The sequence below is a fragment of the Flavobacterium sp. Arc2 genome (assembly GCF_041431385.1).
Taxonomy (GTDB): domain Bacteria; phylum Bacteroidota; class Bacteroidia; order Flavobacteriales; family Flavobacteriaceae; genus Flavobacterium.
In genome coordinates, this window is sequence record NZ_JASMRH010000003.1 from 1 (window position 1) to 115,343 (window position 115,343).

Annotated in this window: 96 protein-coding genes and 2 riboswitches (1 of these 98 running past the window's edge); of the genes, 33 read left to right on the forward strand and 63 right to left on the reverse strand. The window is 34.4% G+C overall.

Translation table 11 applies throughout. From position 1 onward, the window contains the following. Window positions 1–485: transposase (locus QO182_RS02400; protein ID WP_371559752.1), on the forward strand; the 485-nt coding region annotated here is incomplete at its 5' end. Window positions 486–609: 124 nt separating this feature from the next. Here the strand turns inward: QO182_RS02400 and QO182_RS02405 are convergent. The 3 genes from QO182_RS02405 to QO182_RS02415 all read right to left on the reverse strand — a co-directional run bounded on the left by QO182_RS02405 (window position 610) and on the right by QO182_RS02415 (window position 4,978). Then, on the reverse strand, window positions 610–1,947 hold the full coding sequence (locus QO182_RS02405; RefSeq protein WP_371543274.1) for an FAD-dependent oxidoreductase: 1,338 nt from the start codon (window positions 1,945–1,947) through the stop codon (window positions 610–612). A 61-nt stretch (window positions 1,948–2,008) separates the two neighbouring features. After that, window positions 2,009–4,399, reverse strand: coding sequence for a penicillin acylase family protein (locus QO182_RS02410; RefSeq protein WP_371559754.1), 2,391 nt, complete (start codon window positions 4,397–4,399; stop codon window positions 2,009–2,011). A 168-nt stretch (window positions 4,400–4,567) separates the two neighbouring features. Beyond that, entirely contained in the window at window positions 4,568–4,978 is a 411-nt protein-coding gene (locus tag QO182_RS02415; RefSeq protein ID WP_371543269.1) for a YMGG-like glycine zipper-containing protein, read from the reverse strand. Window positions 4,979–5,177: 199 nt separating this feature from the next. On the opposite strand from QO182_RS02415, the gene QO182_RS02420 reads away from it, so the two are divergent. Continuing rightward, window positions 5,178–6,740: a hypothetical protein gene (locus tag QO182_RS02420; RefSeq protein WP_371559755.1), complete on the forward strand. Its 1,563-nt coding sequence runs from the start codon at window positions 5,178–5,180 to the stop codon at window positions 6,738–6,740. A gap of 139 nt (window positions 6,741–6,879) precedes the next feature. Continuing rightward, window positions 6,880–7,518, forward strand: coding sequence for a flavin reductase family protein (locus QO182_RS02425; protein ID WP_371559757.1), 639 nt, complete (start codon window positions 6,880–6,882; stop codon window positions 7,516–7,518). Window positions 7,519–7,617: 99 nt separating this feature from the next. Here QO182_RS02425 and kynU read toward each other — a convergent pair whose 3' ends face one another. Next, entirely contained in the window at window positions 7,618–8,898 is a 1,281-nt protein-coding gene (kynU, locus tag QO182_RS02430; protein ID WP_371559758.1) for a kynureninase, read from the reverse strand. A gap of 169 nt (window positions 8,899–9,067) precedes the next feature. On the opposite strand from kynU, the gene QO182_RS02435 reads away from it, so the two are divergent. After that, a complete protein-coding gene (locus tag QO182_RS02435) occupies window positions 9,068–9,802 on the forward strand; it encodes an SIMPL domain-containing protein (RefSeq protein ID WP_371559759.1) in 735 nt (244 codons plus the stop codon). A gap of 217 nt (window positions 9,803–10,019) precedes the next feature. On the opposite strand, the gene queA is transcribed toward QO182_RS02435, so the two are convergent. The 10 genes from queA to QO182_RS02485 all read right to left on the reverse strand — a co-directional run bounded on the left by queA (window position 10,020) and on the right by QO182_RS02485 (window position 20,287). Further along, window positions 10,020–11,069, reverse strand: a complete 1,050-nt coding sequence (queA, locus tag QO182_RS02440) for a tRNA preQ1(34) S-adenosylmethionine ribosyltransferase-isomerase QueA (RefSeq protein ID WP_371541273.1) — start codon at window positions 11,067–11,069, stop codon at window positions 10,020–10,022. A 184-nt stretch (window positions 11,070–11,253) separates the two neighbouring features. Next, the gene (gene aroA, locus QO182_RS02445; RefSeq protein ID WP_371559760.1) at window positions 11,254–12,483 is read right to left on the reverse strand and encodes a 3-phosphoshikimate 1-carboxyvinyltransferase; all 1,230 of its coding nucleotides are present in this window, start codon (window positions 12,481–12,483) and stop codon (window positions 11,254–11,256) included. A 99-nt stretch (window positions 12,484–12,582) separates the two neighbouring features. After that, a complete protein-coding gene (locus QO182_RS02450; protein WP_016988618.1) occupies window positions 12,583–12,909 on the reverse strand; it encodes a nucleotide pyrophosphohydrolase in 327 nt (108 codons plus the stop codon). 1 nt (window position 12,910) lies between these two features. Next, entirely contained in the window at window positions 12,911–13,363 is a 453-nt protein-coding gene (dtd, locus tag QO182_RS02455) for a D-aminoacyl-tRNA deacylase (RefSeq protein WP_371559761.1), read from the reverse strand. 37 nt (window positions 13,364–13,400) lie between these two features. Beyond that, window positions 13,401–14,378 (reverse strand): ribosome small subunit-dependent GTPase A, encoded by a 978-nt coding sequence (gene rsgA, locus QO182_RS02460; protein WP_371559763.1) that lies wholly within the window; start codon window positions 14,376–14,378, stop codon window positions 13,401–13,403. Window positions 14,379–14,565: 187 nt separating this feature from the next. After that, on the reverse strand, window positions 14,566–15,648 hold the full coding sequence (locus tag QO182_RS02465) for a chorismate mutase (RefSeq protein WP_371541283.1): 1,083 nt from the start codon (window positions 15,646–15,648) through the stop codon (window positions 14,566–14,568). Window positions 15,649–15,716: 68 nt separating this feature from the next. After that, window positions 15,717–16,574 carry a prephenate dehydrogenase gene (locus tag QO182_RS02470; RefSeq protein WP_371559764.1) on the reverse strand — a complete coding sequence of 286 codons (858 nt, stop codon included), beginning with the start codon at window positions 16,572–16,574 and terminating at the stop codon, window positions 15,717–15,719. Then, complete coding sequence (locus QO182_RS02475) at window positions 16,575–17,723, reverse strand: pyridoxal phosphate-dependent aminotransferase (RefSeq protein WP_371541288.1); 1,149 nt, start codon at window positions 17,721–17,723, stop codon at window positions 16,575–16,577. Between the two features lie 92 nt (window positions 17,724–17,815). Beyond that, entirely contained in the window at window positions 17,816–18,643 is an 828-nt protein-coding gene (locus tag QO182_RS02480; RefSeq protein ID WP_371559767.1) for a prephenate dehydratase, read from the reverse strand. 390 nt (window positions 18,644–19,033) lie between these two features. Beyond that, window positions 19,034–20,287, reverse strand: coding sequence for a dicarboxylate/amino acid:cation symporter (locus QO182_RS02485; RefSeq protein ID WP_371559768.1), 1,254 nt, complete (start codon window positions 20,285–20,287; stop codon window positions 19,034–19,036). 162 nt (window positions 20,288–20,449) lie between these two features. Here QO182_RS02485 and gldA point away from each other — a divergent pair, with 162 nt between their 5' ends. After that, window positions 20,450–21,349, forward strand: a complete 900-nt coding sequence (gene gldA, locus QO182_RS02490) for a gliding motility-associated ABC transporter ATP-binding subunit GldA (RefSeq protein WP_371559770.1) — start codon at window positions 20,450–20,452, stop codon at window positions 21,347–21,349. A gap of 111 nt (window positions 21,350–21,460) precedes the next feature. Here gldA and QO182_RS02495 read toward each other — a convergent pair whose 3' ends face one another. The 14 genes from QO182_RS02495 to QO182_RS02560 form a co-directional block, all read right to left on the reverse strand. Continuing rightward, window positions 21,461–22,081 carry a hypothetical protein gene (locus QO182_RS02495; RefSeq protein ID WP_371559773.1) on the reverse strand — a complete coding sequence of 207 codons (621 nt, stop codon included), beginning with the start codon at window positions 22,079–22,081 and terminating at the stop codon, window positions 21,461–21,463. 107 nt (window positions 22,082–22,188) lie between these two features. Continuing rightward, window positions 22,189–23,610 (reverse strand): aspartate aminotransferase family protein, encoded by a 1,422-nt coding sequence (locus QO182_RS02500; RefSeq protein WP_371541300.1) that lies wholly within the window; start codon window positions 23,608–23,610, stop codon window positions 22,189–22,191. Window positions 23,611–23,694: 84 nt separating this feature from the next. Continuing rightward, entirely contained in the window at window positions 23,695–26,772 is a 3,078-nt protein-coding gene (locus QO182_RS02505; protein ID WP_371541302.1) for a T9SS type B sorting domain-containing protein, read from the reverse strand. Window positions 26,773–26,976: 204 nt separating this feature from the next. Further along, complete coding sequence (metF, locus tag QO182_RS02510) at window positions 26,977–27,933, reverse strand: methylenetetrahydrofolate reductase [NAD(P)H] (RefSeq protein ID WP_371541304.1); 957 nt, start codon at window positions 27,931–27,933, stop codon at window positions 26,977–26,979. A 98-nt stretch (window positions 27,934–28,031) separates the two neighbouring features. After that, window positions 28,032–31,139 (reverse strand): vitamin B12 dependent-methionine synthase activation domain-containing protein, encoded by a 3,108-nt coding sequence (locus QO182_RS02515; RefSeq protein ID WP_371559775.1) that lies wholly within the window; start codon window positions 31,137–31,139, stop codon window positions 28,032–28,034. Between the two features lie 383 nt (window positions 31,140–31,522). Continuing rightward, complete coding sequence (locus tag QO182_RS02520; protein ID WP_371559779.1) at window positions 31,523–32,572, reverse strand: homocysteine S-methyltransferase family protein; 1,050 nt, start codon at window positions 32,570–32,572, stop codon at window positions 31,523–31,525. 250 nt (window positions 32,573–32,822) lie between these two features. After that, a riboswitch (SAM riboswitch) is annotated at window positions 32,823–32,943 on the reverse strand. Window positions 32,944–33,036: 93 nt separating this feature from the next. After that, window positions 33,037–34,089, reverse strand: coding sequence for an NAD(P)/FAD-dependent oxidoreductase (locus QO182_RS02525; protein WP_371541312.1), 1,053 nt, complete (start codon window positions 34,087–34,089; stop codon window positions 33,037–33,039). 205 nt (window positions 34,090–34,294) lie between these two features. Beyond that, window positions 34,295–34,885, reverse strand: coding sequence for a bifunctional precorrin-2 dehydrogenase/sirohydrochlorin ferrochelatase (locus QO182_RS02530; RefSeq protein WP_371541315.1), 591 nt, complete (start codon window positions 34,883–34,885; stop codon window positions 34,295–34,297). Then, window positions 34,872–35,666: a uroporphyrinogen-III C-methyltransferase gene (cobA, locus tag QO182_RS02535; protein WP_371559781.1), complete on the reverse strand. Its 795-nt coding sequence runs from the start codon at window positions 35,664–35,666 to the stop codon at window positions 34,872–34,874. The genes QO182_RS02530 and cobA overlap by 14 nt, the downstream gene beginning before the upstream one ends. Next, window positions 35,659–37,749, reverse strand: coding sequence for a nitrite reductase (locus QO182_RS02540; RefSeq protein WP_371559783.1), 2,091 nt, complete (start codon window positions 37,747–37,749; stop codon window positions 35,659–35,661). Before QO182_RS02540 ends, cobA begins: the two co-directional genes overlap by 8 nt. A gap of 166 nt (window positions 37,750–37,915) precedes the next feature. Next, entirely contained in the window at window positions 37,916–39,160 is a 1,245-nt protein-coding gene (locus QO182_RS02545) for a sulfate adenylyltransferase subunit 1 (RefSeq protein ID WP_371559786.1), read from the reverse strand. Between the two features lie 120 nt (window positions 39,161–39,280). Next, window positions 39,281–40,084 carry a DUF2490 domain-containing protein gene (locus tag QO182_RS02550; RefSeq protein WP_371541325.1) on the reverse strand — a complete coding sequence of 268 codons (804 nt, stop codon included), beginning with the start codon at window positions 40,082–40,084 and terminating at the stop codon, window positions 39,281–39,283. Then, window positions 40,014–40,913, reverse strand: coding sequence for a sulfate adenylyltransferase subunit CysD (gene cysD, locus QO182_RS02555; protein WP_371541328.1), 900 nt, complete (start codon window positions 40,911–40,913; stop codon window positions 40,014–40,016). Before cysD ends, QO182_RS02550 begins: the two co-directional genes overlap by 71 nt. Before the next feature lie 114 nt (window positions 40,914–41,027). After that, window positions 41,028–41,729, reverse strand: a complete 702-nt coding sequence (locus QO182_RS02560; RefSeq protein ID WP_371559789.1) for a phosphoadenylyl-sulfate reductase — start codon at window positions 41,727–41,729, stop codon at window positions 41,028–41,030. A gap of 327 nt (window positions 41,730–42,056) precedes the next feature. Here QO182_RS02560 and QO182_RS02565 point away from each other — a divergent pair, with 327 nt between their 5' ends. After that, on the forward strand, window positions 42,057–42,845 hold the full coding sequence (locus QO182_RS02565; protein ID WP_371541333.1) for a sulfite exporter TauE/SafE family protein: 789 nt from the start codon (window positions 42,057–42,059) through the stop codon (window positions 42,843–42,845). 94 nt (window positions 42,846–42,939) lie between these two features. Here QO182_RS02565 and QO182_RS02570 read toward each other — a convergent pair whose 3' ends face one another. The 10 genes from QO182_RS02570 to QO182_RS02615 form a co-directional block, all read right to left on the reverse strand. Continuing rightward, the gene (locus QO182_RS02570) at window positions 42,940–43,350 is read right to left on the reverse strand and encodes an Rrf2 family transcriptional regulator (protein WP_371541335.1); all 411 of its coding nucleotides are present in this window, start codon (window positions 43,348–43,350) and stop codon (window positions 42,940–42,942) included. A 123-nt stretch (window positions 43,351–43,473) separates the two neighbouring features. Further along, complete coding sequence (locus QO182_RS02575; RefSeq protein ID WP_371541336.1) at window positions 43,474–44,322, reverse strand: GIY-YIG nuclease family protein; 849 nt, start codon at window positions 44,320–44,322, stop codon at window positions 43,474–43,476. Between the two features lie 131 nt (window positions 44,323–44,453). Continuing rightward, window positions 44,454–45,626 carry a PLP-dependent aspartate aminotransferase family protein gene (locus QO182_RS02580; RefSeq protein WP_371559793.1) on the reverse strand — a complete coding sequence of 391 codons (1,173 nt, stop codon included), beginning with the start codon at window positions 45,624–45,626 and terminating at the stop codon, window positions 44,454–44,456. An 86-nt stretch (window positions 45,627–45,712) separates the two neighbouring features. Then, complete coding sequence (locus QO182_RS02585; RefSeq protein WP_371559796.1) at window positions 45,713–46,147, reverse strand: OsmC family protein; 435 nt, start codon at window positions 46,145–46,147, stop codon at window positions 45,713–45,715. Window positions 46,148–46,313: 166 nt separating this feature from the next. After that, on the reverse strand, window positions 46,314–46,670 hold the full coding sequence (locus tag QO182_RS02590) for a hypothetical protein (RefSeq protein ID WP_371559799.1): 357 nt from the start codon (window positions 46,668–46,670) through the stop codon (window positions 46,314–46,316). Between the two features lie 59 nt (window positions 46,671–46,729). Then, window positions 46,730–50,116, reverse strand: coding sequence for a bifunctional aspartate kinase/homoserine dehydrogenase I (gene thrA, locus QO182_RS02595; protein ID WP_371559802.1), 3,387 nt, complete (start codon window positions 50,114–50,116; stop codon window positions 46,730–46,732). Between the two features lie 80 nt (window positions 50,117–50,196). Further along, window positions 50,197–50,305: riboswitch (SAM riboswitch) on the reverse strand. A gap of 180 nt (window positions 50,306–50,485) precedes the next feature. After that, window positions 50,486–50,689, reverse strand: a complete 204-nt coding sequence (locus QO182_RS02600) for a hypothetical protein (protein WP_371541348.1) — start codon at window positions 50,687–50,689, stop codon at window positions 50,486–50,488. Between the two features lie 544 nt (window positions 50,690–51,233). Beyond that, window positions 51,234–52,508, reverse strand: coding sequence for an O-acetylhomoserine aminocarboxypropyltransferase/cysteine synthase family protein (locus QO182_RS02605; RefSeq protein ID WP_371559804.1), 1,275 nt, complete (start codon window positions 52,506–52,508; stop codon window positions 51,234–51,236). 572 nt (window positions 52,509–53,080) lie between these two features. Next, window positions 53,081–53,278, reverse strand: coding sequence for a hypothetical protein (locus QO182_RS02610; protein ID WP_371541354.1), 198 nt, complete (start codon window positions 53,276–53,278; stop codon window positions 53,081–53,083). A gap of 208 nt (window positions 53,279–53,486) precedes the next feature. Continuing rightward, window positions 53,487–53,792 (reverse strand): hypothetical protein, encoded by a 306-nt coding sequence (locus QO182_RS02615; RefSeq protein ID WP_371541356.1) that lies wholly within the window; start codon window positions 53,790–53,792, stop codon window positions 53,487–53,489. 654 nt (window positions 53,793–54,446) lie between these two features. Between QO182_RS02615 and metK the strand changes: the two genes are divergently transcribed. Then, window positions 54,447–55,697: a methionine adenosyltransferase gene (gene metK, locus QO182_RS02620; RefSeq protein ID WP_371541358.1), complete on the forward strand. Its 1,251-nt coding sequence runs from the start codon at window positions 54,447–54,449 to the stop codon at window positions 55,695–55,697. Between the two features lie 251 nt (window positions 55,698–55,948). Here metK and QO182_RS02625 read toward each other — a convergent pair whose 3' ends face one another. Next, complete coding sequence (locus QO182_RS02625; protein WP_371559806.1) at window positions 55,949–58,684, reverse strand: carboxypeptidase-like regulatory domain-containing protein; 2,736 nt, start codon at window positions 58,682–58,684, stop codon at window positions 55,949–55,951. A 56-nt stretch (window positions 58,685–58,740) separates the two neighbouring features. Further along, window positions 58,741–59,619 (reverse strand): GLPGLI family protein, encoded by an 879-nt coding sequence (locus tag QO182_RS02630; protein ID WP_371559808.1) that lies wholly within the window; start codon window positions 59,617–59,619, stop codon window positions 58,741–58,743. Between the two features lie 121 nt (window positions 59,620–59,740). Between QO182_RS02630 and QO182_RS02635 the strand changes: the two genes are divergently transcribed. Both QO182_RS02635 and QO182_RS02640 read left to right on the forward strand, forming a co-directional pair. Next, window positions 59,741–60,532, forward strand: coding sequence for a hypothetical protein (locus QO182_RS02635; protein ID WP_371559810.1), 792 nt, complete (start codon window positions 59,741–59,743; stop codon window positions 60,530–60,532). Continuing rightward, window positions 60,532–61,146, forward strand: a complete 615-nt coding sequence (locus QO182_RS02640) for a deoxynucleoside kinase (RefSeq protein ID WP_091088809.1) — start codon at window positions 60,532–60,534, stop codon at window positions 61,144–61,146. Before QO182_RS02635 ends, QO182_RS02640 begins: the two co-directional genes overlap by 1 nt. A 121-nt stretch (window positions 61,147–61,267) precedes the next feature. On the opposite strand, the gene QO182_RS02645 is transcribed toward QO182_RS02640, so the two are convergent. From QO182_RS02645 to QO182_RS02660, 4 genes are all read right to left on the reverse strand, one after another. Then, a complete protein-coding gene (locus QO182_RS02645; protein WP_371559812.1) occupies window positions 61,268–63,727 on the reverse strand; it encodes a sodium-translocating pyrophosphatase in 2,460 nt (819 codons plus the stop codon). Window positions 63,728–63,839: 112 nt separating this feature from the next. Continuing rightward, window positions 63,840–64,373, reverse strand: a complete 534-nt coding sequence (locus QO182_RS02650) for an inorganic diphosphatase (protein WP_371541370.1) — start codon at window positions 64,371–64,373, stop codon at window positions 63,840–63,842. Window positions 64,374–64,781: 408 nt separating this feature from the next. Continuing rightward, window positions 64,782–67,268 (reverse strand): DUF5686 family protein, encoded by a 2,487-nt coding sequence (locus QO182_RS02655; protein WP_371559814.1) that lies wholly within the window; start codon window positions 67,266–67,268, stop codon window positions 64,782–64,784. Window positions 67,269–67,339: 71 nt separating this feature from the next. Beyond that, window positions 67,340–68,317 carry a pyruvate dehydrogenase complex E1 component subunit beta gene (locus QO182_RS02660; RefSeq protein ID WP_371541374.1) on the reverse strand — a complete coding sequence of 326 codons (978 nt, stop codon included), beginning with the start codon at window positions 68,315–68,317 and terminating at the stop codon, window positions 67,340–67,342. Window positions 68,318–68,584: 267 nt separating this feature from the next. On the opposite strand from QO182_RS02660, the gene QO182_RS02665 reads away from it, so the two are divergent. The 4 genes from QO182_RS02665 (at window position 68,585) to QO182_RS02680 (ending at window position 72,072) form a co-directional block, all read left to right on the forward strand. Then, window positions 68,585–69,331: an electron transfer flavoprotein beta subunit/FixA family protein gene (locus tag QO182_RS02665; protein ID WP_371559816.1), complete on the forward strand. Its 747-nt coding sequence runs from the start codon at window positions 68,585–68,587 to the stop codon at window positions 69,329–69,331. Between the two features lie 83 nt (window positions 69,332–69,414). Continuing rightward, window positions 69,415–70,377 carry an electron transfer flavoprotein subunit alpha/FixB family protein gene (locus QO182_RS02670; RefSeq protein ID WP_371541380.1) on the forward strand — a complete coding sequence of 321 codons (963 nt, stop codon included), beginning with the start codon at window positions 69,415–69,417 and terminating at the stop codon, window positions 70,375–70,377. A gap of 170 nt (window positions 70,378–70,547) precedes the next feature. Next, window positions 70,548–71,177 carry a bifunctional nuclease domain-containing protein gene (locus QO182_RS02675; RefSeq protein WP_371541382.1) on the forward strand — a complete coding sequence of 210 codons (630 nt, stop codon included), beginning with the start codon at window positions 70,548–70,550 and terminating at the stop codon, window positions 71,175–71,177. Window positions 71,178–71,247: 70 nt separating this feature from the next. After that, the gene (locus tag QO182_RS02680; RefSeq protein WP_371541386.1) at window positions 71,248–72,072 is read left to right on the forward strand and encodes a thymidylate synthase; all 825 of its coding nucleotides are present in this window, start codon (window positions 71,248–71,250) and stop codon (window positions 72,070–72,072) included. 22 nt (window positions 72,073–72,094) lie between these two features. Here the strand turns inward: QO182_RS02680 and QO182_RS02685 are convergent, their stop codons facing one another. Continuing rightward, complete coding sequence (locus tag QO182_RS02685) at window positions 72,095–72,391, reverse strand: isoamylase early set domain-containing protein (protein ID WP_371541388.1); 297 nt, start codon at window positions 72,389–72,391, stop codon at window positions 72,095–72,097. Between the two features lie 237 nt (window positions 72,392–72,628). Here QO182_RS02685 and QO182_RS02690 point away from each other — a divergent pair, with 237 nt between their 5' ends. Continuing rightward, window positions 72,629–72,961, forward strand: a complete 333-nt coding sequence (locus tag QO182_RS02690) for a 2TM domain-containing protein (RefSeq protein ID WP_371541391.1) — start codon at window positions 72,629–72,631, stop codon at window positions 72,959–72,961. Between the two features lie 11 nt (window positions 72,962–72,972). Beyond that, window positions 72,973–73,455, forward strand: a complete 483-nt coding sequence (locus QO182_RS02695; protein ID WP_371541394.1) for a dihydrofolate reductase — start codon at window positions 72,973–72,975, stop codon at window positions 73,453–73,455. Between the two features lie 57 nt (window positions 73,456–73,512). Here the strand turns inward: QO182_RS02695 and QO182_RS02700 are convergent, their stop codons facing one another. Next, window positions 73,513–73,830 carry a hypothetical protein gene (locus QO182_RS02700; RefSeq protein ID WP_371541397.1) on the reverse strand — a complete coding sequence of 106 codons (318 nt, stop codon included), beginning with the start codon at window positions 73,828–73,830 and terminating at the stop codon, window positions 73,513–73,515. A gap of 217 nt (window positions 73,831–74,047) precedes the next feature. On the opposite strand from QO182_RS02700, the gene ubiE reads away from it, so the two are divergent. Then, the gene (gene ubiE, locus QO182_RS02705) at window positions 74,048–74,779 is read left to right on the forward strand and encodes a bifunctional demethylmenaquinone methyltransferase/2-methoxy-6-polyprenyl-1,4-benzoquinol methylase UbiE (RefSeq protein ID WP_371541399.1); all 732 of its coding nucleotides are present in this window, start codon (window positions 74,048–74,050) and stop codon (window positions 74,777–74,779) included. Between the two features lie 24 nt (window positions 74,780–74,803). Then, a complete protein-coding gene (locus QO182_RS02710) occupies window positions 74,804–75,508 on the forward strand; it encodes a porin family protein (RefSeq protein ID WP_371541403.1) in 705 nt (234 codons plus the stop codon). A 5-nt stretch (window positions 75,509–75,513) separates the two neighbouring features. Here QO182_RS02710 and QO182_RS02715 read toward each other — a convergent pair whose 3' ends face one another. Further along, the gene (locus tag QO182_RS02715) at window positions 75,514–76,236 is read right to left on the reverse strand and encodes a TrmH family RNA methyltransferase (protein WP_371541406.1); all 723 of its coding nucleotides are present in this window, start codon (window positions 76,234–76,236) and stop codon (window positions 75,514–75,516) included. 36 nt (window positions 76,237–76,272) lie between these two features. Here QO182_RS02715 and QO182_RS02720 point away from each other — a divergent pair, with 36 nt between their 5' ends. The 3 genes from QO182_RS02720 (at window position 76,273) to accD (ending at window position 80,925) form a co-directional block, all read left to right on the forward strand. Beyond that, window positions 76,273–78,828, forward strand: a complete 2,556-nt coding sequence (locus QO182_RS02720) for a BamA/TamA family outer membrane protein (RefSeq protein WP_371541408.1) — start codon at window positions 76,273–76,275, stop codon at window positions 78,826–78,828. A 67-nt stretch (window positions 78,829–78,895) separates the two neighbouring features. Further along, window positions 78,896–79,963 (forward strand): class II fructose-bisphosphate aldolase, encoded by a 1,068-nt coding sequence (gene fbaA / locus QO182_RS02725; RefSeq protein WP_371541411.1) that lies wholly within the window; start codon window positions 78,896–78,898, stop codon window positions 79,961–79,963. A 107-nt stretch (window positions 79,964–80,070) separates the two neighbouring features. Continuing rightward, window positions 80,071–80,925, forward strand: coding sequence for an acetyl-CoA carboxylase, carboxyltransferase subunit beta (gene accD / locus QO182_RS02730; protein WP_371541413.1), 855 nt, complete (start codon window positions 80,071–80,073; stop codon window positions 80,923–80,925). Between the two features lie 408 nt (window positions 80,926–81,333). Here accD and QO182_RS02735 read toward each other — a convergent pair whose 3' ends face one another. Continuing rightward, window positions 81,334–82,584 (reverse strand): ABC transporter permease, encoded by a 1,251-nt coding sequence (locus QO182_RS02735; protein ID WP_371541416.1) that lies wholly within the window; start codon window positions 82,582–82,584, stop codon window positions 81,334–81,336. A 165-nt stretch (window positions 82,585–82,749) separates the two neighbouring features. On the opposite strand from QO182_RS02735, the gene purH reads away from it, so the two are divergent. From purH to rodA, 6 genes are read left to right on the forward strand one after another with little or no spacing between them, the layout of a single operon-like run. Beyond that, entirely contained in the window at window positions 82,750–84,276 is a 1,527-nt protein-coding gene (gene purH / locus QO182_RS02740) for a bifunctional phosphoribosylaminoimidazolecarboxamide formyltransferase/IMP cyclohydrolase (RefSeq protein ID WP_371559817.1), read from the forward strand. Window positions 84,277–84,331: 55 nt separating this feature from the next. Further along, on the forward strand, window positions 84,332–85,360 hold the full coding sequence (locus tag QO182_RS02745; RefSeq protein ID WP_091088876.1) for a rod shape-determining protein: 1,029 nt from the start codon (window positions 84,332–84,334) through the stop codon (window positions 85,358–85,360). Window positions 85,361–85,417: 57 nt separating this feature from the next. Next, complete coding sequence (gene mreC, locus QO182_RS02750; RefSeq protein ID WP_371541423.1) at window positions 85,418–86,242, forward strand: rod shape-determining protein MreC; 825 nt, start codon at window positions 85,418–85,420, stop codon at window positions 86,240–86,242. Then, entirely contained in the window at window positions 86,235–86,741 is a 507-nt protein-coding gene (locus tag QO182_RS02755) for a rod shape-determining protein MreD (protein ID WP_371541424.1), read from the forward strand. Before mreC ends, QO182_RS02755 begins: the two co-directional genes overlap by 8 nt. Beyond that, window positions 86,738–88,669 carry a penicillin-binding protein 2 gene (gene mrdA, locus QO182_RS02760; protein ID WP_371559820.1) on the forward strand — a complete coding sequence of 644 codons (1,932 nt, stop codon included), beginning with the start codon at window positions 86,738–86,740 and terminating at the stop codon, window positions 88,667–88,669. The genes QO182_RS02755 and mrdA overlap by 4 nt, the downstream gene beginning before the upstream one ends. A gap of 17 nt (window positions 88,670–88,686) precedes the next feature. Next, on the forward strand, window positions 88,687–89,922 hold the full coding sequence (gene rodA, locus QO182_RS02765) for a rod shape-determining protein RodA (RefSeq protein WP_371559822.1): 1,236 nt from the start codon (window positions 88,687–88,689) through the stop codon (window positions 89,920–89,922). A gap of 130 nt (window positions 89,923–90,052) precedes the next feature. Here the strand turns inward: rodA and QO182_RS02770 are convergent, their stop codons facing one another. Genes QO182_RS02770 through QO182_RS02785 form a run of 4 tightly spaced genes read right to left on the reverse strand, consistent with a single transcriptional unit; the run spans window position 90,053 to window position 94,167 of the window. After that, window positions 90,053–90,589, reverse strand: a complete 537-nt coding sequence (locus QO182_RS02770; protein ID WP_371559824.1) for a DNA/RNA non-specific endonuclease — start codon at window positions 90,587–90,589, stop codon at window positions 90,053–90,055. Continuing rightward, complete coding sequence (locus QO182_RS02775; RefSeq protein WP_371559826.1) at window positions 90,564–90,770, reverse strand: hypothetical protein; 207 nt, start codon at window positions 90,768–90,770, stop codon at window positions 90,564–90,566. Before QO182_RS02775 ends, QO182_RS02770 begins: the two co-directional genes overlap by 26 nt. 18 nt (window positions 90,771–90,788) lie before the next feature. After that, window positions 90,789–91,895 (reverse strand): ABC transporter permease, encoded by a 1,107-nt coding sequence (locus QO182_RS02780; RefSeq protein WP_371559828.1) that lies wholly within the window; start codon window positions 91,893–91,895, stop codon window positions 90,789–90,791. A 16-nt stretch (window positions 91,896–91,911) separates the two neighbouring features. After that, window positions 91,912–94,167 (reverse strand): carboxy terminal-processing peptidase, encoded by a 2,256-nt coding sequence (locus tag QO182_RS02785; RefSeq protein ID WP_371559830.1) that lies wholly within the window; start codon window positions 94,165–94,167, stop codon window positions 91,912–91,914. A gap of 205 nt (window positions 94,168–94,372) precedes the next feature. On the opposite strand from QO182_RS02785, the gene surE reads away from it, so the two are divergent. The 5 genes from surE (at window position 94,373) to QO182_RS02810 (ending at window position 99,295) form a co-directional block, all read left to right on the forward strand. After that, window positions 94,373–95,152, forward strand: coding sequence for a 5'/3'-nucleotidase SurE (gene surE, locus QO182_RS02790; protein ID WP_371559833.1), 780 nt, complete (start codon window positions 94,373–94,375; stop codon window positions 95,150–95,152). Then, the gene (locus QO182_RS02795) at window positions 95,112–95,417 is read left to right on the forward strand and encodes a hypothetical protein (RefSeq protein WP_371541446.1); all 306 of its coding nucleotides are present in this window, start codon (window positions 95,112–95,114) and stop codon (window positions 95,415–95,417) included. Before surE ends, QO182_RS02795 begins: the two co-directional genes overlap by 41 nt. Window positions 95,418–95,504: 87 nt before the next feature. After that, window positions 95,505–96,614 carry a lipid-A-disaccharide synthase gene (gene lpxB, locus QO182_RS02800; protein WP_371559834.1) on the forward strand — a complete coding sequence of 370 codons (1,110 nt, stop codon included), beginning with the start codon at window positions 95,505–95,507 and terminating at the stop codon, window positions 96,612–96,614. A 47-nt stretch (window positions 96,615–96,661) separates the two neighbouring features. Continuing rightward, window positions 96,662–97,159 carry a C40 family peptidase gene (locus tag QO182_RS02805; RefSeq protein ID WP_371541456.1) on the forward strand — a complete coding sequence of 166 codons (498 nt, stop codon included), beginning with the start codon at window positions 96,662–96,664 and terminating at the stop codon, window positions 97,157–97,159. Between the two features lie 99 nt (window positions 97,160–97,258). Next, entirely contained in the window at window positions 97,259–99,295 is a 2,037-nt protein-coding gene (locus QO182_RS02810) for a ComEC/Rec2 family competence protein (protein WP_371559837.1), read from the forward strand. A gap of 3 nt (window positions 99,296–99,298) precedes the next feature. Here the strand turns inward: QO182_RS02810 and QO182_RS02815 are convergent, their stop codons facing one another. The 5 genes from QO182_RS02815 to QO182_RS02835 are packed head-to-tail and all read right to left on the reverse strand — an operon-like array spanning window position 99,299 to window position 106,616. Beyond that, window positions 99,299–99,760 carry a thioredoxin family protein gene (locus QO182_RS02815; protein WP_371559839.1) on the reverse strand — a complete coding sequence of 154 codons (462 nt, stop codon included), beginning with the start codon at window positions 99,758–99,760 and terminating at the stop codon, window positions 99,299–99,301. A gap of 45 nt (window positions 99,761–99,805) precedes the next feature. Next, window positions 99,806–101,356, reverse strand: coding sequence for a peptide MFS transporter (locus QO182_RS02820; RefSeq protein WP_371541465.1), 1,551 nt, complete (start codon window positions 101,354–101,356; stop codon window positions 99,806–99,808). 32 nt (window positions 101,357–101,388) lie between these two features. Beyond that, window positions 101,389–102,903 carry a peptide MFS transporter gene (locus QO182_RS02825; protein WP_371541468.1) on the reverse strand — a complete coding sequence of 505 codons (1,515 nt, stop codon included), beginning with the start codon at window positions 102,901–102,903 and terminating at the stop codon, window positions 101,389–101,391. A 22-nt stretch (window positions 102,904–102,925) separates the two neighbouring features. Beyond that, entirely contained in the window at window positions 102,926–104,440 is a 1,515-nt protein-coding gene (locus QO182_RS02830; protein ID WP_371541470.1) for a peptide MFS transporter, read from the reverse strand. Window positions 104,441–104,447: 7 nt separating this feature from the next. Continuing rightward, complete coding sequence (locus tag QO182_RS02835) at window positions 104,448–106,616, reverse strand: S9 family peptidase (protein WP_371559841.1); 2,169 nt, start codon at window positions 106,614–106,616, stop codon at window positions 104,448–104,450. A 180-nt stretch (window positions 106,617–106,796) separates the two neighbouring features. On the opposite strand from QO182_RS02835, the gene QO182_RS02840 reads away from it, so the two are divergent. Next, a complete protein-coding gene (locus QO182_RS02840) occupies window positions 106,797–108,116 on the forward strand; it encodes a hydroxymethylglutaryl-CoA reductase, degradative (RefSeq protein ID WP_371541475.1) in 1,320 nt (439 codons plus the stop codon). Window positions 108,117–108,260: 144 nt separating this feature from the next. After that, window positions 108,261–109,178 (forward strand): GYDIA family GHMP kinase, encoded by a 918-nt coding sequence (locus tag QO182_RS02845; protein WP_371541477.1) that lies wholly within the window; start codon window positions 108,261–108,263, stop codon window positions 109,176–109,178. 109 nt (window positions 109,179–109,287) lie between these two features. On the opposite strand, the gene QO182_RS02850 is transcribed toward QO182_RS02845, so the two are convergent. The 6 genes from QO182_RS02850 to QO182_RS02875 all read right to left on the reverse strand — a co-directional run. Further along, window positions 109,288–111,384: a peptidylprolyl isomerase gene (locus QO182_RS02850; RefSeq protein ID WP_371559844.1), complete on the reverse strand. Its 2,097-nt coding sequence runs from the start codon at window positions 111,382–111,384 to the stop codon at window positions 109,288–109,290. A 107-nt stretch (window positions 111,385–111,491) separates the two neighbouring features. Then, window positions 111,492–112,751, reverse strand: a complete 1,260-nt coding sequence (locus tag QO182_RS02855; protein WP_371541481.1) for a hemolysin family protein — start codon at window positions 112,749–112,751, stop codon at window positions 111,492–111,494. 3 nt (window positions 112,752–112,754) lie between these two features. Continuing rightward, window positions 112,755–112,949: a hypothetical protein gene (locus tag QO182_RS02860; RefSeq protein WP_371541482.1), complete on the reverse strand. Its 195-nt coding sequence runs from the start codon at window positions 112,947–112,949 to the stop codon at window positions 112,755–112,757. Between the two features lie 17 nt (window positions 112,950–112,966). Continuing rightward, window positions 112,967–113,521 carry an LPS export ABC transporter periplasmic protein LptC gene (gene lptC / locus QO182_RS02865; protein WP_371541484.1) on the reverse strand — a complete coding sequence of 185 codons (555 nt, stop codon included), beginning with the start codon at window positions 113,519–113,521 and terminating at the stop codon, window positions 112,967–112,969. Window positions 113,522–113,562: 41 nt separating this feature from the next. Then, window positions 113,563–114,813: a hypothetical protein gene (locus QO182_RS02870; protein WP_371541486.1), complete on the reverse strand. Its 1,251-nt coding sequence runs from the start codon at window positions 114,811–114,813 to the stop codon at window positions 113,563–113,565. Further along, window positions 114,806–115,343 carry the 3' portion of a type III pantothenate kinase gene (locus tag QO182_RS02875; RefSeq protein WP_371559846.1) on the reverse strand. 197 nt of this gene lie beyond the right edge of the window, so the window shows 538 of its 735 coding nt (coding positions 198–735); its start codon lies off the right edge, out of view — the gene reads right to left on this strand; it ends in the stop codon at window positions 114,806–114,808. The genes QO182_RS02870 and QO182_RS02875 overlap by 8 nt, the downstream gene beginning before the upstream one ends.

Here is a 115,343-nt window from a genome sequence, read left to right on the forward strand (position 1 = left end):
AATCGATATTACAAGCTAAATCAGAAAACAAGACTTATACTCCCCAACTTTTAAGCAATGGCGATACTGTAAAACAATTATTAGCCAGAAGCCGCTATTTACTTTATAAATCCAGAGGAAAGTGGACCGTTAACCAAGAAGAAAGAGCAAGTCTTTTATTTGAGCTATATCCTGATATAAAAACAGCTCACGCTTTATCCCAGCAATTACGCAGTATTTACGATACAAATAATGATAAAAATGTAGCTATGTTGAAATTAGCGCATTGGTATCGAAAAGTAGAGGAATCAGGATTTAAGAACTTCAATGTAGTTCTTAATTCGATAACAGTTAATTATCAATCTATACTAAACTATTTTGACAATCGAAGTACAAATGCTTCTGCAGAATCTTTTAATGCAAAAATCAAAGGGTTCAGAAGTCAGTTTAGAGGGGTTCGGAAAATCGACTTTTTCTTGTTCAGATTATCTAACCTTTTTGGATAATCCCCAACTTTTGCGCTTGATCCATAATAAAGGCATTGAAGTGCATACGCTATAGCTAAAGCAAACCGTAGATAATAAAAAAAAACAGTCAAGAATTAAATCACTAATTCTTGACTGTTTTTTTTTAATTTAAAAAAGCTAAGATCTTATTCTCAACCTCTTTGCTATCCCAAAGAGCTTCTATGTTTTCCATTTTTAAAATTTCCTCCATAATAGCATTTTGATCATCTCCAATTGCTAAAGCTTCAGCATAAGGTCGGTCACTAAATGTGACTCTACTATAAAGGGGAATCCACTTATCTGGGTGTTTGTCTGAGAACCATTTTTCAATCTTCTTTTGCAATAGGAATTTATCATCTGCTGTTTTAGAACTCATTTCCATAAAATTACGATAGGAAAGTTCTGCAATCGCATCAGCATTAGGCTTACGCGATTTTTGGTATTCAGAAAATATCGTTTCCCAATCATCCCCGTATTTCTCCATCATTTCATTTAGAATCGAAATGTCTTCAAAACCAGCATTCATTCCTTGTCCGTAAAAAGGCACAATCGCATGACAAGCATCCCCAATTAATGCAATTTTATCTTTATATGTCCAAGGGTAGCATTTCATAGTCACCAAAGTACTTGTTGGATTTTTGAAAAAATCCTCTGCTAATTTCGGGATGACATCAATCGAATCAGGAAAGTTTTTTTCAAAAAACAACTCTACGTCTTTTCTGTTTTCGAGCAATGCAAAAGAATTCTCACCCTCAAAAGGCATAAACAAAGTACAGGTAAAACTACCATCTAAATTAGACAATGCAATCAACATATATTCGCCGCGTGGCCAAATGTGAAATGAATTTTTATCTAATTTATGAGAGCCATCAGGATTTGCTGGAATATTCAATTCCTTGTAACCAATATTTAAAAACTCTTGAGAATAGTTAAACATACTTTGGCGCTGCATGCGGTGTCGTATTCTTGAAAAAGCACCATCAGCACCAAATACGATATCGTACTTCTTTTCTTCCCAAGCTCCTCTTTCTGTTTCTCCAATGTGCAAAGTAGCTTCAGACAAGGTAACATCCCAAATTTTCTGTTCGAAGAAAAATTCGGCGCCAGCTTGTTCAGCCAAATCGATCATTCTCCGGTTCAAATCTCCTCTGGAAATTGAATAAATACTTTCCCCTTCTTGACCGTAATTTTGAAAATTAAGTTTATCAACTAAGTGAATGGCACGTTTATCCATAGGTATTGCGATTTCACGAACCGAATCCCCTACTCCAACGAAATCTAGCGCTTTCCAACCCCTAGTTGACATTGCTAGATTAATAGAACGTCCTGAGAACTGAATTTGTCTAATATCAGGGCTTCTATCGTATATATGTACGGTATGTCCTGCTTTGCGTAAGTAAATAGCTAATAAAGATCCGACTAAACCGGAACCTACAACTGCTATCTTTTTTGGAGTTTGCATTATTTTCTATAAAAAGTTAAGCAAAATTACTGATTTATTATTTTAAGGACTTTAAAAACCTCTAATTTTTAATCGGAATAAACACCAATTTTGTTGAAGTTTTAATAATCTCTTTCTTATTGAGCATCATTTTCCTAAAATTGCCTGCGTTGTATATTTCTGCCTGATCATTGTAGTGAATGCTTAATGGATTCCCAGACTGACCCGTAGGAAGAACATTCCAACTATTTTCAATATCGGAAAAATCAATCACTCTTCGAGAGGACGGACCACCTTTTACCACATATTTTGCTTCATTGGTATAATCAAACATCTGATTATTGATTACCTCATTAGAACCCGAAACTTCAAATGGTCCTACATTAAATATTTTTCTAAGCATAGCAATTTTCCCTAACGGATGCTCATACTCTACAACATGTACCTTACTCCAAGTCCAAGCAGGAACTGATTCTCCCAATTGTATTTCTAATGCAGCGATTGCCTCTTTAAATGATTTTGAAAGAATCTCGCTTCTGGATTCTTTTCTGTTTTTAGATTCTATATTATCCCACCACATAGAATTCTCATTTGCCATTTGTTTAGCAATAAGTTGTTTCATAATATGTGTAGCTAAAAACTGCTTGAACCCCTCTTCTCCCAACTCGTCTTTAAAAGTATTTTTCAGATACATATAAATCAGCTTATTGTAAATCGTAGGAGCCACATCCTCTGTATTATTTGTTCCTTTCCAAGATTTTAAAATAGCAACTGCTTCCTTTTCATTTTTCGAAAGTGAATTCGTATCTAAATTAGAAATTAAATTCTTAACCACCTCTGGTGCTACTGATGAAGTATTATCCGTAATCATCTTGCCGACCGATTTTTTATCCCAGTTTGACTTTGGCTCTAACAACTGGGTAATTCGTTTGGCTCTGTCTTCTGGAAGATAATAACCTGGATACAAGAAACCATCAATCGCTTCAGGCTGATTGTTAGCCGAATACACATACTTCCATTCTGGATTTACTGCCGAAGGATTTTTGGAAAAATCCAAATATTCTGTAATATCATCCTTTCCAGAAGGACCATCCAAAATGAAATGAGTATCTACACCTTCATTGTGTTTGTATAATTTACCAGTCGCCCACCAAGCTACATTTCCTTTAGCATCCCCATACATCACATTCAACCCAGGAGCCGAAATAAGCGCTACACCCCTTTGAAAATCAGCTTTACTTTCAGCATGAGATAGCGTATAAACTGCATCTAGAATATGAATGGGTTGCTGCGTATAAATCCAAGACATGGCCACCGGCTTATTATTATCTAATCCAACTATCAAATCATTCATGACAGGACCGTGTCGGCTCACCTTTACGTTCATCTCTACATCCGTACTATCTTTTACTTTTATAACTTTATTTCTAATTATGTAATCACTAAAACCTATTGGTGTTTTATATTTATTAGCATTTTCTGGGCTATTCTCTTCTTGGTAAAAATCAATATCATCATTTTCAAACATAGTCAAACCATAAGCATAATCCCTATTGTGACCTAACAAAGGAAAAGGCGTTCCTGCCAGATAGCAGCCATACAATTCAAATTCTGGTGTTACTATATGGGCTTCGTACCATGTTCCCGGTTGCGAAAACCCAATGTGCGGATCATTGGCAAAAATAACTTTCCCGTTTTTAGTTTTCTTAGGCGCAATAACCCAACTGTTGCTTCCCACAAATGGAGGAATAGGTGAATTATCTAATAAAGCAGCCACCGCCTTTGAAATAGCTAAAAACTCCTGTGGATTTTCCTTTGCATTTTTAATTATAGTAGTATTTAATTCCCCGTCAAGGCCAAAGTCTTTAAGGTATTCCATCCCATATTTATCACGGATATCAGTCAACAATGGATCTGTTTTTTGTGCCATGGCAAAACTAAAGGACATGTAACCGAAAATATTATAAACATCTTTTATAGTGAATTTATTTTTTTTCACGCCAACCAATTGAAACTCTATTGGAGTTACCCCTTCATCCATGTATTGATTAATACCGTCCAAATATGCTACTGTTAATTTATAACTTTCGCTATTTGTATCTAAGCCTGCAATCGCTTTTTCTGAAGCTTCCTCAATACCAAGACCAGCAAAAAACATATCGTTATTTAAAGCTACTTTTCCAAAAATTTCAGACAAACGACCTGGTGCGATACGTCGCATTAATTCCATTTGCCACAAGCGATCTTGTGCATGGACATATCCCAAAGCAGTCATGGCATCTATAGAATTATTTGCATAAATATGCGGCACACCAAAATCATCAAAATAGACTGTAGTCTCATCGTGAATACTTTGTAACTCCACTTTACCCTCATATTTAGGCTTTAAGTAAAAGCCATACAGCACTAATCCAACAATTACAATCGCAATTAGCGAAACTAAAACTAAGAGGATTTTTTTTATAATTTTCATTTTTATAATTTGAGATCAACAAATATAAATAATTTAGACTCTATTTCAGCGAAATACATTTCATTCTCCCGTCTAAAACAAAAAAACATGAGTTTGATTAAAAATAAAAAAAGTGTTTAAATTCCAAATGGAACTTAAACACTTTTTTTACCGATAAACTATTTATTTTTATTTTTTGCTTCCGTCAATAATAGCACCAGTTCCAGCTCCTACACCAGCTCCGGCTAAACCACCAATTATTGCTCCTTGTCCTTTTTTCTTACTTATAATCGCTCCAGTAGCTGCACCAACTCCTGCACCAATTACAGCACCTTTTGCCGTACTACTCCAACCCTTCTTTTTTGTTGTTGTAGTTGTAGTAGTCGTTGTATTAGCTCCCGGTTGATTAACTATAATCGTTTCCTTTTGCATTTCTACTTTTGTCATTTCCACCTGCATGGAGTCAATCACTTTCTGTTTTTGAATTGCAACTTCCATAGAGTCAACAGTTTCTTTCTTTGCGGCCTCTAAATCCATTTTTCCTTGATTTTTACAAGAAACGATTAACAAAGACAGTGCTATAAAGTATAATGCTTTCATAATTTTGTTTTTAATAATTAATAACGACGCAAAGAAACATAAAAAACCATGACCAAAACTTATAAAATTAGATTAAATGTTTATATAATTAAAGCTTTAGCATAAAATTTTATAAATATAGTTGTTCTTTTATATTTCTAGTACTAAAATATTGAACGGAATTAAATACGTGTTTTTATAGTACAAAGAAAAAAAGCTCATGACTACAATAAAAAAGATAGCAATAGTGGTTCTAAGTCTGCTTATATTAACCCTAATCCTTAATTTCGGATTGATCTTTTGGTTAAACAAGCAGCTCCCCATGATTATTGCTAAAAAGAACCCTACAGCCTATGCTATTACTTATAGCGATTTACAAATTGATCTTTTATCAAAAAATATAAAAGCATCCCGATTAAGAATTTCGCCAAAGAAAAAACAGCAAGACAGTTTAAAAAAAATAGGCATTTATGCTAAAATAGAATCCATTGAAATAAATGATTTTAAAATATGGGATGTTCTTTTTAATAATCGTATAAAGGCAAATAATATTATTATTACAACTCCAGAAGTTACCCTTTATAAAAAAACACAGCACGCAATTAATAATTCTAAGAGTTTAGGTTCTGAGGTTGTAAAACCATTTGAAGAAATTATTATGGTTTCAAACGTTATGCTGAATAAAGGAAGTCTTAAAATTATCTACACAAAAACAAACAAACCTATTCTAAGTGTTGTTAACTTAGGTTTAAATATAGATGGGATTGTGATTACAGATGACTTATTACAAAAGAAGGTTCCTTTTTCCTATGAAGATTACGCTATCAAAGCTGACAGCATCTATTTTCGAGTAAATGACACGTACCTTATTACAGCACAACATTTCCAAACTACTTCAAATAACTTTATTCTTAAAAAATTTAAATTAATCCCAGAATACAGTCGTAGGGAATTTGTTAAAAAACTAAAGCAAGAAAAAGACCTTTTTACAGTAAAGTCAGAACTTATTAAAATCAACAATATAGACTGGGGTTTCAAAAATGAAAAAATATTCTTTGATGCGAACTCAGTCACAGTAGATAAGTTATCAGCAAATATTTATAGAAACAAATTACCTGCCGATGATTTAACTAAAAAACCATTTTACAGTAAACTCCTTCGGGATTTAAAATTCCCATTGAAAGTGGACACCCTTGCCATACGCAATTCTATTTTAGTCTATGAAGAAGCAATCAACTTTCAAAAAGGACCCGGAATCCTAACTTTTGATGATTTTAATCTCAAGGCAACTCACATACAAAGCGGATATCTTCAAAAAAATCTCGCAGATGTCGTTATTGATATCCGCTGTAAGTTCATGAAAAGCTCTCCTTTAAAACTCAATTGGAAGTTTAATGTTCTGGATAAAAAAGATCAATTTACTATGCACGGTGTTGTATCTAATTTAAATACCAATCATTTATCTCGATTTACAAAACCCTATCTTAATGCGTCTACAACAGGTACATTTGATGAATTGAAGTTTACTATTAAAGGAAATGATTTTAATTCGTATGAAGATGCCTCTTTAAAATATCGTGATTTAAAAGTAACACTTTACAGAAAAGGAGCTCCTGAAAAAAAGAGTAAACTAAAAAGTGCACTGGCTAACTTGATCGTTAAAAAAGACTCCGATGGAGAAATTATTAATACTAAAGCCAATGTCGAAAGAATACCAGAAAAATCATTCTTTAATTTCTTATGGCTCAATATTGCAGCAATACTGAAACAAATTTTAATTTAAAAATAGTATATAAAAAACTGATTTGCAATAAAATAATTATTGATGAGTGTTCTTTCTATAATAAAAAAATGTACTCCGTTCATAGTTTTGTTTATTATTTACGTATTTTTGTTAAACAAAATACGTAAAACAAAGTACTATGACTGCAATTACTCAAGATGATCTTTCTAAACTCGAAAAAGTGGAACGATTAAATTTAATCAATTCTTGCACGGGTTACAAATCAGCAAATTTAATTGCTACCAAATCATTAAAAGGGGAAAGTAACGTCGCTATTTTTAGCAGTATAACCCATTTAGGAAGTAATCCTGCCTTGATAGGCTTTATTGTTCGGCCCACAACGGTTCCGAGAGATACATACAAAAACATAAAAGACACGGGATATTTTACTGTAAATCATGTTACAGAGACTATGATTATTGACGCACATCATACATCAGCTAATTATGAAAGTGGAGTATCTGAATTTAGTAAAACAAATCTTGAAGAAGAGTACAAAGAAGGCATATCTACGCCTTTTACAAAAGGCAGTCCAGTACAATTGTATTGCAAATATGTAAATGAATATTACATCAAAGAAAATGACACCATACATATTATTGCCTCAATAGAACAGTTATTTTTTGATGCAAAACTAAAGCATGAAGATGGCTGGCTACAAATAGAAAAAGGAAATGTCGTTACTCTAAATGGTGTTGATGGTTATTGTTTACCAAAGTTACTTGACCGTTTTGAATATGCGAGAAAAGACACTCCTACAAAATCGTTTTTTAAATAAAAACCAAATAAATTTAGCTTTTTTGAATCTCAGACCACTCGATAATAACAGAACCCATTAACAAATAAACATTTAATTTGTCAATGGGTTTTAATCTTTTTAATGAATTTCTTCAATTCCTCTTTTTAATATTTGTCCAAAATCATACATATCTTCAAACGAGCAGTACAAAGGAACCGGAGCTAGACGAATCACATTAGGTTCACGCCAATCTGTGATAACTCCGCTTTTCATTAAATAGTCAAACAAACTTCTTCCTTCCCCATGAAGTAAAACGGATAATTGACATCCTCTCTCCGCTGGATCCGTTGGCGTAATTATTTCAAAACTACTGTCCACTTCTTTGTCGATTTCCTGAAGAATAAATTCTAAATAGGAAGTGATTTTATCTCTTTTCTCAATAAGCGCATCCATCCCTATTTCATCAAACATTTCTACCGAAGCCAAATAAGGCGCCAAAGAAAGTACCGGCAAATTACTGATTTGCCAACCGTCTGCCCCTTGAACAGGATCAAACGTTGGTTCCATCTTGAAACGGCGTTCTTTATTATGTCCCCACCAGCCCGCAAATCGTGGTAACTCAAGGTTATTGTGGTGTTTTTCATGTACAAAGCATCCAGAAGCATTACCAGGTCCTGAATTCATGTACTTATAACTGCACCAGGCAGCAAAATCAACATCCCAATCGTGTAAATCTAATTTTATGTTTCCAGCGGCATGAGCAAGGTCCCAACCTACAACGGCACCAGCTTCATGTCCTGCAGCAGTTATCGTTTTCATGTCAAAAACCTGACCCGTGTAGTAATTCACTCCGCCAATTAAAACCAAAGCCAGTTCATCACCAACTTCCTTAATTTTAGCCAAGACATCTTCTAAACGGATGTTGTGTTCTCCATCGCGGCGTTTAATTTCTACAATAGCATCCTCTGTTTTGTATCCATGAAAATGCACTTGACTTTGAAACATATATTGATCTGAAGGAAATGCTTTTTCCTCACAAATAATTTTGTATCTCTTTTTTGTAGGCCTGTAAAAAGAAACCATCAACAAATGAAGGTTTACCGTTAATGTATTCATTACAGTAACTTCAGAAGGTAATGCTCCCACTATTTTACCTAACGGTTCAGCGAAGCGCTCATGATAATCCCACCATGGTTTTTCGGCATAAAAATGTCCTTCAACCGCTAAATCTGCCCAATCTTTCATTACTTCATCTACATAGGCTTTGGTTCTTTTGGGCTGTAAGCCCAATGAGTTTCCAGTGAAATAAATTACTTTTTTATCATTCACTTTTGGAAAAATGAATTCGTCTCTGTATTTATTTAATTTGTCCTGTGAATCAAGTTGTTTGGCAAATTCCTTATTATTTTCGAAAGTCATGGTTATAATTTAGTTTTGTAAAAATAACTAATATTTATTGCTGTACAAAGTGCAACTCCTTTATTTTCTAAGTTAAATAAAGTCTAATATCAAACGGAACATTCCTTGAAGCCATATCACTTAAGACTTAAATTATAACTATATTTGATTGTATTTAAATCCCAATCAAATGCTTAAAAACAGCCTAAACGTAATTATTCTTTCGATAGCGGTAGTAATTTCTGCTTTTTTGTTTTCCAATGCTTTTCTAAACAGAAATAAAAATAGTGAAACTATAAGTGTTACCGGCTTAGGAAAAACAGACTTCGTATCAGATCTAATTGTTTGGAAAGGATCCTTTTCTAAAAAAAGCAGTACATTAAAGGACGCGTATGCATCTTTAGACGCTGACCGTGAAAAAATTAAAAATTACTTATTAGGCAAAGGAATCCCTGCTGCTACTATTATCTTTTCTGCCATTTCTTTCAACAAAGATTACGAAACCAGTTATAATGAAAACGGAACTGTCAGACAGACAATATTTACCGGATTCACCCTGAACCAAGAGGTTAGTATCCAATCGAAAGACGTAAATAAAATCGAAGATATCTCTAGACAATCCAGCGAATTAATAAATACTGGTGTAGAATTTTACTCGAATGCTCCTGAATATTACTATACTAAACTTGCTGAATTAAAAATAAAAATGATTGCCGAAGCCACAAAAGATGCCAGCAACAGAGCCAAAAGTATTGCTGAGAATGCCGATGCCGCATTGGGTAATTTAAAAAAATCTGATATGGGGGTTTTCCAGATTATAGCTCAAAACTCATCTGAAGATTATTCTTACGGCGGTTCTTTCAATACCAATTCTAAAAACAAAACAGCAACTATTACAATAAAACTAGTGTATCAGGTGGACTAGATTTCCAAAAAACACTATTACACACTGGCAATTGCGTGAGGGATTGCTTCGCCAGTTCGCTATCGCTCGTGTGAAGTGGAAATCCTTTTTTATAATGTAGCGCTAGCGAAATTGTAAAAAAGATTGTAACAAATAGCCCGACCCTTTTGGGGCACGCGCAAAAAAAATCTCGCCATTACTGACGAGATTTGTATAGAGAATCTGAAACTAGTTCAGATTAAATAATCAACATGGCATCACCATAAGAATAGAATTTGTAACCTTCTTTGATTGCTTCTTCATAGGCTCTTTTCATTAAATCATGTCCACAAAATGCAGAAACCATCATTAATAAAGTAGATTTTGGCGTGTGAAAGTTGGTGATCATACAAGTAGGAATTGTAAATTCGTGAGGAGGGAAGACAAATTTGTTTGTCCAACCGTCAAAAGGATTTAGTGTTCCATGTGAAGAAACCGAGCTTTCTACAGCACGCATTGATGTCGTACCTACAGTGCAAATACGTTTTTTATGCACTTTTGCATCGTTAACAATATCACAGGCTTCTTGAGTAATCTTTAATTCCTCAGAGTCCATTTTGTGTTTTGATAAATCTTCAACCTCAACAGGATTGAATGTCCCCAAACCAACGTGTAGTGTAACTTCGGCAAATTTAATTCCTTTGATTTCCAGTTTTTTCAATAAATGTTTAGAGAAGTGCAATCCTGCAGTAGGTGCCGCTACAGCTCCTTCTTCTTTTGCATAAATCGTTTGGTAGCGCTCTGCATCTTCTGGAGTAACATCTCTGCTTATGTATTTTGGGATTGGAGTTTCTCCAAGTTCCGTCAATTTCTTTCTGAATTCTTCATACGAACCATCGTAAAGAAAACGCAATGTTCTTCCACGAGAAGTAGTATTATCAATAACCTCAGCTACTAATGAATCATCGTCACCGAAGTACAATTTGTTTCCGATTCTAATTTTACGAGCTGGATCTACTAAAACATCCCAAAGGCGTTGCTCAGCGTTTAGTTCTCTAAGTAAAAAAACTTCGATTCTCGCACCCGTTTTTTCTTTGTTTCCGTATAAACGTGCTGGAAAAACTTTAGTATTATTCAAAATTAAAACATCGCCATCGTCAAAATAATCGATAACATCTTTGAACGTTTTATGTTCGATAGTTTGTTTCTTGCGATCAATAACCATTAAGCGAGCTTCATCTCTGTGTTCAGACGGAAATTCTGCCAACAATTCCTTAGGTAAATCAAATTGAAAATGTGATAATTTCATCTTTATATTTTTGTTTAAAAGTTTCGAATATAAGGCCTACTTATTTAGCCGTATAGTAAAACTTATTTAAGAATGCAAATATACGACTGTGAGATAGGCGTTGTCAAGTGTTTTGCGATTTAATTTAGATACAAAATTGCAAAGTAACAAAGCGACAAGTGTTTACCCCCGTAAACATTGATAATTACGCTGTTATTTCAGCAACATTAAAACCTAAATTTTTCAAATCTTCCCAAAAATCAGGGTATGATTTTGAAACAACTTCGGCATTTTCGATTATTATTGGCACTTTTAGCGCCAAAGGAGCAAATGCCATTGCCATTCTATGGTCATTATAAGTCGCAATTTTGATATTAGGACTGATAGAACTTGAAGCCACGAGCGTCAAAGTATCGTTTGTTACCGAAATAGTAGCGCCTAATTTTGTAAGTTCAATTCTAAGTGCTTCTAGTCTGTCTGTTTCTTTAATTTTTAAAGTATGTAGTCCTGTAAGATGACAACCAATTCCTAAACCAAGACAAGTCACAACAATAGTTTGTGCGATATCTGGAGTGTTGTTTAACTCAAGGTTTAACGTTTCAGGTTTAAAGTTAATATCCTTTGTAAGTGTTAACGAGCTATTTTCGAATCGAGAATCAACACCCATCTGTTTGTAGATTTCCACCAAAGCAGAATCTCCTTGCAGGCTATTTTCTTTGTAACTACTTATAGTAACCGAGGCTGTATCGGCAAGGGCTACCAAACTAAAAAAGTAAGATGCAGAACTCCAGTCGGATTCAACCACCATTTCTTTTGGTTCAACAGTTGTTCTTGGAAATACTTTAATCACATTTCTTTCGAAGCTCGTTTTTACATCTAAATCATTCAACAATGCCAAAGTCATCTTGATGTACGGTACAGAAGTTATCTCTCCAACCAAATTTATTTCGATTCCGTTTTCTAATTTTGGCGCTACTAACATTAGAGCCGAAATATATTGACTGCTTACATTTGCTGCAATATTTACCTTAGAAGCTGTAATCTTTTGTCCTTTGATTCGAATAGGCGGATAGCCCACTTCTTTTTCATAAGAGATTATTGCACCCAGTTGTTCTAACGCTTCTACTAAAACTTTTATTGGGCGCTCTTGCATTCTGGCCGAGCCAGTCAAAACAACTTCACGTCCCTCGTTTACTGCAAAAAAGGCAGTAAGAAAGCGCATTGCCGTTCCTGCATGATGAATATCTACGATTTCTTCATTTCCTTTTAACGCTTTTTGCATCACTTCACTATCATCAGAGTTAGATGTGTTTGCTAAAGTAATATTAGGAAACAAAGCTTGTAGCAATAACAACCGATTGGTTTCACTTTTTGAACCAGTTACGGCGATTTGCGCTTTTAAATTAGAATGGGTGGTTTTTAACAGTAAATTCATGTTGTACTTATGAGTGATGAGGAATGAATTAGGATCTTTATAATTCAAGCTCGCAATTTACTACTCCTCAATTATAATTCATAATTTATAAATCACAAATTATTTCAGCTTTTCATTGTTTTTGTGACGATCTTTATCTCGCACCGATTTAAAATCCATTTTCTTATCGAAAGCAGCTTGTAAATCGATTCCGGTTTGATTTGCAAGACACAAAACCACAAAAACAACATCGGCTAATTCCTCGCCAAGATCTTTGTTTTTATCACTTTCTTTCTCTGATTGTTCTCCGTAACGTCGGGCAATGATGCGTGCCACTTCACCTACTTCCTCGGTAAGTTGCGCCATATTGGTCAGTTCATTGAAATATCGAACGCCGTGTTCTTTAATCCAATTGTCTACGTCTAGTTGGGAATCTTTTAAGTTCATGCTATTCTCTATTTTTGCTGTCTATAATAATCGTGGCTGGTCCATCATTTAAAAGACTCACTTTCATGTCAGCCCCAAAAACACCAGTTTGAATTTTCTTTTCTAATTCTTTTTCCAACTGCTTAACAAAATTCTCATACAACGGAACTGAAATATCGGGTTTTGCTGCTTTGATATAAGAAGGGCGATTTCCTTTTTTAGTAGCGGCATGAAGTGTAAATTGACTCACTACAATTATATCACCGTCTATGTCTTTTACCGATAGATTCATCACCTGATTCTCATCTTCAAAAATTCGGATTTTAGTGATTTTCCCAACTAACCAGTCAATATCTTCTTGACTATCGCTGTTTTCAATTCCTATCAGTATCAATACCCCTTTTTGAATATCAGCTACTACTTTATTTTCAATGGCTACAGATGCGGAGGAAACTCTTTGGAGAACTACTTTCAAATTAATGGTGAATTATAAATTATGAATAGTTGGATTACTATTTTCTATTTTCGTCACTGATTGCTCGATCTTCATTATGAATGTCAGTACGATAATTTTCATCATCCCCTTCCAGCAGTTTAAGGTAGCTATTGTAACGTGACCAAGCTATTTCATCTCTTTCTAATGCTTCTTTCACAGCACACTTTGGTTCGTCTTTATGCAAACAATTGTTGAACTTACATCGCTCTTTCAGTTTGAAAAACTCAGGAAAATACCCGCTAATTTCTGCAGGCTCCATATCTACAACTCCAAAACCTTTAATTCCGGGTGTGTCGATAATTCTGGCATCAAAAGACAAATCATACATTTCGGCAAAAGTCGTTGTATGCTGCCCTTGCTTACTAGCTTCAGATATTGTCTTTGTTTTTAAGTGCAGCGAAGGCTCCATAGCATTAACTAAAGTCGATTTCCCAACTCCAGAATGCCCTGAGAACATACTCACTTTACCTATCATCATTTCTTTCAACTTCTCTATCCCTTTCATTTCAGTTGAGGAAACACGAAGGCATTTGTACCCAATTTCCTGATACACATGCTGCATGTACAATTGTTCATCTAAGGTTGCCTCGTCAAAAGTGTCAATTTTATTAAACACTAAAATAGTTTCTATGCCGTAAGCCTCGGCAGTTACTAAAAACCGATCGATAAAATTGAAAGTCGTAGGCGGGTTGTTTATGGTAACCAAAAGGAAAACGCGATCAATATTAGACGCAATAATATGCATCTGATGAGATAAGTTCACTGATTTTCGAACGATATAATTCTTTCTTTCGTGAATATTATGAATCGTCCCTGTTACGGTATCCGAAGATTCTTCTAGTTCATAATCCACAATATCCCCTACAGCTATAGGATTGGTGCTTTTAATTCCTTTAATTCGGAATTTCCCTTTCATACGGCATTCAATAAAATCGCCTTGTTCTGATTTTACGGTGTACCAACTTCCTGTAGATTTATATACGAGTCCTGTCATTTTTATTATTTACGATATTCAGCGTTCAATATGTCTTCAAGCACCTATTAAATGCTTTGCAAAGATAATTCTTTGTTTCACGTTTAAAGTATGAAGTGTAAAGTTTTTGCCCCCCTATAATTATAGATAAAAAAATCCCCACAATTTTTAAAAAAAGTGGGGATTCATTTGCTATAATCAAATAAAATTATGCGTTCAATACTTTGTCTTGATGACCAATACTTTCCTGGTGGATTGCTTTGAACATTCTAAGAACAAACTCTTCAGTTAATCCTTTTTTCTCCCCTTCAAGAATCATCTTTCCAAGAATTTCATTCCAACGTTGATTTTGCAAAACAGCAACGTTAGCATCTTTTTTCACTTGACCAATTTCGTCAGCAACTTTCATTCTTTTTCCTAACAATTCTAACAAATTAGCATCAAGAACATCGATGTTTGCTCTTAACTTTGTCATTTTATTTGTAAAATCATCCGAAGCATCGTTTACTTTTCTTACTTTCAAATCTTTGAAAATTTGTTTCAAAGCGTCTGGAGTCACTTGCTGAGCAGCGTCACTCCAAGCATTATCTGGATCAATATGCGTTTCAATGATCATACCATCATAATTCAAATCTAATGCCTCTTGCGTTACTTCAAGAATCATTTCACGGTTTCCTGTGATGTGAGATGGATCAATAATTAAAGGTAAATCAGGGAATTTATTTTGCAATTCAATAGCAATTTGCCATTCTGGAATGTTTCTGTATTTTGTTTTTTCGTAAGTAGAAAACCCTCTATGAATTACTCCTAGGTTTTTAATTCCTGCATTATATAAACGCTCTACTCCACCTAACCATAAAGCCATATCTGGATTTACTGGGTTTTTGATTAAAACGATTTTGTCAGTTCCTTTCAATGTGTCTGCAATTTCCTGAACTGCAAATGGATTTGCTGTTGTACGAGCACCAACCCATAAAACATCAATATCATGCTCCAAAGCTAATTTACAATGTGCCGAAGTTGCTACCTCAGTCCCCATCAATAAACCAGTTTCTGCCTTTGCTTTTTGCAACCATTTTAATCCTATTTCTCCAACACCTTCAAATCCTCCTGGACGTGTTCTTGGTTTCCATATACCTGCTCTAAAAACACTAACGTCTGAGTCTTTCAATTCATGAGCAATTTTCAATACTTGATCTTCTGTTTCAGCACTACAAGGTCCTGCAATCACAAATGGATGAGTTAAATTAAATTCATTCAACCAATTTCTCATTTCTTTCTTGTTTTCCATCTTTCTTATTATTTATTTTATTATTTTTTTAATGTGTTGTTCTTGTTTTATTTAATCCTGCGTATTTACTATTTTTTAACGGTCATTCCGTTTAATATTTCTTTAATCTTATTTACACTTTCCATTTCGTCAAAAATAGCGTTATATTCTTCTTTTACTAACAAGTCTTTAAACTGTGTCAAATTAGCTATATAACCTTCTAGCGCTTCCACCACTTCTACCTTGTTCTGTTTAAAAATTGGTGTCCACATCGCTGGTGAGCTTTTAGCTAAACGCACTGTGCTTTCAAATCCAGAACCCGCCATATCAAAAATATCTTGCTCGTCTTTCTCTTTATTTATTACTGTTTTCCCAAGCATAAACGAACTTATATGTGACAAATGCGACACATAAGCAATGTGTTTGTCATGCGATTTGGGATCCATATAGCGAATTCTCATTCCCATTGCTTTAAAAAGGTCCAATGCTTTCTCTTGTAATTTAAAAGCAGTGCGCTCTACCTCACAAATTATATTTGTCTTGCCATCGAATAAATTCCGAATCGCTGCTGATGGACCTGAAAATTCTGTTCCTGCGATCGGATGCGTTGCAATAAAGTTTCTTCTTTTTGGATGATTGGCTACTGCTTCGCAAATAGGTGCTTTTGTAGAACCCACTTCAAATACAATAGATTTTTCCCCAATAGCATCTAATACAATAGGCAAAAGACTTATGGCCACATCCACAGGAACCGAAACAATTACAAAATCAGCATTTGATAAATCTTCAATTTGCGCCTCTGCATCAATAACCCCTAAATCGAGTGCTTGTTTAACATGCCCTTCATTAGTATCAATTCCGTAAACAGTCGCAGTTGGATGTAAAGCTTTAATATCTAATGCCATCGAACCGCCTATTAATCCTATTCCTATTATGTAAATTTTCATTTAGTTAAATCTATCAATTGCTTCTTGTACTTTTTCTACTTTTACACATAATGCAAAACGAATGTATCCTTCTCCGTTACTACCAAAAATAGTTCCCGGGGTAATAAAAATATATTTCTCATGTAAAATCTGATCAATAAACTTTTCTGACGATACTATTCCTTCTGGTAATTTAGCCCATACAAATAAACCAACGCCTTCTTTGTATACTTTACAACCTAATTTTTCGGCTAACTGTTCCGTCAAAATGCGGCGTTCCTTATAGATTACGTTCATCGAGTCAAACCAAGACTTATCGCTATTCAAGGCCGCAATTGCTCCTTTTTGTATTCCAAAAAACATACCGCTGTCCATATTGCTTTTCACTTTCAGAATAGCGTCAATGGCTTCTGCATTTCCTAAAACCATTCCTACTCTCCAACCTGCCATGTTAAAGGTTTTACTCAAAGAGTTAAGTTCTAATGCAACGTCTTTAGCTCCTGCCACCTGCAACAAACTCATTGGTTTATCATTCAAAACAAAACTATAAGGATTGTCATTAATCAACAATATTTCATGTTTTTTGGCGAAAGCCACTAACTTTTCAAATAAAGCGATACTTCCTCTAGCACCTGTTGGCATATGAGGATAACCAATCCACATGATTTTCACCTTAGTTAAATCTAATTTTTCTAAAGCCTCAAAATCAGGTTCCCAGTTTGTATTCTCTTTCAAATCATAATAAACAGGTACCGCTCCTACTAAATTTGTTACTGAAGTGTACGTTGGATATCCCGGATTCGGAATCAAAACTTCATCTCCTTCATTTAAAAAAGCCAATGAAATATGCATGATTCCTTCTTTAGAACCCATTAAAGGCAAAATTTCAGTGTTCGAATTCAAGGCGACGTCATAATTATTCATATAGAAATCAGCCATACTTTTTCTCAGTTCCGGTAATCCCTGATAACTCTGGTATTGATGTGCGTTTTCATCGTCCATCGCCAGTTTTACAGCATCAATAACAGATTGTGATGGATGTAAATCTGGACTCCCAATTCCCATATTGATAATCGGTTTTCCTTCTGAAGCTAATTGTCGAACTTCTCTCAATTTAGAAGAGAAATAGTATTCTTCAATTATGTCTAAACGTTTTGCTGCTTGAATCATCTTATTATTTGTATTTTTCCTCTCCCAACCCAATTCTGGAAAAGGACACTTTATATTTTACTTCTTATCGTTCACCTTTTATCTTTGTAGGATTACGGCTTAGTATTCTTATACTCACCTAACACTTTAAAGTATTCGGCCATAATTTGTAATAGTGATTTAGCCTTTGCATAATCCTCATATTTTTCAAAAGTAACATCCACAAAAAAGGAGTACTTCCAAGGCGTTTCAATTTTTGGTAACGATTGTATTTTTGTTAAATTCATTTTACAATCACTCATCACATTAAGTACCGCTGCTAAACTTCCTCTTTTATGATCCAATTCAAATTTCAAAGAAGCTCTATTAACTTCTTCTTTTGGAACAAATGAATTCTCTTTATTTATGATAACAAAACGAGTCATGTTATTTTTTATAGTCTGAATTGCTGGAGCAAGAATTTCCAAATCATACATTACCGAAGCCGCATTACTACCAATTGCCGCTATACCCTTTAATTGTTTCTGCTGAATTCTACGAGCCGTTTCTGCCGTATCTTTATCCTCAACTAATTTTATATTTGGATACTTTTTTAAGAAATCCATACATTGTAACAAGGCCATCGGATGCGAATGCACCTCTGTAATATCTTCTACTTCCTGCCCTTTAAGCGCCATCAAATTTTGAGTAATATTCAAATAATGTTCACCTATTATATGCAAATTATGTTTATCTATCAAAGCGTAATTAGGAATAATAGGTCCCGCAATTGAATTTTCTATTGCCATAACCGCCTGCTCTGATTTACCTGATATCAAGCTATCTACTAATTCTTCAAATGACAAACACTCGTCTACTATTACATTATTATTGTAATATTCTTGAGCCACCTGATGATGAAAAGAACCTTTTATACCTTGTATTGCAATTTTAGCATTCATATAACAAACTTTTAAGCAAAAAAAAATCCCGATTTTCATCGGGATTGTATATTTATAATTATCAATTTAATTTTCTAATTAAATAACCATACGACAATCCCTACCCTCTTTCCAGAAGAAATAATAAGTATTGCTAAAATAAAATCGGTTATTTAACATTGTGCTTTGTATTGTGTGTGTATTAATTCTATGCGAATGTATAAATTATTTCGAGCCCACCAAAAAAAAATCCAAATTTCACCAAACAAAAAAGAAATTCTCTCTAAAACTACTTTTAAATTACACAATAGTCAATAAACGCAGTGTAAAATAATTTTTAAGCAACTGCATACAAAGACGTTCCGTAACAAAAACAACTGCTTTTGTTTGAAATAAATTTTCAAAAACAGATTACGCAGTCAAAGTATTCGAAAGCCAATTTTTTCCTTCGGAAATTCGAGTAATCAACATCGCCGAAACTACGTCGCCATTAGCATTCAATAGTGTCGCTATCGGATCTACTAATGTTCCTACAATCATGGCTGCTGGTAAAGCCTGCTCCATTGGAAAACCGTAAATAGTAATAGCAAGAATCTCGCCTATGTATCCCCCATTTGGAATTCCACCCTCAACTACTGAAACAATTATTGTAATCCCTAATGCAATTACTAAATTATGTGGATCGGTAAAGTCTTTTCCAAACATAGCAAAAATCACGGCAATCTTTATAATAGAGGACATACTAGAACCATCTTTATGTAAAGGCGCTCCTAGTGGCACTGCAATATTCCTGATATGTGTTGGTACGTTCATTTTCTCCGTTGCTTCCAGGTTAGCCGGAATAGTGGCAATACTACTGCAAGTTCCTAAAGCAGTTAATGATGGTGTAATATTATTACTCCAAAAAACTTTCAATCCATTTGTCCCACCAGCGATAAACGCATAGAGACTAAAGAAAACTACAAAGTAAAAAGTACAAACTGCATAATAAAGACCCAACGGCTTCGCATAAGCGCCAAACAATTGCGGACCAAAAATCCCCACTTGATAAGCGAAATAAGCACCTAATCCTACTGGCGCCGTTTTCATTATCAGATGCAGCAATTGTTTCATTACCTCATCCCCTGAACTTAGGAAACTTCTAAAGCTGGCTCCTTTCTCTCCAGAACGCAAACTGGCAAACCCTATCAAAAACGAAAATATAATTAATGCCAACATACTTTTTCGAGACAGCAACTCATAAAAATCATTGGCAGTAAGCAATTGCGTAATTTGAGATCCTGGACTCGCACTCTGAATACTTTCTAATGGAATCTTAGAAATAATAATATCCTGATGAATAGGAAAAAGCAATACCCCAATCATCATCAAAATTGCAGATACAACAACTGTACTTAAAAAAACCCCCATCACAATCACAAAAAGTTTTCCTAATTTTTCTGATTTCTCAAGACTTGCAATAGAGGAAGCGATAGTGAAGAAAATCAATGGAATAATTGCGGTAAAAAGTAAATTCAAAAATATATCTCCTAACGGCTTTATAATTTCAACATCTTCACCAAAAACTAGTCCCAAAACACTCCCTGCTGTAATCCCGCAAAGAAGCCATATGATACTACTATACGTTTTAAACAAACTACCTGAACCGCCACTTACCTTGCTCATATTACATACAATTTTTAAATTTTTATAAATATATTAATCTAATTAACAAAAACAGTCCGAATCCACAAAAACTCCGCTCTATCAATACAATTTCACATATTGTAATACGAAAAACAATAAATCACAATTTTTTCTATTTACTTTTGCAACAAATACTATGTCATGTCAATAGAAGTAAATAATATATCTAAAAGTTATGGTGCCCAAAAAGCATTAGACAACATTTCATTCTCCGTTAAAAAGGGGGAAATAGTGGGTTTCTTGGGTCCGAACGGAGCAGGAAAATCGACTTTGATGAAAATATTGACTACTTATATTGCAGCAGATAAAGGTTCTGCCTTAGTAAATGGTCATGATGTAAACTCTGATCAAAAAGCGGTACAGCTTTCTATTGGTTATTTACCGGAACACAATCCATTGTATTTGGATTTGTATGTACGGGAATATCTATCTTTTAACGCCGAAATCTATAAAGTTGCTAAATCCCGCATTGAAGAAGTACTAAAAATGACTGGCTTAACTACTGAAAGCCATAAAAAAATAGGGCAATTATCTAAAGGGTATCGTCAACGTGTGGGACTTGCTAACGCTTTACTACATAATCCAGATGTTTTGATTCTTGACGAACCCACAACTGGTTTAGACCCAAATCAATTAATCGAAATTCGTAATGTTATCAAAAATGCGGGTAAAGACAAAACTGTTTTTCTTTCTACACACATCATGCAGGAAGTGGAAGCAATCTGCGACCGCGTTATCATTATCAATAATGGTAAAATCGTAGCTGATAAAAAATTGGATAATTTAATTTCTGAAAATAAGGAACAAGTTATCGAAGTGGAATTTGATTATAAAATAGAGGAACAGGCTATTGCCAAAATTGAAAACCTTACTTCCTATAAAAACACGCATGACATGATTTGGGAGTTGACTTTCACAACCGACAAAGACATGCGCCCTGCAGTTTTTGATTTTGCTGCCGCAAATGGCTTAAAGACACTGCAACTCAATCAGAAAAATAAAAATCTAGAGGCAATTTTCAGAGAAATTACTAAGAACTAGTAAGTGATCGATTTTTAGTGGTCAGTCTCCCTTTACGGATAAAAAGGAAGCGCGTTTAAATAAATTTTAAACGCGCTTCCTTTTTTATGTTTGTACGAAATAAAACGAAAATTATGATTTTGGCAAAGCTGCACCTACAGCAATATCACAACGATGCCCTTCTTTTCCGTGCGCTGGATTCATACCTGCAGCAGTTACAGGATTAGCGGCTGCAGTTGACAGTAAAGTCGGCAATGCCGGTTGAACAGTATATTCCGGTGAAGCTGCAGTCGAATTTTCGCTTACAGTAGTGGTAGGTGATGCTATTTTTGAATTTAATGGAGCTCCCACCGCTATATCACAACGATGATTCGTTTGTCCATGTGGTGGATTCATTCCTTTAGCCGTAACCGTTTTTGTAGTCAGCGCTTGCGAGCTACTAACTGTTTGTGTTGACTGAAGAGAAGCCGGCTGCACAGAAGCTCCTGCACTTGTAGCAGTATTTAACGGCGCTCCAACAGCTATATCACAACGGTGATTTAACTCTCCATGTGGAGGGTTGATTCCCGCGGGAGTCGACGTAGCCATTCCTGAAGTACCATTTTGTGTTCCGGAAGACTGCGTTGACTGGCCTTTTTGTTGCCAAAAAGGAATTTCATTTACAGCATTAGCTTTAACCGCAGCGGTGTCGTCGTTTTTACAGGAAGTAACTGTTATAGCAGTCGCTAAAAGAGTATAGTATAGGTATTTCATTTTGATTTTTTATGAGGAAGATAAATCAAATATAAGATTTTAATACTAAGTTCCCAAGGAACTACATCCATTCCAACTGCTAGACAGTTTACTAAAAATAGGATTCCTTATGGCAATCTCTCTTTGGAAATCAATAAAACACTTTCGTTCATTTCCGCTATCACAATTTGGACATCATTTTCATTTGTTCTCCAATTTACAAACGAAGCGCGAATTCCCTTTCGGTTTTCGTAAACTGTTGGCGTCATAAATACTTTACCTCTATCGTTAAGATTAGCTAAAAAAGAATTTACATTTTCCTGATTATGGTCTCCCGCCAAAGTAAAACAAACGTTATTTAGATGAGTTGGAGCTAGTAATTCAAAATTTTCGTTTTCACTAATAAAAGCATCAAATCGCAATGCCATTGTCACACTATTCTCTATAATATCCTGATACCCTTGTTTCCCGTAGGCCAATAATGAAAACCAAACAGGCAATGCTTTTAACCGTCGGGAATTTTCAGGCAATAAATTTAGATAACTAAAGTTTTCCATTGGATTTCCCAAATACGGTGCATTTGAATTTTGAAAAGTTTCAATTTGTATATTTCTATGATCCTCTTTAACCAAATAAAACGCACTTTCATAGGGCACATTCAACCATTTATGACAGTCAACAGTAATGGAGTCTGAGTTTTCCCAGCCACTCACTAAATGTTTGTATTTAGTAGAACATGCAGCAAACCCTCCAAAAGCAGCATCAATATGCCACCAGAAATTATATTTTTCTTTTAGTTTAGTTATTGCAGTGAAATCATCAAAATCAGCTGTATTTACGGTTCCCGCACTAGAAATCAAAATGAAAGGTTGTCCGTTTAAGTTTGCGATATTTTTTTCTAAATCATCAATATCAATTGCTTCCCTATTTCCTTCGATCGTTTTTATCTTGGTGAAATTTTGACTTCCTATTCCCAGCATCGAAAGGCATTTAATAGAAGAGGAATGTGGAGTTGCTGAAAGAATATTTATGGGTTCAGTAATTCCATTTTTAGCAAAATCTTTTCCTAGTTGTTTTCCTAACCATTGTCTGGCAACAGCCAAACAAGTAAAGTTAGACATGGTCGCACCAGTGACGAATCCACCCATAAAAGTTTTTGGTAAGTCTAATAATTGCAACAGCAAATTAATTGTTTCAATTTCTATCAAAGCTGAGACACCGCCTTGCGCATTTGTCGCTTGTGTATTTTGGTCATAAATAGTAGTCAGCCAATCACCAACGATAGATGCTGGTGTAGCACCTCCAGTGACAAGCCCCCAATATCGTGGACCCGTTTGCGAAACCATTAAAGGGGCCAGACGTTGATTGAACTCTTCCAAAGTCGGCAATGCCCCCAAACCAAAATCGTCAAGATTCCTATTTGTTGTTATTCTGTTTTTATTTGAAGTCGAAATAGTATCAATTGATTCCAGAAAATCAACTCCTTGCTGTTTTACTTTTTCAAGAATGTTTTTGATTTCATTTAAATCTTGTTGCAGAATAGGATTCATTATATTCGAAATTAAAAAATTTTACAAGTCCGAATGTAATGAATTATCTGAAGTTACTTAGATGAAAACAGCAATAACTCATCCTTACCTTTTCATTGTAAAATGTCCTTTATATACTTTTCCACTGGCTCTTTTAACAACAAACCAATAATCTGTAGCGGGAAGCTCGTATCCATTATACGTTCCGTCCCATGAAGAAGTTGCATTTAATTGTTTTAAAAACTTTCCGTATCTATCAAATATTTTCACATCAATAGATGGCTCCGATGCCGAAAACTTAATAGCCCAAGTATCATTGTACCCATCGGCGTTTGGAGTGAAGTATTTCGGGTAATTCAAAATAAAAACTTCTTGATTTACGATTCCACATTCGTTTTTATCACGAACATACACCGTATAATCTCCGCTATATAAATCAGTAAAAGTGTTGCTATCCTGATAGTTTATTCCATCGATTGAATATTCGTAATCTCCAATACTAGCATCTGTTAAGGCAACCACAATTACATTATCTGCATCAGTCCAATCTTGCGTTTCAACATTTGCTATTGTAGCGACATTCGATAAAAACACATTAAAGTTTTTTGTTGACGAACAGCTACTGCTTCCGTGACCTTGACTAACCGTAACCGAATACGACCCCACAGTTTGAATAATTATTGATGACGTCGTTTCACCCGTTGACCATAAATAACTATCAAAACCAGATCCTGCATCAACAGTAACACTACTATTTTGACATAAAACCACATTGTCCTCAATTGCAATAACTGGATTACTCACTAGCGACAAACTCAACTTAGCCACTTGATAACATTTGTCATTAGAATCGATTCTGACAAAAATCTCTGTATTCCCCAATGGTAAATTATAACTTGCAAACGAAGTTATTTGTGACAACACCTCCTGATTTTCGGCTCCGGACAACGTACTATAGTAGCTTAAAGCACAGTTTGTACAAGTCGTTATTCCCGAATCATAATCGCTTAAATCGATAACTTCATTACTATCGCTTAACGCATCACAAAGAATATCGCTAACATCATTTACTGGAACAGTTGGAGACACAATCGAAACCGTAACGGCTAATCTATTTATACTTTCACAACCATTTATTGTTTGGGACACATAATAAGTAAGTCCGTTTAAAAGCTTTGTAGTTACTGGCAACACAGTTCCATTCGTGGACCCATCATACCATCTAACATTTGTACCTATAACTGTCAAACTAGCAATTGTTGCTTTTTGAGTTGTACAGAAATCTTGTAAAGCAGCTCCCGTGGGTGCTGGAGTATTTTGAATAGCTATCACAACGGGAACTCTTAAACTCTCGCAAGTGCTAACAGATTGCGAAGCATAATAAGTTCCCGTTTGTAATATTGTACTTCCTACTAGCAGATTACCATTTGCAAAAGCATCATACCATTTTATAGCTGTTCCCGTTATCGCAATATCATTTAGCGTTGCATTTTGTTGCACGCAAAATTGCTGTGGACTCGTTGCCACAGCAAGAGGCTCTGTATTAATAAATGCTTTTATTTCGGCTGAATTTGCAACAAGCGAAACACAACCCAAAGCATTTTTAATGACCACTTCATACGTTCCCGCATTCAAACCATTCATTGAATTTGCAGTAAACCAAGTGTTTCCATTATCATAACTATATAATGCAGCACTATCAGAAACGGCAATTGTTCCGGTTGCTGTAAAACAATCTGGTTGCGTAATTACTACTGTTGGCGTTGGTGGATATCCTGGTGGAACAAAAATTTCGACCGCAATCACAGGAGTTTCGCAGCCATAGCTATTTCTGGATTTTAAATTGTAGATACCCGCAACTAATCCTACTTTAGAATTCACTGTAGTCCAAGCTGCACCATTATCAAAACTATATTCATAATCCACATTCGTAAAAGTAATCGTACCAAATGGATCTACGCAAATAACAGGCTGAATAACTGTTACCGTTGCCGTTCCAGAATTCGGAACTATTGTGTCAATATGTACTGGTATCGCGGTCGAAACACAGTTGGCTGTTCCTTTTGCAGTTACCGAATAATCTCCCCCTGCCAGCCCAGAAAATACGGCACTCGATTGATAATTTGTTCCATCGATACTATAAGTGGTATTCCTTGAACTATCTACAGTTATTGTTCCTGTTGGCAGTGCGCAACTTGGTTGTAATGTAGTAATTGAAGGATTCAACGGACTTGCGGCAACAGTGACAGTCACTGTATTTGAGCTTACTCTACAGGAGGCTGATGAAATATTTGTTCGTTGAGCAGTAGTCATTCTATATAAATAAGTGCCCGCACTGTTAAAAACCGCATTATAAGTCAAGGAAGTTGCAGCAGTTACGTCTGTCCATGTTGTTCCGTTATCTGGACTTACTTGCCATTGATAAGCTGGATCCGAATATACCGATGTTCCAACATTACCAATTAGTGTGTATGTCGCAACATCATTATCGCAGACAGTTAGATCTGTACTGTTGTTGTTTTGCACCATAGCCGAAACTATTGGACCACAAGCTCTAAATGTAATATCGTCTAAAGCCAAATCATTTCCTGGTGCTGCACCAACTGCATTGTTTAGCATTGTAATTACTACTTCGGAATCAGTTCCCGTCGTAAAATAGAATCCAGACTGTTTCCAAGTACTTGAAGAGGTTACAGCGAGCGATCCCGTGTTATAGGTTACAAGTACCGTTCCTGATGTTGTACTAACGGTAAAAGTAACATTGGGGTTAGGAGAAGTAAACGTCATCACATTCATTAACCAGGCTGAGAATTCATAAGTTGTACCAGGACATAAATTAGTCACCGTTTTGGTATAAAAAATTCCGGCTGTAGCCAAGGTAGAGGCATTAACCACCATCATATATCCGTTGGTATTGCCAGTATGATCTGTAATAATATGCCAAGCTGTATCTCTTAATCCGGTGGTTGTATTGACGATAGTGTAGTAACCCTCATCTAATTTTCCTGAAGCAGAATAGGTATAGGCTGTAATCGCAGATCCCAACGCACCGCCGCGTCCCGTTCCTGATCCAAAATCGATATTTACAACTGGATCACCTAAACTACCAGTACACAATTGTGCGCGCAAATGAGAGGTCAAAAAAAGTGTAATTATAACTATAAAAAGGAGTCTCTGTTTCAAAACGTATTAATTTTAGAGTAATAATACATTTTTGACTACTGTTTTTGTAAAAAACTCAGCGAAACCCCGATACTATTCAGCGAATCGCCTTTTTCGACTTTCGAGAAATAGCATTAATGAAAAAGCCCCATTTGCTTTTAAACAAATGAGGCCTAATAAATTGAAACAAACTAAAAAAATCAGTCCGTTTTGTTTGCAATACCTTTAAAAAACTTGGCTTGCTATTTGTCTAATATTTTCTGATTTTCCCATAGAATAATAATGCAATACAGGAACTCCCGCTGCTTTTAACTCAAGTGATTGTTGAATTGCCCATTCGATTCCTACTTGTTTCACATCACCATTTGTTTTACATTTATCAACAGCATCAATTAAATCTTCTGGTAAGTCAATACGGAAAATTTGTGGCAAAATCTGTAAATGTCGTTGTACTGCAAGTGGTTTGATTCCGGGAATAATAGGAACTGTGATTCCCATTTCACGTGCTTTGGCAACAAACTCAAAATATTTTGAATTATCAAAAAACATTTGAGTAACCACATAATCAGCACCAGCATCTACCTTTTCTTTTAGCCTTTTTAAATCGGAAATCAATGACGGAGATTCCAAGTGTTTCTCTGGATATCCCGCCACACCAATACAAAAATCAGCTTTGTTATCTACATGCATAACATCATGCAAATACTTCCCTTCATTCAATTGATAAATTTGCTGAACTAAATCAACTGCAAAATTATTCCCTCCTGCTTTTGCCACAAAAGACTGTTCGTCTTTCATCGCATCACCGCGCAATGCCATCACATTATTAATTCCTAAATAGTGACAATCAACCAATAAATACTCAGTTTCTTCTTTAGTGAATCCACCACAAAGTACATGAGGTACCGTATCAACATTGTATTTATGCTTAATCGAAGCACAAATACCCAATGTTCCAGGACGCATTCTCGTTAGTTTTTTATCTAATAAACCGTTTCCTTTATCGACATAAATATACTCCTCGCGAGATGTAGTTACATCAATAAATGGCGGTTTGAAATCCATTAATGGATCAATATTATCGTATAATTCTTGAATACCTTTTCCTTTTTGAGGCGGAATGATTTCAAAAGAGAATAATGTTTCTCCTTTTGCGTCTTCTATATGCTGCGTTACTTTCATTTTTTTTAGTTTGAAGTTTAAGGTTTAAGGTTTAAGGTTCTCTCGAACAACTTTAAACTTTAAACTTTAAACAAATTTCAACTTGAAACAAGATTCTTCTAGTCTGCTATATTCGGACTCAGCCATTTTGTTGCCATGTCAGTAGAAATACTTCTACGTTTAGCGTAATCGATTACTTGGTCTTCTTTTATTTTCCCAAGTCCGAAATATTTACTTTGCGGATTCCCAAAATAATATCCAGAAACTGATGACGCTGGCCACATCGCCATACTTTCTGTCAAGGTTACCCCTATTTCTTTTTCGACATTTAGTAATTTCCAAATTGTTGGTTTTTCTAAATGGTCCGGACAAGCAGGATATCCGGGCGCAGGACGAATTCCTTTGTACTCCTCAGCAATCATAGCTTCGGTACTTATGTTCTCATCTGATGCGTATCCCCAAACTTCTTTACGAACTTTTTCGTGTAAATATTCGGCGAAAGCTTCTGCAAAACGGTCGGCTAAAGCTTTAACCATAATCGAATTATAATCGTCTAAATCTTTTTCGAATTCAGCTGCCCATTCATCCACACCAAAACCAGTGGTGACACAAAATGCCCCCATATAATCCACCTTTCCATTGTCTTTTGGAGCAATAAAATCAGACAACGCAATATTTGGTGCTCCTTTCGTTTTTTGAGATTGCTGACGCAGCGTCAAGAAGAGCCCCCTAACCCCCGAAGGGGGAACCTCCAAGTTTGTCTTCAATTCTTTTCTAACACTTTCTATAGTATTATTAATATCAGTCAAAACTTGTTTGTTCGTATATCTTACAACTTTAAAACCTTTTGATATCAACCAATCTGTTCTATATTGATCGTGCTCTTTTTGTTCAATAGTATCATGGACTCCACCATCAACTTCAATAACTAACTTTTTCTCTAAACACACAAAATCAACTATGTACTCCCCAATTATATGTTGTCTTCTGAATTTTAAGTCCTCAATTCCTTTGTTTGATAAAACATTCCAAAGCATTTTCTCTGCCTCTGTTGGTCTGTTTCTCATTTCTTTGGCGCGTTCTTTCAAAACATCGTACAAAGCTGGACTTGCTGTTTCCCATGTTTGCTTTTCCTCAATATGAGTAGCTCCCCCTTCGGGGGCGGGGGGGGCTTCGTACAACTCAATATCATCATCGTTAATTTGATTCGCAGGGAAAATTCCGTAGATTCCTTTAGCTGTTAGTTTCTTTTCTTTCAAAATAACGGTTAACATTTCTTGTGCATCTGCAAAAACCGAAGTCGCTTGCTCTCCCACTACTTCATCTGTCAAAATCGCTGGATATTTTCCAAACAATTCCCAAGTTCTAAAAAATGGCGTCCAGTCAATGTAAGGAACCAATACGTCTAATTCTACTTCGATGACTTGTTCACCCAATACATTTGGTTTCACAGGAGTAAAATTCTCCCAATCCAATTGCAATTTATTTTTACGAGCTTGTTCAATAGTCAAGAAATTTTTGTCGCGCGAACGGTTCAAAAAAGTTTCTCGAAACGCATCATATTCTGCTCTTATATCACTCGCATATAATTTTTTATCCTTGTTCAACAAACTTCCAGCAACCGTTACGGCTCTCGAAGCATCATTAACATGAATTACTGTTTCTCTATATTGAGGTGCGATTTTCACGGCAGTATGCGCACGCGATGTCGTTGCTCCACCGATCATCACCGGAATTTTCATTCCTCTTTTATCCAATTCTTTCGCTAGAAACACCATCTCATCTAGCGACGGCGTGATTAATCCGCTCAATCCTATAATATCAACGTTGTGTTCTATTGCTGCTGCTATTATTTTCTCTGGAGCAACCATAACCCCTAAATCTACAATCTCATAGTTATTACAAGCTAACACTACGGAAACAATATTTTTACCTATATCATGTACATCTCCTTTTACCGTTGCCATCAAGATTTTACCATTCCCTTGTTTGTCACCAGCCTGTTTACTCTCTTCTATAAAAGGCAAAAGGTAAGCCACAGCTTTCTTCATCACACGTGCTGATTTCACCACTTGTGGTAAAAACATTTTTCCTGATCCAAATAAATCCCCAACCACATTCATTCCCGTCATCAAATTAATTTCGATAACTTCGATCGGTTTTGCAGCCGCCAGTCGGGCTTCTTCAATATCTAAAAGAATAAATTCATCCACTCCCTTTACCAATGAATGCGTCAATCGTTCCTGAATAGTTCCCGAGCGCCATTCCTGAATTGCCTTTTCATTACTCTTTACATCTCCTTTTACATTTTCAGCAAAATCCAATAGTCTTTCAGTAGCATCGTCTCTTCTATTTAGAATTACATCCTCAACGCGTTCCAATAAATCTTTTGGGATATCATCATAAATGGTCAACATCTCTGGATTTACGATTCCCATCGTCATTCCGTTTTGAATTGCATGATACAAGAAAACGGAGTGCATCGCTTCCCTAACCGTATCATTTCCTCTAAATGAGAATGAAACATTACTTACTCCGCCACTAATATGTGCATGAGATAAATTTTCACGAACCCATTTTGTTCCTCTAAAGAAATCCAAAGCATTCAAGCGATGTTCTTCCATCCCAGTCGCAACTGGAAATATATTTAAATCGAAAATAATATCCTGTGGAGGAAAACCAACTTTATTTACCAAAATATCATACGAGCGCTGGCAAATTTCAACTCGACGATCGTAATTATCAGCCTGTCCTGTTTCATCAAAAGCCATGATAATTGCAGCGGCACCGTAACGTTTAATCAATTTGGCATGATGAATAAATTGCTCTTCTCCTTCTTTTAACGAAATTGAGTTTACGACACTTTTTCCTTGCACAACTTTAAGTCCTGCCTCTATAATATCCCATTTTGAGCTATCAATCATGATAGGCACACGCGAAATATCTGGTTCAGCAGCAATTAAATTCAGGAATTTCGTCATGGCATATTCGCCATCCAGCATTCCTTCATCCATATTAATATCGATGATTTGTGCGCCACCTTCCACTTGCTCCTTTGCGATGCTCAGTGCCTCTTCGTATTTTTCTTCCTTGATTAATCTCAAGAATTTTCTAGAACCCGTAACATTGGTACGTTCCCCAATATTCACAAATACGCTATCTGGCGTAATGATTAAAGGTTCTAATCCCGATAATACCAAGTTTCTTCTAGTTTCTGCTTGTGCCATTTTATATTTTTATTTGTCCTACACGATCTTAAAAATTATGTAGGTATAACTTTTTAATTCTTATTGTTCTGGGCGTGCCCCAAAAGGGTCGGGCTATTCGCTGCAAGTCCTCGCTCTTCCTTCGTCAGGCTGTGGGCTTTTCACTGCTATCCCTCACGCGATTTTGTTCTAATAACAATACTCTTTTTCTCATTTTTGTCTTTCCGACGAAGGAGGAATCTCATTATCTGAATCACTTGGTGTGATTTCTCCTTCGTCGAAATGACAAAATCAACTAATTTTATTTTTTTAAAGAACGTTTTACTCTCTTTGCGGGCACAAGCGAGACGCTTGCGCTAGTAGGTGACTATAATATAGACGCGACAAATCGCGTCTTTACGTTTTTACATTGTTGCTGTTGATACTCTTGGCTTATAATCCTTGGCAATATCTGCAATTAACCTGATGTGTTCTGGGGTTGTACCGCAACATCCACCTATGATGTTTACCAAATTATCGTCGAGATATGTTTTTATTTGTGATTGCATTTCGGCTGGTGTTTCGTCATATTCTCCAAAGGCATTTGGCAATCCTGCATTAGGATGTGCCGATACATTGAAAGCAGTATTTTGCGACAATGTTTGTAAGTATGGTTTTAACAAATCAGCTCCAAGAGCACAATTAAATCCTACACTCAACAATGGAATGTGTGAAACCGAAACCAAGAACGCTTCTACCGTTTGTCCAGAAAGTGTTCTTCCTGACGCATCAGTAATTGTTCCTGAAACCATGATGGGAATATCGATATTGCGTTCGTCTTTTACTTCTTCGATTGCAAAAAGTGCTGCTTTTGCATTTAAAGTATCGAAAATAGTTTCGACCAATAATAGATCACTTCCGCCGTCAATTAAGGCTTCTACTTGTTGCTTGTACGCAATACGCAAATCATCAAAAGTTACTGCTCTATATCCTGGGTCATTTACGTCTGGTGACATACTTGCCGTTCTGTTTGTTGGTCCTATTGAACCAGCTACAAAACGAGGTTTGTCCGGATTTTTAGCTGTCCATTCATCGGCTACTTCACGGGCAATTTTGGCCGATTCGTAGTTCAATTCATAAACAATGTCTTCTAGATGATAATCGGCCATTCCGATGGTGGTTCCTGAGAAAGTATTGGTTTCAACAATATCAGCTCCTGCCTCAAAATAAGCAGCATGCACCGCTTTTATAGCTTGTGGTTGTGTGAGTGATAATAAATCGTTGTTTCCTTTTAAGGAATGTGGAAAATCTTTGAAACGCTCTCCTCGAAAATCTTCTTCGGAGAAATTGTAGCGTTGCAACATAGTTCCCATGGCTCCATCGAGAATGAGTATGTTTTTTTTAATGGCTTCTTGAATGTTCCCCCTAACCCCCGAAGGGGGAATTCCTAAACTGTCTTTAATCTCTTTTGACATAACGTATGATAATTGAAATCTAGAAAACTTTCTAAATCTATACTTTTGATTAATAATTACAAAAGTTCACTACTGTTTCTCTTTAGCCCTGATGGGAGCGGCATCCTTTTTATCCTGAACTAAATTCAGGATAAAAAGATATAGCGTACAGCAGGAAAGATGATGGCAAAAAAGCACCAATCATTCGCTCTAAAAAAAATATCGATATGTTGTCAAGAAAAGGTTTGAGAAATACTGTGGAAGTATTCTTGTGTTATCTATCTTAGATGCTGAAATATATTCAGCATAAAGTAGAATGTAGCACCTTCTTTATAAGATAAAGGGTTGCTAAGGTTTCATCGGGTCTTTCCCTCCGCCTTTCGTGATAACTGTCAATAAATATAGGAACACTACAAAGAAAAGACATAGCGCTAATACTTGCAAGTATTAACGCTATATTTTTTTATTGGTTTTTATTCGAATTGTTACACAATGGCTTTAACCACTGCTTTTGGAGCTTCTTTACGAGTTCCGTCAAATCCGTCAACACCTGAAACTGTAGTATATTTCAACACATAACGTTTCCCTGGATTGATAATTTGGTAAGCTGCCTGACACATTAATGTCGCTTCGTGAAAACCACAAAGGATTAATTTTAGTTTACCTGGATAGGTATTCACATCTCCGATAGCAAAAATACCTGGAATATTAGTTTGGTAATCTAAAGCATTATTTACTTTGATTGCATTTTTCTCTATTTCTAATCCCCAGTTTCCAATAGGACCTAATTTTGGCGTAAGACCAAAAAGTGGAATAAAGTAATCTGTAGGAATGGTTCTTTGTGCTCCATTTTCATCGATAACAATCGACTCGATGTGCTCTGCTCCATTTAATCCTACTACCTCAGCCGGTGTAATCATACGAATTTTTCCTGAATCTTTTAGCTCCTGTACTTTTTCAACAGAGTCTAATGCGCCACGGAATTCGTTACGACGGTGAATCAATGTCACCTCTGATGCTACATCTGTCAGGAAAATACTCCAGTCAAGCGCTGAATCTCCTCCACCTGCAATCACAACTCTTTTATCTCTAAACTCTTCTGGATCTTTGATAAAGTATTTAATTCCTTTATTTTCATAGAAAGCGATTCCGTCGATAAGTGGTTTTCTAGGTTCAAAACTTCCTAAACCACCTGCAATAGCAACTACTTTAGCATGAAACTCAGTCCCTTCGTTTGAAGTTACAATAAAGCTTCCGTCTTCTTGTTTTACGATTGTTTCAGCACGCTCTCCTAAGGTAAATCCTGGCTCAAATTGTTTGATTTGTTCCATTAAATTATTTACTAAATCTCCCGCTAGTACTTCAGGAAATCCTGGAATATCGTAGATAGGTTTTTTAGGATATAATTCAGATAGCTGCCCACCTGCTTGTGGCAAAGCATCTAATATATGGCATTTTAATTTTAATAATCCTGCTTCAAAAACGGCAAATAAACCAGTTGGTCCGGCTCCTATTATTAGGATATCTGTTTCAATCATGTTCAATACTTTTATTCCTCCCACAGCCCCCTCCAATCCCGATAGCTATCAGGAGGGGGAGACTGGGAAGAGTTTCTTTTGTTATACTTGTTCTTACTTATTATTTTGTTCACAAAGGAACGAATGATTCGCTCAAAAATAAATGATAAATATCATTCGAACACTATGTTCTATTTTCTTTATTCTCTTCTCTAATTTCTTTGCTCTATTCTCTGTATTCTTTATTTTTCAACGAAGCTGTGATCTCATTCATCTTTTGTACTTTCTCTTCGAAATCACCTTTTAAGGTTTTGCGATATTCATTGAGATTTTCTACCATTTTATTAATATCCTCAGGAATCACTTCTTCAAAAAATTCTCGTAATCTTTTGGCTGTTGTGGGTGATTTACCATTTGTTGATATGGCAATTTTCACATTCCCTTTGGTTACGATTCCGCCTAAATAATAATCACAAAGTGGCGGTGTATCGGCAATATTACAAATTAAATATCTTTCTCTACATAAATCATAAATCCTTTTATTCACTTCAAGATCATCTGTACAAGCAATAACCATATGCCTTTTCTTTAGCATCTTTTTCTTGAATTTCTTCATGGTCAACTTTACCGAATCATGCTTATTGACCAACTCAACTAATTCTGGTAAAAACCGTGGTGCAACAACCTCAACATTTGCATTAGGGCTGGATTTCAGCATGAATGTCAATTTTTCTAAACCTACATTTCCACCTCCTACAATCAATACATTAAGATTGTTGAGTTTTAGAAATACGGGGTATAATTCATTCCTTTCCATATATTACATGTTTGTTGCTAATGGATTTTAATTCTTTATAAAATCCCTTGCTTTTCTTACTATCGGCTACTACTTCTCCAATTACGATAATGGCTGGAGAACTTAAATTCTTGTCGGCAACTACTTGCTGAATCGAATTTATTGTTCCTATTCCAATTTTTTCCTCTGGAGTGGTTCCGTTTTGAATAATTGCTACGGGCGTTTCTCCCTTAGATTCATTTTGAAAAATAGACACAATCTGGTCTAACTTACTCATCCCCATCAAAACAACAACTGTTGCTGATGATTGAGCCGCCAAAGCCACATCTGTTGATAGTTTTCGCGCCGAAGTTGTCCCTGTTATTACCCAAAAACTCTCCGAAACACCTCTTTTTGTCAAGGAAATTCCTTGAGAAGCAGGTACGGCGATAGCCGATGAAATTCCAGGAACAACAAATGTAGGAATTCCAAAACTTTCTACATAGTCTATTTCTTCACTTCCTCTACCAAAAATAAAAGGATCCCCCCCTTTAAGACGAACGACATGGCCATAAGTTAAGGCATTATCTACAATTAGTTGGTTGATTTGGTCTTGCGTGTAAGCGTGGCATCCTTTTCTTTTTCCAACAAATATTTTCAATGCGCGTTTAGGAGCATAGCTCAACAACTCTTCATTAGCCAAAGCATCGTATAAAACCACATTGGCTTCAGCAAGTGCTTTTGCTCCTTTTATAGTAAGCAAATCTGGATCTCCAGGCCCCGCTCCTACTAAAGTTACTATTGGTTTTACTGTTTTATGCATTAGCTAAGTCTTTTGCTCTGTAGGTTTCTATATTTTGAAAGAAAGCAATTGCTTCCTGTATGTATTTTTTGGCGAAAGCCTCAGAAGGTTCATTTTGATTAATTTGGTATACCAAGTCTTTAAAAGTTGAATCTAAAGCTATTTTTTTAGTTTCAACAAAAACAGTATCAAACAAATTGATGATTCCTGCATGGTGGTTTGTTTTTTGGTTTTCAGCCAATAACAAAGCTTTAGCACCATTTACAAAACCTGCATACGCCAAGTAAATAGCATCAGCCCAATTTTTATCTTCGAAAGCTTCTTGTGCAAAAGTCAATTTATCTTTGGCTTCCAAAATTAAAGTTGCTACTAGGTCAATTACAACTCCAGCACATTCCCCTACTCCAACCGCTTTTACATAATTGTCAGCATTTCCCCAATCGATAAAATCTTCGTCGGTAAGATTAGTAACATCCGCCAAAGGTTTTAAGAATTCGTAGAAATACTTTTCGCCTTGAGCGTCATAATAATCTAAGAAAGACTTTCCGTTAGCATTCGCTTCAAAATCATTTAAGATATAACGTAATGCATCAGGTCCTCTCCGACTTGGAATCTTGATTACTTTATCAGAAAAACGTCCTTTTCCATCTCCTAAAATTCCGCCTCCAAGCAATACTTGTAAAGCCGGAGCCACTAATTTACCTGAGTTGATAGACATTCCTTGAAAACCAATTGAAGACATGTTGTGTTGTCCACAAGCGTTCATACAACCACTAATTTTGATTGTGATTTCTCTATTCTCTTTATATTGCGGAAATTCTAATTTTAATACTCTTTCTAATTCCTCAGCAATTCCGGTACTACTTGCAATTCCAAGATTACAGGTATCTGTTCCTGGACATGCGGTGATATCGTTAATTGTATCGTAACCCAAAGTCACGAAGTCTAATTTGGCTAGTTCTTGGTAGAAGAATGGTAAATTTTCCTCTTTTATATTTCTAAGAACAATATTTTGCTTTAATGAAAAACGCAATTCATTTGCTCCATAATTTTTAATTAATTCGGCCAACGCTCTCGCTTTATCTGTATAAAAATCTCCTAAAAGGACTTTAATACCTATCGCAACATAACCCGCTTGTTTTTGAGCAATCACATTCGATTGTTTCCAAGCTTCATAAGCAGCTGTATCGTCAATAGTTACTGCAGGTACTTCTAATAAAGTAGCTGGAATTGCACCGTCAAAAGCAGTAGTATCAATTTCGTATGATTGGTATGACAATGCTTTTTTCTCTTCATCAACTAGACGTAAAAACTCATCTCTTCCAATATCCTTAATTAGGAATTTCATACGTGCTTTTAAACGTTTGGCTCTTTCACCATGACGATCAAAAACTCTTAACACCCCTTCTGTTGTTGGGATGATTTGATTTACCGGAATAAATTCTGATAATAATTCAGCGTGATGTGGTTGAGAACCTAATCCTCCACCAAGCATTACTTTGAAACCGCGTTCCCCGTTTACAATCTTTGGAATAAATCCTAAATCATGCAAATAACTTAGCGCTGTATCTTTATCAGAAGATGAAAATGACATTTTGAATTTACGTCCCATTTCTTGACAAATAGGATTTCTCAAGAAAAACTGAAACATAGCGTGCGCATAAGGCGACACGTCAAAAGGTTCGTCAACATCAACACCAGCCAATTCACTTGCCGTAATGTTTCTTACCGTATTCCCGCAAGCTTCACGTAATGTAATATCGTCTTTGGCAAGGTTTGCCCAAAGTTCTGGCGTTCTATCTAAACTCACATAGTGAATTTGGATATCCTGACGCGTAGTAATATGCAAACGTCCTGTTGAATATTCATCTGAAACTTTAGTAATACGCACCAATTGTTCACTAGTCACTTTACCAAAAGGCAATTTGATACGAATCATTTGCACGCCTTCTTGACGCTGACCGTAAACTCCACGCGCTAAACGCAGACTACGAAAACGCTCATCGTCAATTTTACCATCTTTGAATAAGGCGATTTTTCTTTCTAAGTCGATTATCTCTTTTTGAACAATCGGATTCTCTATTTCGGTTCTAAAACTTTCCATACCTATTTACTGTTATCCTCCCCCCGGCCCCCTCCGAAGGAGGGGGAGCCAGTGAGGAGCTTTATTGTGTTATATTCTGGTTATAAACTTCATAGCCACAAAGTTTATCTACAAACATTTTCTACAATCTCTCCCTCCCCTTTGGGGAGGGCTGGGGTGGGGATTCCTATCGTATAAACCCTACTCCTGCTGTTGTATTGGTTGCTGCATCGATTAAGATAAAAGCACCATTTGATTTATTGTCGTTGTAAGCATCAAAATAGATTGCTTTGCTTAACTTGATATTTACTTCTCCTATTTCGTTAATTGCTAATTGAGACGCTTCTGTAGTTCCTGAGAAATCAGTTGCAATTACGTTTTTCACGCTATCAATTTTAGCTAAAACTCTGTTGGTATTGTGTTGTACAAAATATTTTGCCCCTGGAACCAACTTTTTACTGTCCATCCAACACACTGTTGTATTAATATCTTTCTCAACTTTAGGCAATTCAGATGATTTTACAATCATATCTCCTCTGGTCACGTTAATATCATTTTCTAATTCGATAGTAACAGAAGACCCCACTGAAGCTTCGTCAAATTGCTTGTCAAAAAAGTGAATGTTAGATACTTTCGATTCTGTTAAAGACGGCAATACAGTAACTGCATCTCCTACTTTAATATTATTGCCATACAATTTTCCAGCATATCCTCTGAAATCGTGGTACTCTTCGGTTTTTGGTCGAATAACAGTTTGAACAGGAAAACGAGCTTTTCCTTTTTCATACACATCTGCAGGATCCAAAGCTTCAAGGTGTTCTAGGATTGTTTGTCCTTCGTACCATGGCATTCCACCTAATGATTCCACTACATTATCACCTGTTAAAGCACTCAACGGAATGTAACTTACGTTTTGTTCTTTAAAAGTACTTTTCGCGTTCAATGCTTCAAAGTCGGCTTTAATTTTATTGTAAACTTCTTCAGAATAATCAACCAAGTCCATTTTATTAACAGCAACAATCACCTCTTTTACTCGCAATAAATTATTGATAAAAAAGTGACGGTAGGTTTGTTCAATAACACCTTTACGCGCATCAATTAAAATGATCGATACTTGTGAAGTTGAAGCTCCTGTAACCATGTTACGAGTGTATTCTACGTGACCTGGAGTATCTGCAATGATGTAACTTTTCTTTGCAGTAGAAAAATAAATATGCGCTACATCAATTGTAATTCCTTGTTCTCTCTCAGCAACTAATCCGTCAGTAGCCAAAGAAAAATCTAAATAATCATATCCTTTTTGCTTACTGCTTTTTTCTATTGCTTCCAGTTTGTCTGTCGTCAAAGATTGTGTATCGTATAATAATCTTCCGATTAATGTACTTTTTCCGTCATCTACACTTCCTGCTGTTGCTATTTTTAAAACTTCCATTTTATATGTTTTGTTTCAGGATTTCAAGTTTAAGGTTTCAAGTTTTGTTGAATGCCTCTATACAAACTTTTAAATCTGAATGTTTTTATTTTTATTTCTATACAGAACACGTACTCTGTATTATATTTTAACCTTGTGAATGAAACTGAATCGTATAATATCTCTATTGAAATAATCTACACCATTTGATCTTTCTTGAAAACTATTCAAATAACCTAATTCTAAAGCAACTGCTGGACTCACTCCCACTTGTACTGCTGCATAAACTCGGTTTTGATCGAATGTGTTTTTGATAATTTTGTTTCCGCCATTAATCATTATTTCATCGTATAAAATTGCTTTTAGATATTGCTTTTCCTTCTTCCAAAAAGTATAATCTCCTTGGATTCGATATCTAAATCTGAGATAGAACGTGGTTCCATCTTCAAGCATTAATTTACTCGCATTGTGAACAAACCGTTCTTCTAATAGATATCTATGATTTAAATTCACTTTACCTAAACTCTGTTTTACTGTTACATCTTGCTGAAAACGATATTCAGGAATATGAAACCCAGTTTTAACCTCAGGATCTTGTGTTGCTACCGAGAAATAAGCAAAACCAGCTCCTAACTCTACCTTATCTGTTACCTTATCTCTAAGTTGAACGCGGCCTACAAATATATTTTCCGCTACGGGATTTATAAAAATCCTATTATCAATCTCAGTATGAACAGACCATTTTGTATTTAATTCCAGCTGATTATAATATCGTGTCCAGAGCAAACTTTGTTTGTCAACGTTTTTCTCTGTTTGTGCAATTAAACCAGTACTAAAAAGAAATACACCCAAAAAGATTCTCAAGAACTGCATCCTAAAAGTATCCTTGTTGTTTTCTTTTCTCCATCGCTGCCTCAGAACGTTTATCGTCAATTCTAGCTCCACGCTCAGAAATTGTAGACATTCTAATTTCACCAACTACTTCTGATATTGTTGCAGCATGAGAGTCAACTGCCGCTGTACAACTCATATCTCCTACTGTTCTAAAACGAACAATACGTTCTTCAATTTCTTCATTTTCTTCTTGGTAAACAAAAGGAGAGTGTGACCAAATCATTCCGTCTCTCAAGAATACTTTACGTTTGTGAGAGAAGTAAATTGATGGGATTTCGATTTGTTCTTGCTCGATATAACTCCACACATCTAATTCTGTCCAGTTTGAAATAGGAAAAACACGTACGTTTTGCCCATTTTCAATTTTCCCGTTCAATAAATCAAACAATTCAGGACGTTGGTTTTTTTCATCCCATTGACCAAAATCATCACGAACAGAAAAAATACGCTCTTTAGCTCTTGCTTTTTCTTCATCTCTACGCGCACCACCAATACAAGCATCAAACTTGAATTCGTCAATCGCATCTAAAAGAGTTGTAGTTTGCAAACTGTTTCTACTAGAATATTTTCCTGTTTCCTCAACTACTTTTCCTTCGTCAATAGCGTCTTGTACATTACGAACAATTAATTCTAAACCTAATTCTTTAACCAATCGGTCCCTAAATTCGATTGTTTCAGGGAAATTATGCCCTGTATCTACGTGCAATAATGGAAAAGGAATTTTAGCTGGGAAGAATGCTTTTTGCGCTAATCTCACCAAAGTAATTGAATCTTTACCTCCAGAAAAAAGCAATACTGGCTTATCAAATTGAGAAATAACTTCTCTAAAAATGTATATCGCTTCGCTTTCTAATGCGTTTGTTTTTAATATTGAACTCATATTTTTAGTTTAAAAGTTTAAAGTTTAAAGTTTAAGGTTGTTGCGACCTAAACTAAACCCTCTCTACTATTTATAATTTCTATTCTCTTTATTCTTTTTTCTATTCTCTTGAATTTACCCTTGGTGCAAACCACATTCTTTGTGACTTGATTCCCACCACCATCTTCCAGCTCTGATGTCTTCTCCCTCGGCTATTGCTCTGGTACAAGGAGCGCAACCGATGCTTACAAATCCTTTTTTATGTAATGCATTTTGCGGTACATTATTTTTTTCTAAATAATCTTCTACTTCTTTCAAAGTCCACTTTAGTAAAGGGTTGAATTTGATTATTTCAAACTTCGCATCGTATTCAAAAAGATCTAAATCATTTCTGTTTTCAGATTGCTCGGCTCTTAAACCAGTAATCCAAACTGAATTTCCTTTTAAAGCTTTAGTCAATGGCGCTACTTTTCTAATAAAACAGCACTCTTTTCTATTTTCAACCGACTCGTAGAAGCTATTTGGTCCTTTTGCATTCAATAGATTTTGAACATCGGTCGCTTCAGGAAAATATACTTCAATGTGTTTTTTGTATTTCTTTAATGTCTTATGAAAAACATCGTAGGTTTCTTGAAACAAACGGCCTGTATCTAAAGTGAAGATGTTAATTGCCGTATCACTTTTAGCAATTAAAGCTGTTATCACTTGGTCTTCTTGACCAAAAGAAGTCGAAAACACTACTTTATCTTTATATTCATTGGCCAAAAAAGCAAAAGTTTCTTCAATTGAGAAGTCTTTTGTTTTTTCTATTAATGCATGTACTATAGTTGCGCTCATTTTTCTTTTTTATTTTACAAAATCCATTATCCTATCGGTTTAGTAGATTACTACGCAAAAGTACTACTTATTTCCAAACTACAAAACAAAAAATTACTTTTCTGCACCCAAAAGCAATAGCACCTTAACTACTCAACAAAAGCATATTAGTCCCCCGAGGCATAAAATTATTAAATAAAATATTTATCTTAATTCCATTATTGTTATTCCTAAATAAAATCATGAAATTCTAATAATTGTTTAATTTTTAAAATATATTTCAGTTAGTCTACTTCCCCTATAGGATAATTATAAAATAGTTATTAATTTTGACCAAAAATTATTTGTATGGATTTTCAAATAGGATTAGTCATCGCAGGTTTAACCGTAGGTTTCATTGTTGGCTTAACTGGTGTAGGAGGTGGATCTTTGATGACACCTATATTATTATGGTTTGGTATTCCTCCAACAACAGCTGTTGGCACGGATCTATTGTATGCGGCATTTACCAAAATGGGTGGTATTTATGTGCATCATAAAAAAAAGAATATTAATTGGACCATTACGGGTTGGCTATCCTTAGGGAGTGTCCCTGCGGCATTATTAACTTTGTGGATTTTACATAGTATCAAAACAGACATTACTGCTTTAAATGCAGTAATTAAATATAGTCTGGGTTGGGCACTACTTTTAACCTCGATAGCAGTTTTGTTCAAAAAGAAACTATTGATTATTTCTCAGAAACATTCTGGTGACAAATTTCATAGCGAGAGTAAAACACAAAATATACTAACCGTTGCAATAGGTGTACTACTAGGCGCAACTGTAACACTAACGTCTATAGGCGCAGGAGCTTTAGGTACGGTAACTTTATTTTTCCTATACCCTCTTTTAGCAACTCCCAGATTAGTTGGTACTGAGATTGCTCATGCTGTTCCTTTAACACTTGTAGCAGGTTTAGGACATGCCACAATGGGAAATTTAGACTTGGGCTTGCTAGGACAGTTATTAATAGGGTCACTTCCTGGAATATACGTAGGGAGTATGCTAAGTGGAAAAGTGCCTGACTTATTTCTTAGAAATGCCATTGCGATGATGTTGTTTTTTGTAGGCTACAAACTAGTTTTCATAGGTTAAACTTCCAGTTATTAATTCAAAAAAAAAATACCCTTTCATTGTCTATCCAATGAAAGGGTATTTTTTTATCTGCGAATTACTTTAATCGGATTGACTAAAAAGCGATATCAGCAAGTGTGTTGTTTTCTAATATTTTTAATGTATTGTCACGTACTTCAGTCATTAATTTGCGAACTGCACAGGCAACCTCATCTTTACAATCATCACATTTTTCATAAAAGTTATGACTTGCACAGGGCAACAAAGCAATTGGACCTTCGAGAATACGGTACACTTTGGCCATATTAATCTCTTTCGGGTCTTTTATCAAATAATAACCGCCTCCTTTTCCTTTTTTGGCACCTAAAAAACCAGAATGACGCAAAAGCAACAAAATACTTTCCAAAAATTTCACGGAAATATTTTCGCTTTTTGCAATATCAGCAATAGCAACTGGCGTTTGATCTTCTTGGCGAGCCAAAAAAGTCAACGCTTTAATTCCGTATTTTGTTTTCTTTGAAAGCATGGTAAAGATTTTTAATTCATTTTTGAAGGATAAGGATTTTTGATATAAAAAACCCAATTAACTATTCAATAACAACAAAAATATGCTATTTTGAATCTAATTTACATAAAAAAGATTCTTACTTTAAATAGTTGTTTCAAAATCTTTCAAAGACCTTCCGTCTGCAAGTTTCCATTCCGTTTGTCCATTCGCACTTCTACCCATCAAAATTGCAGCAGCTGTAGATGGACTACTAAATATATAATCTTCTACAAATTCATAATAATCGCCTTTATTAACAAGTAAACCTTCATCAATGAGCTTTTGTCTATTTTTCACAAGACTTGCACTTAAAGAATTTGTAATTACATACGCAGCTTTAGAACCTTTGAATATCAAAAAACCATCAGATGTTGGCTCTCCTTGTCCTTCAGCACCTCGCGCTGCCTTAATAAAGAAAAAGTTTTGCTTTTGCTGAACCTTCACTACTCTTTTATCATCAAATACTTTATGCCCTAATGTATTAACTAGAATTTTGACATATCCAATAAACTCTTCCATTTCTGCTCTATCAGATTCTGAAATAGATGATTGTGTCGGAATCATTGAATTTTCAACTTTATAACGTTTAGAGTTTATTGCAATATCGTGAAGTCTATTTTCCAAATACTTGATGTGAGCTTTATTAAGGTTGTCATCCTTAGAAATAAAAACAATAGCTTCATTCCAGAATTCCTTTCCGCTTAAATGTTGTTTTAACCTACTAAAAACAGATTCAGCTTCTCCAATATAAACCAAATCATTATCCTCTTCGTCTTTTCCAAAAAGTAAATAAACTCCAGTGTTATTCAAATCATCTCTATCTGAACATTCTTTAATGTTAATTCTTGGTATTTTATAAGCTTTCCCTGTCCAATTAGAAAGTTCACAACTCATACGTCCATTTGAATCTCCATCAATCAAAAATATTTTTATTGTCTTTCCTAGTGCCATATATATTTTAAAAAAAACTAAGATAATACTTTAAAACTCAAACTAAACTTTCATTTTAATAATCTCAAATATAAACACAAAACCCACAGCTATAAACTGTGGGTTTTAAATATATGCTATAAGAAAAACGTTTAAGAAAGTGCCTGCTCTAAATCAGCAATTACATCTTTTACAGTTTCCAGTCCTACAGAAACACGTACTAAACCATCTGTAATACTTACCGCTAATCTCTCATCAACTGATAACTTACTATGTGTTGTTGATGCCGGATGTGTAACAATGGTTCTGGTATCTCCCAAGTTTGGTGACAACGAACATAATTTTATTTTATCCAAAAAGTTACGTCCTGCTTCAAGTCCTCCTTTTATTTCAAAAGCGACAATGCTGCCACCCAACTTCATTTGCTTTTGGGCAATTTCATATTGTGGATGTGATTTCAAGAAAGGATATTTTACCTTATTTACATTTGGATGCTGTTCTAAAAACTCCGCAACCTTCATTGCATTTTCGCAATGTCTGTCCAAACGAATTGCTAATGTCTCTAAACTTTTTGATAAAACCCACGCATTAAATGGGGATAAAGAAGGTCCCGTAAGTCGGGAAAACAAATAGATTTTATGAATCAACTCGGGATTACCAACCGTTACTCCGCCTAAAACTCGTCCTTGACCATCCATTAACTTTGTAGCAGAATGCACGACCAAATGCGCTCCCCATTTTATAGGTTGCTGTAAATAAGGCGTTGCAAAACAGTTGTCAATTACGAGAATCAAATTGTGCTTTTTGGCAATATTCCCTAGCAATTCCAGATCTATAATATCGACTGCGGGATTCGTTGGCGATTCAGCAAAAAGAATCTTTGTATTGGGTGTAATGAAACTTTCAATGGTTTCTGGTTCGTTAATATCAAAATACGAGGTTTCGATATTCCACTTTGGAAAATAATTGATAAACAACGAATGCGTCGCCCCAAAAACACTACTTGACGAAACGATATGATCGCCAGATTTCAATAATGCAGCCATGGTTGAATATACGGCAGCCATTCCAGAGGCAAAGGCAAAACCAGCAGTTGCGCCTTCCATCTTGCATACTTTTTCTACAAACTCGTTGGTGTTTGGGTTGCTGTAACGGCTATAAATATTTCTATCTTTCTCTTCTGCAAATGAAGCACGCATGTCTTCGGCATCTTCAAACACAAAACTAGAAGTTAAGTATAATGGAACGGAGTGCTCTAAATATTGGGTGCGTTCTAATTGGGTACGGATGGCTTCGGTTTCAAAACCAAATTCTGAATTATTCATTCTCTTTTGTTTAAAGTTTAAAGTTTAAAGTTGTTCGAAATTAGTATTTCAACACTCCCTCCCTCTTCAAACGATTAATTTTATTTTTAGATTTTACCTAATTCCACTCCATTCAAAACTACTTTATAATGGATGGTTGCCGTTGGTTCTAAAGTTTTAGAAACCGAGCAGTATTTATCGAAAGAAAGTTGAGCAGCTTTGGCAGCTTTGTCTTCTTTTATGTTTCCTTCTAAGTAAAAAACCAAGTAGATGTCTTTAAAAGGTTTTGCTTCACCAACCTGAACACGTTCTCCCTCTACCTCAGCTTTAAATGAAGTGATTTCTTGACGTTGTTTTTTTAGAATCGAAATCATATCAATAGCGCTACATCCTGCAACTCCCATTAATACTAATTCCATTGGACTTGATCCTTGATCATCGCCACCAAATTCTGGACGGCTATCTACATTTACTATATGGCCACGTTCGTTTTTTAATTCGAAATGGAAATTGTCGTTTACTCTGTTTAATGTAATTTTCATTATTATCCCCTCCCCAACCCTCCCTAAAAGGGAGGGAGCCAAGACCGAAGGTATGTCCCTTTTTTAATTATTATTCTTTATTTGAACGCGGATAAAACGGATTTGCTATAGCAAAAACGCGGATTTCAAACGCGGATTTTTATATATTTATTATTTTATTTGTTCATCATAATACGAGTAAAAATAGCAAAATTGAAACTATCCAAAATAAACTATTGAACCAACCATCTACAAACACTGTTTTATCCATTGTCCAATATGTATCAATACTATTTCTTTTGTATTTTAAGTAAAACACTTTACTTAAAACATAATAAAATCCCTGCGCAATCAAAGGTATAAATAATGAATTGACAGCTGTGCTTTTCTCTAAACCTGCAGTTAAAATTATTAAACCAATTAAGAACAACACTATATTTAATCCTAGGATTTTGAAAAATGATTGCTTGTTATCTAATTTACTTTTATCAAATAAAAAAATAATCGTCACATTCATTCCAATTATAATATACAGGATATTCATGTTCTTACTATTTATTTTAAATCTGAAATCAAAAATCGTTACTCTACAATCTTAAATCATTAGCCTTTATCCGACAATCTCAAGATGTCTCCAAAAACACCTCTTGCTGTAACTGCAGATCCCGCTCCAGCTCCTTGAATTACAATTGGTCGGTCTCCGTAAGACTCTGTATAAATCTCGAAGAAAGAATCAGAACCTTTCAATCCTCCTAAAGCAGTATCCGAAGGTACGGAAACTAATTTTACTTCCAAAATTCCTTTGTCATGTTGTAAATCTCCAGACAATTCCCCGATGTATCTCAAAACGTGATTTGGTTTTTGGTCTGCTTTTATCTTATCATAAATAGGATCAAATTCCTTTAATTTAGTCAAGAAATCTGCCGCACTTCCTTCACGTAAGTGTTCTGGAATTAAATTCTGAATATCAACTTCCTCAAACTCATTTTGCAAGTCTAGTTCTCTCGCCAATATAAGTAGTTTTCGACCTACATCATTCCCACATAAATCCTCTCTTGGATCTGGTTCAGTAAAACCACTATCAATTGCTTCTTTCAATATTTCGCTAAACGGAACATCTTTGGAAGAGAAATTATTAAACAAATAGCTTAATGTTCCTGAGAAAACGCCTTTTATTTTAGTGATATTTTCACCAGAAAGATGCAATAATTTAATAGTATCAATTAATGGTAAACCCGCACCTACATTGGTTTCATATAAATAATTCTTCTGATTATCAGCTAATGATTTACGTAGCTTTTTATAAAAACCATAACTTAAAGTATTCGCTATTTTATTTGAAGAAATTAAATCAAAACTGCTTTCAACTAACGGAATGTAATTCTCGACAAAATCAGCACTCGCCGTGTTATCAATTGCAATTAAATTTTCTAGATGATTCGCTTCTGCAAAAGCAATAATATCGCTTAATGTATACGCTGACCCCTTAGCTTGAATTTCGTTTTTCCAGTTAGCCGAAACTCCGTTTTTATTCAACAGCACATTTCGAGAATTGGCAATAGCAAAAATATTCAACTTAACATCTTTCCTTTTTTCGATTGCTTCCGCCGATTCTAAAATTTGATTGATTAAGGTTCCGCCAACTAATCCATGCCCAAAAATGGCAATATTGATTTTCTTCGCAACCCCAAATATCTCCCCATGAATAACATTCAGCGCTTTGTTAAGTTCTGATTTTTTAACCACTAAACTCACATTCTTACCCGTAACGGTATTATTGAATAAAATAGGAACAATTTTGTTTTTTATCAAAGCCGTATAAGGCTTATGAAACGTACTAAGATCTTGGCCTATTATTGAAATTACCGATACGTTGTCGACAACTGTAATCTTGTTGACATCCTTAGAATAGAAATCATTTTCGAATTCTTTTTCTAATTCGATCATAGCTTTTGTTGCTTTATCAGCAGCAACCACAAGTCCTATTCCTCTTTCTGAAGAACCTTGAGAAATAATACTTACGCTAATATCATTGTCACCCATCACCTTGAAAATACGCGCATCCACTCCTGTTTTTCCAAGTAATCCTCTTCCTTCTAAATTTACCAAAGAAACATTTTCTAAAACAGATAATGTTTTAATTCCGCTGACATTAGAATTTGAAGTAATTAAAGTTCCATTATTTTCGTGATTGAAAGTATTTAAAATACGAAGCGGAATATTTTTCTCTAATAAAGGAATAATTGTTTTTGCATGCAAAATATTCACACCAAAATTAGCAATTTCATTTGCTTCATTATAAGACAAAGATTCAATCTTTTTAGCATCTAAAACCAACTCGGGATTAGCAGTGTAAATTCCATCAACATGAGTGAAATTTTGCAATTCTTCGGCATTGATATAATTAGCGACTAATGACGCCGTATAATTACTTCCGTTTCTACCTAAAGTAGTGGTTTCGTGTTTTGCATTCGAACCAATAAAACCAGTAATCACTAGAATTGAATCTTTATTCTCTTTGAAAATTTGAATGATATTTTTCTTAGAAACAGCGTCCAAAGGTTGTGCATCCCCAAAATTAGAGTCGGTTATAATTAATTCTCTGGTGTCTGCAAGTTTCGCAGGAATACCTCTTTCATTCAATAAAAAAACCAATAATTTAGCCGAAAGAACTTCGCCATGTGCTAAAATTTGATCTTGAATTTTCACGCTATAATCCCCTATTAAACTAACACCTTCAAAAAGCTTATCTAGCTTATCAAATTCAGTTGAAAAATCAACGGCATCAAAACCATCTTTTTGATAGGTTTTAAAACTTTCTAGTAATGGCTTATAATTTCCGTTTTTTGCAGCTATAGTCAAAATGTCGTCTAGCTCATCTGTTGTTTTTCCTCTTGCCGAAACTACGATTGCAATTTTCTCGTCTTGTTTTATTTTTTCCTCAATAATATCTAAAACTGTGTTGATCCCTTCACCGTTTGCTAAAGACTTTCCACCAAATTTTACTATTTTCATCTGTTTTTTATTTTTGAAAACAACTTCTAATAAATTGTCTAGTTGTTCGTATTCCATCAAGAAAGCATCGTGTCCGTGTTGCGAGTCAATCTCACTATAGAATACATTATTTTTAAATTTTTTAATCTCGTTGTACGTATCTCGATTCTCCTTTGCTGTAAAAAACAAATCCGAATTGATTCCTACAATGTATATATTAGCATCCACTTTTGAAATAACTGATTCTAAAGACTCATGATTCCTAGTTATATCAATCGTTTTCAATAATTGGTTCATCATTTTATAAGCTGAAAGCTGAAACCTTTTTTCTAGTTTTTCTCCATGGTAATTTAACCAACTTTCTACTTTGAACGTTTCTAGTTGTTCATTGAGATCTCTATTAAATTTTACCTTGAAAGATTCAGGCGTGCGGTAGCACAACATGGCATGAATACGAGCGTCTTCAATAGGCTTTTTAGAATTATTTAGGATTTGCTCTTGCAAATAACAATTAGCAATCAACCAATCAGTTGCTTTCCAATCTGTAGCAATTGGAATGAAATTTTGAGCTAACTTAGGCTCTAAGGCCAAAATTTCCCAAGCAATTCCACCACCAACAGAACCTCCGATAAGAGCAAATAAAGAATCAATCTTTAAGAACTTTAGTCCTTCAATGAAAATTTTAGCAATATCTCGAGCGACAAAATCTCTGTAGTTCTCAATAGTCGCTGAATTGAATCCGTTACCAGGAACATCAAAAGAAACAATGGTATATTTCCTAGTATCGATTGTTCTATCGACACCCACAATATCATTCCACCAACCCGATTCGCCAATTACTTGTGAGTTTCCGGTCAAGGCATGATTAATTAAGATAATGGGAGCGGTATGCAAAGCAGCGCCAAAAACCTGATAACTTAAGTTTAGGCTAGCATAAAAAGCACCATTGTGCGTGGTGAAATTTTGTATGGTAATATGTGTTGGTTTATTTTCCAATGTCAAATCTTTTATTGATTTTGATTTGTATTTGGAAATATTAGAAAGAAAAAACTAGGTAAATACTAGAGAAATTCTTGTTGTTATCTTTCCACTTTAGGGAGTGGTAGAATGCAGCACCTTCTTCGATTTCTCGAAGGGTTGCTAAGGCTTCATCGGGTCTAATCCCTCGTCCTTTCTTTATAACATTTCAATACGTGTGTGAACTTATTACTGCAAATTAACTACATATTTTTATAACAACCAAACTTTTCCCATCCCGATTATTAGGGAAAAATATATTTAACAAAAAAAACGCGAGACATTGCTGAACATAACAATTCAGAAATTACTCGCGTGTAAATCACTATAAAGACAGCTCGCTATCAATTAGATAAAAAGAGTATCGTTTTCCTTTGAATACATCAAAAACTGTAATGAATTTGGTGATTTATTTAAATCATTAGCATTGGTGTCGTTGATACCAAATCTTGGATGAACTAAATCATCTACCGTGATTTTTATACTATTTTTTTTAGTTTTTAAGTTCCTTAAAAAACTTACCGCTCTGGTAATTCTACTAATTGCCCCCATGTGTCTACTTGTTTAATTGTTGCTATGTTTATTCTTGCTTGTTTGTTACTCTTTATTCTCTTTTAAATACCATAAAAAAACCCTTTTGGATAAATACCAAAAGGGTTAAAGTTATAGTAACTTATACTTTTGGCATATCAACATATTTTTACAAATAAGGTAATCACTAGTGATCTATTATTTCTAAAAATATGTTTTTCCATGCTAATTATCTTTAAATTCTAAATTGTTTTAATAAAAAAGCCTTCCAAAAGAAATAGGAAGGCTGATGCTTAATTATAGCTATAATATAAGGCAATCATTTCCTTGCAGATGATTCCGAAATAGTTTTAAGATTTACAATAATGATTAAATTCATCTTTGGTATTTTCTTGCAACAAATCTCAGTTTTTTTTTGCTAGTTTCCTAATGACTATCAACATTTTAACTCCTTTTTAATACAAATATTATAATCTTACAAACTGAGATTGTAATACTATAAAACTCATCTTACGTTTGGATAAAAAGCAGTTTTCAAACGATAAAAAATGCACTTTATAAATTCTTATAATAAATCAAAAACTGCTTTTAAGTCGGCTTTTAAATCTTCGATATCTTCTAAACCTACAGAAAGACGAATCAAATCTTTAGAAACACCTGAAGCTAACTGTTGTTCATCAGATAATTGTTGATGCGTTGTACTTGCTGGATGAATAATTAATGATTTTGTATCTCCAATATTTGCGAGTAGCGAAAATAGTTTGGTATCATCGGCCACTTTTTTAGCTGCTTCAAAACCTCCTTTTAGACCAAAGGTTACTAATCCGTTTTGTCCTTTCGGCAAATAACGTTTTGCCAGAGCATAATATTCACTTGATTTCAACCCTGGATAATTTACCCAAGCAACTTGCTCCTGACTTTCTAACCATTGTGCTAATGCTAATCCGTTCTCACTATGTCTCTTTACACGTACGGCCAATGTTTCTAAACCTTGAATAATTTGGAACGCATTAAACGGACTCAAAGCAGCTCCATAATCACGTAGTCCTTCAATTCTTACTCTCGCAATAAAAGCAGCGTTTCCTAAAGCTTCATGATAAACCAAGCCATGGTAACCAGCATTAGGCGTTGTAAATTCCGGAAAACGACCACTACTCCAATCAAAAGTCCCCGCATCAACAATAACTCCTCCTAAAGAAGTTCCGTTACCTGAGATATATTTTGTCAAAGAATGAATAACAATGTTCGCTCCGTGCGCTATTGGATTTAGTAAATATGGAGAAGCTACTGTGTTATCAACAATTAAAGGCACTTTTAATGCTTTTGCTTCAGCAGAAATAGCTTCAATATCCAATACATCTAACTTTGGGTTACCCAAACTTTCTATAAAAAACACTTTTGTATTCTCATTCGCTGCCTTAGCAAAATTAGCTGGATCAGAAGGATCTACAAAAGTGGTTGTAATTCCTAGTCGCGGCAAAGTAGTTTGTAATAAGTTAAATGTTCCTCCATACAAACTGCTAGATGCTACAATATGATCACCCGTTTTTAACAACACTAACAAAGCGGTTGTAATCGCCGCTGTTCCTGAAGCAGTAACAACAGCACCTATACCGCCTTCTAATGCTGCTAAACGTTGTTCTAGAATATCATTAGTAGGATTATTAAGTCTAGTATAAATATAACCCGCTTCAGAAAGCCCGAATAAATTAGCCGCATGCTCTGAATTATCAAAAACATACGATGATGTTTGGTAAATGGGAACCGCTCGAGTTCCTGCGTGTTTTGTTACATCATGTCCAGCATGCAATGCGTTTGTTTCAAATTTATTAGTACTCATAATTTTAGTTTTTTGATTTTATTGTTATTTATTAAATAAAAACCCTTTTAGATAGGTATCCAAAAGGGCTTTAAGCTGTCTTATAAACTTATACTTTTGGATTACCTGAAACAAATACACATCATGGCTTTTGCACAAATCATAGATTTGACAATTGACGGATTAACTTGTTTAAAATTTAGATTGATCATTTTATCTTATTATTTATTCTAAAAGAAGTTCTTCTTTAGTTTTCAAAAAAAAAAGCTTCCCTTTTTGAGGGAAGCTTTTGCTATATTTAAGATTTTAAATTGAAGCAATAGTCTACCCTAAGGAATGAACCTTCATGGCTTTTGACATATTACAAACATTTAATTTCATGGTTTCCTTTTTTTGTTGAAACAAATTTGCTGACAATAATTTATATATCCTAATATATTTTAAAAAATAACAAATAAAATATTTTCTGTTAAAACCCCACTAATCAATAATTTAAAACAAACGTTAAACCACCCACAAAATTGACAGCTGTTCTTAATGCTAAATTAACTTTAGATCCCATTGAATTTCTTAAATATAGGATAATCTTTAAATTATATGAACAGAACTTCATTTTCTCGAGAATACATTTGAAGCATTAAGGAAATTGAAGTGTTTTTAGACCTAGGAGAATTTGTTGTTTTGGTTTGAATTCTTGGGTGCACTAATTCGTGAATTGACTCCACTTTTTCTTCTTTTTTTACCCTGAATCTAAAATCTGACTTTGACAAAGCTGGTTTTGATGTTTTCATGATATTCCTTTTTAGCAGTTTGCTTTTTCATTTTCCTCTATCGTACGTACTAAAGCATCAGTTGCTCAAGTACTACATACCCCTTTCTAACCCATTTGATTGCCAGCACTAAACAACCGCTAAAAAAGACAAGAATAAAATACGCCTATTTTACCCTCTTAGGAACACCTTGAAAAATCTTTCATTAAGCGTCCCTTACTATCTAATTTTACTTAAAGCAGGCTTTAACAATTTTCATGTTTATTTTAACCACTCTTCTAATCTGTCTATCGCTTAATCGTTTATTATTGTATGCCTTAATCAGTCGTTTTTTCAAAGATTCCCATTTCTCTTTCATATAGGGATACAATGATATTGATCGTTGATCACCTTTTAATGCATTCAAATAATGCTTATTGTATTCCTTAACGTAATTATTATAGTCATCAAGGTATCTATCCCATTTATTACTTACGGTAACTTCGTTCTCTTTTCCTGTTTTTTCAAGTAATAAAACCTTTTGAATTGCTTTCATAATAAATTATTTTTTTGGATTGATAAATTATTTTTAACTCCTCGCTTACGTTTAGGATATGCAAGATTACCTTTCTTAATTCTAGCTATATAAACTAAAAAAACATATGCTTTTTTTAATTATAAAGTCTTTGAATCCCTACATTTAAGCTTTAACAAATTTAACAAACAGTAGTAACGAAGTGAAACATACTCGTTTAAAAGCCACAAAATCAGATATTTTACACTTTAAACAAGCCATTCTTAAGAAAAAAGTCATAAAAACTTCTGAATTCGAATCCCCGTAAAAACAATACTAAAGTAGTTTTATGATTTCAATCATAAGTAAATAGTATGTCATTAAATTATTATATAAAAGTAAACTAATCAACCGTATTTCTACTCTGTTACCTAAATAGATTTTTAGTTGATTAAAAAATAACAACACTTTCCTACTTAAAAAAAACTTAAGTTTAATTTGCAATTCAAAATGGTTTCATACCTTTGCACTCAATTACAAGAGGAAAAATTTGAACTGATTGCAACCTCTTCATAATGAAACGAATTCATTATGGATGCTGAAAAATTTTCAGTAGAAAAAATGCTAAAGCAGAAACTCTCCTTTAGTATTTCCCGCAATTATTTTTCCTCCCTTAATTTTAAATTTATATTTATTATGGCATATTTATTTACGTCAGAATCTGTAAGTGAGGGGCACCCAGACAAAATTGCAGATCAAATTTCAGACGCATTAATTGATAATTTTTTGGCATTTGACGCTGACTCAAAAGTAGCGTGTGAAACTTTAGTAACAACGGGACAAGTAATATTGGCCGGTGAAGTAAAGTCAAATACCTACCTTGATGTTCAACAAATCGCTCGTGATGTAATCAAAAAAATTGGTTACACTAAAAGCGAATACATGTTTGAAGCCAATTCTTGCGGTATTCTTTCTGCTATTCACGAACAATCAGCAGATATAAACCAAGGTGTTGACAGAGCGAACCCTGAAGACCAAGGAGCTGGTGACCAAGGAATGATGTTTGGTTATGCCACAAATGAAACTGAAAACTTCATGCCTTTGGCATTGGATTTATCTCATAAATTATTACAAGAATTAGCTATTCTTAGACGTGAAAATAATGAAATTACTTATTTACGCCCAGATGCTAAATCACAGGTAACATTAGAATACAGTGATGATAACAAACCTACACGTATTGATACCATTGTAATTTCTACTCAACATGATGATTTTGATGAGGAATCAGTTATGCTAGCTAAAATTAAAAGCGATCTAGTGTCGATTTTAATTCCAAGAATTATCGCTAAAAACCCTGCTCACGCACATTTATTTAATGATGCTATTCAATATCATATTAACCCAACTGGTAAATTTGTGATTGGAGGACCTCATGGAGATACTGGATTAACAGGAAGAAAAATCATTGTGGACACTTACGGAGGAAAAGGAGCTCACGGTGGTGGTGCTTTCTCTGGAAAAGACCCAAGTAAAGTAGATCGAAGTGCCGCTTATGCTACACGTCATATTGCTAAAAATTTAGTTGCCGCAGGTGTCGCTGACGAAATTTTAGTTCAGGTTTCTTATGCTATTGGTGTAGCGAAGCCAATGGGAATCTTCATTGAAACTTACGGAACTTCAAAACTTAACTTAAGAGACGGAGAAATTGCCAAGAAAGTAGAAGAAATCTTTGATATGCGTCCTTACTTTATTGAGCAACGCTTAAAACTAAGAAACCCTATCTATAGCGAAACTGCTGCTTACGGACACATGGGACGTACGCCACAAATAGTTACTAAAACCTTTTTTGCTCCAGGAGGATTAACAAAAACGGTTGACGTTGAGTTATTCACATGGGAAAAATTAGATTTTGTTGACCAAGTGAAAGATGCTTTTGGATTGTAATTCAAAAAATATAATTTATTTCTTTAAACGGCTATCTGAAAAGGTAGCCGTTTTTTTGTACAAATATTTAATAAATAGAAATAGCGCATCACACTTGAAATTCACCCGTTCATTATTTAGTAAAAATAATATTAAAAAAAGAGGCTGTCTAATAAAAGACAGCCCTTTGTAATTGAATAGGTAACGTCCACAAACGCTAAAAAAACGGCTCAACTTAATTGAACTGGTTTTCCATGTAGAAACGGTTCATTTTATAAATTATATTTTAACGAAAACACAACGTATCTAGGCTGAACTATATACTGCGATGATCTATATCCCGTTTGACTAAAGCTATCATCATTTATAGTTTTAGTATTTAATAAATTTGTCGCAGCGAGTGTATATTCCATTTTAGCATCTTTTTTACGGTAACTAAAGCTAGAGTTTAAAAACTCATACTTATTATTTATTGTCCCTTCAGTATTTGAATAGGTATAGTTATTATAATCCGCAGTTAATGAAAATGCTTTTAGGAAGAAATAATCTAATTTTACAAATGGTTGTTTTGTTTTGAAAGTTGTATTTTGATAATCGTTTAATGTCAATGAATACCCTAGTTCTAAATTAGGCCAAATTTTAAATTGAGTTCCCAGTGAACCTTTATACGTCTGAGAAAAAGATTCTGTTGTTTGTACAAAATCAATTAAAGGATCTGAAGGGTCTTCTGGATTTGCTCTTAAACTATTATATTTAGACCAATTTAAATTTAAGTTAACAGAGGCTTTGTAATACTTAAGAAATGACCGCTGATACCCTAGCATCCCATTAACACTCTCGTTTTCAAAATTAGCATTTACTTTTTCACTCACTTGATTTATTCCATTAAAATAGGCTCTATTTACAACCGGATCAGTTGTCTTACTATAATTTACATTTCCAAAAACAGTCGTGAAATTGAATAAATTATATTTAAAATACCTTAGAGCGTGCGTTTCTTGTAATGCATTTTCCAACAGTCTATTCCCTCTATTGAAGGAGTTGAAATTTGAAAAGACATATCCCTGAACAAATGAATTAATATCATTGAATACATTCGTCTTTCTAAAATTATACGTCAATGACTCCGACTTCTTAATTTGATATTGAGCAAATAAATCAGGTAAAATTCTAGAAAAATTATCTTCTACCTTCGTACTTAACTGCTCATTAAAGGTGTTATATCTATGTACCGTTAGACCAGGGTTAAAAGTAAATTTACCAGTAATAAATTTATAATGTGCCCCTAAATAAACATCGTTAAAACCATAGGTAACATCATTTCTATATTCATCATTGTTCAAAATCGATTGATCTCCATTATCTAAAATCTGGAAAATTAACGAATTGTAAGCCTGATAAGAGTTAGTATTTCCCAAAGTAAAATTCAGATTGCTTTTAGCCGTCAACGAGTAATAATAATCTGCTTTTACATCTAATTTATTTGTTTTTACAAATCGATCTTGATTTATATTAAAACTACTCTGATTTGAATCAAAACCTAAAAACGGAAAAGGATCATTTTGTAAATCAGGATTATAAAATGGATCTTCATCCTGATATAAATGTTGCATCTCAAATGCCCAAGTACTTTTTTTATTTTGAGTCCAAAACATATTTACACTCTGATTCAACGCTATAGGACCTTGCTTTTTGAAAGACTTTATACTATTACTCTGAATCAGAACTCCAGAAGAATCATAGGTGACCGAATTTGTCAGCAAATCATTGTCTTCTGTTTGATTTGATTTTCGTAACGATACATCATAATCAAATTGAAAATTCACATTTGGTTTAAACTTTGATCCAAATTTAAAAATAGACAAATTATTTCTCAAATTAGACAAATCAGATCTATTTTCGTTTGTTTTTATCTCAGTAGAATTAGGCTGAAATATTCCGATTTTTGTCTGTGTATTAGTAAGTGTTTTATTAGAAGAAAGAACACCAAAACCACTAATATTCCAACTTTTAGAAATCTGTTGCGTTATGTTTATAGCCCCAAATTTATTTTCAATATTTTGCGCTTTATCATCCCTTTGGGTAGAAATCCCTAAATCATTACTTGAAACATTAAAGTTTGTTCCTCCCCTACCAATTGTGTTTCTCGAACCACCTGTCAATCTAAAATAATCTCTATTAGAAAATGGCACATCTCCTACATTATTGAAATTAGTAATAACATTAACACTTGTTTTTGGACTATAGTAAAACAGCTTGGGGTTAATAATAAAACGATCTACAAAATCCGTCCCCGCAGAAATATCACCAAACCAAAATCTCTTTTTACCTGATTTTAGTTTAATATTAATAGCAACATCATCATTATTGTTTTCTAATCCTTTCAATTGATTTACCTCAGAAAAATTTCTAAGAACCTGAATTTTATCAACTGCACCGGCGGGTATATTTCTAGACCCTAATTTAGTATCACCCTCAAAGAACTTCTTGCCGTCAACCAGCATCTGAGTAACTTTTTTCCCCTCTACCTCTATTTCTCCATCAGCATTTACTTCTACACCAGGCAACCTTTTAAGAATGTCTTCTAACTTCCTTTCAGTCCCTGTTTTAAATGAGTCTGCATTATAAACAATGGTATCCCCTTTTATAGAAACCGGCATTTCTCGAACAATCTCTACACCATCTAACTCAATCCCTCCTTCTTGAAGAACAATTGTTTTAACTATGTTTTCTGTAGAAGTAACAATCTCGACTTCTTTATTTTGCATCCCTAAGAAACTAATCTTAAGACTGTAGGTCGTATTAGGTTTCAAATTTAGAGAAAACTTCCCTTTGTCATTTGTGATTGCATAGGCATCCATTGCTTTTGTAACACCATTTACAGCCATGACATTTGCCATTTCAAGTCCTACCGATTTAGAATCATTAATAAATCCCTCCAACTTTATAGATTGGGAATAAAAAATAGAAGTAATAAAAAGAAATACAATTTGTATTGTTGTTTTCATGCAGAGCAAGTATAAAGGAATAATTTAATTAGATAAAACTCAAATTCTAAACATTATTAATGTCTCATTTGCATACCTCCACGACCTTGGTTCATTTCACGCATTTCTTGCATTTTTTTAACCACCGTGTCGTCAAATTCGTTTTGAGAAATCTCTTTTCCTTTAGTTGGTGCCTTTATGACTACTTTTGCTTTAGAGTTTAGTACAATTTTCGAACATAAAATAACGGTTTTACCATCATTAACTTCTAAAATTAAACCTGGCAATCCCCAATAATTTTCAGGACCTTGATTTACTGGAATCTCAGGCGTATACCAAGCTGTAATAACAAGCTCCTTAGGCATTTCTAAATTATCCAAAAAATTCGTTTTCTTTTCACCGTCAGCAGGCTTTTCAGCTTCTGAATCCTCTTTTTTACGTCTAAAATTTCTAAAATCAGTTTTACTAGCTGGTCTTACAGTTGTCGCTTTAAAGCAATTGTACCCCCCAATAACTCTAGTTTCGCCTTCCATTTTCCACTGATAATTTACTAGGAAATCCTTTACTAGGAATTCTTTTCCCATAAATTCTTTATCGACAGCATACAGTTTTTCTTTTACATTTTTATATAAAGTACCGCCACCACCAGTCATTGAAGCCATCATTCTCATTCCGCCCCCTTGACCCGAACCCGGAGTTTCTAATTTTTCTTCTTCTTTATAAATGGAAGCCGATTTGTCAAAATTTAAAATAAATGTTTTTTCAAACATACTCTTCATCCGTTCTTCCATCGATTTTTGCATCTCAGGAGTAATTTCCCTATTCCCTCCAAAATTTGACTTAAAATCAGCCGTACTCGTTTTAGATTCATATACAGCCATCCCCTGAAACTCTTGGGCTTGCAAACTTAAACAGCTAAATGCACTAAGTGCTAAAACCAAAATTACTTTCTTCATGAGTTTAAATTTTTTAAAAATTATTAGGATAAGACTCTAATTTATATTTTTGTTACAAACCTATTATAATTAAATTAAGACTTCTATAATTATAAAAGGTTTAATCGTAATTTAGCTATATATGAAAAAAATAATTCTCTTCATTGCTTTAGTATCAACTTGGTCAGCGATTAGCCAAAACACCAAACTTGAAATTAGCATTACAGACACCATTAATATCCGTGCTGATGATTTTATTGGATACGACCAATTCGATTTCTATTACTATATAAAGGATAACGTTTTACACAAAACTAATAACAAGGAATCACTCGAATATAAGAACACCTCCCTTGGAAAAATAGCAAAAGTAGATATTAAAAACCCACTAAAAATCGTCCTTTTTTATGAGAATTTCAATATCGTTGTCTTACTTGACAATCAATTAAATGAAATTCAAAAAATAAATTTTTCAGAAAACATAAACCCTATAGCAGTATCTGCAACAGGAATTGCCGCACAAAACAGGCTTTGGATTTACAATAGTTTAAATCAACAGATTGGACTTTTTGATTACATACAAAATGACTATAAAGCAATATCCACCTCTTTTCCAGAAAGCATAAAATACTACCAAACGGATTTCAATACCTTCTATTGGATAGACAACAAAAACAATTGGTATTCTTGCGACGCCTTCGGAAAAATAAAAACTAAAGGCAAAATACTTGATTTCGATATTATTGAAGTCATTAACGATAATCAATTTATCTACTCTAAAAACAACAAGCTGTATTTCGAAGACTTGGATAAAAATCAAAAATATGAAATTGACATTTCAGAAAAAACGTTTAAAAAATTCAGTTACAAAGACCAAATTTTATCTATTTTTACATCGAAGGGAATTATAAATTATAAAATCACAACACCGTAATGCACATAGCAGTAGCAGGAAACATCGGATCAGGAAAAACGACACTCACGCGTTTATTGGCAAAACATTTTAAATGGGAACCTCATTATGAAGATGTCGTTGACAATCCATACCTCGATGATTTCTATCACCAAATGGAACGCTGGTCATTTAATTTGCAGATTTACTTCTTAAATAGTCGCTTCCGCCAAGTAATTCAAATACGCGAAAGCGGAAAGAAAATCATTCAAGACCGGACGATTTATGAAGATGCCCACATATTTGCTCCCAATCTTTATTCAATGGGTTTAATGACAAATCGAGATTTTCAGAATTATTCTTCTCTTTTTGAATTAATGGAATCAACCGTGAAAGCTCCTGATTTATTAATTTATTTAAGAAGTTCAATTCCTAATCTAGTAGGTCAAATACATAAAAGAGGTCGTGAGTACGAAAACTCAATCTCTATTGACTACTTAAGCCGATTAAACGAACGTTATGAGGCTTGGGTTCATACCTACGATCGTGGAAAATTATTAATTATTGATGTAGATAACATTAATTTTGTAGATAATCCAGAAGATTTAGGAATGATTTTAAACAAGATCAATGCAGAATTAAACGGATTATTCTAGTCCTTCTCTTCCCTCTTTATAATTAAAAGAAGAACAAACAAGTTATAAATAAAAATGCCTCACAATCGCGAGGCATTTTTATTTGTAAACCATTGTCACAATATGACAATGTATCTATAGACTATTTTAAGAGATCAATTTTTGCCTGAACTTCAGCATCAGTCCCTTCAAAAACTTGTGTCTGCACTTTACCGTTTACAGTAGTTGTAATTGTCCCTACAACAGCACCGTTGACATTTGTTTTCTCAATAGTCACTTCTTTAGAAACTTCTTTCATCATAGGAACCGCTTTCAGATGCTCACAAGATTCATTCGTACAGCCTTTAGCCATACATTCTTCTTTCGTCATTGAAGTACAAGCACCAGTTGTAATACAACAACTCACTTTGTCAGTCATAGTATCACTTCCATTCCCTAAAATTGGCGCCATCACTAAACCTATCAAACAAGTTAATTTTATTAAAATATTCATCGAAGGTCCAGACGTATCCTTGAAAGGATCTCCAACGGTATCTCCGGTTACGGCTGCCTTGTGGGCATCAGAACCTTTATAAGTCATCTCACCGTTAATCATTACCCCTGCTTCAAAAGATTTTTTGGCATTATCCCAAGCGCCACCAGCATTGTTTTGAAAAACAGCCCAAAGCACACCTGAAACAGTAACTCCAGCCATATATCCTCCAAGCATCTCTGCTATTAATTGATTGTTATCTCCATATACCAGTTTACCAAGAAGCACAATAGCTATAGGAAAACCAATCGTCAAGACTCCAGGTAGCATCATTTCGCGTAAAGCGGCTTTAGTGGAAATATCTACACATTTTGCATATTCAGGCTTACCAGTACCTTCCATAATTCCAGGAATCTCCTTGAACTGGCGGCGTACTTCATACACCATATCCATCGCAGCTTTACCAACAGAGTTCATCGCTAATGCGGAAAAAACAACAGGAATCATTCCCCCTACGAATAACATCGCTAGAACAGGCGCTTTAAAAATATTGATTCCGTCAATTCCAGTAAACGTAACATAAGCCGCAAATAATGCTAGCGAAGTTAATGCTGCCGAAGCAATTGCAAATCCTTTTCCAGTTGCTGCTGTTGTGTTCCCTACAGAGTCCAAAATATCAGTACGTGTACGTACTTCTTTTGGCAATTCACTCATTTCGGCAATTCCACCTGCATTGTCAGATATCGGTCCAAAAGCATCAATAGCTAATTGCATCGCTGTAGTAGCCATCATCGCTGAAGCGGCTAATGCCACTCCGTAAAATCCTGCAAGCGCATATGATGTCCAAATTGCCGCAGCAAATAATAAAACAGTAGGAAATGTAGAAATCATTCCTGTAGCTAAACCTGCAATTACATTAGTTCCCGCTCCAGTACTTGATTTTTGAACAATAGCCATAACTGGCTTGGTTCCCAATCCTGTATAATATTCGGTTACGGAAGAAATAACGGCTCCCACTACCAGTCCAACTATTGTAGCATAGAAAACTCTCATAGACGAAATGTCTTGCATTCCTTCACCAAAGAATTCCATTTTCATATTGGCTGGCAACATATATTGTACTAAGAAATAACAAGAGATTGCTGTTAAACCTATGGAAACCCAATTCCCAATGTTTAATGCTTTTTGTACTTGCGCTTCTTTAGCATTTTCATCCGAAATTTTAACTAACATGGTTCCTATAATTGAAAATAGGATTCCAAAACCGGCAATCGCCATTGGCAATAAAATAGGTCCAATACCTCCAAAGGCATCGTCTATACTTCCTCCCATGTCCTTTATAACGTAGTTACCAAGAACCATAGCTGCTAAAACAGTAGCTACGTATGAACCAAATAAATCTGCTCCCATTCCAGCAACATCACCTACATTATCTCCCACGTTATCAGCAATTGTAGCTGGATTACGAGGGTCGTCTTCTGGAATTCCAGCTTCTACTTTACCTACTAAATCAGCTCCAACATCGGCGGCTTTTGTATAAATCCCACCTCCCACACGAGCAAATAACGCAATAGACTCCGCTCCTAAAGAAAAACCTGCTAATGTTTCTAACACTATGGTCATATCTTCAGTGGAAGTCCATACTCCATTCATATAAAAATTAAAAAAGAATATAAAAAACCCCGTTAACCCAAGCACTGCTAATCCCGCAACACCTAATCCCATAACTGTTCCACCTCCAAAAGAGACTTTTAAAGCTTGAGGTAAACTAGTACGAGCTGCTTGAGTTGTTCTAACATTTGTTTTAGTCGCAATTTTCATCCCCATATTTCCAGCCAATGCTGAGAAGAATGCACCAAAAATAAATGCAACTACTATTAGTAAGTGCGTCTTTACACCATCTATTTGAGTAATACCAGCTAAAACAATACTCGCTATAACCACGAAAATTGCTAATAACCTATATTCCGCCTTTAAAAATGCTAATGCACCTTCGTAAATATAATCTGAAATCTCCTTCATCTTACCATCTCCAGGGTCTTGCTTTAATACCCAAGATCTTTTAATCCACATGAACAGAAGTCCTACAATTGCCATGACTATTGGCAAATAAATCATAATTGTATTCATAAATTTGGTTTTTTGGTTGTTGGTTAATAATCAATGTAGTACAAAAACGAATGTAAACAAAAAAGCAACACTCTTAACAGAATGTTGCTTTTTTTGTAAAATATAAGGCTATTTATAACTTAATACTAAATAATCCTTCTGGTTTATTCTCAATTTGATTAAAACGATCGGTACATATTTTAATGATGTCATATGCTGCATCAACATCTCCCCATCCACCTACATCAACTTTTTTGTTTTCAAGATCTTTGTATACTTGGAAGAAATGTTCTATCTCTTTCAATAAATGCGGATTCATATCTGACAAATTATTCAATGAATTCCATATTGGATCAGAAACTGGTACACAAATTACTTTTTCATCTGGTCCTTTATCATCTGCCATATGAAAAACTCCAATAGGTTTTACTTCCATAACACATCCAGGAAAAGTTGGCTCATTTACTAAAACCAATACATCTAGTGGATCACCATCTAGCGCAAGAGTTTCAGGAATAAATCCGTAATCAGCTGGATACATCATTGATGAAAACAACATTCTGTCGAAACGCATTCTTTTTATTTCGAAATCGTATTCATATTTATTTCTACTTCCTCTTGGGATTTCGATAAGTACATCGAAAGTTTTTATTTTGTCTGCAGTCATTTTATTTTTTTCTTTTCTATAATTATAGGAACAAAAATAAGCAAACCATCTGTTTTAACAATAAAAAATTGCTCTTATCTACACATTAAATAGCAAAGAAACTAATATTGAATCACAATTGTCTTATTTCTTTTTTTGAGATAACGATACCACTATAAAAAAGTGACGCTACCGAAGTATCAAATCCTTGCGGAACTCTTGTAATACTAGACATTACAGGTTTTTAAAATTTCACATTGAAAATAGAGTATACATCGAAAGATATTTCATTGCCTATCGCGAGTGATAATTTTGTTACTCTTCCGAAGGAAACCGCAACCTTTTTATTAGACAATTATTATTTGTCTAATAAAAAGATATAATGTGCAGCTATATTAACTCCTACTTTTGAAACAAATTCAACATAAATTAAAAATAAAAACCAAAAGATCCTTTTACAGAAAAGCGCTGTGTATCTGGTGTGTTTAAATAATTTCCTCTCCATGCAAAATCGATACGGAATACTTTGAAGATATTCCCAATACCTGCATTGTATTCCCAATATACGTTTTCAGGAGCCTTGTATTGTAGACCTGAAGCATTAATGGCTCGATTAGCATCTGATATAGTTCCATAAACTCCTTTTACTCCAATGATTTCTCTCCAATTCAGTTTTCGCATAAATGGAATTCTAGAGAAAATACGTCCTCCAAAATTATGATCCCATTGTATTGTTGCATACTCATCTGACACAAACTCGTAGAAATCAAGGTTGCTAAAGGTATTGTCGATAGTAAAATAAGTTTGATTCCCAGGAATAACACTCATCAAACCTAGAGGAATCGTACCAAAGGTTTTACCCATCTCAACAGTCACATTTGATCGTCCTAACGGCCCAATGATGATAGGCTGTTTATAGTATAATTGTAATTTTTCATATTTAAAATCACTATCCAACAGCCCTTTAAATCCATGACTGTAATTCACAAAAAAGCGACTAAAAGGACTATCCACATTGTCTCTCTCTACTGCGTACCCAATCGTTTTTCGATTTGGTGTATATTCAATCTGAAAACTTACCTCTGATTGTTTTACATCGCTTTTTGTAGTAGTTTGCCCAGCATCTGTATAGTAATCCAAACTAAATGTTGGCGAAGCAGATTCTAATGTTCGATAAGAAAAACCTGTTTGAAAGGTTAGGTTTTTAACTGGTTCGATTTCGACAGCAACATTACTCAGATTTATGTTCGTCAATTTCCCATTACTCCCTGATGAAAATAAAGAAGAAGAGGCAAAGCTTCGACCTAAAACATCATTTGTAGTGGTTAAACTAGCGCCTATTTGTTCTACATCCCGCCTATTTCCAGCTGATAGAATAACTCTACTTTTCTTGTCAACCATCCACTTTCCAGACAGGCCGTACTTGAATTTATTATCTTTAAAACCGTAAGCTGTATACCCTTGCAATCTCCAAGTATCATTTGTACCAAAATAAGTTCGTCCTCCCGCTCTTAATCGAACTCCTTCTACTTCATTGTAACCAAAAGTGGAAAAAATAGGTCCGTAATCAAAATTTCCATAATTAACATACCCACTCGCAAGAACAGTAACTAAACTTGTTATTTGCTTGAACTTCTTAACCGTCTGTAATGTATCAAGCATTCTATAAACGCCCAGTTCATCCTTACTCAAATTCTCATAACGATTTTTACGCCAGTATTGATCTGATTTATTGTAGATCGAATCCTTAGCATAAGCAACTTCTTCCTTGTAAAAAGAAGAAGGCTTTTCTTTATTGAATTCATGATTCCCGTAGAAAGAAGTACGCTTTCCGTAAACTCCTTTTGAGTCTTCCTTTTTATTTACTGCAAAATCCGACATCAAATAATCTCGTGTTAACAGAAAAACAGAATCATTTACAACATCAAATTCTTGCTCTAAATAAATATCCTTAACCCAGTTAATATTGGCACTTTTAGTAACTGCCATATTAATTTTCTTAATAGCAAAAGTGGTGTCATTCACCCAAAAATCACCTTTAAATGTCAATTCATTCTTACGTCTTGGGTAAAATACAATGTTATAGCACCATTTGTTATTAATATATGCGCTATCTCTCAAGACATAATTGTAAACATCAATTCCAGTTGTAGAAATGGGACTTGTAAAACTTTTATCAAAAAAAGTAAGGTGATTATCATAAACATTATAATCTGAATATAAATCTTTCACAAAAGACAGCAACTGTTGATTCCCTTTAAAACCAGAGCTTTTGTTTGCTTTTACTTTTTCTTTTACTTTCTTCAGCTTATTATCTCCATAAATATCCGACAAGGTTTCGTTTATGAAAATAGGCAAATACGTTTTTCCTGTTACTCTGGAAGTATCGACGTGATCAAAAATAAATTCCATTCCTCTGAATAGCTTATTTTTCATAAAAGCACTGTCAATTGTGTTCATGTCAAACTCAATCTTCTCATACCTTTCCATTTGGTATTGGTCAAAAAGATACAGTCCGTTTTTACGTTTTCTCTCCCATATTTTTCTAAGAATATCCAGCGCAGGATTATCCTTTTTTGATGTTTTACCGGTAAAAATAACCACTTCATTTAAGCTTTCGGCTTCTTTCAACAAGACCTTAAAATTATAGCTAATCGCTTTCTCCAAAGTTATCTCCCGATCAGAAAACCCAACAGAAGTAACCACCAAAGTCGTATACGTTTTAGCCGATTCAATATAAAAGCGACCATCTTCATTAGCCACGGTACCCTCACTAGATTCTTTGAACGCTATATTTGCAAAAGGAACTGGCTGATCTGATTGATCCACGATAATACCGCTAACTTTTGTTTGAGCAAAAACAGCGCTAGTTATCATCAATAAAAGTAAGACAGTAAATAAAAAATTATTTTTCATAATTCTAATTAAAACAAAAAGCTTCATCAAACGAACGAATGATGAAGCTTTCATAACATGTTTAGTATATATTATTTATACATTACTTTTTTAACTGCTTTAATAACGTCATCCGCATTTGGTAACCATTCTTTCAACAAGACTGGAGAATAAGGCGCTGGCGTATCAGCAGTAGTAATTCTTTGTATTGGTGCATCAAGAAAGTCAAAAGCACGTTCTTGTACAATATAAGTAATTTCAGAAGCAACACTTGCAAAAGGCCAAGCCTCTTCAAGAACCACTAGTCTATTTGTTTTTTTAACTGATTTTAATATAGTGTCATAATCCATAGGACGCACTGTTCTCAAATCGACAATTTCACAAGAAATCCCCTCTTTAGCTAATTCTTCAGCAGCGATATGAGCCTCTTTGATAATTTTACCAAAAGAAACGATAGTAACATCTGTTCCTTCACGTTTGATATCAGCAACTCCTATTGGAATAGTATATTCACCATCTGGAACTTCTCCTTTATCACCATACATTTGCTCTGATTCCATGAAAATCACAGGATCATTATCACGAATAGCTGATTTTAAAAGCCCTTTAGCATCATAAACCGTAGATGGAACTACCACTTTAAGACCAGGTGTATTAGCAAACCAGTTTTCTAATGCTTGTGAGTGAGTCGCTCCTAATTGTCCTGCCGAAGCTGTTGGGCCACGAAAAACAATAGGCACGTTAAACTGACCACCCGTCATCTGACGCATTTTGGCTGCGTTATTTATAATTTGATCAATACCAACAAGACAGAAATTAAAAGTCATGTATTCTACAATCGGTCTACAACCATTCATTGCTGAACCAACTGCAATCCCAGTAAAACCAAGCTCTGCAATAGGAGTGTCAATAACTCTTTTTTCTCCAAATTCGGCAAGCATACCTTTAGATGCTTTATAAGCACCATTATATTCAGCAACCTCTTCACCCATTAAGTAAATGGAGTCATCATGACGCATTTCTTCACTCATCGCTTCGCAAATGGCCTCTCTAAATTGTATCGTTCTCATATTTATATTGTATATGTCTAATTTTCGAAAGCAAAAATAAATATTTTAAATCACTTTTTTGCATAAATCACTCTAAAATAATCAGTAGCTGTTTCCGGCTATGCACTATATCTTCCTGTCGCTAAAGGAGCCACAGGAAGGATGTCGCTACTATCCGGGCTACGAAAACGTAATAGTTTAACAAAAAAAACTATGCACGCATAGTATATTATTCGAATTATTATCCTAATTTTGTAAAAGACTATTAGAAAAATAAAAAACAATCCTATGAAAATATTAGTTTGCATCAGTCACGTTCCTGATACTACTTCAAAAATTAATTTTACCAATGGTGATTCTGAATTCGATACCAATGGGGTACAATATGTAATTAATCCAAATGACGAATTCGGATTAACACGAGCAATATGGTTTCAAGAACAACAAGGAGCAACAGTTACTGTTGTAAATGTTGGGGGACCAGAAACAGAACCTACTTTAAGGAAGGCATTAGCCATTGGAGCAAACGAAGCTATTCGTGTAAACGCTACTCCTACTGATGGATTCTTTGTAGCAAAACAACTTGCTGACGTTATAAAAAATGGTGATTATGACCTTGTTATAGCAGGAAAAGAATCATTAGACTATAATGGAGGAATGGTTCCTGGCATGATTGCAGGTATCCTAGGTTATAATTTCATTAATTCTTGTACTGGACTTACCATTGAAGGAACAGCCGTAACAGCGATGCGTGAAATTGATGGTGGAAAAGAAACTGATTCTACTTCTCTTCCATTAATTATTGGAGGACAAAAAGGTCTAGTTGAAGAAAAAGATTTACGTATTCCAAACATGAGAGGAATCATGACTGCCAGAAGTAAAGCATTAACAATAGTTGAACCTATTGATGCTCCAGTAAATACTAAAGCAGTAAAATTTGAAAAACCAGCGCCTAGATCAGCTGTGAAATTAATTTCTCCAGACAATCTAGATGAATTAATCGACTTATTACACAACGAAGCTAAAGTAATATAATTTTAAATTATGAGTTTTAAATTGTGAATTGACATTCTCAAGAACATTTAAAATTTATAATTCAACATTTAAACAAAAAAATTATGTCAATATTAATATATGCAGAATCTGCGGAAGGAAAATTCAAAAAAGTAGCTTTTGAATTAGCTTCTTATGCAAAAAAAGTAGCCGAATCTCTAGGTACAACTGTAACAGCAGTAACAGTTAACGCTGGTGATGTATCAGAATTATCAAAATACGGAGTAGACAAAGTACTAAAAGTAAACAATGATAAACTAGCAAGTTTTACTGCTAAAGCATACGCTGATGTTATCAAACAAGCAGCACAAAAAGAAAGCGCTAAAGTAATTTTACTTTCATCAACAACTGACAGTATCTATCTTTCATCACTTGTTGCTGTAGCTCTAGAAGCTGGCTTTGCTTCAAATGTTGTGGGATTACCATTAAGTACTTCTCCTTTTCAAGTAAAAAGAAATGCATTTTCAAACAAAGCATTCAATATAACAGAAATAAGCACTGACGTAAAAGTTCTTGGTCTTGCCAAAAACTCTTATGGTATTTCTGAAAACCCATCTACACTAACTGAAGAAGATTTCAATCCAACTATTGGAGAAAATGATTTTGGAGTAAAAGTAGAATCAGTAGAAAAAGTATCTGGAAAGGTATCAATCGCTGATGCTGATATCGTAGTTTCTGCAGGTCGTGGATTAAAAGGACCTGAAAACTGGGGAATGATTGAAGAATTAGCAACTGTACTTGGTGCCGCAACTGCTTGCTCTAAACCCGTTTCAGACTTAGGTTGGAGACCTCACGGAGAGCACGTTGGTCAAACTGGAAAACCAGTAGCAACTAACTTATATATTGCAATAGGAATCTCTGGAGCAATCCAACATATTGCAGGAATAAGTTCTTCAAAAATAAAAGTAGTTATCAATAGCGACCCCGAAGCACCATTTTTCAAAGTGGCTGACTACGGAATCGTTGGTGATGCATTTGATGTTGTCCCTAGACTGATCGAGAAATTTAAAACATTTAAGGCACAATAGTCATAATGTAATATTCTTCAAGAAATATAGCTGCCTGAAAACAAGATAATCGTACCTTTGTTTACAGGCAGTTTTTTTGTCTGTCATTTTTTTATTAAAATTGCACCCAAATTTAATAACGAAAATTAAATCTTTAAATTAGGTACTCTGTACTTTTCATTTCAGTAAATATGAGCTTAGTTAAATTATCAATAAAAGGAATTTCATACAGCCAAACACAGAATGGAGCCTATGCTCTGATTTTGAATGAAGTTGATGGCGAAAGAAAACTACCCATTGTTATAGGCGCTTTTGAAGCACAATCTATAGCGATCGCCTTAGAAAAAGAAATTAAGCCACCACGTCCGCTGACACATGATTTATTTAAAAATTTTGCAGAACGGTTTGACATCACGGTGAAACAGGTTATCATTCATAAGCTTGTTGACGGTGTATTCTATTCCAGCATTATTTGTGAAAGAGATAAAATTGAGGAAATAATAGATGCACGTACCTCTGATGCGATTGCATTAGCATTGCGATTTAATGCTCCTATCTTTACTTATAAAAATATTTTAGATAAAGCCGGTATTTATCTGAAAGCGAATTCACAAGAAACAGATAAAGACTCACAAGAAATAGATGATATTCTTTCAAACCCAGAAACTTTTGGTAATGAGGAAGAAAGTAATCAAACTGGCCGAATTTACATTAAACATAGCCTTCAAGAATTAAGTGAGTTACTTGAGCAGGCTGTAAGCCATGAGGATTATGAAAAAGCGGCTAAAATAAGAGACGAAATTTCAAAAAGAGAGTCATAGCTGCACAATTTTTAATTTGGTTATTTTTCAATTCTATACTAGATTATCATATTACCAAACAAACATTTCAATGAAGCAATATTTAGACTTAGTGCAACACGTTATGGACAACGGTTGTCAAAAAGGGGACAGAACGGGAACAGGAACAAAAAGTGTATTTGGTTACCAAATGCGTTTTGATCTGGCAGAAGGTTTCCCAATGGTAACCACTAAGAAATTACACTTCAAATCGATTGTTTATGAATTGCTTTGGTTTTTAAAAGGAGATACAAATATTAAATATCTCCAAGAAAACGGAGTCAAAATCTGGGATGCTTGGGCTGATGCCAATGGCGATTTAGGACCTGTTTATGGTCATCAATGGCGCAATTGGAACAGTCAAGAAATTGACCAAATATCAGATTTAATCACTGAATTAAAAACAAATCCTAACAGTCGCAGAATGCTTGTTTCCGCTTGGAATCCCTCAGTACTTCCTGATACTACAAAATCATTTGAGGAAAATGTAGCCAACAATAAAGCAGCACTACCACCTTGTCACGCCTTCTTTCAATTTTATGTAGCCGATGGTAAGTTATCCTGCCAGTTATACCAACGCAGTGCGGACATCTTTTTAGGAGTTCCTTTTAATATTGCATCTTATGCCCTACTTACTATGATGATAGCACAAGTATGCGATCTTGAGGCAGGTGAATTTATCCATACTTTTGGAGATGCACACATTTACAACAACCACATAGAACAATTGCAATTACAATTATCTAGAGAGCCAAAATCATTACCAAAAATGATCTTGAATCCATCTATAAAAGACATATTCAAATTTGAATTTGAGGATTTTACCCTCGAAGGGTACGAACCACACCCCCTTATTAAAGGAAATGTGGCCGTATAAAGATTGAAATAAGCTTTAGGAACTAGACTACTAAAACACTATTTTCAGCTCCTGCAAATTCGTTCCATTTAAAAGAATCTGCTTCAGTTTCATTTACAAATGCACCGTCAATTACGTATTTAAATTCGTATTCGGCATCCTTATCTACGCTAAAAACACCTTTGAAAGTTCCGTTTTTTAACTTACTAAGAACCCCTTCTTTAGGATTCCAGTTGTTAAAATCTCCAATAACCGCAACTTCATCGGCATCTTTTGCATCTACAGAAAATGTAACTTTACAAACTGGTTTTGTTTTTACAAATTGTTTTTTAATCGACATAACACTTTCATTTTTAATATTATAGAACAAAGAAAACAAAATTTGTTGAGTTTAAACTATACCCATAGCAGATTTAGTAGTAAAAGCTAAACCGTGTTAATTTTTTCCTAATTTCTCAATTATCACAACCTTAAATTTACTAAAATAAAAAAGAAAGCGTTTTCTCAATAAATATTAGATACTCTGAATGTCGACTTTCCAAATTAAATTTTATCTTTATAAACAAAAATTTAACTTATGGAAAGAGATCAACATGAACTCTATGAATATGCCCGAAAAAGATTAAAGCAAAAAAAGGGATTATATTTTCATTTTGTCCTTCTGTTTTTAGCTAGTTTATTTTTATTTGTATCGACCAAACTTTTTAAATTTGGATTAGATTCAAATTGGTACATCTACATAATTACAGCTTGGTTTTTTATTTTCCTTTTACATTTCATTAAAGTTTTCATAACTGATCGTTTTATGAATAAAAACTGGGAAAGAGATCAAATTGACAGACTAGTTGCTTTACAGCAAAACAAAATAGCTGAATTACAATCACAAATAACTGAAGACACTTCAATATAAGCACGAGAAACATGATTATAATGATTGCGGCAGCATCACAAAACAATGCACTTGGAAAAAATAACGAACTTGTTTGGCATCTACCTAACGATTTCAAAAGATTTAAAAGCCTCACCTCAGGACACCATATCATTATGGGAAGAAAAACATTCGAAAGCTTCCCTAAACCCCTACCTAACAGGACGCATATTGTGATAAGCCGTCAAGAGAATTACAAGCCGGAAGGCTGTATTGTAGTTAGCAGTATGGAGGAAGCGATAGAAACATGCCCATCAGATGACGCAGTATATATTATCGGCGGAGGGGAGATTTATAATTTAGGAATTCCTTTTTCAGACAAAATTGAACTTACACGCGTTCACCACACCTTTGAAGCTGATGCTTTTTTTCCTGAAATTGATTATAAGGATTGGGAAATGATAAATTCTGAATTCCAACCAAAGGATGATAAACATCTCTTTGACTTTACCTACGAAACTTACCTTAGAAAATAAAAAAACACCCTGGTAAACCGGGGTGTTTTCTTTTAAAACAATGATTGGAAAAATGCTCTACTCTTGAAACAGTATTTGATAGCTCAATCCAAAAATAACAAATGTCAGTAAAACTCCAGAAATGAAGATTATAACATTTGATGTTTTTTGAGAATACATCTCAAAAAAGCCTTTAATACCAAATACCACGAAGGTACTAAAGACGAAAAAAATTAAAATTTCCAAAAACAAATTTAATCCTAAGAACGTGTGCTGCGCAATGAATATACTATTGTTTAGAACAACAGTACCATCAAAAATGCCTACAAGAACAAGTGATAAAACTAGCGCAAAAAGCAACCACTTGGCTTGGATCATTAATTCCTGTTTAATCATTGAAAAATCATTATAATTTTATCCTGTAAATTTCGTTATAAAAACAAAAGCTCACAATACCCACTTTTAGTGATATTTCAATCAAGACAAAACATAGTAACGTCCAACCATTTCCATGGCTATCGAACCAAAAATGAGTTTCATTTTTTTTGCTACTATTTTGAAATCTAGATTACGGTTCAGGTTAGATTGTATTATATTTGTGAAAATTTAAAAAATGTCAAAAAACATAACTCCCTATAAAAATTCCGATTTAGGAAAGAAAGAACAAGTTGCAAAAATGTTTGATACCATTTCTGGCAATTACGATAACTTGAATCGTGTCATCTCTTTTGGGATAGACGTAAAGTGGCGTAAAAAAGTCTTAGAAATTGTTGCGAAATCAAATCCAGAAACAATTTTGGATATCGCAACAGGTACCGGGGACTTAGCTATTTTGATGGCACAGACTAATGCTAAAAAAATTATTGGATTAGACATATCTTCAGGAATGCTTGAAGTAGGGGTGAAGAAAATTGCCGACAAGAAACTATCCAATACTATAGAAATGGTACTCGGGGATTCTGAAAACATGCCGTTTGACGATAATTATTTTGATGCAATAACAGTTGCTTTCGGTGTAAGAAACTTCGAAACACTTGAAAAAGGATTAAAAGAAATACTACGCGTCTTAAAACCGAATGGTGTTTTTGTTATTCTTGAGACTTCTGTTCCAGATAAAACTCCATACAAACAAGGATATAATTTTTACAGTAAAAACATACTGCCCATCATTGGTAAACTATTTTCAAAAGACGATGTAGCTTATGAATATTTGTCAGAATCAGCAGCAGCATTTCCTTATGGAGAAGTTTTAAACAATATATTGAGGAAAATTGGGTTTATAGATGTGATTGCTCTACCGCAAACTTTTGGGGTAGCCACCATTTATTCGGCATCTAAAAACTAATACTGAGATATATTTAGCCCAAACATGAAAAAAATTGCTGTCTTACTTTTACTCGTTTTGTCCTTTAAGGGAAACTCACAGTTTAAAAAAAGCATGTTTGCTAAAGATCCTATAATCAATCTAGAAAATTTTCAAAAAGCCAGAGTCTACTACGGGTATTTTTTAGGATTCAACTCCTTCGATTTCAAATTGGACTACAAAACTGTAGGGCCGGATATCCTAGTTAAAAGGAGTACTGGATTTAATGTGGGAATTGTAGGTGATTTAAAGCTTCAGGAATATATAAACCTAAGATTTGAACCCGGTCTTTACTACACAAAAAGAGATTTGTATTACCCTAATTTCAGCAGAGAAACAGATGCCTTAAGAGAAGTAAACAGCACCTATATTCATTTCCCGCTGCTATTGAAATTCTCCTCTCTAAGAACTGGGAACGTTCGCCCCTATCTTGTAGGAGGTGTTTCTGCTACATTAAATTTATCAAGTAATGCCAAGTCAATCGATGATAATTACGAGCAAAAATTCAGAGTAAAAACCTGGACTACAAATTACGAACTAGGTTTTGGGATTGATCTTTTCTCTGAGTATTTTATATTCTCCCCTTCTATCCGGGGAGTTTTCGGAATTAACGATGAATTGATACGGGATAACGACCCTAATAGTCCTTGGACAGGCAATATTCAGTCTTTAAAAACAAGAGCTATACTGATCAATTTTACCTTTCATTAAAAATATTATCTTCTAAATTCACTCAATATAATTGCTGTTGCAGTTGCTACATTCAAACTTTCTGTTTTTTGGATCTCTCCAAAGCGAGGTATAGACAGCCTGTTTTTTATCAATTGTTCTAGTTCCTTTGAAATACCATTCGCTTCATTCCCCATCACCACAATACCTTCTTGTGGCAAAGTAGTTTTGTAAATATTTACGCCGTCCATAAAGGTCCCATAAACCGGTAAATCAGTAGCAGATATAAAAGAATTTAAATCAACATAATTTACATTGACTCTCGCAATCGAGCCCATCGTCGCTTGAACCACTTTTGGATTATACAAATCTACCGTTTCTTTTGAACACACTATCTCTTTAACACCAAACCAGTCGCACAACCTCAATATCGTCCCCAGATTACCCGGATCACGTATGGAATCTAAAGCAACTATTAAACCCGACTCCGTAATTTCCTTTTCAACTGGAATTTTGAATACCGCCAGGCAGGTATTTGCCGTTGCTAACACACTAATTTTTTTTAAGTCTGTTTCATGTATTAATGACCTCCTTGACGACGTCACTTCTTCAAAATCGTTTTGAGTGGAATACAAATGTTCCAGTTCAAAATTTGAATCCAGCAATTCTTGAATTACTTTTACACCTTCAGCAAAAAATAATTTATTGATGGTTCTATATTTTTTTTGCTGTAAACTCGTTATAAGTTTTATTTGGTTTTTACTAACCATAAAATAATGTACTTTTGAATTAAATTTTTATAACACTTGAAGAATATTTCTACAAAAATAGCAGCATTTATCCTAATAGCAATATTTATTTGCGCCTGTAACGCTGTAAAAAGAGTTCCTGATGGAAAACAACTCCTTACTAAGAATCAAATTTTAGTAAACGGGAAAGCGACAAAGGCAGAAAATGTCTTTAATCAATTGTATCAAAAACCAAATAGCACTTTGTTATTAGGCTATCGTTTACGTCTGAATTTGTACAACTTAGCTAATCTAAACCCTGACTCAACTTATCAGGCTAAATTTACAAATCATCCCGGAAAATACGAAAGAAAATCAAAATGGCTATCGGCAAAACAAGTGGATAAACTAGGAAAATCTTTTTACTATCATGGCATTCATGACTTCCTTAAAAAAACTGGAGAACCTCCTGTTATCATAGACACTAGCAAAACTGAAAAATCACTTCTACGACTAAATTATTATTATTTCAATAATGGTTTTTTCAATGTAAACTCAGATTACAAAATAGACACAGTTGGTCCTAAAAAAGCAAAAATAGAATATAAAATCAGCACAGGAAATCCTTATTATCTAGATACTATACAAACAACTATTGCTACTCCAGTACTAGATTCCCTATATGAAACAATAAAATCCAACTCCATCGTTAAATCAGGCACTCAATACAAGACCATTGATTTTGAAGATGAAAAAAACCGTATTACTACCCATTTTAGAAATAATGGAGTGTATTACTTTCAGCCTACCTATGTGAATTTTGATATTGATACTATTCAAAAAGCCGATAAGGCTAATGTAAATGTAATCATAAATGACTACTCCTATCAGGATAAAGATTCTACCAGAACAGAACCTTTTAAGATCTACAAGATAAGCGATGTTAATATCTACACAGACTACTCTCCTAATACCGCTAATTTAAAAATTACAGATAGTACGACCTATAAAAATTTCAATATATACAGCCACGAAAAGTTAAAATACAAACCACACGCAATAACTGATGCTATTTTCATCACTAAAGGTGGCCTTTTTGCCGACAATAAAACAGTTCTTACTACGCGTTACTTGAATAATCTTAAAATATTTAATTATCCAAGTGTCCAATATGAAATTGACTCTAGAGACACTACTTATAGTTCGTTGATTGCCAAAATATACCTAACACCAAGAAAAAAATATAGTTTCGGAACCTCTCTGGATATTACCCATTCTAACATTCAGGATATAGGGATCGCATTAAGTATTTCAGAAACGATTCGAAATGTATTTAACGGTGCCGAAACATTGGAGGCTTCAGTACGTGGAAACATTGGTTCATCCACTGATTTAGCTAATCCAAACAATCAATTTTTTAATGTTTCAGAATACGGAGTTGATTTAAAATTAAACGTCCCTAGGATTTTCATGCCTTTCTCTACCGAAAAAATCATTAAAAAAAGCATGATTCCTTCTACCCTTATGGCTATTGGATTTTCAAGACAAACAAACATTGGGTTAGACAAAGAAAATTTTACCGGAGCTTTTACTTATAACTGGACACCAAAGAAGAACAATACGGCTCGCTTCGATCTTTTTAATGTTCAATTTGTTAGAAATCTAAATAAAGAAAACTATTTCAATGTCTATAGTTCATCCTACAGTGCCTTGAATGAAATAGCCCAAACCTACAATAAAGAAGCTTCTTATGTTGAAGACAACGATTTAATTATTGAATCCGGAACCACAGCCTTTGTTAATGATGTATTAAACGATAGAACCGATTTAATCTCAACAGATGATGATTACAAGTCGGTAAAAAGTATTGAAGAAAGAAGAGTGCGGCTAACTGAAAATGATTTCATCCTTGCAACAAGTTTTACTTTTAGCAAGACTACAAAAACAGACTTACAAGACAATACATTCTATCTTTTTAAAACAAAAATTGAATCAGCAGGATCCTTACTAACCCTTGTTTCTAATGCAACCAATATTTCTAAAAACACAAATGGTAATTATGAGCTTTTCAATCTAGAATATTCAGAATATATAAAAACAGAATTTGATTACATCAAGCACTGGGATTTAAGCAAAGAAAAAGTCTTAGCGGTAAGGTCATTTTTTGGGATAGCAATTCCATTTGGGAATTCAGACAATGTACCATTTTCCCGAAGTTATTTCTCAGGAGGTTCGAATGACAACAGAGCATGGCAAGCCTATAGCTTAGGACCTGGAAGCAGCGGAGCGACCAATGACTATAATGAAGCCAATATGAAAATTGCATTGAGTACTGAATTCAGATTTAAAATTTTAGGAGATCTAAAAGGGGCTCTTTTTGCTGACGCAGGTAACATTTGGAACGTTTACGATAACGTGACTGACGAGGCCTCAATTTTCTCTGGATTTAAAAGTCTAAAAGACATTGCATTGGGAACTGGATTTGGATTAAGATATGATTTAAACTTTTTCGTTATCCGATTTGATTTAGGGTTAAAAACTTATAATCCTGCTAACGCATCTGGTGAAAAATGGTTTAGAGAATACAATTTCGGGAACTCTGTTTTAAATTTTGGAATAAATTACCCCTTCTAATGCTATTTAATTCTTATTTTTGCAGTCTTGAACTAAAAACAAAAAAACCAACTAAAAAAAAATTAAAATGGGACATAACATTAAACCGGGCGTAGCTACAGGAGATCAAGTACAGGAAATTTTCAATTACGCGAAAGAAAAAGGCTTTGCTCTACCTGCAGTAAATGTTACTGGTTCTAACACAATAAACGGAGTTCTTGAGACTGCTGCAAAATTAAACGCACCAGTTATCATTCAATTCTCTAACGGAGGAGCACAGTTTAATGCTGGTAAAGGTCTTTCTAATGCTAATGAAAAAGCAGCTATCGCTGGTGGTATTGCAGGAGCAAAACACATCCATACTTTAGCAGAAGCATACGGAGCGACAGTAATTTTACATACTGACCACTGTGCTAAAAAATTACTACCTTGGATTGATGGATTATTAGATGCTTCAGAAGAACATTTTGCTGCAACTGGTAAACCATTATACAGCTCACACATGATTGATTTGTCTGAAGAACCAATCGAAGAGAACATTGAGATCTGCAAAGGATACTTAGCTAGAATGAGCAAAATGGGAATGACATTAGAAATCGAACTTGGAATTACAGGTGGTGAAGAAGATGGTGTAGACAACTCAGATGTTGACAGCTCTAAATTATACACTCAGCCAGAAGAAGTAGCTTATGCTTACGAAGAATTATCTAAAATAAGCCCAAGATTTACTATTGCTGCTGCCTTTGGAAACGTACATGGAGTTTACAAACCAGGTAACGTAAAATTGACTCCGAAAATTTTGAAAAACTCTCAAGATTTCGTTCAAAAGAAATTCAACACAGGAAACAATCCTGTTGATTTCGTTTTCCACGGTGGATCAGGTTCTACTTTAGAAGAAATCAGAGAAGGAATTAGCTACGGAGTTATAAAAATGAACATCGATACTGACTTGCAATTTGCATTTACTGAAGGTATCCGTGATTATATGGTTAAAAATATTGATTATTTAAAAACTCAAATCGGTAACCCAGAAGGTTCTGATGTTCCAAATAAAAAATATTACGACCCAAGAAAATGGTTACGTGAAAGTGAATTGACTTTCAACGCAAGATTAGAGCAAGCATTTGCTGACTTGAACAACGTGAATACACTATAAAAAGAGTATTCAGTTTTCAGTTTTTTAGTATACAGTACTAACAACTGAATACTAAAACTGAAACAAAACTCTGAATATTTGATTACTGAACGCTGAATACTACAAAAATGGCTTGGTTTAAAAGAAAAGAAAAAGGAATTACAACTGCGACTGAAGACAAAATGGATGTTCCAAAAGGTCTTTGGTACAAGTCTCCTACCGGAAAAATTATTGATGCCGATGAGTTGGAACGCAATTTATTTGTAAGTCCAGAAGATGGTTTTCATGTTAGAATTGGTAGTAGCACCTATTTTGAAATCTTATTTGACAATAATGAATTTGTTGAATTAGATAAGAACTTAACCTCTAAAGACCCTCTGCACTTTGTTGACACAAAGAAATATGCAGATCGATTAAAAGATGTTATGGAAAAAACCAAACTTAAAGACGCTGTGCGTACTGGAGTTGGAAAATCTAAAGGTAAAGAACTAGTAATTTGCTGTATGGATTTTGCCTTTATTGGTGGATCAATGGGAGCTGTTGTAGGTGAAAAAATCTCAAGAGGGATCAATCACTCTATCAAAAACAAAATTCCATTTGTAATGATATCTAAATCAGGTGGAGCAAGAATGATGGAAGCTGCTTATTCTTTAATGCAATTAGCAAAAACATCTGTAAAACTTGCCCAGCTTGCTGAGGAAAAAATACCTTACATCTCTTTATGTACAGATCCGACGACAGGAGGAACAACTGCATCATATGCCATGTTAGGAGACATCAATATTTCTGAACCAGGCGCATTAATTGGATTCGCAGGGCCTAGAGTCGTAAGAGATACTACTGGTAAAGATTTACCTGAAGGTTTCCAAACTGCTGAATTTCTATTAGAGCATGGTTTCTTAGACTTTATCACGCCAAGAAAAGAATTGAAAGACAAGATCAATTTGTATATCGATTTGATTCAAAATAATGATATTAGATAGTATAACTATTCAAAAATTACTGAAGGCGCAAATTGTATTTGCGCCTTTTTTTATACTTTTATTTTAAATTTTATGCTTACGAAAACTGGAATGCTTCTATTTTTTTCGCAGTTGTTTTTCTAAGCTACAATAACAAATTGCTTTCCAATACATTCTTGTTGAAGTCTTTATCAAAAGGAAACTTATAGCAAACAAAGAGGAAAATACTATTTTATACTATAAGAATACAAACCAATTTTACAGCTATGAATCCATAGAATATGATAAAACAAAGATTACGACATTAAAACTAATTAATAAAAACCATTCTTAAAAGTACTGAATACTGTGCTATTTCCTCCTGACTGCGCATCCAATTAAGTGAACAAACCTTCCTCTTTACACTGCAGAAACTAGCAATAAACCGACTTACATCCCCGTTCTAATTGCTTCAACAGGATCTAATTTCGAAGCTGTTATCGCTGGTAATATTCCTGAAATTAAACCAATTAATCCTGCCAATAAGGTTCCTAAAAGAATATTCCCCATCCCTAAAACGAATTCGAAATCCAACACATTGGTCAGTATCAATGCAATAATCCAGACTAAAAATAATCCGATAACTCCCCCAAGAACAGATAATATAACCGCTTCAAATAAAAATTGGAATAAGATAAAACGATTTTTAGCTCCTAATGATTTTTGAATTCCTATTAAATTCGTTCGTTCTTTTACTGAAACAAACATAATATTAGCAATACCAAATCCTCCTACTAAAAGTGAAAATCCACTAATCATCCATCCTCCAAATTTCATATTTAAAATAATACCATCAATTAAATCAGTAAAACCCGAGAATACATTTACAAAAAAATTATCAATCTCACCCGCTTTTACCCCTCTATAACCCCTTAGTTTTTGTGAAATTTCAGCCTTGTAAGCGTCCATATCAATTCCTTTATTAGGTTTAAAAACAATAACATTTACTAATGACTCATTATTATCGCCATACAACTGTCGAAGGAAGTTAACTGGAATGTAAGCAGAAGTGTCATCACTATCACCAAACATTCCTCCACCCTGTTTCTTCAGTACTCCAATTACTGTAAAACGTTGACCATATACTCTAACGTCTTTTCCTATTGGCTCTATTGAACCAAAAAGTGATTCTGTAATTTCGCTACCTAAAACAATAACCTTAGCTCCTGAATTTGCTTCTGATTCATTATAAAACCTTCCTTTTTCAAACTCTAGCCCTTGAATATCAATAAATTCATACGATACTGGCACCATATTAACATCACTTACCGTGTTTGAATCGTATTTTATCGACTCTCGTTTAGTGAAAATTTGATAACCCAATTGGTCAGTATTAGTCATAGCACCTTTCATGTAAGTATATTCATCATACTTAATGTTAGGAAACTGCTCTCTTTTCCATTTTGGGATATCAGAAGGGCCAAAAGAAAATTTCATTAAATAAATAGTGTTTTTATCTAAACCGCTTAAATCTTTTGTGATTTTTCTATCTAATGAATCTACCGCGGCAAGCACCGCTATAATTGAGAATATCCCTATCGTCACTCCCAACAAAGAAAGTAAAGTTCGCAACATATTACTTCGCAAGGCATTCATCGCAAAAGCAAAACTTTCTTTCAATAATCGGAGATATACTAGCATAAAATCTTTTTTGTGTTATTGTAAAAATCTGAAAATATTATTCAAAAACCAAATAATAAAGGGTACTTCAAGTTGGTATGATTTTTTAAGACAATGTTACAACACTTCATATAAATTTATAATCAAAAAAAAACTATTTTTGCATTTTATAACTATAACTACATAATGAACACAACTAAAACGATTCAATCAGCATTAATTTCAGTATTCTCAAAAGAAGGCTTAGAACCTATAGTTAGAAAACTACATTCTCAAAATGTTGTTTTATATTCTACAGGTGGAACTGAAGACTTTATAAAAAACTTAGGCATCCCTGTGGTACCAGTTGAAGATGTCACTTCTTACCCCTCAATTCTCGGCGGAAGAGTAAAGACATTGCACCCAAAAGTTTTTGGAGGTATCTTAAACCGTCAAGATAATGAAAGTGATGTTCAACAAATGGAGGAGTTTAATATTCCCCAAATCGATTTAGTAATTGTTGATTTGTATCCTTTTGAAAAAACAGTTGCTTCAGGAGCAAGTGAAAGTGATATTATTGAAAAAATAGACATTGGTGGAATTTCTTTGATTCGTGCTGCTGCAAAAAACTTCAAGGATACCGTTATAATAGCTTCAGTAGACGAATACAGTTTGCTTTTGGATTTGATAACTGATAAAAATGGAGCAACAAGTCTTGCTGACAGAAAACTATTGGCAACAAAAGCTTTTCATGTTTCGTCTCATTATGATACCGCTATCTTTAACTATTTCAATACTGATGAAACTATTTTCAAAGCAAGTATTGCAGATGGTCAGATATTAAGATACGGAGAAAACCCTCATCAAAAAGGATTCTTCTTTGGTGATTTTGACGCCATGTTTAACAAATTACACGGAAAAGAACTTTCATACAACAATTTACTAGATGTGGATGCTGCTGCTAATTTAATTGCCGAGTTCAAAACAGACAGTCCTACTTTTGCCATATTAAAACACAATAATGCTTGCGGCTTAGCTACAAGAGAAACAATAAGTGAAGCTTATAATGTTGCTTTAGCTTGCGACCCTACATCGGCCTTTGGAGGTGTACTAATTGCCAATACAAAAATAGATGTTGCTACAGCAACTGAAATAAATAAATTATTTTGTGAAGTAGTAATCGCCCCAGCATATGATGCTAACGCAATTGCAATTTTACAAGAAAAGAAAAACAGAATAATATTAGTTCAAAACGAAGTAGATTTACCTCAAAAACAAGTTAGATCTTGTTTAAACGGACTTTTAATTCAAGAAAGAAATAATATTACCGACAATAAAGACGATCTAAAGACCGTTACTATTACGACTCCAACAGAACAGGAAGTTCTAGATTTAATATTCGCTTCTAAAATTTGTAAAAATACAAAGTCGAACACTATTGTTTTTGCAAAAAACGGAACACTGATTTCATCAGGAACAGGCCAAACTTCAAGAGTTGATGCCTTACTCCAAGCAATTGAAAAAGCAAAAACTTTTGGTTTCGACTTAAAAGGAGCCGTGATGGCGAGCGATGCTTTTTTCCCTTTCCCAGATTGTGTAGAGATTGCAAAAGACGCTGGTATTACAGCTGTTATTCAGCCTGGAGGATCTATAAAAGACCAATTGAGCATTGACTATTGCAATGAGAATAAACTTGCAATGGTATTTACGGGAACACGTCATTTTAAGCATTAATTTGTTTAACTTTGTACGCTCCTAATTTTTAACTTTTTAAACCCCTGAAAAACTTATGGGATTTTTTGATTTCATGACCGAGGATATTGCGATAGACCTTGGTACCGCTAACACTTTAATCATACATAATGATAAAGTCGTAATTGATAGCCCATCAATAGTTGCTCGAGATAGGATCTCCGGTAAAATCATTGCTGTTGGTAAAGAAGCCAACTTGATGCAGGGTAAGACACATGAAAACATTAAAACAATAAGGCCTTTGAAAGATGGTGTAATTGCTGATTTTGATGCTTCAGAAAAAATGATCAGTATGTTTATCAAAAGCATACCTGCGTTGAAAAAAAGAATGTTCACTCCTGCTTTACGAATGGTAGTATGTATTCCTTCTGGAATTACTGAAGTTGAAATGAGAGCGGTGAAAGAATCTTGTGAAAGAGTAAATGGTAAAGAAGTTTATTTAATTCATGAACCTATGGCTGCAGCTATTGGTATAGGTATCGATATTATGCAACCTAAAGGAAACATGATTGTAGATATAGGTGGTGGTACAACTGAAATCGCTGTAATTGCACTTGGTGGAATTGTATGTGACAAATCAGTGAAAATTGCTGGTGACGTTTTCACAAATGACATAGTTTATTATATGCGTACTCAACACAACCTTTTTGTTGGAGAAAGTACTGCAGAAAAAATAAAAATCCAAATTGGAGCCGCTATTGAAGATTTAGAAACTCCTCCAGAAGACATGTCTGTTCAAGGAAGAGATTTACTTACTGGTAAACCAAAACAAGTAGAGGTTTCTTATAGAGAAATCGCTAAAGCGTTAGACAAATCAATTCAAAGAATTGAGGATGCAGTTATGGAAACTTTATCTCAAACTCCTCCGGAATTAGCAGCAGACATCTACAATACAGGTATTTACCTTGCAGGTGGTGGCTCTATGCTACGTGGATTAGACAAAAGAATTTCTCAAAAAACAGATTTACCTGTTTATATTGCAGAAGATCCGTTAAGAGCAGTGGTTCGAGGAACAGGAATGGCACTTAAAAACCTTTCGAAATTTAAAAGTATCTTAATAAAATAAGATATCAAAGAATTCCGCTTAGAAGCAAATCCTGAAACAAAATAATTAGACAATAGAATGCAGCAAATATTTAATTTTATATTCAAAAACAGTAATAGAATACTGTTTTTGCTGTTATTATGCATTTCGTTTTTGCTTACGATACAGGCGCACTCCTACCACAGAAGTAAAATAATAAGCTCCGCTAACTATTTAAGCGGCGGAGTCTATGAAAAGATCAACAATGTGAGTGAGTATTTGAATTTAAAAACTCAAAATGATGCTTTGGCCATTGAAAATGCTAGGCTAAAAAGTATTTTATTTGCAACTACTGACTCTATTTCGATTACAAAATTAGAAAAGACAAAGGAAACACAGCCTTACGACATAGTGGTTTCTAAAGTGATACATAATTCTTATAATGTCCACGAAAACTACCTAACCTTAAATTCTGGCGCCTTACAAGGTGTGAAGTCAGATATGGGAGTGATTAATAATTTAGGACTAGTAGGAATCATAGACAATACTTCTCCAAGGTACTCCACAGTTATTAGCATTTTGAATGTAAAATCTCAAATAAATGCTAAAATTAAAAAATCAAATCATTTTGGTTCTTTAATTTGGAATGGAAAAAGCACAGGATTTGTGCAGTTGATAGATGTACCAAGATTAGCTTCGGTTAGACGAGGGGACACTATTGTAACTGGTGGACAATCAGTTATTTTTCCAGAAAACATTAATATTGGTACCGTTGAAAAAATATATATTGATAACAAAACCAATTATTATACTTTAGACATAAAACTTTTTAACGACATGACAAATTTGGGTCACGTATATATTCTAAAAAGTAAATACAGAGACGAACTTAATAATTTAGAAAAAGGAAAGAAAAATGAATAGCACTCTGTTAGTCAATATTTTTCGGTTTATTTTACTATTGGCCGTCCAGATTGTTATTTTTAACAATATGAATTTCTTGGGATTTATAATGCCTCTTCCCTACATGCTGTTTATTATTTTATATCCAGTTAACGGAAACAGAACTGGGCTGCTATTATCCAGTTTTCTGCTGGGTCTCACGATGGATGTGTTTTCTAATTCAGGAGGCGTACACGCTACTGCCTGTCTGACTTTAGCTTACCTCAGACCGTCTATATTTAAATTTTCGTTTGGAATTAGTTATGAATACCAAACCATAAAATTGAATGATGTCCTAACACCGGAACGATTCTCTTTTATATTAATTTCAGTCATAATTCATCATTTCACGTTATTTATATTAGAAGCGTTTCAGGTCAGTTTCTTCTGGGACATCTTAATCCGAACACTATTAAGTACTGTGTTTACCATCATTAGCTGTATCATAATAATATACCTAATCAAGCCTAACAAAAGATGAGAAAATTCTTGCTGCCCTCCTTAATTATCATCGCAGCATTATTGCTGCTGATCCGCATATTCTACCTGCAGGTTATTAATGACAGCTTTAAATTAAAATCCGAAAATAATGCTATCAAAATAAAGTATGACTATCCTGAAAGAGGTTATATTTTTGATCGATATGGAAAGCTTTTAGTCTCTAATCAAGCATCTTACGATATCATGGTAATTCCTAGAGAATTAAAAAACATTGATACATTAGAATTTTGCAAATTATTAAAAATTACAAAGGAGGATTACATAAAAACAATAGCTAAAGCTAGAGTGTACAGCCCACGCCTTCCTTCGGTTTTTTTACCGCAATTAAACAAGAGTGAGTTTGCGGCATTTCAAGAAAAGATAAGAAAATTTGAGGGCTTTTATTTTCAAAAACGTTCCCTTCGCGATTATGAAGTAGATTTTGGAGCTAATGTTTTTGGCGGCATCACAGAAGTAAACGAAAAAATAATAGCAAATAACCCGTACTATAATAGTGGTGATTTGATAGGCAAACAAGGTGTTGAAGAAAGTTACGAAGAGGTTTTACGAGGTATAAAAGGGGTTAAATATTTTCAAAAAGACAAATACAATAGAGAAATAGGTTCTTACAAAGACGGAAAATATGATACTATTGCAGTACAAGGAGAAGATATAAATCTTACACTTGATGCTGAACTACAAAAGTACGGCGAGCAGTTAATGATTAACAAAAGAGGAGGAATTGTAGCCCTCGAACCACAGACTGGTGAGATTTTGGCTCTAGTCACCGCACCATCTTATGACCCATCGATTTTAGTTGGTAGACAACGCTCTAAAAACTATACTTTATTATATTATGACTCTATAGCAAAACCACTTTACGACAGAGGTCTTTTAGCAGAATACCCACCTGGTTCTCCATTTAAAATACTAACTGGTCTGATAGGATTGCAAGAAGGAGTAATTGATGAACAAACTACTTTCATGTGTCATCATGGTTTTAGTTATGCAAGAGGACGATTTATGAAATGTCACGGTTTTGGACCGCACCAACTGAATAATGGAATTTACAATTCCTGTAACACCTATTTTGCAAACGTGTACATGAGAACCATTAATAAATATGTAAAACCATCTTATGCTGTTGATGTTTGGAGTAATCATGTAAAAAGCTTTGGACTAGGTGATTTTATGGGTTACGATCTACCAACAGGGAAAAGAGGAAATATTCCAGATTCAAAAACATACAAACGTATTTATCCTAACGGCGGCTGGAGAAGCACAACTATTATATCTAACTCAATAGGACAGGGAGAAGTATTAATGACACCAATACAACTAGCCAATATGATGGCTACGGTTGCTAATGAAGGTTACTATTATACTCCTCACATCATCAAGAAAATTAAAGGAACTGCTATTGACCCTAAATTTAAAGTAAAACATCAGACGACCATTGATAAAAAGTATTTTAAACCTATGATTCAAGGTCTATTTGACGTTTATAACTTAGGTACTGCTAAATCATTACGAGTAGAAGGAATTGACATTGCCGGTAAAACAGGTACGGCAGAAAATTATGCTAAAATAGGCGGTATAAGAGTCAAACTTGAAGACCACTCTATATTTGTTGCATTTGCACCTAAGGACAACCCAAAAATTGCAATTGCAGTATTAGTAGAAAATGGAGGCTATGGAGCAACCATTGCAGGACCGATTGCCAGTTTAATGATTGAACGTTATTTAAGAAAAAAAATAACAAGAACAGATTTAGAAACAAGAATTCTAAAGACGAGCTTAAGAGATCGCTATGCAAAATTAGGCGGAATGAACGAAGCTAGCGCGATTGAAACGACGCCTAAAGATTCTACCTTAGATAAAAATGTTGTAAACACAGTTACACCGATAGACTCTACTAAACAAAATTAAAAAGAGATTCATTTCAAATGAAAAATCAGAGCATAAAGAAAAATCTTGACTGGACATGTATATTAATTTATATTGCACTTGTGATTATGGGTTGGTTAAACATCTACTCCTCTTCCTTGTCCTCTATAGAAGACACATACCAGAAACAACTTATATTCATTGTATTGACCATTCCTTTAATTTTCATACTACTTGCAATTGACGGTAAGTTTTATGAAAAATACGCGAGTATTATCTTTGGTGTCTCATTATTATCATTAGCAGGTCTATTTTTATTTGGAAAAACCATCGCAGGACAACGATGCTGGTATGCGATAGGAAGCTTCACATTGCAACCTTCTGAATTTGCAAAAGCAGCGACCTCATTAGCTTTAGCAAAATTCTTAAGCGATTCACAAATTAATTTAAAGGAAGTAAACCGTCAAATGCAAGCGCTTGCGATTGTGTTTTTACCCGTTCTCCTTATATTACCACAGCCAGACCCTGGTAGTGCACTTATCTATAGCATCTTTATCATTGTTCTATATCGCGAAGGGTTACCTTCATGGTACGTATGGACTGGATTTATTACCATCCTTTTATTCGTGTTAACTTTAGTTTTACAGCCACAATATGTAATATTATTGGCATTAGCGGTAATTTTAATTGTCTATTTTAAATCGAGATTAGGAGACCGAAATATTGTTTTAAGCAGTATTCTTTTTGTTTTAATTTCTGGTTTTGTATTGTCTGTTAATTACGTTTTTCAAAATGTATTTAAACAACACCATAGGGATCGTTTTAATATCTTATTAGGTAAAACTGTAGACTTAAAAGGAATTGGATACAATACCAATCAATCGGAGATTGCTATTGGTTCTGGAGGATGGTTAGGAAGAGGCTTCCTTGAAGGAACTCAGACCAAAGGAGGATTTGTCCCAGAACAACATACAGATTATATCTTTACGACCGTTGGTGAAGAATGGGGTTTTGTGGGATCTTTTGTAGTAATCGCTCTTTTTGTAAGCTTATTTCTTAGAGTTATCTATTTGGCCGAAAGACAAAAAACAAAATTTAGTAGGGTTTACGGCTATTGCGTAGCGGGTATTTTATTCACTCACTTCTTTGTCAATATCGCAATGGTTGTTGGTGTTTTCCCTACAATTGGAGTTCCGTTACCTTTCTTTTCTTATGGAGGCTCTGGACTTTGGGGATTCACAATATTACTGTTTATATTCCTTAAAATGGATGCCAATAAAGTAAACGAATGGTAGCCTCAACTACTAAAACTTAGAACTTAATTAAAAATCCAAGCACTATAATCGCAACTTTTCTCTAGGCTGTTTTCTAATTTGTCATCTAGTTTCAGGAAGAAATCGATTCCGGTTAGTTGTTCAATTTTATCTACAGAAACCACAAATTATATAGTGGCTTTTCTGTTCGCTCATTAGGAACTAAGAAAGCAATCATTTTATAATTACCATTAGACTTATTTAATACTATTTTATAAGAAGAATAAGACACAACCACTTTCTCTTTGCCTATAGTTTTAGAGAAATTCTTGAAAACACAACCAGTCACAACATAAACACCATCATATCTAACCGCCCAATAACGAACTTTCTGTTCTAATCGGTTCCAAAACCCACCATTAAACTCATGGTTTTGAGGAGAAATATTAGAAGTGTAAAAGGTGTCATTGTACGTATCTTTATCAGACTGCATATCTCCTGCGGGACAAAGATGGCCTTTGTCATATCCTGAATTTTTATAATTCCTCCAGTCAGCAGAAGTACTTTTACCTTTATGATCTTCAATAAAGTACGGTATTTTAAAATCACTATTGGCAACATACTCTTTCTTTAATTCATACGCCAACCATTCTGCCTGTTCTGCCATCTCATTATAGGATAGACTAGTACTTATGTCGCACGATTTCATTTGACGTGGTTGCTGGTAAATAGTCGAATACAAGATTAGATTCCGCTACCATTTCTTTTATTGTCAAAGTATCAGCGATCTTATCCTTAGTAACGACCCTTGCATTTTCAAAATCTTTTTTACAAAACGATAAAAGAGTCAAACTTACTATTGAAAACATGACCACCTTCGAATACTTCATTTACAATAATTTTAATTATTACTCCTTAACATCCAAGGCGTCACGTAAGGCATTCCCCATCATCATAAATGCTAGTGTTAACAACATAATCGCGACTCCAGGCACCATCGCTAAATAGGGTTCCCCCAAAATAATATAGCTATAATGGTCTTTTATGATACTCCCCCAACTAGGAATTGGTGGTTGCGCACCTAACCCCAAAAAACTTAGACCACTCTCCACTAAAATTGCTGAAGCAAAATTAGCCGCAGAAATTACAATCACTGGCGCCATAATATTGGGCAATATATGATTAAATATAATTCGGAAATCTCCAAAACCTAAAGCTCTAGCCGCAGTAACATATTGCATTTCTTTAACACTTATCACCTGACCACGTACAACACGTGCCACTTCAACCCACATCGTTAATCCAACCGCCACAAAAACCTGCCAAAATCCTTTTCCCAATGCTAACGTAATCGCAATTACTAAAAGAAGTGTAGGTATTGACCAGATAATATTGACCAACCACATAATTAATGCATCTACTTTTCCGCCAAAATAACCTCCTATTGCTCCAAAAAAGATACCAACAATTAAAGAAATTAAGACAGCTACAATACCAATTGAAATTGAAACTCTCGAACCTATTAACATTCTACTAAGCAAGTCGCGACCATATTTATCAGTACCGAGATAAAAAGTTCTTTTCTTAATAAAATTCTGTTCAACAGACTCAATTGCACTTTGTCCCGCGAATGAACTTAGATCAATCTCTTTAACCATTTTTAAAGATGGCTCATCGTTATACTCCACATATACAATAGTATTCCCCACTACCTTATAACTTTCAATAGCAACTTCAGTCACACTATTGGGAAAGCCCAAGAAATAATTTTCTACAGTAGTCTTTGGTTTCACATCTAACGGAATAGACAACAAAGTCACATTAAAACCCGGCGGTTTAGAATGAATTGACAAATGCATCTGGTTTGCGTTTTCTGAATTATCAGGTGCCAGAACATAAGCAAAAATGGAAACGAAAAGTAAGATTACGATAAACGTAAAACTAAAAACGCCCCAAAAATTCTTTTTGAATTTATGGAGCGCAATTGCAGTTAATGATTGTGTTGTATTATTCATTTAAAGAGGGCTACACTTATGACTTAGCTAGTTTTTCTTTTTTAATTTTTGAGGGAATTGTCTTTTTTAAAATCACTTTGTTTTGCAAATCATCTAAAACATTTAATGCCTCTTCAACATAAATATCTTTAGACAGACTTTCATGCCATCTCTCTCTTTTCTCTCTTAAAATACTATCCTTACTAGTCTCAGCAACTTCATATGGCAAAGAAGAAAATTGTAATGAATTTTTATACTGCGAAATAGGCTTGTATTTTTTAGCTTTTTCTTCAATTGCATTTTGCGCAATTTTAAACTTCTCCATGTTTAAGCTGTACGTATTTTCGTTACTACGACTATCGATCCATTTAGCATTATCCTCGATTAATTTAAATTGCTCATTATGGGCAATTCTTTCTTTACTATTTAAAATAGCTTTGTTGAAATTAGCTGTTTTATCCCACACTGTGTATGGAGCTGCATCGATCTTATCCCAAGGCATAGCGTGCTCAACATCTCTTTCTCCCATTTTTAAATAAGCATATCTATCCGGCATAACAATGTCGCTACTCACTCCTTCTAATTGAGTTGAACCACCGTTTATTCTATAAAATTTTTGAGTTGTTGTTTTCAATGCCCCCAAATCACCAACTTCACTATTTCGCACAAATTGATTTAAATCGATAACATTTTGTACCGTTCCTTTACCATAAGTTTGTTTACTACCAATGATAACTCCCCTTTTATAATCCTGAATCGCGGCAGCTAAAATTTCTGAAGCTGAAGCAGAGAAACTGTTAACCATAATTACTAAGGGGCCATCCCACTCAATCTTTTTATCACGATCAAATAACACTTCTTTCTTTCTTCCTGCTGATTTAATTTGAACAATAGGACCTTGCTCGATGAACAATCCTGCGATATCCAAAACAGTAGATAACGAACCACCCCCATCATCACGAACATCTAATACTATACCATCTACTTGGGCAGCTTTCAATCTCTCTACTTCTAGAGCAATGTCTTTTCCAGCATCTCTACCATCTTTGTTTTCAAAATCAATGTAGAATTTAGGCAAATAAATAACCCCATATTTCAAACCATTTTTCGTAACCACACTAGACTTAGCATAGGTTTCTTCAATCTCAACGACATCTCTAATTATAGATATAATTTTAACTGTACCATCAACTTTTTTCACAGTAAGACGAACTTCAGTTCCCTTAGGTCCCTTTATTTTTTTAACAACGTCATCAAGTCGCATTCCTACAACATCAACTGCCAGTGCAGTTCCTTGAGCTACTTTCATTACTAAGTCTCCTGCTTCAAGTTCTTTTCCTCTCCAAGCCGGACCACCTGAAATCAATTCAGAAATCTCAGTAAAATCATTTTTCTTTTGAAGACGTGCTCCAATCCCTTCTAATTTTCCACTGATACTTACATCAAAACGTTCTTTTTCTTCTGGCGCAAAATAATTTGTATGTGGATCAAAACCTGCTGTGATGGAGTTAATATAAACTGAAAACCAATCATCTCTATCTAAATCATTCATGAAACCAAAGTATTCATCTAATGATTTTTTAGCACTTTCACGCGTTTCTTTTTCTAATTCAGCATACGTTTTAACCTTACCATTATCCTCTGCATCATCAGTCTTTAATTTAACTACCTTCTCATCCGTTACATCATCCGCTTCTTTAGAAGCATCTACTGCATTAATACCTTTACTCTTGTTTTCTTGAACTCTCAAACGCTCTGTTAAAGAAGATAGCGTAGACAATTTGATTTGCTTTCTCCATCTTTCAGTAAGTTCGGCAGTATTTTTCGCATAAGCTGCTTTGTCATAATCCGTATCAAAACTCTCATCAATAGAATAGTCAAAAGGCACATCCATAATTCCTTTATAGATACTTTTACTTTCTTCCATTCTTTTCATCAAACGATCGTAGGTCAGATTGAAAAAAGTCAAATCTTTATTAATCAATTCATCATCCAGCTGCGTTTCGTATTTTGAAAACTCATCAATATCAGATTGTAGGAAAAATCGTTTTGAAGGATCCAACGCCTGAACATAGTCTTTGTAGACACCTTTTGAGAAAGCATCATCTATAGTTGCTGGACTATAATGTCCTTTTTCAAGAACAAAAGTTAACAATTCTAATAATAGTTTATCTTTATCAGGATTTGAATCAACCCCTGATTTTAAATTAAATGCAAATAATGTTGCTGAAATAAGAACAATTGCAATTAATATCTTATAATTTCTTTTCATAAAGCTAAGAATAATATTCATCCAAATTTTTAAACTAATGTACGGTAAAAACTATGCCACCACCTGCAAGTGCTCCATAAATTTTTGTTAAAGATATAAAATTGTTTTTTTGTTTTGCTTTAATCCGCCAAGTTAATAAATTTTGTTTCCTTTGTTTCGACTATATAAATCTGCCTAATCCATTTTGCTTTCAAACTATGAATTACAGCATAATAAACATAAAAACATGGATACAAAAAGACCTTTAATCTTAATAACGAACGACGATGGTGTATCGGCTCCTGGACTGCGAGCATTAATTGCTGTTATGGCAGAACTAGGAGACGTTTTAGTTGTAGCACCAGACAAGCCCCAAAGCGGTATGGGTCATGCAATAACTACAAATAGCACCTTGTTTTTAGATAAAATTTCGAAAGAAAATGATGCTATTCAAGAATACAGCTGTTCTGGAACACCAGTAGATTGCGTAAAATTAGCGGTAAATGAAATCTTGAAAAGAAAACCAGATTTATGTGTCTCTGGAGTAAATCATGGTTCTAATTCTTCCATAAACGTTATTTACTCCGGAACGATGAGTGCCGCCGTCGAGGCAGGAATCGAAGGGATTCCAGCAATAGGCTTCTCCCTGCTAGACTTCAACTGGAATGCCGATTTTGAGACTATGAAACCTTTTATTCAAAAAATAACCTTAGAAGTTTTAGAGAATAGTTTACCCCAAGGAGTAGTATTAAACGTTAATTTTCCAAAATTAACAAAGGAAAACATTAAAGGAATCAAAATATGCCGTCAGGCAAAAGCGCTTTGGGTAGAAAAATTTGACAAAAGACAGACACCACAAGGACGAAATTACTATTGGCTTGCCGGAGAATTTGTAAACCAAGACAAAGGAGAAGATACAGATGAGTGGGCCCTTAATAACGGATACATCTCTGTAGTACCCGTTCAGTTTGACTTAACAGCATATCATGCAACACAAGAACTTAATACCTGGAAGTGGAATGAATAAAATAGCATTGTTAAAAGGATTTTTGCTTGGAATTATTGGATCTCTACTAGGTATATTTATTTTCATAATCTTATTTACCCCTTATACTTTCACAACAGGAATACAAATTATAAAATCACAAGGGGCATTGGGTAAATTAATTACGTTGGGGTCTATTCTAGACCTTATTATCTTTGCTATTTTATTAAAATTAAACAAAGATGGTATTGCGCGAGGAGTCGTGCTCGCAGTAATTGTTTTAACCATTTTGACTTTGTTTATTTAAAAATAAGAGCTGATTTGCTTGATTGATGAACATTCAATACCTAATTTTGAATGCCAAAGTTTTTTAAAACTAATTCACATCTTTAAAATGAAATACTACATTCTAGCTGGAGAAGCTTCAGGAGACTTGCACGGATCTAATTTGATTAAAGAAATATTCAAACAAGACAAAGACGCACAAATAAGATGTTGGGGTGGTGATTTAATGCAACAAGCTGGAGCCGAATTAGTTTCTCATTACAAAGAGCGTGCTTTTATGGGCTTTGGCGAGATCGTTAAAAACCTTTCTTCCATCTTAGATTTTATAAAGTCCTGCAAACAAGACATTTCCGAATACAAACCTGATGCTTTAATCTTTATAGACAATTCTGGTTTCAATCTACGAATTGCTAAATGGGCAAAACCCGCAGGGTTCAAAACCTTTTACTACATAAGTCCACAGGTCTGGGCATCTAGAGCGAGTCGAGTAGAAACAATTAAAAAAACAATTGATCATATGTATGTGGTTTTACCTTTCGTAAAACCATTCTACGAAAAATACAATTACGATGTAACCTATGTAGGCCATCCATTAATTGACGCTATACATAATCACCCATCAATAGATTCCACGGTTTTTAAAACTGAAAATCAACTGAGTGAAAAACCTATTATTGCTTTGCTTCCTGGTAGCCGTAAACAAGAAATTACCAAAATGCTTACCGGCATGTTAAGTATTGTTGATGATTTCCCAGATTACCAATTTGTTATTGCTGGTGCCCCAAGCCAAGATTATTCGTTTTATCAACAGTTCATCCAGAAGGATAACATAAAATTCATCTCGAATAAAACTTATGATTTATTGAATAACGCTACAGCGGCATTAGTAACCTCCGGAACAGCAACCTTAGAAACTGCGCTTTTAAAAGTTCCAGAAGTAGTATGCTATAAAGGCAGTTGGGCATCATACCAAATTGCAAAACGAATAATAACACTAAAATATATTTCCCTTGTCAATCTGATTATGGATGAAGAAGTAGTCACTGAACTGATTCAAGAAAACTTTAATACAAAAAATATTAAAACCGAATTACAAAAAATACTGGAGCCTAATCATCGCGCGCAGCTATTGAAAAAGTATGATATCCTAGAAAAAAAACTAGGAGGTACTGGAGCAAGCGAAAAAACAGCTCAACTGATTGTTACAGCATTAAAATAAACATATTACCAATCGGTAACGATTGAATTCCATTAAACGAAATTAATTTGAAAAAGTCATTTTACATTCTATCCCTAATTGTTCTATTTGCCTCTTGTAAATCATCTTCGATAGTTACTCGCGCATCCACTGAAAGCAAAAATGAAAATGCAGATAAAGTTATTGATAAGATAATAAGTACCGCATCAGAAGACATAGGTGTTAAATACAAAACGGCTGGCACTACAAAAGCAGGCTACGACTGTTCCGGACTAGTCTACTCCACTTTCGGCTTATATGACGTCAAACTTCCCCGCTCCTCTTATGAACAATCAAAAATAGGAATTGAGCTAGGGCAAAATCTAAAAAAAGCAAAAAAAGGAGATTTGATTTTTTTTAAAACCAATAGAAGGTCTCAAATTAATCATGTGGGAATAATAACTGAAGTCAAAGACGACGATATTAAATTCATCCACGCGTCTACCTCAAAAGGTGTAATCATCTCTTCTATGAGAGAAAAATATTATCAGAATACTTTTGTTCAATTAAATCGTGTTATAAACTGAAACGCATTACAAACCCCTTCCTTTATATAGCGAAAACGTCATTTTTTCAACGATAAAATAAACCCTTTTTTTATTGTTAAAATTCTGTACTTTAGAACTATGAAAGTACTGCAGTTCCCCTTAACGAGAATTACAATAGCTTTTGTGTTAGGGATACTAATCGCCTTTTACACAAAGCCCGCTCCGGCAATCCTTTTTGGACTATTAACCGTTGCTTTATTGTTTTTTGCTGCAAGTTATTTTTTGCAAAAAAAAGTACTTAAAAACACCCACTTTTTTGGACTGACCACCTATTTACTTTCGTTTTTTATGGGAGCTGCTACCCTCATTGCTCACACTGATTCTTATCAAAAAAGCAACTACACACACGAAAGAGGTGTTTTTGAAAAACCACAGCTTTTGTCATTGGTAATTAGAGAAAAACTAAAAGGAACTAACACTAACGACCGCTATATTGCTATTCTCAATCAAATTGGCACTAAAAATTACTCGGGAAAAATACTTTTAAATATTCACAGAGACAGCGTTTATCATACATTAGAAACCGGAACTATATTAAGCATTAAAGGCATACTCTACAAAAACAAACTGCCAAACAACCCAAACCAATTCGATTATGGCGAATACCTTTCGAAAAAACAAATTTATGCCCAACTATACACTGATTCAGGGCAGATAATTAATAGTGCCGAATTAAAAAAAGATGTTTGGTATTATGCTTCGAAAATACGAACGACGATTATTCATAATCTAGAAAAAAATAATTTCCAGAAAAAGGAATTAAACGTTGCCATCGCATTAATACTAGGGCAAAAACAAGATATTTCACCTGACATTCTCCAAGATTATCAATATGCTGGCGCCATACATATTTTATCAGTTTCAGGATTACACGTTGGATTCCTCTTGCTTTTTTTGACCTTTATTCTTAGCCCAATCCCTAACACAAAAAGAGGGGCGATACTTAAGTTAATTCTAATTCTGCTATGCCTAGCTAGTTTTGCGTTAATCGCAGGACTCGCCCCATCTGTTGTGCGTTCAGTCACTATGTTTTCCTTTGTAGCCATCGGATATCAGTTGCGAAGAAGCGTCAACATTTATCACACTTTATTGGTTTCAATATTACTAATTTTACTTTTTCAGCCTTCCTTCTTGTTCGATGTTGGATTTCAGTTGAGTTATATCGCTTTGTTTTTCATAGTATGGCTACAGCCGTTACTAGCTTCTATTTGGAAACCAAAAAACAAACCTCTAATTTATTTTTGGGGAATTCTCACCGTTTCCTTTGCGGCACAAATTGGCACTATGCCTTTGAGCATCTACTATTTTCACCAGTTTCCAGGCTTATTTTTTATAACCAACTTAGTAGTAATACCATTATTGAGTTTCATAATGATTCTAGGAGTTCTGGTTATGGGATTAGCCGCTTTTGATTACGTACCATTTTTTCTTTCTAAATCGTTAGAATGGAGTATTCATTATCTCAACAAAATAGTTAATTCGATAGCTTCGTTCGAACAATTTATAATTCGAGACATTCCTTCCAACTCCGATTTACTACTTACTTCTTATTTGCTTATACTAGCAACTATAGTTTGGTTCAAGAAACCTACTTTTCACAAACTTGTGATCGTACTATTAACCGTCATTGCCGTACAGCTTACCTATATGCAAACGCAGTGGAACATTCAAGACCAACAAGAATGGGTGATCTTTAATCTAAAAAGAAATACAATGATAACGGAGCGTCATGGAACCAAAGTAATTCTCTATGCCAATGACAGCATCAGGACGAACTCAAAAAATAACAGCGTACTTAAATCGTATCTAACCGCTAATTTCAGTGTGATAACCAGCAAAGAAAACATACATAATACTGCCTTCTATAATGAAAACAAAATTCTTATTATAGATAGTACGGGGACTTACCCAAGGGGCATACGACCAAATGTGATTCTTCTCACACAATCCCCAAAGATAAATATAGACCGAATGCTACTAGAATTGAAGCCAGAAGTAGTCGTAGCTGATGCGTCGAATTACAAAAATATTCAAATATATTGGAAACAAAGTTGTGAAAAACAAAAAATCCCTTTTCACGCTATTGGCGAAAAGGGATTTTTCAAACTAAATTGAATGTTATTTTTGTTTAATAATTTGATTTGCGACAGCTAACCAGGCTACAGGACCACCGGCAACATAACCCGTACTTCCCAAACCTTCAAAATTAACCTTTCCTTCTACATCTGCACCGTTAGCAAAATGAATAGTTGGAAAACCTTGTATTCCAAAAGCTTGTTGTAACTCGTTATTCTGATTCTTTATTTCAGGAGTTTGAGGTGTTCTTCTTGGATAATCTAATTCTACAAGAATCACGTTGTCTGCTGCCCATTTTGCAAATTCAGGTGTCAACAACACTTCTTTTTGCAACCTTATACACCATCCACACCAATCACTTCCTGTAAAAAACATCAATAACGGCTTATGCTCTTTATTCCCTATCGAAATAGCTTCTTTAACATTAGTATGCCATTTTAATTCTTGTGACTGAACCGCCTGCATTCCAAAAAACAAAACGCAGAGTAAAATTATTTTTTTCATGTTTATTTCTTTTAACCTCTAATCAACAAATATAATGCCTTAAAACTATTTTACACCATGCATTAACTTTTTCATAAGAGGAGATAATAGTATCATGATTAAACCAGCTCCAATAGGAACAATCGTAAAAATCAAAAAGAAAGTAGATAAACTATACTGATGCGTAATAGTTTCAATCATTCCTCCCATTGACCCTGCAATCTTATTTCCTGTACCAATAAATAGGTAGTACACTCCAAACATGATTCCGATCCATTTAGCAGGAACCAGTTTACTTACATAAGACAAACCTACTGGCGAAATACACAATTCCCCTAACGTATGGAACAAATAAGCAGCAATCAACCAGAACATACTTACTCTAACAACTGATGCAGCGCTAGTATCGATACCCATACTTCCGTAAGCTAAAAATCCAAAACCTAAACCTAGCAAAGAAAGTCCTAAACCAAATTTCATGGGTCCGGATAGATTATACCTACTTTCCCACCATTTAGAAAACACTGGCGCAAAAACAACAATAAATAATGAATTTAATATCCCGAACCAAGTTGCAGGAACCTCAGTACCTGTAGCAGAAAATTCTCTACCTACTTTCCAAAGGACAATAGCCCAGATAATCACAAAACTTAATGCTAAGATTAAATTTCCTTTAGAATACCTTTTGAATGTTTTAGAAAACAATTTAATCAACACATAAGTTATAATTAACAAAGGAACGATTGTCAATAAAGTATCGGCAATTTTAAATAATGAAGCACTGCTTCCAAATAATTCTCTTTGCGTAAATTTCTCAGCAAAAATAGTCATAGACCCACCCGCTTGCTCAAACGCTGCCCAGAAGAAAATTGTAAATACTGAAAAAATCAATACCGCTATGATTCTATCACGAACAATATTAGCAGGAACTTTTTCAAGTGCAGCCTTATCTTCCGATTCTTGTTTAGAAGCCGCAGTTGGTTTTAAACCAATGTTCCCAAAAATATCTTGTGTAAAATAAAATTGCAACATACCGAAGAACATAAATATTCCGGCTAGACCAAATCCCCAACTCCAAGATATTTTTTCTCCTATGTACCCACAAAGCATAATTCCTAAGAATGCTCCAGCATTTACTCCCATATAATATAAAGAGTAAGCACCATCTTTTTTCTCAGGATGACTTTCGTAAGCATTAGATATTATCGAAGTCATGTTAGGTTTGAATAATCCGTTACCAATAATCAAGCAACCAATACCTATGTATAACATAAGCGGTGTTTCAAATGCCATAGAAGCATGACCTAAAGTCATTGCCAAAGCACCCAAAATTACTGCCCATCGATATCCTAAATATTTATCAGCTAAAAAACCACCTATTACAGGAGTAAAATAAACAGACATAGTATAAGTACCATATAATCCCAAGGCATCTTCAACACTCCATGCCCAACCACCTTTGGCAATTGAAGAAGTTAAAAACAATACTAATAAAGCACGCATTCCGTAATAAGAAAAACGCTCCCACATTTCTGTAAAAAACAACACAAACAATCCTGCTGGATGTCCTAAAACAGAATCTTTAAAAAATTGATCCGAAGAAGTATCTTGACTCATATAAATATATTTAATTGTAATCTAATAAATTATTATTTCTCGTTGTCCTCAGCACCGTGAGTTAATCTATTAAGCGGTTTTAATAACATTAAGAACAATGCACCTATAACAATAGTAAAAACTAAAATCCCCATAAATACCGCATATTCACCTAATTCACTTGCTGATTCTCCAATAATTCCAGCCACTTTATTCCCTAAACCTGTAGCAGCAAAGTACACACCCATCATTAATGAGGCATATTTAACTGGTGACAATTTAGTAATAAATGATAAGGCTACCGGTGAAATACATAGCTCTCCAATAGTATGGAACAAATAAGCCATAACCAACCATAACATACTTGACGAACCTACTTTTTCAAATTCCATTGTAGCAAATACCATGAATAAAAATCCAAACCCCATGATTATAATACCAATTGCCATTTTGAATATAGAAGAAGCTTCTTTCCCTTTTAATTTTCTTTTAGCCCAATAAGAAGCTACAATAGCAGCAAAAATAATGATAAATCCTGCATTTAAACTTTGGAACATAACCGTAGGAACCTGCATTCCTAAAAGCATTCTGTCTGTTTTAGAATCTGCATATAAATTCATTAAACCTCCGGCTTGTTCATAAGCACCCCAAAAGATAATTACCATGATAAAAGAAAGTAATAAAACTAAAAAACGATCTTTATCTTGTTGTGAATCTAATTCTTTGTAAATCATCATCATTAAAGCAGCAATAACTGTCAAAAAGATAAATAGTAATCCAAATCCCCATCCTAAACTATACCACCCAAAAAGAGAAACCACGGTCAAGATAACAGTAAATGTCAATTGTTTTTTTGAAGTCAATAAATTTTGAAAAAGTGCTCCATAAGAACTTTCATCAACTGTATTTTTTTCTTGAATTTCTAAATTACCCACATGCGTTAAATATTTTTGACCCCATACATAAACGACAAGTCCAAAAACCATTGCAATTCCAGCTAATCCGAAACCTGCATGCCATCCATATTGTGCTACTACAAATCCAATAACCATCGTCGCTAATAAAGACCCCGTATTGATTCCGATATAGAAAATACTAAATCCTTTATCTCTACGGATATCTCCTTGTTCGTAAAGTCCACCTACCATTGTAGAAATATTAGGTTTTAACAAACCAACACCTAGAATCACTAATCCTAAACCAGTATAAAATGCCCAAGTATCTGTAAACACTAAAACACCATGACCAATACAAAGTACCACAGCACCTAGTAAAACTGCTTTCTTTTGACCTAATAATTTATCGGCAATCATCCCTCCTGGAATAGACATTACATAAACTAACATGGTGTACCATCCGTATAACGCAAGTGCTTCTTGACTTGTCCATCCTAAACCTGGGCCTCTCGAATCACCCATTGTTTCAGTAGTCATATAAAGAACAAGTAAAGCTCTCATTCCGTAATAAGAAAAACGCTCCCACATTTCTGTAAAAAACAAGATATATAATCCGACCGGATGACCGAACAAAGTTGATTTTAAATGAGCGTCTGCAGTAGTATTTGACATAATTTATTTTTTGGTTTGTAATTTATTTAACTTCTTGCATTAATTTTTTCACCAGAGGAGAAATTGCAATTAAAACTATTCCAGCAATTAATGCATAAATTGCTAAGTCTTTATATCCATCGGCATACACCGTTAATTTTTCTAAATTTGATGCGTTTTCAGAGGCTTCAGCGATATTAGCCCCTAGTAATCCAGCAAAATATTGACCATATGCACTAGCCAGAAACCACATTCCCATCATTACAGCCTGGGTTTTGTGCGGTGATAATTTAGTCATTACTGACATTCCTATTGGCGATAAGCATAACTCCCCAAAAGTAATTATAAACCATCCAAAAGTAAACAAATCTAAGGAAGTTTTCCCTGTAGCGTCAGCAAAGAACTTTGTGTAATAAAACACATAAAAACCAGCTGCCAAGAATAAAAACCCTAATCCAAATTTAACCACAGTATTAGGTTCGATTTTCCTTTTATGCATCCACATCCACACCAAACCTACTAATGCTGCAAAAACAATTACAAAAAATGAATTTGCTGAATTATTAACTCCGTTAGCATCTAATGGAATTCCTAGAAGAGTATTATCTAAATTATGTGCCGCGAATAAACTTAAAGAACCTCCACTCTGTTCGAAAAAAGCCCAAAAGAATATGGAGAAAATGATGAATACTAGAGCTGCAAATAACTTTTTATTTTCTGCAATAGAGAAATTTCTCATTTCATAAAACAAATATAGTAGTGAAGCAGGGCCAATAATAAACATGAATATATCCGTATATTCTGTATTAGACACCATGGTCATAATAATAGGAATAATTATTAATGAACCTATATAAGTAACTATTTCAAGTGTTTTTCTTTTTGATTTCGTTAAATCGAATAAAGGAGAAAGTCCTATATCACCTAAACTTTTTTGTGTTTGCGTAAAAGTCAATAAACTGATCAACATTACAAATGCAGCAAACCCAAAAGCAACATTCCATCGCAAATGTGTTGGAACAACTGAAGTTAACATTGACCCATTTGCAACAGCGATACACAAATATCCACCTATCAAGGCTCCTAAATTCACTCCTGCATAAAACAATGAAAAACCAGCATCTCGCCTGTGATCATCATCTTTGTATAATTTCCCTACCATGGTAGAAATATTAGGCTTAAAGAAACCAGTACCAATAATGGTAAAGCTAATTCCGAAGAAAAAAAACTGTTTTGGGTCATAGGCTAAGATCATACTTCCTACAATCATTAGCAACCCACCCCAAAAAAGGGATTTTCGATACCCAAGAATTTTATCTGCAAACAGACCTCCTATAAAGGTAAACGCATATACAAAAGCTTGTGTGGCGCCGTACTGTAAGTTAGCAACACGATCATTCATAGCAAGCTCACTCACCATAAATATAACTAACATTCCGCGCATTCCATAGAAACAAAAACGTTCCCACATTTCGCTGAAAAACAAATACCACAATTGTTTTGGGTACTTACCTTCGAAATTCTGAATTTCCTCTAAAGATAAATTGGTAGTATTCATTTAAGAATTAAAGATTTTCTTTAATAAAATTAGTCATCTTATTGTATAACTGAATCCTAGTGTTTCCTCCATAAATACCATGGTTTTTATCAGGATAAATTTGCGAATCAAACTGTTTATTTGCTTGTATCAAAGCTTCCATCATTTGCATTGAATTCTGTAGATGCACATTATCATCACCACTACCATGAATCAAAAGAAATTTCCCTTTCAATTTATCTACGTGGTTTATAGGTGAATTATCATCATATCCTTTTGCATTTTCTTGTGGAGTTTGCATGTAGCGCTCTGTATAAATACTGTCATAAAATCTCCAGTTTGTTACTGGCGCTACAGCAATTGCCATTTTAAAAGTGTCATTCCCTTTAAAAAGACAATTAGAAGCCATAAACCCACCGTAAGACCAGCCAAATATACCTATTCTAGACTTATCTACAAACGAATAATTTCCAATCACTTTTGCAGCGTCGATTTGATCCTCGACTTCATACTTTCCTAATTCTAATTGAGTCACTTTCTTAAAGTCAGCTCCTTTAAAACCAGTTCCTCTTCCATCTACGCAAGCTACGATATACCCTTGTTGCGTAAGCATCATAAACCAATAGTCATTTGTTGAATTCCACTGATTAGCTACTTGCTGAGAACCAGGCCCTGAATACTGATACATAAAAACTGGATATTTCTTTGAAGCATCAAAATCCTTTGGTTTCAATATCCATGCATTCAATTCATTTCCCTTTTCGGTTTTTAAAACAAAAAACTCCTTTGTAGGTAAATTATATTTTTTAAGGGTTGACGCCAATACAGCATTATCTTCAATCACTTGCAATTGTTTCCCAGACTTAGCATCGTTTAACGTATAACGTGTAGGCTGGGTTGCGCTTGAAAAAGTATTGATGTAGTATTGAAAATTAGGACTAAAGGTAGCTCCATTTGTCCCTACTTCATTCGACAACACTTTTTTATTTTTTCCGTCTAATGCAATACTATAAACCGCTCTGTTGATAGATCCGTTTTCAGTAGATTGATAAAAAACAGTATTCGTTTTTTCATCAAAACCATAATACGAAGTTACTTCCCAATTCCCTTTAGTTACTTGATTGCGTAATTTTCCATTCTTATCGTATAAGTAAATATGATTAAAACCATCTTTCTCGCTCGTCCAGATAAAACTGTTATCATTTAAGAATGTAAGATTATCTGTAACATCCACATAAGCCTCATCTTTCTCATTCAAAACTACTTTTGTCGTTCCAGTTGTTCCATCGACAAATAACAAATCCAGATTGTCCTGGTGACGGTTTAAAATCTGAGCTGACAAGACATTTGCATCATTTGTCCATTGCATACGAGCGATGTAAAAGTCTTTATATTTACCCAAGTTGATTTCCTTAGTTACTTTTGAAGTAGGGTCATATATATGTAAAGAAACTAAAGAATTTTTCTCTCCCGCTTTCGGGTATTTAAACGTTTCAATTGTAGGATACAAATCTTTGTGAAACATAGACATGGAAAATTCAGGAACCTGACTTTCGTCAAAACGTATATAGGCCAGTTTTTTACTGTCTTTACTCCAGTCAAATGCTCTTACAAAAGCAAATTCCTCTTCATAAACCCAGTCCGTAATACCATTAATGATGGCATTTTTCTTTCCGTCAGTGGTAATTTGAGTCGTTGATTTGGAAGCCAAGTCATAAACATACAGATTGTTTTCTTTAGCATAGGCGATCATTTTTCCATCAGGAGAAAAAGTAGGCTCCTGTACTTGAAAATCGAATGGCTTTGTAAGTTTTTTTGTTACTGTATTGTACAAATAGTAATCTGCCGTAAAAGAATGACGGAAGATTTGATTTGAATTAGAGGCAATCAAAATCATTTTTTCGGTAGCGTCAAAAGTATAACTATCAATCATCGACATACCAGGATGATCTTTTGTATTTATTAAAGTTGCTGTTTTTTTGAGTGTTGCAAAATCATATAAATCGATTTGCATCGTTCTCGAAGCAAGATCTAAGTTCAGCACTGTGTATTCATTCGTTTTTTTCATGGATTGTAATTCATCCATTCCTTTGGCACGAAATTCTCCTCCGTATATTTGTTCAACCGATATTTTTTGCTGTCCGAAAACTGTGAAACACAAAAATAAAAATAAGACCGAAAACTGTTTAGACTTCATACTATTAATTTATATGTAAAAATGAGCCCAATTTTAGTGAAAAAATTACAATTATATCACATTTGATGTGTTAAATGTTGAAAACAATATTCAACAGTGCTGTTTAATGACAATAAATAAATGGCTTCAAAACCGCTAAAAATGTATCTTTGCAGCTAATTACATTATAATCTATTGAGAATGAATAAGCCCGTTGCCGGATTTTCAAAATTATCCAAAGAAGAAAAAATAAACTGGATTGCCAAGGAATACTTTTCAACTCCTTCAGAAGCCATTGCTTTACTGAAAAACTATTGGAATTCAGATGAAAAAATACAGAAACTACACGATGAATTTATAGAAAACACCATCACTAATTTCTACATTCCCCTTGGCGTGGCTCCCAATTTTCTAATTAACGGAAAATATAGCACCATTCCGATGGCTATCGAAGAGAGCTCAGTCGTTGCTGCAGCCTCAAAATCTGCAAAATTTTGGTCTACTAGAGGTGGTTTTAAAGCAACGGTAATCAACACTGAAAAAATAGGCCAAGTTCACTTTCTTTATAAAGGCGATGTTTCAAAATTAGAATTATTCTTTGCTGAAACCAAAGACAAATTCTTTTCTGAAACAGAAAGCATTACTAAAAACATGCAAAAAAGAGGTGGAGGAATTTTGGATATTGTCTTAAAAGACAAAACGAACCTGCTTCCCAATTATTATCAACTTCATGCTACTTTTGAAACCAAAGACAGCATGGGCGCTAATTTCATAAATTCATGTTTAGAGCAATTTGCTAAAACATTAAAAGAAGAATCGCAGACCTACCAACTATTTTCACCAACAGAAAAAGACATTACGGTAATTATGAGCATTCTTTCTAATTACGTACCTAATTGCATTGTACGTGCAGAGGTTTCTTGTCCAGTAGAAGAATTAGCTGAAAAACACATACTCGATCCACAAGATTTTGCAGAACGGTTCGTACAAGCCGTTCAAATTGCCGAAGTAGAACCTTTTAGAGCCGTAACCCATAATAAAGGAATTATGAACGGAGTTGACGCTGTTGTGCTTGCTACAGGTAACGATTTTCGTGCGGTCGAAGCAGGAATACACGCTTATGCAGCAAAATCAGGTCAGTACTCTAGTTTATCCCACGCTAAAATTGAAAACGGCATATTCACATTCTGGTTAGAAATACCATTAGCATTGGGGACTGTTGGCGGACTAACTACTTTACATCCCTTAGTAAAACTATCATTGGAAATGCTTAAAAAACCTTCCGCAAAAGAATTAATGAAAGTCGTTGCGGTTGCTGGTTTAGCACAAAACTTTGCTGCATTACGTTCCTTAACCACAACAGGTATTCAGGACGGCCATATGAAAATGCACTTGAACAATATATTAAACCAGTTTGAAGCAAATGATGACGAGCGCAAGCTCATTCAAAAACACTTCAAGCACAATGCAGTGTCGCATAGTGCAGTTGTTGACTATATTGAAAATTTAAGAAAGCAGTAACCAGAAAAGCTAACCCCGCCACCATCGCGTATGGAAACTCAATCTTTACCTGATTATAGTAGTATAGGATACCGCTTCTTTAGGGATTACAAAAAAGAATACTGCAACCCTGAAATGAATTCAGTGAAATTAAATTCAGCATAAATGAAAGAAACATTTTACAGTAACGGAAAGCTTTTAATTACCGGAGAATACCTCGTTTTGGACGGTGCGATAGCTTTTGCATTGCCTACAAAATTCGGGCAGTACCTAAATGTCGAAAAAAATCCTAATCCAGAAATTCACTGGAAAAGCTATGATGCTGATGGCAAGATTTGGTTTGAAGATCGTATTTCGTTTTCAGAGATAATGAATCCTTCTGCACAAGAAATAGAAACCATAAAGTCAACATTGATTTCTATACTTCATGAGGGATATTTATTAAATCCTGGCTTTATAAAGGACGGATCGGGATATATCATTACTACGCAACTGAGTTTTCCTAAAAAATGGGGACTAGGAACCTCCTCTACCTTAATAAACAATATTGCACAATGGCTACAAATTGATGCATTTATATTGCTCAACAATAGCTTTGGTGGTAGCGGCTATGATATTGCCTGTGCGCAAAACAACAACCCCATTCTTTACCATCTCGAGCACGGAAGTCCTATTGTTGAAAAAGTTACTTTCAAACCAAACTTCACGCAACACATCTACTTTGTCTACCTAAATATGAAACAAAGCAGCAAGACCGCAATTGCAAACTACCAAGCAACTAAAACACGAGATTTAAATAAAAACATTGATTCAATCAACAAAATAACCCTTAAAGCTTTACAAGCAAACACTCTTCACTCTTTTGCGCAAGCGATAGAAAGCCACGAAACCAAAATGAGTATTATTTTAGAAACAACAACTGCAAAAGAGGCACTATTTTCAGATTTCAAAGGCGAAGTAAAAAGCTTAGGAGCTTGGGGTGGAGATTTTGTAATGGTTATATCTGAGTTCGACCCTACAGCGTATTTTAGTTCAAAAGGATTTAATACTATTCTCTCTTATGATGACATGATATTAAGTTAGCAGCTACATAAAAATCAATAAAGACTACTTCAAAAATATATTATGCATAAAAAAAACCCGATACAATGTATCGGGTTTTTTCGTGAAATTAATAATTACTTTAAATCAACTAGTAATTAAATTGTTTTCTATTATCTTCAATAGTTGCATTGTCTTTAAGCGCAGGTAAAACTCTGTTAACATCGCCAGCAGATTGCGCTTTTAATTTAGCCAAATAAGGCGAAACATCCTTCAAGGCTGCAGCTTTCACTGTACTTACATTTTTAACAACATATACTCCAGTATTTCCTTCGATTGGTGCAGACATTTTATTTGCTGCCAATGCAAATGCATTTCCAACAACTTTTGGCTCTAATCCAACACCTGTTAACATTGGGTTCTCCATAGTAACATCAATTGCTTGCAACACAGTAGAACCTGCAGATTTAGCAATTGCTTCCATAGAACTTCCAGTCATTTTAGCTTTGATCAATTCTGCCTTTTTCTTGTTTTTAAGAATTGGCTCTACATAAGGTTTAACTTGCGTAATAGATACTAACCCTGACTTATCGATACTTTTAAGTCTAGCGATAACGTGTCCAACGTTAGCTACTTCAAATCTTTTTATTGTACCAGCTTTAGAATCATCTTCAAAAGCCCATCTTACGATTGATCTTTGTACTCCTAATGGTCCAAAATTTTCATCCATTGCTTTTACTGTAACTCCGGGAACTACTGTAAGTCCAATTCCTTTTGCTACAGTATTGAAATCTTTATCAGCTGCATCCATTTCAAATTTAGTCGCTTGTGTAAACGCTTTATCTGAAGTAGCTTCTGAAGCTTCCAGTTTTAAAGCTACCGTAGCTAAACGTATTCCGTCTTGCTTATCAGTAACTTTAATAATATGAAATCCAAAAGGAGTTTCTACTAAACCAATCGAACCAATACTACTATTGAAAACAAAATCGTTAAATGGTTTCACCATTTGATTTTGACTAAAATATCCTAAATCACCACCTTGTTGTGCTGATGAATCATCTGAGTTAGAAAAAGCTAACATCATGAAACTTTCTGGATTTGCTTTTACTTGCGCTAATATAGCTTCAGCTTGCGCTTTTGCTTCTTCTTTAGTTCTTTTTTCTTTTTTGTTTGGAACTTGTGTTCCTTCATAACTAATTAAGATATGACTTGCTTTTGCATTCACGCCTAGTTTTTTACCCATAGATTTTGAAACACAGTAGTAGTTTCCAAAAACGTAAGGTCCATATATTTCACCTGGAGCAAGATTAAACAACTGATCTGCATCAACAGCAGGTAAGTCTTTCTTAGCTACATAAGTAGAATCGTAAGGCACATCTGAATTTGAATTAACAAAATCAATTGTATTTTTAGCAGCTCTAAAACCTGCTAAAGTATCATTTTTCGCAGTTGCTTGATTATAAACAACACTTCCTGATAACAATCCAGTAATTCTAGCTTTTACTTCAGCTTCATCATCTTTTGAAGCTTTATCTGCAATTAAAACATACTCTACTTCACGAGATTCTTCTGCTTTAAATTTCTTTTCATTTTTCTTCATGTAATCTAATATCTCAGCATCAGTTACTTTAACGTCACTGTCTTTGATAGTAGAGTATAAACCGGCAACATAAGCAAAGTTCACTTTGTTAGCTTCCATTTCATATTTAAATTTTCCTTCACTCTGAGTTGTATAAACACCTGATTTAATCATAGTGTTGTAGATTTGATACTTAGCGTTAAGCTCAGCATCTTTCTCTCTGTCTTTTAAATATTCTGCTTGCGCAGGATTTGATTTGAAATATTCTTTGAATTTTGCAATATCAAACATACCCGCTGCATTCAAGAACATTGGATTTTGACCAATATTAGGGTCTGCTTTTAAAACTGCTAATAAATGCTTCTCTCCAACTCTTAAACCTAATTTATCAAATTCAGAAGTTAACAAAGCTACAGAAACCTCTTGGTCCCAAACTCTGTTTGCTGCTGCTGTAGAAGTGATTCCTTCAGTACTTTTTTCAACATTACTAACTTTAATTCTGAAATCTTCAAATGAAATATCATTTCCATTGATACTCCCTACATCTTTTGATGTACTGTTAAAGCTTCCACTGTTGAATAAATCGCCAATGATAAATGCAAATAATGCAAATGCGATTACTGCAATCATTAAAGCGGAACGTTGTCTAATATTTGATAAAACTGCCATTTTTATTGTTGTTAATTTTATATTCAGTTTGCGAAAATACAATTATCTAATTAATAATTATACTAGTAGCGTTTTATTTTACAAAAAAAATACTTTTATAAAAAAAATCACTCTTTTATGGTCAATTTGACCAATTCAATTTTCTTGTTTGTAGCCTCTTCTATGATAAAATGATAGGTTCCTATCACTATTACCTCCCCTTTTAACGGTATGTCATTATTAAAATCTACAATAAAACCACCTAGAGTACCATAAGAATCACTCTCTGGTATATTAAGCTTATATGTTTGATTCAAATATTCCACATCAAATCGAGCCGAAAAAATATAAGTATCATCACCCAGTTCCTTTTCGATTAATTCTTCGTCAGAATCATGTTCGTCTTCTATTTCCCCAAAAAGTTCTTCTACTATATCTTCAATAGTAACTATACCTGAAGTTCCTCCGTACTCATCCAACACCACCGCCACACTTTTTCGCTTTTTAGTAAGCAAATTCATGACATCTTTAATGTAAATTGTTTCAGGAACAAATTCAACAGGAATAACGACCGCTTTAATACTCTTAGGCTTCTTAAACAAATCAAAGGAATGCACGTAACCCACAATATCATCTAATGAATTTTCATAGACAACAACCTTAGAGTAACCAGTTTCAATAAATAATTCTTTAAGCTCCGCTATAGTATCAAACAAATCGATAGCTACAAGTTCCGTTCTAGGACTCATAACATCTCTAGCCTTTACACCTGAAAATTCCAGTGCATTCTGAAACATTTGTATTTCTGAATCGACCTCGTCATCATCCTCAACGCTACTCATTTGCTCCATAATGTAATTTCCAAGTTCTACTTTACTAAAATAAAGCTGTATCTGATCGCCATCTGTTCTAAAGAATTTTTTTAGAACAAAATCAGAAACCCAAATCAAGAAAGTAGAAATAAAATAAAACAGCACGTAGAAAATATAGGCCGGTAACGCAAAAAACTTGAATAAACCATTTGCGTAAATTTGAAAAAAGACTTTCGGTAAAAACTCAGCTGTTATTAGAACAATCAGCGTAGAAAGCACCGTTTGAATCAACAAATTCAATAAGTCAGAAAAATGATATCCTAGCGAATCTATCTGACGCATCAATAAAGCGCCCATAAAAAATCCATAAACCACCAATGCAATATTGTTTCCAATAAGCATAGCAGCAATAAATTTTGATGGTTTTTCGGTAAGTTTAGTAAGGATTTTAGAAAGAAAATTATCTTGCTTCTTCTCTATTTCTAGATATATTTTATTCGAAGAAATAAATGCAATTTCCATCCCAGAAAAAAAGGCACTTAGTATTAGACATAATATTATAACACCAATTTCCATAAATTATGATTGATCATTACGGTCCTGCATCTTCTTTGCATATTTTCTCCTGAAGAAAAACATAAAAATTGCAAGTCCGGCAATCATGACACTCAACCAAGGCGTGCCCTCAGGATCGTTCCATTTTACAATCGCTTCATAAATGAAGTACAAACCAAAAATAAGATAAATGTAAGGCGTGTATTTTAAGTAACCCATAGTATAGTTTTTGATATTTATTCAGCCGAATCAAATTCGCCTGTTAATCTTTGTGAATTGATAACCTTGAAATCTTTAGAAAAATCTATTCCTTGTCCATTTGAAGACCCTTTAACATCTGTAAATTTAAACTTTTTTTCAGTAAAAAACCATTCATTTTTTTGATCATAGTACAATTGCTCTGTTTCAAGCGTTTGCCCTTTCTCGGCAACAATCTTTACTTTTCCTTGCAAATCGATTATCCCCGTGATTTTATAGGAAATGGCATAATTTGATGTCACGCGGGTGGCTTTCCCTTTTTCATCGTACAATGTAATATCTATTCCTTTCGGAAATTCTGTAAAAGGAAAATCAATAGTTGAAAAATCTAACATCTTAGGACTAAGCAAAACAACCTTTATAAGTCCCGAATCAGTATATTTTAAATTCACTTTATCTGCATCCCCACTGGGCGTAAATTCCGTGACATTTATTTTTTGAACTTCTTTAAAATTACTTTCACACCCAAAAAACAGAGTCACAGCAAAAACTGTGACTAGGTTAAGTATTCTATGTGTTTTGAATAGATTCATACATCAATATAGACAAAGTGAAATGTAATTTAATACTTCTATTATTGGAATTTTCTTTGCACGAACCATTTGTCATTCAGTGAAAATCCTATACTAATATTAGCATAATTTTCCTGAACTAAACCCGCTGAAGTTGTTCCTTTTTTCCCCATTTCGAATCCAATATTTACATTAGAAATAGTCCCAGTAATTGGCAAACCAAGCCCTAATGTAAATCCAATATCGTTTATTGATTCTCCACTAACAACCAGACCCGTTTTTTCATACTTCAAACCCCCTCTGTAAACAATCCTTTTACCGTAGCTTGAAAAGGAGTTATAATCAGGAATAAAAAAACCTCCTAAACTCACACTCCCGTATTTACCATAACCTACGTTACCCGCATTATTATAAGCATTTGCTTGTGCTGAAGATTTTGAATAAGCCACTTTTCCACCAATTAACCATTTTTGCGACTCTCCAATACCAGCGCTCAAAGATATTTTACTTGGAAATTTTAACTCAAGTTCATCATTTTGCTCTTCAAGAACATCTACAACTGATAAATCATACCCAGAACTGTAAGTTACAGTAGATATATTTCTAGTATTTTTAGACGTTAGAGTGTTTTCTAATGTATAATTTAAACTAGTATATATATTTAATTTTTTGCTCAACTTAGCCTTATACATCGCTCCGATATCAAAATTTACTCCTGAAAAATCAGCGCTATTGCTCTCCGTAGTTCCAACAGGAGTACCGGTAATAAACTCCAAACTATTCGTTTCAATTTTTCCGAAATTGTACTGAGTATCAGCTCCTATACTAAAATTAGAATTTATTTTATAACCCACTCCAATAAAAGCTTTATTCAAACCTCCTGAACCATTGTAGCGTCTATTATTTGTATCTGTATCTTCCGAAATAGCTTCTATCTTATACCCTACAGAGGAATAAGGAATTAATCCAAATCCAACTCCTATTTTGCCGAAAGGCAATCCAACAGCAAGATAGTCTAACATTGTTCTTCTTGCCTTTTCACTATTACTCTCTGATTTTACTGTTGTAGTATTATAAGTTCCACCAAGTGCAAATGTTGTAAACTTTAAATTAGCAAAACTTGCAGGGTTTTGCAAGTTAATATGAATACTGTCTTGTTCGACCGCTACTCCTGCCATAGAACGACTTTCAACTGTTCCTTTAAACCTAACATCCCCAATTCCGTAATAAGAATAAGGCGAAGAAGTCCCTTCTTGAGCAAAAGAAACTAACGACAAAAGCAAACAAGCGCTTATTAAAATTTTTTTAATCATTTTTGATTTTATATTGAAATGTTTGGTTCAAACTTTCTAAAAGAAAATTTGAATTGGCAAATATGGTATTTTTTAATCGTTTAGCCAAAAATTCTGCATCCCCTCCCGTTAAAATTATTATAAAATTTGGACAAAGAGTACGATATTCATCTACGAAACCGTCAATCTCATAGGCCAAACCATTTACAACTCCCGAATGAATAGATTCTGAAGTTGACTTCCCCACTAAACCTTTAGGACTTTCTAATGACAACAATGGCAGCTTTGCCGTAAAATCATGTAATGACTTATAACGCAATTGCAATCCGGGAGCGATAGCACCCCCAAGGTATTTGTCACTCTCATTCACAAAATCAAATGTAATACATGTTCCGGCATCTATCACTAATCTGTTTTGCCCTGGAAACTGTAAAGTTGCTCCAACTGCTAGAACCATCCTATCTATTCCTAAAGTTTTTGGTGTTTCATACCCATTAACGAAAGGAAAAGGATCATCATGAGAAACAAAATGAACTGCGACCTCTTTTTCA

What these genes read in the sequence shown, in the direction of transcription:
- QO182_RS02690 (WP_371541391.1), top strand. Translation starts at nt 72,629, where the DNA reads ATGGAAAGAGATCAACATGAACTCTATGAATATGCCCGAAAAAGATTA.
- QO182_RS02540 (WP_371559783.1), bottom strand. Translation starts at nt 37,749, where the DNA reads ATGGAAAGTTTTAGAACCGAAATAGAGAATCCGATTGTTCAAAAAGAG.
- QO182_RS02560 (WP_371559789.1), bottom strand. Translation starts at nt 41,729, where the DNA reads ATGAGCGCAACTATAGTACATGCATTAATAGAAAAAACAAAAGACTTC.
- kynU (WP_371559758.1), bottom strand. Translation starts at nt 8,898, where the DNA reads ATGACTTTCGAAAATAATAAGGAATTTGCCAAACAACTTGATTCACAG.
- lpxB (WP_371559834.1), top strand. Translation starts at nt 95,505, where the DNA reads ATGAAATACTACATTCTAGCTGGAGAAGCTTCAGGAGACTTGCACGGA.
- QO182_RS02850 (WP_371559844.1), bottom strand. Translation starts at nt 111,384, where the DNA reads ATGGCAGTTTTATCAAATATTAGACAACGTTCCGCTTTAATGATTGCA.
- QO182_RS02755 (WP_371541424.1), top strand. Translation starts at nt 86,235, where the DNA reads ATGAATAGCACTCTGTTAGTCAATATTTTTCGGTTTATTTTACTATTG.
- mrdA (WP_371559820.1), top strand. Translation starts at nt 86,738, where the DNA reads ATGAGAAAATTCTTGCTGCCCTCCTTAATTATCATCGCAGCATTATTG.
- cobA (WP_371559781.1), bottom strand. Translation starts at nt 35,666, where the DNA reads ATGCATAAAACAGTAAAACCAATAGTAACTTTAGTAGGAGCGGGGCCT.
- QO182_RS02830 (WP_371541470.1), bottom strand. Translation starts at nt 104,440, where the DNA reads ATGAATACTACCAATTTATCTTTAGAGGAAATTCAGAATTTCGAAGGT.
- gldA (WP_371559770.1), top strand. Translation starts at nt 20,450, where the DNA reads ATGTCAATAGAAGTAAATAATATATCTAAAAGTTATGGTGCCCAAAAA.
- QO182_RS02770 (WP_371559824.1), bottom strand. Translation starts at nt 90,589, where the DNA reads ATGAAATCGTGCGACATAAGTACTAGTCTATCCTATAATGAGATGGCA.
- QO182_RS02480 (WP_371559767.1), bottom strand. Translation starts at nt 18,643, where the DNA reads ATGAATGCTAAAATTGCAATACAAGGTATAAAAGGTTCTTTTCATCAT.
- QO182_RS02710 (WP_371541403.1), top strand. Translation starts at nt 74,804, where the DNA reads ATGAAAAAAATTGCTGTCTTACTTTTACTCGTTTTGTCCTTTAAGGGA.
- accD (WP_371541413.1), top strand. Translation starts at nt 80,071, where the DNA reads ATGGCTTGGTTTAAAAGAAAAGAAAAAGGAATTACAACTGCGACTGAA.
- fbaA (WP_371541411.1), top strand. Translation starts at nt 78,896, where the DNA reads ATGGGACATAACATTAAACCGGGCGTAGCTACAGGAGATCAAGTACAG.
- QO182_RS02745 (WP_091088876.1), top strand. Translation starts at nt 84,332, where the DNA reads ATGGGATTTTTTGATTTCATGACCGAGGATATTGCGATAGACCTTGGT.
- QO182_RS02870 (WP_371541486.1), bottom strand. Translation starts at nt 114,813, where the DNA reads ATGATTAAAAAAATTTTAATAAGCGCTTGTTTGCTTTTGTCGTTAGTT.
- purH (WP_371559817.1), top strand. Translation starts at nt 82,750, where the DNA reads ATGAACACAACTAAAACGATTCAATCAGCATTAATTTCAGTATTCTCA.
- QO182_RS02425 (WP_371559757.1), top strand. Translation starts at nt 6,880, where the DNA reads ATGACTGCAATTACTCAAGATGATCTTTCTAAACTCGAAAAAGTGGAA.
- QO182_RS02585 (WP_371559796.1), bottom strand. Translation starts at nt 46,147, where the DNA reads ATGAAAATTACATTAAACAGAGTAAACGACAATTTCCATTTCGAATTA.
- QO182_RS02465 (WP_371541283.1), bottom strand. Translation starts at nt 15,648, where the DNA reads ATGGAAAACAAGAAAGAAATGAGAAATTGGTTGAATGAATTTAATTTA.
- QO182_RS02835 (WP_371559841.1), bottom strand. Translation starts at nt 106,616, where the DNA reads ATGAAGTCTAAACAGTTTTCGGTCTTATTTTTATTTTTGTGTTTCACA.
- queA (WP_371541273.1), bottom strand. Translation starts at nt 11,069, where the DNA reads ATGAAATTATCACATTTTCAATTTGATTTACCTAAGGAATTGTTGGCA.
- QO182_RS02775 (WP_371559826.1), bottom strand. Translation starts at nt 90,770, where the DNA reads ATGAAGTATTCGAAGGTGGTCATGTTTTCAATAGTAAGTTTGACTCTT.
- QO182_RS02840 (WP_371541475.1), top strand. Translation starts at nt 106,797, where the DNA reads ATGAATAAGCCCGTTGCCGGATTTTCAAAATTATCCAAAGAAGAAAAA.
- surE (WP_371559833.1), top strand. Translation starts at nt 94,373, where the DNA reads ATGGATACAAAAAGACCTTTAATCTTAATAACGAACGACGATGGTGTA.
- rodA (WP_371559822.1), top strand. Translation starts at nt 88,687, where the DNA reads ATGAAAAATCAGAGCATAAAGAAAAATCTTGACTGGACATGTATATTA.
- QO182_RS02450 (WP_016988618.1), bottom strand. Translation starts at nt 12,909, where the DNA reads ATGAACTTAAAAGATTCCCAACTAGACGTAGACAATTGGATTAAAGAA.
- QO182_RS02650 (WP_371541370.1), bottom strand. Translation starts at nt 64,373, where the DNA reads ATGACTGCAGACAAAATAAAAACTTTCGATGTACTTATCGAAATCCCA.
- QO182_RS02660 (WP_371541374.1), bottom strand. Translation starts at nt 68,317, where the DNA reads ATGAGAACGATACAATTTAGAGAGGCCATTTGCGAAGCGATGAGTGAA.
- QO182_RS02645 (WP_371559812.1), bottom strand. Translation starts at nt 63,727, where the DNA reads ATGAATACAATTATGATTTATTTGCCAATAGTCATGGCAATTGTAGGA.
- QO182_RS02530 (WP_371541315.1), bottom strand. Translation starts at nt 34,885, where the DNA reads ATGGAAAGGAATGAATTATACCCCGTATTTCTAAAACTCAACAATCTT.
- QO182_RS02475 (WP_371541288.1), bottom strand. Translation starts at nt 17,723, where the DNA reads ATGATTCAAGCAGCAAAACGTTTAGACATAATTGAAGAATACTATTTC.
- QO182_RS02520 (WP_371559779.1), bottom strand. Translation starts at nt 32,572, where the DNA reads ATGTCAAAAGAGATTAAAGACAGTTTAGGAATTCCCCCTTCGGGGGTT.
- QO182_RS02860 (WP_371541482.1), bottom strand. Translation starts at nt 112,949, where the DNA reads ATGGGTTACTTAAAATACACGCCTTACATTTATCTTATTTTTGGTTTG.
- QO182_RS02780 (WP_371559828.1), bottom strand. Translation starts at nt 91,895, where the DNA reads ATGAATAATACAACACAATCATTAACTGCAATTGCGCTCCATAAATTC.
- QO182_RS02695 (WP_371541394.1), top strand. Translation starts at nt 72,973, where the DNA reads ATGATTATAATGATTGCGGCAGCATCACAAAACAATGCACTTGGAAAA.
- QO182_RS02670 (WP_371541380.1), top strand. Translation starts at nt 69,415, where the DNA reads ATGTCAATATTAATATATGCAGAATCTGCGGAAGGAAAATTCAAAAAA.
- QO182_RS02685 (WP_371541388.1), bottom strand. Translation starts at nt 72,391, where the DNA reads ATGTCGATTAAAAAACAATTTGTAAAAACAAAACCAGTTTGTAAAGTT.
- QO182_RS02795 (WP_371541446.1), top strand. Translation starts at nt 95,112, where the DNA reads ATGCAACACAAGAACTTAATACCTGGAAGTGGAATGAATAAAATAGCA.
- QO182_RS02625 (WP_371559806.1), bottom strand. Translation starts at nt 58,684, where the DNA reads ATGAAAACAACAATACAAATTGTATTTCTTTTTATTACTTCTATTTTT.
- QO182_RS02590 (WP_371559799.1), bottom strand. Translation starts at nt 46,670, where the DNA reads ATGAATATCCTGTATATTATAATTGGAATGAATGTGACGATTATTTTT.
- QO182_RS02820 (WP_371541465.1), bottom strand. Translation starts at nt 101,356, where the DNA reads ATGAGTCAAGATACTTCTTCGGATCAATTTTTTAAAGATTCTGTTTTA.
- QO182_RS02810 (WP_371559837.1), top strand. Translation starts at nt 97,259, where the DNA reads ATGAAAGTACTGCAGTTCCCCTTAACGAGAATTACAATAGCTTTTGTG.
- QO182_RS02610 (WP_371541354.1), bottom strand. Translation starts at nt 53,278, where the DNA reads ATGAAAACATCAAAACCAGCTTTGTCAAAGTCAGATTTTAGATTCAGG.
- QO182_RS02700 (WP_371541397.1), bottom strand. Translation starts at nt 73,830, where the DNA reads ATGATTAAACAGGAATTAATGATCCAAGCCAAGTGGTTGCTTTTTGCG.
- QO182_RS02635 (WP_371559810.1), top strand. Translation starts at nt 59,741, where the DNA reads ATGAAAAAAATAATTCTCTTCATTGCTTTAGTATCAACTTGGTCAGCG.
- QO182_RS02715 (WP_371541406.1), bottom strand. Translation starts at nt 76,236, where the DNA reads ATGGTTAGTAAAAACCAAATAAAACTTATAACGAGTTTACAGCAAAAA.
- rsgA (WP_371559763.1), bottom strand. Translation starts at nt 14,378, where the DNA reads ATGACAGGACTCGTATATAAATCTACAGGAAGTTGGTACACCGTAAAA.
- QO182_RS02675 (WP_371541382.1), top strand. Translation starts at nt 70,548, where the DNA reads ATGAGCTTAGTTAAATTATCAATAAAAGGAATTTCATACAGCCAAACA.
- QO182_RS02655 (WP_371559814.1), bottom strand. Translation starts at nt 67,268, where the DNA reads ATGAAAAATAATTTTTTATTTACTGTCTTACTTTTATTGATGATAACT.
- QO182_RS02680 (WP_371541386.1), top strand. Translation starts at nt 71,248, where the DNA reads ATGAAGCAATATTTAGACTTAGTGCAACACGTTATGGACAACGGTTGT.
- QO182_RS02605 (WP_371559804.1), bottom strand. Translation starts at nt 52,508, where the DNA reads ATGAGTACTAATAAATTTGAAACAAACGCATTGCATGCTGGACATGAT.
- QO182_RS02500 (WP_371541300.1), bottom strand. Translation starts at nt 23,610, where the DNA reads ATGAATCCTATTCTGCAACAAGATTTAAATGAAATCAAAAACATTCTT.
- QO182_RS02575 (WP_371541336.1), bottom strand. Translation starts at nt 44,322, where the DNA reads ATGGCACTAGGAAAGACAATAAAAATATTTTTGATTGATGGAGATTCA.
- QO182_RS02545 (WP_371559786.1), bottom strand. Translation starts at nt 39,160, where the DNA reads ATGGAAGTTTTAAAAATAGCAACAGCAGGAAGTGTAGATGACGGAAAA.
- QO182_RS02855 (WP_371541481.1), bottom strand. Translation starts at nt 112,751, where the DNA reads ATGGAAATTGGTGTTATAATATTATGTCTAATACTAAGTGCCTTTTTT.
- QO182_RS02815 (WP_371559839.1), bottom strand. Translation starts at nt 99,760, where the DNA reads ATGAAAAAAATAATTTTACTCTGCGTTTTGTTTTTTGGAATGCAGGCG.
- QO182_RS02525 (WP_371541312.1), bottom strand. Translation starts at nt 34,089, where the DNA reads ATGATTGAAACAGATATCCTAATAATAGGAGCCGGACCAACTGGTTTA.
- metF (WP_371541304.1), bottom strand. Translation starts at nt 27,933, where the DNA reads ATGAAAGTAACGCAGCATATAGAAGACGCAAAAGGAGAAACATTATTC.
- QO182_RS02515 (WP_371559775.1), bottom strand. Translation starts at nt 31,139, where the DNA reads ATGGCACAAGCAGAAACTAGAAGAAACTTGGTATTATCGGGATTAGAA.
- QO182_RS02825 (WP_371541468.1), bottom strand. Translation starts at nt 102,903, where the DNA reads ATGTCAAATACTACTGCAGACGCTCATTTAAAATCAACTTTGTTCGGT.
- QO182_RS02485 (WP_371559768.1), bottom strand. Translation starts at nt 20,287, where the DNA reads ATGAGCAAGGTAAGTGGCGGTTCAGGTAGTTTGTTTAAAACGTATAGT.
- aroA (WP_371559760.1), bottom strand. Translation starts at nt 12,483, where the DNA reads ATGAATTTACTGTTAAAAACCACCCATTCTAATTTAAAAGCGCAAATC.
- QO182_RS02410 (WP_371559754.1), bottom strand. Translation starts at nt 4,399, where the DNA reads ATGAAAATTATAAAAAAAATCCTCTTAGTTTTAGTTTCGCTAATTGCG.
- QO182_RS02495 (WP_371559773.1), bottom strand. Translation starts at nt 22,081, where the DNA reads ATGAAATACCTATACTATACTCTTTTAGCGACTGCTATAACAGTTACT.
- QO182_RS02415 (WP_371543269.1), bottom strand. Translation starts at nt 4,978, where the DNA reads ATGAAAGCATTATACTTTATAGCACTGTCTTTGTTAATCGTTTCTTGT.
- cysD (WP_371541328.1), bottom strand. Translation starts at nt 40,913, where the DNA reads ATGAGTTCAATATTAAAAACAAACGCATTAGAAAGCGAAGCGATATAC.
- QO182_RS02600 (WP_371541348.1), bottom strand. Translation starts at nt 50,689, where the DNA reads ATGGGGGCAATTAGTAGAATTACCAGAGCGGTAAGTTTTTTAAGGAAC.
- mreC (WP_371541423.1), top strand. Translation starts at nt 85,418, where the DNA reads ATGCAGCAAATATTTAATTTTATATTCAAAAACAGTAATAGAATACTG.
- QO182_RS02735 (WP_371541416.1), bottom strand. Translation starts at nt 82,584, where the DNA reads ATGCTAGTATATCTCCGATTATTGAAAGAAAGTTTTGCTTTTGCGATG.
- QO182_RS02785 (WP_371559830.1), bottom strand. Translation starts at nt 94,167, where the DNA reads ATGAATATTATTCTTAGCTTTATGAAAAGAAATTATAAGATATTAATT.
- QO182_RS02435 (WP_371559759.1), top strand. Translation starts at nt 9,068, where the DNA reads ATGCTTAAAAACAGCCTAAACGTAATTATTCTTTCGATAGCGGTAGTA.
- lptC (WP_371541484.1), bottom strand. Translation starts at nt 113,521, where the DNA reads ATGAATCTATTCAAAACACATAGAATACTTAACCTAGTCACAGTTTTT.
- QO182_RS02580 (WP_371559793.1), bottom strand. Translation starts at nt 45,626, where the DNA reads ATGAATAATTCAGAATTTGGTTTTGAAACCGAAGCCATCCGTACCCAA.
- QO182_RS02565 (WP_371541333.1), top strand. Translation starts at nt 42,057, where the DNA reads ATGGATTTTCAAATAGGATTAGTCATCGCAGGTTTAACCGTAGGTTTC.
- QO182_RS02630 (WP_371559808.1), bottom strand. Translation starts at nt 59,619, where the DNA reads ATGAAGAAAGTAATTTTGGTTTTAGCACTTAGTGCATTTAGCTGTTTA.
- QO182_RS02640 (WP_091088809.1), top strand. Translation starts at nt 60,532, where the DNA reads ATGCACATAGCAGTAGCAGGAAACATCGGATCAGGAAAAACGACACTC.
- QO182_RS02615 (WP_371541356.1), bottom strand. Translation starts at nt 53,792, where the DNA reads ATGAAAGCAATTCAAAAGGTTTTATTACTTGAAAAAACAGGAAAAGAG.
- QO182_RS02845 (WP_371541477.1), top strand. Translation starts at nt 108,261, where the DNA reads ATGAAAGAAACATTTTACAGTAACGGAAAGCTTTTAATTACCGGAGAA.
- QO182_RS02570 (WP_371541335.1), bottom strand. Translation starts at nt 43,350, where the DNA reads ATGCTTTCAAAGAAAACAAAATACGGAATTAAAGCGTTGACTTTTTTG.
- QO182_RS02470 (WP_371559764.1), bottom strand. Translation starts at nt 16,574, where the DNA reads ATGAAAATTTACATAATAGGAATAGGATTAATAGGCGGTTCGATGGCA.
- QO182_RS02405 (WP_371543274.1), bottom strand. Translation starts at nt 1,947, where the DNA reads ATGCAAACTCCAAAAAAGATAGCAGTTGTAGGTTCCGGTTTAGTCGGA.
- metK (WP_371541358.1), top strand. Translation starts at nt 54,447, where the DNA reads ATGGCATATTTATTTACGTCAGAATCTGTAAGTGAGGGGCACCCAGAC.
- ubiE (WP_371541399.1), top strand. Translation starts at nt 74,048, where the DNA reads ATGTCAAAAAACATAACTCCCTATAAAAATTCCGATTTAGGAAAGAAA.
- QO182_RS02665 (WP_371559816.1), top strand. Translation starts at nt 68,585, where the DNA reads ATGAAAATATTAGTTTGCATCAGTCACGTTCCTGATACTACTTCAAAA.
- QO182_RS02420 (WP_371559755.1), top strand. Translation starts at nt 5,178, where the DNA reads ATGACTACAATAAAAAAGATAGCAATAGTGGTTCTAAGTCTGCTTATA.